Origin of the sequence: Streptomyces sp. NPDC085937 (genome assembly GCF_044540535.1) — a bacterium.
Lineage (GTDB): Bacteria > Actinomycetota > Actinomycetes > Streptomycetales > Streptomycetaceae > Streptomyces.
Map to the genome: position 1 here is coordinate 560,801 of NZ_JBITSH010000001.1, position 110,590 is coordinate 671,390.

A 110,590-nucleotide genomic window follows, 5' to 3' on the forward strand; every position below is an offset into this window, starting at 1 on the left:
TGGGGGAGCCCCCCCGCCCGGCCCCGGCGGGGGCCGCCGCCCCCGCATGTGGGGCCTGGGGGGGCCCGTGGCCGGCGCCGCGGCGGGGGGGGGGGGGCCCGCCCCCCCCCCCCGGGCCCCCCCCGCCGCGTCGCGTCGCGAGGGCGTCAGCCGAACTGCTGCTCCAGATCCTTGAGCTTGCGCTCCAGGGAGTCCAGGCGGGGCAGCGCCTGCGTGTCGTCCTCGGCCGTGAGGTCGACGGTCGTCGCGTCACCGCCGGGACGGCGCACGGGCTGCAGGGAGGGACGCGGGGCGCGCGCGGGCAGGGCCTCCGGAGCCGCTATGGCAGGCTCCGCGGAGACCACGTCGGAGTCGCGCTCCATGGTGGGCGCCTCCAGTTCGCGCCCGCCGCCCCGGCCGCCGCCGACCCCGCGGTGGCCCCGGCTGATCGCCTTGAGCCGGGCCCGCTCCATGCGCTGCTGCTCCCGCCGGCGCCGCTTGGTCTCGTCCTTGCGCAGCTTGTCCTCGCGCACCTCTTCGACCGCCTCGTCGAGGCTGCGTACGCCCTCCAGCAGCATCAGCGACCAGGCGCGGTAGGTCTCGCGAGGGGCGCGCAGCCAGCGGACGATGCGGATCTGCGGCAACGGCCGCGGCACCAGGCCCTGTTCCCGCAGGGCGGCCCGGCGGGTCTGCTTCAGCGCCCGGTCGAACAGCACCGCGGCGGAGAGGGACATGCCCGCGAAGAAGTGCGGGGCGCCCGCGTGGCCGATGCCGCGGGGCGCGTGGACCCAGTTGAACCAGGCGGCCGCGAAGGCGAACGTCCACACGAGTATGCGCGAGCCGAGGGCCGCGTCACCGTGGCTGGCCTCGCGCACGGCGAGCACCGAGCAGAACATCGCCGCGCCGTCCAGACCGAACGGGACGAGGTACTGCCAGCCGTCGGACAGACCCAGGTTCTGCTCGCCGAAGCCGACCAGTCCGTGGAAGGAGAGCGCGGCGGCGACGGCCGCACAGCAGAACAGCAGGACGTAGGAGACGGTCCCGTAGAGGGCCTCCTTGCGCCGCCGGCGTTCCTCGCTGCGCTCCCACGAGTCGTCCGCACCGGTGTCCTTGACCGAGGAACGCTTCCCGCGCGCCAGCACCGCCACCGCCGTCAGCATGCCCAGGAGCAGCACGAGGCCCGGAAGGAGCCAGTTCAGCGATATGTCGGTCAGTCTCATCTAGGGGTCCCTTGCATTGGGATAGGGCGTAACGCCCGCCATAGTGGCCCAATCCCGGCGGCCCTCAGGGGGTTTCGGGGCAAGAGGCCGCCAACGAGACGCGAGGGGGGTGCCCAGGGCGGCATTCTGCTCGAACTGCCTTGTGAGGGGCGGGAGTTGAGTTCGAATAAGACTACCCGTACGGATGGTTCCGTGGAGAGTTCCCGCGAGAGGTGAGGAAATTGTGAAGTGCTCGTGACCTCCGCGGCGCGGTGCGCGCCGGGGCGGCGCACCGACAGGGCGCGCCGACGCGGCGACCGCCCTGACGTACCGGCCGGACGATCTTAGGCCGCGCGGTGCCCCGTCGTTGTCGACGTCGTGTCAACTGGCCTGCGCGGCCAGGGCGGTGGCCCGCTCGCGGGTGCGCGCAGGGGCCTGCTCGCGGGTCCGCGCGGGGGCCTGCTCCTTGGCGCAGGTGCGCGGGCAGGTGGCGCAGACGTCCGCCGGGCGCACCGTGTAGAACATGCAGCAGCTCACCCGCTCCCGGGTGGCGGCGGCCGGCTCGGCGTCCGGACCCGCGGGCCGGCGGAAGGCGGCCGCGCCGACGTACGGCTTGGTCGCACCTGGCAGCAGCAGCTCCAGTTCGCGCATGCCCCGCTCCTCCTCGCCGAGCAGCTGGGCGACGTACCAGAGGCTCTCGACGATCTCGTCGGTCGCCATGCCCCACAGAGCGCGGCCACGCCGGCGCATCCGGGGGCCGAACCCGGCCAGCACGGGCTCCAGGTGCTCGGCGACCGCCGCGCGCACCTCCGCCCGCAGGGCCTCCTCGTCGGGCACCACCCGGGCGCCGGGCAGGGCGGCGGCGGGGTCGTCCGGCAGACAGGCGAAGCCCTCGGGGCGGACCGCCATGCGGCCGACGGCGAGGCAGGGGGCGCCACGGTCGAACGAGACATGCGTCACGGGGTAGCGCGGCACCCGGCGGTGCAGGAACCACGGCACCGTAATCAGCAGGCAGGCCGGCCAGGCGTAGCGGTGCAGGCCGAAGCTGGCGATCACGTCCGGGCGGGCCTGCCGGCCGTAGTCCCGCAGCACCTGCGTGTCGTCCCAGGCGAGGAAGGCCTCCAGCGCGTCCCCGCCTGCTGCGAGGTCGTCGGCGGCGATCCAGCCGCCGCCCCGGGGGGCCGCCTCGTCGGGGCCGAGCTCGGTGACGGCGAAGGCGGGGAAGGCCTCCGCCAGGCGGGCGTACGCGTCCGCGACGGCCGAACCGGGCACGGCCATGGGACCACCCCTTCACGTCTCGTGGAGCCGGGCAATAAAAGGTAAGCCTCACCTTACCGAAGATCGGTGAGATGTGAACTGGCGTCCGATGCGCATAAGGTGCTTGACGCACGGGTGCCAACCCCCCGTAATGACCCCAAGTACCGACACGTCCGCTGGAGGACCTTGTGAAGGAGGGCACGGGCTCCGCCGGGACGGAGGAGGCGGTCGCCGCCGCCCCCGCCGCGCAGGGCCGCCACCGGGTGCCCGCCCAGCCCGCGGCCTCCGACGCGGACCGGCGCCGCGACACCGGGCGCGACCGGCTCGCCGGTCCCGAGGACGACGGCTCCGCGCGCGGTGAGCACACGCACGGCGAACCCGCCCTTGCCCGGCCCCGGCACGCCGTCCAGCGGTCGTCCGTGCGCGGCCAGGTCCTGGCCGCCCTGCGCACCGCGCTCGTCTCCGGCGACCTGCGGCCCGGCGAGGTCTACTCGGCGCCCGTGCTGGCCGAGCGGTTCGGTGTCTCGGCGACGCCCGTCCGCGAGGCCATGCAGCAGCTCACCCAGGAGGGCGCGGTCGAGGTCGTCCCCAACCGCGGCTTCCGGGTCGTCGAGCGGGGCGCGCGGGAGATCGCCGAGCTGGCGGAGGTCCGGGCGCTGATCGAGGTGCCGGTGATGCTGCGGCTGGCCCGTACCGTGCCGGCCGAACGGTGGGCCGGGCTCCGGCCGCTCGCCGAGGCCACCGTCCGCGCCGCGTCCTCCGGCTGCCGCGCCACGTACGCCGACGCCGACCGCGCCTTCCACAGTGCGGTGCTGGCCCTCGCCGGCAACGAACAACTGGTCGGCATCGCCGAGGAGTTGCACCGCCGTGCCCAGTGGCCGCCGTTGGGCGGCGCCCCCGGCGGCGGCAGCCGCGCCGCATTGATCGCGGACGCCCACGAACACACCGCGCTCCTCGACGCGCTGATCGCGGGCGACCTGGACGTGGTGCGCGCACTGGTGGGGGAGCACTTCAACGGGGCGGAGTAGGCGGGGACACCCCTCCGGCACCCCTGGCGCCCTCCGTCACCCCTGACTGCCTCGAGCGCCGGACCTCGGACGCGCCGCGAGGGCCCCGGATCCCTGATCCCCGCGCGCCGGGCGCCGCACCCCGAGTGGTGGCCTCCCGAGGGCCCGGCACCCTGGGCTGTCGCACACGCCAGGGTTCCTTGACCCGGGCCGCGGACGCGTCCCCGGGAGCAGCGGCTCCCGGATCCCGGAACGCGCCCGCCCCCCGGTTCACCCGAACGAGGCACCCGTCAGGGCTCTCACGCCGTGGCCGCGTCCGTCTCCGGCGGGGCGAGGCGGTGGGCGAGCCAGGTGGGGACGCCGCCCAGGAGCCGGAACAGGCGGCGGGCCTCCTCGCGCAGGCGCGACGCCTCCGGCTCCGTCTCCGTGTCCGCCAGGGACACCAGCGCGGGCGCCGTACCGACGAGGTAGCCCAGCTCCTCGCGGATCCGCAGCGATTCCGCGAATCCGTGCCGGGCCTCCTTCAACTCGCCCTCGCGCAGCGCGAGTCCGGCGAGGTGGCGCCAGGTGGCGGAGAGCAGCAGCGGGTCGGGGTGGGCGGTGGCGCCCGCGTGGGCCCGCCGGTAGGCCGCCCGCGCCGCCTGCGGCGAGCGGGTGAGGTTCTCCGCGATGAGCCCCCGGCGGAAGTCCAGCAGCGCCCGTCCCGCCGCGCCCGGCGCGATCAGCGCCGCCGCCCGGCCCAGCGCGGCCCGCGCCTCGTCGGCCCGGTCCCTGACCTGGAACAGCGTGGCGGCGTAGGCCAGGTACCCGCGTTCACAAGCGGCGGCGCCCCGCTCGTCGTCGGTGTGCGCCATCGCCTCGGCCGTGCGCAGGGCGTCCTCCGCGTCCTCCCACCCGGCCTGCGTGTAGAGGCACCGCTCGACCAGCAGGGAGGCCCGCTGCAGGGACGTACGGGGGGTGGTGGGGGTGAGCAGTGCCGCCGCGTCCACCCAGCAGGCGCGGGAGCGCAGCCGCCACACCGCCGTCTGGAGGGGATCGTCATCGGCGGTCGTTCCGTCACCGGACATGGCGGTATGCGCCACGTTGCCCTCCCCGAGCACGCCATCGAGCTGTTGAGTGGTGGCCGCATCTCAGCACGAACCAGCGGGCCCGGCCAAGAGGGCGGGTGAAGGATTTCACAAAGTCATGGGCCGTGGACCGGAACGGGGGAGTCCGAGTGCGGGGTCAGCTCATCCGCAGCGCCAGGAAGAAGTCCAGCTTGTCCTCCAGGCGCGACAGGTCACGGCCCGTCAACTGCTCGATACGGCCGACGCGGTAGCGCAGCGTGTTGACGTGCAGGTGGAGACGGGACGCGCACCGGGTCCACGAACCGTCGCTGTCGAGGAACGCCTCCAGGGTGGGGATCAGCTCGGCGCGGTGCCGCCGGTCGTACTCGCGCAGCGGGTCGAGGAGCCGGGCGGTGAACGCGCGGCGCACGTCGTCGGGGACGAACGGCAGCAGCAGCACGTGCGAGGCCAGCTCCTGGTGCCCGGCCGCGCACACCCGGCCGGGACGGGCCGCCGCCACCCGCCGTGCGTGCCGCGCCTCCTCCAGCGCGCCGCGCAGCCCCTCCGCGGAGTGCACCGCGGCGGACACGCCCACGGTGAGCCGGCCGTCGCCGTCCAGCCCCGCGGTCAGCGGGCCGCGCACGGACTCCAGCAGCGCGTCGGCGAGCACCCCGGGGCCGCCGTCGTCGTGCTCGCCGGTCACCGAGGGCAGCGGGACCAGCGCGATCGCCTCGTCCCCGGTGTGCGCCACCGCGATCCGGTCGGACGGCTCGGTTCCGGTCGACGCCGGGTCGACCAGGATCTCCTCCAGCAGCGCCCGCGTCACCGCGCCGCCGTCGTCGGCCCCGTCCTCCCACTCGACCCGGGCGACCACCACCTGCCAGTGCGGGGCGGTGCCGAGGCCGGGCAGCAGCACCGGCGCGGCCACCCTCAGCCGCGCCGCGATCTCCGCGGGCGCGGCGCCCGTCTGCACCAGCTCCAGCACCTCCTGCGCCAGCCGGCGCCGCACCGTGCGCGCCGCGTCCCGGCGGTCCCGCTCGACGGCGATCAGCTGGGTGACACCCTGCAGCAGGTCCAGCCGCTCCTCGGCCCAGTCCCCGGCGTCCGCCTCGACCGCCAGCAGCCAGTCGGACAGCGCCGTCTCACGGCCGTCCCGCGCCGGGGACGGGGCGTGCCCGCTGCCGCGCACCGGAAACAGGCTGTACGTCGTCCGGTCCAGCACCACCCGGTGCGGCCCGCGCCGCCCGGTGCGCACCGCGGCCAGGTGCTCCGCGGCGAGCCGCGCGCACGCCTCGGCGGACAGCGCGGGCACGGTCCCGCGCGCCCCCGCGTCCTCCTTCGGCGCCGCGATCAGCCGGCCGGTCGGAGACAGTACCCAGGCCCGCAGGTCCAGGTCGGAGCCGAGCAGGTCCAGGACCACGTCGGGGCCGCCACCGGCCGGGCCGGAGGTCATCATCCGCCGGTGCCGGTCCACCACGGCCGCCAGGTCCCCGGCGCGCTCCCCGGACACCTGCCGCACCACGTGCTCGGTGATGGTCGCGAACGCCACCGACTCGTGCACCGCGAACAGCGGCAGCCGGTGCCGCGCGCACGCCACGACCAGGTCGTCCGGGACGTCCCCCAGTTCCGCCTCGCCGGCCGCCAGTGCCGCCACCCCGGCCTGCACCAGGATCCGTACGAACGACTCGGAGTCGGCGGCGTCGCGGCGCCAGGCCAGTCCGGTCAGCACCAGCTCCCCGCCCGAGAGGTAGCGGCTGGGGTCCCGCAGGTCGGTGGTCATCACGCCCCGCACACCGCGGTCCAGCTCGTCCTCGCCGCCGAGCAGCTTCAGGCCCAGCGCGTCGGTGTCCAGCAGTGCGCGCAGCCGCATTCTCGTCGCCGCCGTTTCCTTGTCTCGGTAGCCGTGAGGCAGTGAAGGGATGGTTCCGGGAGGCCCGTGGGGTGGCCGGTCAGCGAGGTCTACCGCTCCCTGGTCCACTTCTCCGTTTCTGGAGGAAGACAGGGAGGTTACTGGGGCTCTCCGTTCATACGAATCTACAAGATGCCCGCGATGGCCAGCCAACTCCTTCATGGTTTCCGTGACTGACCCGGGCGGAGTACGCGGCGGTGTACTGGGCGCACTCCGCGTGAACACCGCATGAACGAGCCGGGCCCGCCGCACACGGATTGGCTCAATCTGTACGCCCCACGAGACGAAGAAGAGAGCCGGTCATGGACTTCCTTCGCCCCGCCAGCTGGGAGGAGGCGCTCGCCGCGAAGGCCGAGCACCCCACCGCTGTGCCGATTGCGGGTGGCACCGACGTGATGGTCGAGATCAACTTCGACCACCGCCGTCCCGAGTACCTGATGGACCTCACCCGCATCGGTGATCTGTACGCATGGGAGGTCGGCGAGGACAGCGTACGGCTCGGCGCCTCCGTCCCGTACTCGACGATCATGGAGCAGCTGCGCACCGAGCTGCCGGGCCTCGCACTCGCCTCCCACACGGTCGCCTCCCCGCAGATCCGCAACCGCGGCGGCGTCGGCGGCAACCTCGGCACCGCCTCCCCGGCCGGGGACGCCCACCCCGCGCTGCTCGCCGCCGGCGCCGAGGTCGAGGTCGAGTCCGTGCGCGGGTCGCGCCGCATCCCCGTCGACGACTTCTACACCGGCGTGAAGCGCAACGCCCTCGCGCCCGACGAGCTGATCCGCGCCGTCCACATCGACAAGGCCGACGGACCCCAGCAGTACTCCAAGGTCGGCACCCGCAACGCCATGGTCATCGCCGTGTGCGCCTTCGGGCTCGCCCTGCACCCGCGCACGCGTACCGTCCGCACCGGCATCGGCTCGGCCGCCCCGACCCCCGTACGGGCCCGCGCCGCCGAGGACTTCCTCAACGCGGCCCTGGAGGAGGGCGGCTTCTGGGACAACGGGAAGATCGTCACCCCGTCCGTCGCCAAGCGGTTCGCCGACCTGTGCGCCGCCGCCTGCAGCCCCATCGACGACGTGCGCGGCACCGCCGACTACCGCCGCCACGCGGTCGGCGTCATGGCCCGCCGCACCCTGACCTGGACCTGGGAGTCGTACCGCGGCACCCACCGCACCACGGAGGGAGCCGCGTAATGCGCCTCAACTTCACCGTCAACGGACGCCCCCAGGAAGCCGACGACGTCTGGGAGGGCGAGTCCCTGCTCTACGTCCTGCGCGAGCGCCTCGGCCTGCCCGGCTCCAAGAACGCCTGCGAACAGGGCGAGTGCGGGTCGTGCACGGTACGGCTCGACGGCGTGCCCGTGTGCTCCTGCCTCGTCGCCGCGGGACAGGCCGAGGGCCGCGAGGTCGTCACCGTGGAAGGCCTGGCGGACTTCGCCCGGCAGCGCGCCTGCGGCACCGGCGGCACGTGCGGCACCTCCCTGGACGAGGCCAGGGGATGGCAGGCGCGGGGCACCGACTCGCAGACCGGCGAGGGCGCCGAACTCTCTCCCGTGCAGCAGGCGTTCATCGACGCGGGCGCCGTCCAGTGCGGCTTCTGCACGCCCGGGCTGCTGGTCGCCGCCGACGAGATGCTGGAGCGCAACCCCAATCCGTCCGACGCGGACATCCGCGAGGCGTTGTCCGGCAACCTGTGCCGCTGCACCGGCTACGAGAAGATCATGGACGCGGTCCGCCTCGCGGCCGCCCGCCAGTCCGAGGGGGTCTGAGCATGCCCACGAACGGTGTTCCCACGAAGATCACACAAGGCTCGGGCACCAAGGGCGGCATCGGCGAGTCCACCCTCCGCCCCGACGGCACCCTGAAGGTCACCGGCGAGTTCGCGTACTCGTCCGACATGTGGCACGAGGACATGCTCTGGGGGCAGATCCTTCGCTCCACCGTCGCCCACGCCGAGATCGTCTCCGTCGACACCGCCGAGGCCCTCGCCACCCCGGGCGTGTACGCCGTCATGACGTACGACGACCTGCCCACCGAGGTGAAGCACTACGGCCTGGAGATCCGGGACACCCCCGTCCTCGCCCACGGCAAGGTCCGCCACCACGGCGAACCGGTCGCGATCGTCGCCGCCGACCACCCGGAGACGGCCCGCCGCGCCGCCGCGAAGATCAAGGTGGACTACCGCGAACTGCCGGTGATCACCGACGAGGCCTCCGCGACCGCCCCGGACGCCGTCCTCGTCCACGAGCACCGCGACGACCACCACATCGGCCACGTCCCGCACCCCAACATCGTGCACCGCCAGCCCATCGTGCGCGGCGACGTGACCGCGGCCCGGGAGCGGGCCGACGTGATCGTCGAGGGCGAGTACACCTTCGGCATGCAGGACCAGGCCTTCCTCGGCCCCGAGTCCGGCCTCGCCGTGCCCGAGGAGGACGGCGGCGTCCACCTCTACATCGCCACCCAGTGGCTCCACTCCGACCTGCGCCAGATCGCGCCCGTGCTCGGCCTGCCCGAGGACAAGGTGCGCATGACCCTGGCCGGCGTCGGCGGCGCGTTCGGCGGACGCGAGGACCTGTCCATGCAGATCCACGCCTGCCTGCTCGCCCTGCGCACCGGCAAACCCGTCAAGATCGTCTACAACCGCTTCGAGTCCTTCTTCGGCCACGTCCACCGCCACCCCGCCAAGCTGCACTACGAGCACGGCGCCACCGCGGACGGCAGGCTGACCCACGTCAAGGCCCGCATCGTCCTCGACGGCGGCGCGTACGCCTCCGCCTCCCCGGCCGTGGTCGGCAACGCCTCCTCACTCGGCGTCGGGCCGTACGCCGTGGACGACGTCGACATCGAGGCGATCGCCCTCTACACCAACAACCCGCCCTGCGGCGCGATGCGCGGCTTCGGCGCGGTCCAGGCGTGCTTCGCCTACGAGGCGCAGATGGACAAGCTCGCGGCGCGGCTCGGCATCGACCCGGTGAAGCTGCGGCAGCGCAACGCCATGGAACAGGGCACGCTGCTGCCGACCGGCCAGCCCGTCGACTCCCCGGCGCCGGTCGCCGAACTCCTGCGCCGCGTCAAGGCGATGCCGATGCCGCCCGAGCGCCAGTGGGAGTCCAGCGAGGGCGCCGACGTACGCCAGCTGCCCGGCGGCCTGTCCAACACCACGCACGGCGAGGGCGTCGTCCGGGGCGTCGGCTACGCGGTCGGCATCAAGAACGTCGGCTTCTCCGAGGGCTTCGACGACTACTCCACCGCCCGGGTCCGCATGGAGGTCGTCGGCGGCGAACCGGTCGCCACCGTGCACACCGCGATGGCGGAGGTCGGCCAGGGCGGCGTCACCGTCCACGCCCAGATCGCCCGCACGGAGCTGGGTGTCACCCAGGTGACGATCCACCCGGCCGACACCCGCGTCGGCTCGGCCGGTTCGACGTCCGCGTCCCGCCAGACGTACGTCACCGGCGGCGCGGTCAGATACGCCTGCGAGCTGGTCCGGGAGAAGGTCCTCGAGCTGGGCCGGCGCAAGCTGGGCTCCTACCACCCCGCCTGGGCCAACGCCGAACTCCTCCTGGAGGGCGGCAAGGTCGTCACCGACGGCGGCGAGGTCCTCGCCGACCTCGCGGACGTCCTCGGCGACGAGGCCGTCGAGGTGGAGGAGGAGTGGCGGCACCGCCCGACCGAGCCCTTCGACCTGCGCACCGGCCAGGGCAACGGACACGTCCAGTACTCCTTCGCCGCGCACCGCGCCGTCGTCGAGGTCGACACCGAACTCGGCCTGGTGAAGGTGATCGAGCTGGCGTGCGCGCAGGACGTCGGCAAGGCGCTCAACCCGCTGTCGGTCGTCGGCCAGATCCAGGGTGGTACGACCCAGGGGCTGGGCGTGGCCGTCATGGAGGAGATCATCGTCGACCCGAAGACCGCGAAGGTACGGAACCCGTCCTTCACGGACTACCTCATCCCGACGATCCTCGACACCCCGACCATCCCGGTCGACGTGCTCGAACTCGCCGACGACCACGCGCCGTACGGCCTGCGCGGCATCGGTGAGGCGCCCACGTTGTCGTCGACACCGGCGGTGTTGGCGGCGATCCGGGCGGCGACGGGTCTGGAGTTGAACAGAACTCCGGTCCGTCCGGAACACCTCACGGGCACGTCGTAACGCCGGGTGCGGGCAGTTCGTGGCCGGTCGCGCAGTTCCCCGCGCCCCTGAGGGTGCTTCCGCCGCGGCTGCCGCAAGGCACACAACGCCGTTCAGGCATACCTCGTTCGTCTCGGGCCGTCCCCCGGGTCGTGCACCTCCCCAAATCCCGTCCCCGCCCTCCACGGTGGGACTCCGGGTGCCCCTATGAACCTTGGGAGCAGGCCCACATGACCCAGCAGTCACTGCAACCGACGACCACCGCCGAGGACGCGGGACCAGGATCCCGCGTCCCGGCAGGACGGTCCTGGCTGGACCGCTACTTCCACATCACCCACAGAGGATCGACCGTCGCCCGCGAGGTGCGCGGCGGCACCACCACCTTCATGGCGATGGCGTACATCCTCCTGCTCAACCCCCTGATCCTGTCCGGCAAGGACGCCGCCGGGAACACCCTCGCCGCCACCGCCCTCATCACGGCCACGGCCTTCGCCGCCGCCCTCAGCACGCTGCTCATGGGCTTCTTCGGCAAGGTGCCCCTCGCTCTCGCCGCCGGCCTCTCCGTCTCCGGCGTCCTCGCCTCGCAGGTCGCCCCGCAGATGACCTGGCCGCAGGCGATGGGCATGTGCGTGATGTACGGCGTGGTCATCATGCTCCTGGTCGTCACCGGCCTGCGCGAGATGATCATGAACGCCATCCCGCTCGCCCTGAAGCACGCGATCACCATGGGCATCGGCCTGTTCATCGCCCTGATCGGCTTCTACAAGGCCGGCTTCGTCCACCAGGGCGAGTCCACCCCGGTCACCCTCGGGCCGGCGGGTGAACTCGCGGGCTGGCCAGTGCTGTTGTTCGCCGTCACCCTCCTCACGGTCTTCGTGCTGCAGGCCAGGGGCGTGCCCGGCGCCATCCTCGTCGGCATCGTCGGCGGCACCGTACTGGCCGTCGTGCTCAACGCGTTCGGCGTGGTCGATCCCGAGCAGTGGGCGAGCGGCCCGCCCGAGCTGCACGGCGGCGCGGTGTCGATGCCGGACTTCTCGGTCTTCGGGCACGTCGAGTTCGGCGGCTGGGGCGAGGTCGGCGCGATGACCGTCGGGATGATCGTCTTCACGCTCGTCCTGGCCGGGTTCTTCGACGCGATGGCGACCATCATCGGCGTGGGCACGGAGGCGAAGCTCGCCGACGACAAGGGCCGCATGCCGGGCCTGTCCCGGGCGCTGTTCATCGACGGTGCCGGCGGCGCGATCGGCGGGGTCGCGGGCGCCTCCGGCCAGACCGTGTTCGTCGAGTCGGCGACCGGCGTGGGGGAGGGGGCCCGTACCGGCCTCTCCTCCGTCGTCACCGGCCTCTTCTTCGCCGCGTGCCTGTTCTTCACCCCGCTCACGGCCATCGTGCCGGGGGAGGTCGCCGCCGCGGCCCTGGTGGTGATCGGCGCGATGATGATGTCCAACGCCCGCCACGTCGACTGGGCCGACCGCGCCACCGCGATCCCGGTGTTCCTGACCGTGGTGGTCATGCCGTTCACCTACTCGATCACCGCGGGCGTGGCCGCCGGGGTCATCTCCTACGTCGCCGTCAAGGCCGGCCAGGGCAGGGCGCGGGAGGTCGGTGCCTTCATGTGGGGCCTCGCACTGATCTTCCTGGTGTTCTTCGCCCTCGCCCCGATCGAGAGCTGGCTGGGCGTGCGCTGAAGCCGCGATCCCCTTGCACATCACCGCAGTTGAGGAGACCGAGACATGCTGGACATCGCCGAGGAGCTGGACCGGTGGGTCGCCGGGGGCCGTGACTTCGCCGTCGCCACCGTGGTGGCCGTCGGCGGCAGCGCGCCCCGCGGGGCCGGCGCGGCGCTCGCGGTCGACGCCGACGGCACGGCGGTCGGCTCGGTCTCCGGCGGGTGTGTGGAGGGCGCGGTGTACGAGCTGTGCGTGCGGGCGCTCGAGGACGGCGTGACGGTCCTCGAGCGCTTCGGCTACAGCGACGAGGACGCCTTCGCCGTCGGTCTGACCTGCGGCGGGACCATCGACGTCCTGGTCACCCCGGTACGGGCGGCCGACCCCGTCCGCCCCGTGCTGGCCTCCGCGCTCGCGGCGGCGGCCCACGGCCGGACGGCCGCGCTGGCCCGGATCGTGGACGGCCCGGACGACCTGCGGGGCCGCGCGCTCACGGTCCGCACCGACGGCACGTACGAGGGCGGCTTCGGCGGCCATCCGGACCTGGACCGCACGGTCGCCGCCGAGGCGGGCGCCTTCCTGGACGCCGGACGCACCGGCACCCTCGAGATCGGGGAGCGGGGCTCGCGCTGCGGGGCGCCGCTGACCGTGCTGGTCGAGTCGTCCGTGCCGCCGCCCCGGATGATCGTGTTCGGCGCGATCGACTTCGCGGCCGCGCTGGTACGGGTCGGCAAGTTCCTCGGCCACCACGTCACGGTGTGCGACGCGCGCCCCGTGTTCGCCACCCGGGCCCGCTTCCCCGAGGCCGACGAGATCGTCGTCGCGTGGCCGCACGAGTACCTGGCCCGCACCACGGTCGACGCCCGCACGGTGCTGTGCGTCCTCACCCACGACGTCAAGTTCGACGTACCGCTGCTGAAGCTCGCCCTGCGTCTGCCGGTCGCCTACGTCGGCGCGATGGGCTCCCGGCGTACCCACCTCGACCGCGACGCCCGGCTGCGCGAGGCCGGCGTCACCGACCTGGAACTGGCCCGCCTCAGGTCCCCCATCGGCCTCGACCTGGGCGCCCGCACCCCGGAGGAGACGGCCCTGTCCATCGCGGCGGAGATCGTCGCCGACCGCCGCGGCGGCAGCGGTGCCGCCCTCACCGGCGCCCACACCCCGATCCACCACGACCCCGGGGCCCGGGGGCCCCGCATCGGCTCGGTGGCCTGAGCACTACCCGTCGTTCCCCGACAGGGTGTGGCGGACCCGCCACAGGTCACGGAGCAGCGCGATCTCGGCCATGTGGTGGACGAACTCCAGATTGGCTCCCGCGATCACCCCGATGAACGGGTCGTCGGCGTCGGAGCCGTACGGGTACTGCGAGAAGCCGATGGTGTCGAGCTGCTCCTCGGTGACGCCGGCGATCCCCTCCCGCCAGCGGTCGACCGCGGTCCAGAACCGCCGGAGCGTCACGGCGGCCGACGGGCTGAAGTCGACCATCAGCTTGGGGTCCTGCTCGCGTCCCCCGAAGGCCCACTCCCAGCCGCCCGCGAACTCGTAGTGCAGATGCCCCAGCCGCCACGCGATGGTCGTGAGCGGTGTCTCGTCGGGCTCCGGCTCCCCGGTATGGGCGAGGACCTCCTCGACCCGTTCGACGCTCACGCTCCAGTCCTCGGCGATCTTGTCGACGCTCATCCCGCTCGCCGCCTGCCGGGCGACCTCCGCGTACTCACTGGCGGGGATGTCCGGGTCGCCCAGGTCCAGCACCCACGCGCCGGGGCCGAACGCCCGGGGCGTCCTCGCCTCGGCCCGGGGCCGGATCGACCAGCACCCGGGGACCGGCTCCCAGAGGTACTCCTCGTCGCCGAGTCCCGACAGCCGCGCACGGGCCATGTCCGTCGCCTTGTCGAACTGCTCCAGCAGGATGCCCAAGCGGTCGGTCCGTGCGCCCTCGGTGCCCATCTCAGGCTCCCTGTCGTCGGGTTGTGTCCAGATGCCAGGGGGAAGGTAGTGGTCCCACGCCCCGGGGCGCGACCGCTTTTCGGCACACCTCCGTCTGCGGAGACCGCCGCCTCCGGTGGTTCAGGCCGCCCGCAGCAGCCGGTTCATCGCCCGGCCGAAGACCCGGTGGCCGGCGCGGGCCAGCAGCGCGTCGCAGACGGCGGGCAGGAAACGCACCCGGATGTTCTCCCGCCACACCACGCGGGCCCGGCCGTCCGGGCCGGGGCCCACCTCGATCTCCGCCCAGCCGGTGACGACCCGGCCGCGCTTCTCCAGCCGGCAGAACCCGGGGGTGCCGCCCGCCGGGGGCCGCCAGACCGTCACCTCCATCGGGTCGTCGAAGGCGAGCGGGCCGAGGCCCGTACGGGCGACGAAGACAGTGCCCTCGGCGGTGGGCGGGGGAGTGGTCACGGTGACGCGGGTCAGCGGGACCACCTCGCCGTGCCGGGGCCACGTGGTGAGCCGGCGCCACGCCTCGTCGAGGGGGAGGGGTGCCGTGCGGTGGAGCTGGAAGGTGGCCACGCAAGGATCTTAGGAAACGGCGGCCTGCCGGGGGCGCGTCCGTGTGGCCGAGCGGGTGGCGGCCGTGCCGTTCACCGGTGGACCGCGCCGGGCTCCGCCTTTCCCGGGGCGAGCAACTGCGGCACCGTGACGAAGACGTAGCCCCGGGCCTTCAGCGCGTCGATGATGCCGGGCACGGCGGGGACGGTGCCGTCGTAGAGGTCGTGCAGCAGGATGATGCCGTCGCGCGAGGACTGGTCGAGGACGCGGCGCGTGATCAGGTCGGAGTCGCTGGTCCGGTAGTCCTTCGCCGTCACGCTCCACAGCACCTCCGCAAGCCCCAGCTCGCGGCTGACCTCGTGCACGGTGTCGTCGGTGCGGCCCTGCGGCGGGCGCATCAGGGTGGGGCGGCGGCCGGTGAGGCGCTCTATCTCCTCGTTGGTGCGGACGAGTTCCCTGCGTATCTCGTCCGGCTCCAGGTCGGTGAGGATGCGGTGGGTCCAGGTGTGGCTCGCCAGTTCGTGGCCCTCGGCGGCCATCCGCCGCACCAGCTCCGGGTACGTGTCGATGTGCCGTTCGCCGAGGAGGAAGAAGGTCGCCGGGACCTGCTCCTCCTTGAGGATGTCCAGCAGGCGCGCGGAGTGCTCGCTCGGGCCGGCGTCGAAGGTGAGCGCGATGCACTTGGCCACGCGGCAGTCGACGGTGCCGAAGCGGGCCTGCACGTCGGTGGCGCGGACCGTGCTGGGTGGGGTGGTGTCGAGGTGGGTGCAGCTGGTGAGGGTGAGTGCGGTGATCGCGGCTGCGGTCGCGGTTGCCGTCGTGCGGAACGCGGTGCGCGTTCTTTTCATCCTTCTGATCGGAAAAAGCATGCGCGGACTGTACACGCCGTTTATACACGGGGTTTATAGTCGGTTCCCGTGCGCCCTGTTGCGGGCCGGTTGCGCACTGTGAGAGTTCTCACGGCCTGTGCGGCCAGGGGGTGCCGGGTGCTGTCGTGACGCCGGGTGCGGTCCGTCGGGGGCCGGTCGCGCAGTTCCCCGCGCCCCTGAGGGGCGCTCCTCTGCGGGCAGTCGTGCCGTCGGGGCGGCACGGGTGGGCGCAGGCGGGACCTTGTGGCGCCGGGTTGTGCACTTCCCCGACGGCCACGGGGCGCCGGGTGCTCTCGGTGTGCCGGGTGCGGTCCGGTGAGGGCTGGTCGCGCAGGTCCCCGCGCCCCTGAGAGGCGCTTCCCCGCGACCCTGAGGGGTGCTTCCCCGCGACCCCGGAGAGGGCTGGTGTCGGCTGAAGGGGTGAATCCCGTTCACCCCTCCGACCTGCGTCGACCGCCACCCCGGTGCACGCTGGTGCAAAGCGGGGCGAGTTGGGTCAAAAGGTTTGAGTCAGCTCGGCCGCGGCACCCGCCACCCCGCAGCACTCAGCACACGCAGGGACGGAGCCCACTCCCCATGCACGACCCCGGTGACCACGCCCCGTTCCCCGAGCAGGAGCACCTCGCCCGCTCCACCGCCGCCGGGCCGACCGCCGTGCCCAGAGGGAGGGCCCCGCGATGACGTCGTACGCCGTCGTGATCCCCACCCTGGTGGGCGACACCCTCGCCGACTGCCTCGCCGCCCTGGCCGCCGCACACGGCCCGCGCCCCGACCGCATCGTCCTGGTCGACGACCGGCCCGAACAGCCCGAGCCCGACCCGGCGCCGCTGGAACACGCGCTGACCGTCCTCGGTGACCTGCGCGCCCGCACCACCGTGCTCACCGGGGAGAACCGCGGCCCCGCCGCCGCCCGCAACACCGGGCTGCGCGCCGTCACCGAGCCCTGGGTCGTCTTCGTCGACGAGGGCGTCCAGGTGGGACCGCACTGGTGCGCGCGGCTCCTGGAGGACCTCGACGAGGCGACCCCCGACACCGCGGGCGTACAGGGCGTCATCACCGTGCCACTGCCCGGCGGGCGTCGCCCCACCGACGCGGAGCGCGGCACCGCCGCACACGCCCGCGCTCGCTGGATCACCGCCGACATGGCGTACCGCACGGAGGCACTCCGCCGCGTCGGCGGCTTCGACGAACGCTTCCCCCACGCCTTCCGCGAGGACGCCGACCTCGCGCTGCGGCTCCTGGACGCCGGCTGGCGCATCCGCAGGGGCGGCCGCACCACCCTGCACCCCGTGCGCGCCGCCTCCCGCTGGGCGTCGGTCCGCCGGCAGCGCGTGCACGCCGACGACGCCCTGATGCGGCGGCTGCACGGGCCCGACTGGTGGGACAAGGCGGTCGCGCCGCGCGGCCGGATCCGCCGGCACGCCGCGATCACCGCCGCCGGAGCCGCCGCCTGCGCCCTCGCCGCCACCGGACACCGCCGGGCCGCCGCCGCCTGCGCGGCCGGCTGGGCGGCCGGCACCGCCGAGTTCGCCCGCTCGCGCATCGTGCCCGGCCCGCGCACCCCCGACGAGCTGGTGACCGTCCTCGCCACCAGCGTGGTCATCCCGCCCGCCGCGACCTTGCACCGGCTCGCCGGCACCTGGCGCCACCGCAACGCCCCGTCCTGGCGGGAGCCCGCCCGATGAGCCCCGTGAAGGCGGTGCTGTTCGACCGGGACGGCACCCTGGTCCACGACGTCCCCTACAACGCGGACCCAGGCCGGGTGCGCCCCGTCGCCGGAGCCCGCGAGGCCCTCGACGCGCTGCGCGCCCGCGGGATCCGCACCGGCGTCGTCACCAACCAGTCCGGCATCGCCCGAGGGCTGTTCACCGAGGCCGACGCCGCCCGCGTCAACGGACGCGTCGAGGAACTCCTCGGCCCCTTCGACACGTGGGCCGTGTGCCCGCACGGCCCGCACGACGGCTGCGACTGCCGCAAGCCCCGGCCCGGCATGATCCTCCGGTCCGCCGGCCGCCTGGGCGCCGACCCCGCCGACTGCGTCGTCGTCGGCGACATCGGCTCCGACGTCGAGGCCGCCCACCGGGCCGGCGCGCACGCCGTCCTCGTCCCCACGCCGGTGACCCGCCCCGAGGAGACCGCCGCCGCCCCGTACGTGGCGCCGGACCTGCTCACCGCCGTGACGCTGATCCTCGACGGCCCGCCCTGGGAGGACAACCCCGCGCCCGGTCCGTACGCCGGGGCCGGCCTGGCGGGAGAGCCGTCAGGACCGGCCGCTCCCGGACCCCGGCCCGCCGGCCCGGGTACACGGCCGCCCGGGACCGGGAGGTACCTGTGAAAGCCCTCGTCACCCGGCTCGACAGCTTCGGCGACGTGCTGCTCGCCGGACCCGCCGTACGGGCCGTCGCCGCCCGCGCCGACCACGTCACGCTGCTGTGCGGGCCGCACGGGGTGCCCGCGGCGCGGCTGCTGCCCGGGGTGGACGACGTGCTCGTCTGGAAGTCGCCGTGGACCGGGTTCCAGCCGCCGCCGGTGGACCGGCGGGACATCGACGCGCTCGTCGCCTCCGTCGACGCCGACGCCGCGCTGGTCCTCACCTCCTACCACCAGTCCCCGCTGCCCACCGCGCTGCTGCTGCGGCTGGCCGGCGTCCCCTTCGTCGCCGCCGACAGCGAGGACTACCCCGGCAGCCTCCTCGACGTGCGCCACCACCGCGCCCCGCACGCCCACGAGGCCGAGGCCGCGCTGGACCTCGCGGAGGCCGCCGGCTTCCCCCGCGTCGACGACGGCCGGCTCCGGGTGCTCCCGCCGCCCGCCGCCGACGCGCTGACCGGCGACGGGCCGTACGTCGTCGTCCACCCCGGTGCCAGCGTGCCCGCCCGCGCCTGGAGCCCCGGACGGTGCGCCCAGGCGGTCCGGGAACTCGCCGCCGCCGGACGGCGCGTCGTCGTCACCGGCGGCGCGGGCGAACGCGACCTGACCGCGTACGTCGCCGGCGACCGGGCCGTCGACCTCGGCGGCCGCACCGACGCCGCGCAGCTCGCCGGGGTGCTCGCCGGGGCCGACTGCGTCGTCGCCGGCAACACCGGACCCGCCCATCTCGCCGCCGCCGTCGGCACCCCCGTGGTGTCACTGTTCGCGCCGGTCGTCCCGGCCGAGCGCTGGCGCCCCTACGGGGTGCCCTACCTGCTGCTCGGCGACCAGGACGCCCCGTGCGCCGGAAGCCGCGCCCGGCGCTGCCCCGTTCCGGGCCATCCCTGCCTGGACACCGTGACCGCGCTCGACGTCGTCGCCGCGGTCGACAAGCTCGTGGAGGTGGCATGAGGATCCTGCTGTGGCATGTGCACGGGTCGTGGACCACGGCCTTCGTGCGGGGACCGCACACCTACGTCGTCCCCGTCACCCCGGACCGCGGACCCGACGGACTGGGCCGCGCCCGCACCTTCGACTGGCCCGACTCGGTCGTCGAGGTGGAGCCGGAGCGCCTGGCCGAGCAGGACATCGACGTCGTCGTCCTGCAACGGCCGCACGAACTCGGCCTCGTCGACCGGTGGCTGCGCCGCCGCCCGCCCCTCGTCTACCTGGAGCACAACGCCCCGCACGGCGACGTCCCCGACACCCGGCACCCCGCCGCGGACCTCCCCGGCGTCACCCTCGTGCACGTCACCCACTTCAACCGGCTGATGTGGGACGCCGGTCCCACCCCCGCCACCGTCATCGAGCACGGCATCGTCGACCCCGGCCCGCTGTGGACAGGGGAGCTGCCGCACGCCGCCGTCGTCGTCAACGAGCCGGTGCGGCGCGGCCGTACCACCGGCACCGACCTGCTGCCGGGGTTCGCCGCCGCAGCGCCCCTGGACGTGTTCGGCATGGGCACCGAGGGACTCGCCGGTCACCTCGGCCTGCCCGCCGACCGGTGCCGCTCACACGAACTGACCCAGGCCCGGCTGCACGCCGAGATGGCCCGCCGCCGCGTCTACGTCCACCCCGTGCGCTGGACCTCCCTCGGACTGTCCCTGCTGGAGGCCATGCACCTCGGCATGCCCGTCGTCGCCCTCGCCACCACCGAGGTCACCGAGGCGGTGCCGCCCGGCGCGGGCGTCGTCTCCAACCGCGTCGACGTCCTCACCGACGCCGTACGGGACTTCGTCGCCGACCCGCTGAGCGCCCGCCGCGTCGGCGAGGGCGCCCGCGCCGCGGCCCTCGCCCGCTACGGCCTCGCCCGCTTCCTCGACGACTGGGAACGCCTCCTGAAGGAGGTCACCCGGTGATCCGCGCCGCGTCCCCGTCCCCGCGTGAAGGGACCTGACCCCGTGCCCGCGCCCCGCCCGGCTCCCCCCTCGGACGCGGACGGCACCCCGCGCCCCCGCGTACTGGTGCTGCGGGCCCTCGGGCTCGGGGACCTGCTCGCCGGGGTGCCCGCGCTACGGGCGCTGCGGCGCGGGTTCCCCGGGCACGAGCTGGTGCTGGCCGCGCCCGCCGGCCTGGCCCCCGTCGCCGAGGCGACCGGGGCCGTCGACCGGCTGCTGCCCGCCTCCGCGCCCGGCCGGGCCGTCCCCCGCACCCTCGACTGGACCGGGCCGCCCCCCGACGTCGCCGTCGACCTGCACGGCAACGGGCCGCCCAGCCACCGCCTGCTGCAAGCGCTCCGCCCGCCGCGGCTGTTCGCCTTCGCGCACCCGGAGACCCCCGACATCGAGGGCCCGCCCTGGTACCGGGACGAGCACGAACGGGACCGCTGGTGCCGCCTGCTCCGCGCGTACGGCCTCGACGCCGACCCCGCCGACCTGCTGCTGCCCCGCCCGTCCGGCCCCTCGCCCGCGCCCGGCGCGGTCGTCCTGCACCCCGGCGCCGGGGCGCCCGCGCGCTGCTGGCCGATCGAGCGGTACGCGGCCGTCGCCACCGCCCTGCGCGAGTACGGGCTGCGGGTCGTCGTCACCGGCGGCGCGCACGAGTCCGACCTCGTGGCCCGGCTGGTCAAGCAGGCCCGGCTGCCCGACACCGACGTCCTCTCCGGCGGACCGCCCTTCGAGCGGCTGTCCGCCCTCGTCGCCGGCGCCCGCGCGGTCGTCAGCGGCGACACCGGCATCGCCCACCTCGCCGTCGCCCACGCCACGCCCACCGTCACCCTCTTCGGCCCGGTGCCGCCCGCCCACTGGGGCCCGCCCGCACACCCGCGCCACCTCGCCCTGTGGCACGGCCCCGAGGGCGACCCGCACGCCCGCCGCCCCGATCCCGCCCTGCTGCGCATCACTGCCGACGAGGTCCTGGACGCCCTGCACCGCCTGCCCCCACCCGAGGAGCCCACCCCATGACCCGCCACCCCCGCGTCGGCGTCGTCATCGCCACCCGGAACCGCAGCGAACGCCTCGCAGTCACCCTGCGGCACCTCAGCGACCTGCCCGAGCGGCCGGAGATCCTCGTCGCCGACAACGCCTCCACCGACGACACCCGCGCCATGGTCGCCCGCGACTTCCCCCACGTGCGGGTCCTCCCCCTCACCCGCAACCAGGGCGCACTCGCCCGCAACCACGGCGTACGCGCCCTGGACACCCCGTACGTCGCGTTCGCCGACGACGACTCCTGGTGGGCGCCCGGCACGCTCGACCGCGCCGCCGACCTGTTCGACGCCCACCCCCGGCTCGGACTCATCGCCGCACGCGCCCTCGTCGGCCCCGAGAACGCCGAGGACCCGCTCAACGACCTCCTCGCCCGCTCCCCGCTCGGCCCCGCCGCCGATCTCCCCGGCGTCCAGGTGCTCGGCTTCCTCGCCTGCGCTTCCGTCGTCCGCCGCACCGCCTATCTCGACGCGGGCGGCTTCCACCGCGTGCTGTTCTTCGGCGGGGAGGAGACCTGCCTCGCCTACGACCTCGCCGCCCGCGGCTGGGGCGTGGCCCACTGCCCCGACGTCGTGGCCCACCACCACCCGGCCACCTCCGGCCGCCCCGGCCGGCCCGCCCAGCAGCGCCGCAACGAGGTGCTCACCGCGTGGCTGCGCCGTCCCGTCCGGCACGCCCTCGCCCGCACCGGCGCCCTCGCCGCCGAGGCCCGCGCCGACACGACGGCCCGGCGCGCCCTGCGCCAGACGTTCGCACTGCTGCCCGCCGCCCTGCGCGCCCGCCGGCCGCTGCCCCCGCACGTGGAGCGCGCCGCCCGCCGGCTGGAACTGGAAGGGGCGATCGCATGACCGACCCGCGCACGACCGTCGTCGTCATCACCCACAACCGCCGCCCGGAACTGCTGCGCACCCTCGGCCGGCTCGCCGAACTCCCGGAACGGCCCGAGGTGATCGTCACCGACAACGGCTCCACCGACGGCACCGCGGACGCCGTGGCCCGCCACCACCCGCAGGTCCGGCTGCTGCGCCCCGGGCGCAACCTCGGCGCGGTCGGCCGCAACCTGGCGGTGCGGGAGGTCCGTACGCCCTACGTCGCCTTCTGCGACGACGACTCCTGGTGGTCGCCCGGCTCGCTGTCCGGCGCGGCCGACCTGCTCGACCGGCACCGCGCGGTGGTCTCGGTCACCGCGCGGATCATCGTCGAACCCCACGGCACCGACGACCCGATCGTCACCGAACTGCGCGAGTCCCCGCTGCCCGCACCGCCGTGGCTGCCCGGACCCGCGCTCGGTTCCTTCCTCGCCGCCGCGACCGTGCTGCGCACCGACGCCTTCCGCACGGCGGGCGGTTTCCACCCGAAGCTGTGGCTCGGCGGCGAGGAGGAGCTGCTCGCCGCCGACCTCGCGGCCGACGGCTGGTGGCTGACGTACGCCGACCATCTCACGATCCATCACCACGCGTCCGAGGCGCGGGACGCCACGCTGCGCCGCCGGCACGGCATCCGCAACACCCTGTGGTTCACGTGGCTGCGGCGGCCCGTCGGACCCGCGCTGCGCCGCACGCTGAACCTGGCCCGTACGGTGCCACGCGACACCACGTCGCTGCTCGCCTTCACCGAGGCGGCGGCCGCCCTGCCGTGGGTGCTGCGCGAACGCCGGGTCCTCCCGCACGAGGTGGAGTCCCGCCTGCGCCTGCTGGAACCCACCCAGCGGGCCAGCAAGGCCCGCCGCTACACGGGCTGACGGGAAGCCCGGGGCGGCACCCGGCCTCCGGTCCGGCGAGGGTCAGGTGGCGGACCACCCGCACAGCAGACGGAACGTCGCGAAGAGCGTCACGGGCCACACCGCGGCGAAGGTCCACAGCGCCCACGGTGCCGAGGTGACGATGCCGGTCACCATCAGGGCCACCGACACCGCGACCAGCAGGGCCACCGTCCGCCCGCGGGGGCTGCAGGTCGCCAGGCGGCCCAGCAGGCGCTTGAGGTCGGGGCGCCGGCGGGCCCGTTGCCCGCGCAGCAGCCGGTTGAGCCGGCGGTCGCGCCGCAGCGACCGCTCGATCTCGTCGAGGATGTGCTGTTCGTGCTCAGGGAGCCGACCGATGGACACCGTCTCTCCTCCAACGACCGCCGACGGGACGGACCTCCGAGTGCCCGGCGCGCGTCCGCCCTAACCGGCGGTGGAGGTGGCTGACAACGCCTCCACCAGCCGGTCCGCGCCGTCCGGCACCCGGCCCTCACGGAACGTCTCACGGGCCTGTCGCGCCGCGACCCGGCCCGAGGTCAGGCACCAGTCCCACCAGCGTTCCAGCCTGCGCCCGTCCACCTGGTCGGCCGCCAGCAGCGCCGGCCAGCCGCAGGCCCGCGCCTGCGCCGTCACCTTCGCGCCGCCCGCCACCGGGTCGATCGCGAGCACCGGGGTGCCGACCCGCAGGGCCAGCACCAGCCCGTGCAGCCGGTCGGTGACCACGAGGTCGAGCCGCGACAGCACGGACTGCACCTGCGCGGGGGTCGCGCTGAGATGCCAGTCCCGGGTGTCCAGCCGCGTCTCCAGCTCCAGGCGGGCGCAGTCCTTGCCGGCCAGCCAGCGTGTCACGTGCTCGGCGACCTGCCCGTGCCGGCGCTGCGGACCGTATTCCTGCTGCCCGTGCGTGAGGATCACGCCCACCACGGGCCGCGGGGGCACGGACGGGGCGCGGGCCGCCAGGTCCTCGGTGGGCTGGCTGCCGGGCGCGTCCCGTGCCAGCACCCGGTGGAAGCCGGTCACCGCCGGGCCGTCGGGGTCGATCACCGACGTGCCCACGGCGATCCGCACACAGTGCGCGAACCGCCGGTGCAGCTCCTCGATCTGCGGCCCGTGCAGCGGACCGCAGACGAACACGAGGTGCGAGTAGTCGTGGGGGCGTACGCCGTCGAAGTGGAGGGCGTCCGGCCGGAAGCCCGGGCTCCATACGACGTCGTACGCCATGCCGGTCCCGCGCAGTACGTCCTCGACCCGGCGCAGGGCGAGGACGTCGCCCGCGGTCGCCTCCCCGTCGCGGAAGCTGAACCAGCCGGTCAGGAGGACACGGTGCGGTTTCCTCAGCCGTTCGTCGTGCACAGCGCACCGAGTGCCCCTCCGGGGCGGAGGGCAATCGGTGCGGTGCGATGCGGGCGGGATCAGCCGGCGTCGGGCCGCGGCGCCTCCTGCCATCCGTCGCCCTCCTGCCCACGGGGGCCCGCCGGCTGCGGGGCGCCCTGCGGCCGGTCACCGTTCGGGGCGTGCCCGGGTCCCTGCGTCTGTCCGGGTCCCTGGCCGGGTCCGGGGCGCTGGGGCAGCCCGGGGCCCTGTTCCCGGGCCTGCCCCTGTTCCTGAGCCGGACCCCGGCCCTGTGCCGGCCCCGGGCCCTGCCCCGGCCCCCGGCCCTGACCCGCTCCCTGCGGCAGCCCAGGGTGCTGGGGCCGGCGGGGGCCGCTCTGGGGCGGGCGGGTGCCGCCCTGCGGCTGACGGGGACGCACCGTGCCCGCCAGCGCCTGGCGGGCCTCGAACTGGGTCCGCTCGGCCACCTCGCGGACCTCGGCCACGACGTCACCGCGCTCACGCACGAGTCGGTCGTAGACCGGCAGGCCGTCGGGGGAGGGGGCGGAGGATGTCATGGGGGTTTCCTTCGTGGGGGGACGACTGGCAGGGGCCGGAGTCCGGCCCCAGAGAAATCAGCGCCGTTCGGGCACCGTGGCGTTACAGTCCGCCGCGTTTTGTCCGGTGAAGCGACAGCTGTCCCGGCGAGGCAAAGAGGACACAATCTGACCTAGTGCCCCGCTAGCGTGAACCCATGACGAAGACGAAGCGGACCACCACGGCGTCGGCTCCCGTGCTCGGCACCCGGGCCCTCAACCGGGCGACCCTGGAGCGGCAGCTGCTGCTGCGCCGCTCACCGATGTCCGCGACGGACGCCGTCGCACACCTGGTCGGCCTCCAGGCACAGAACGTCAAGCCGCCGTACTACGCGCTCGCCGCCCGGCTCGACGGCTTCGCCCCCGAGGCGCTGTCCGGGCCCATGGCCGACCGCACGGTGGTCCGCATCGTCACCCTCCGCTCGACCATCCACACCCACACCGCCGACGACTGCCTGACGCTGCGGCCCCTGGTGCAGGCCGCCCGCGACCGGGAGCTGCACCTGTTCCGGTCGGGGCTGGCCGGTGTCGACCTGGACCGCCTCGCCGTCCGCGCCCGCGGGCTCGTCGAGGCGGAACCGCGCACCATGAAGGAGCTGCGCGAGGCGCTGCTGGAGGACTGGCCGGACGCCGATCCGCAGGCCCTGTCCGTCGCCGCCCGCTGCAAGCTGCCGCTGGTGCAGGTCACCCCGCGTGGGCTGTGGGGACGCAGCGGACAGGTCCGGCTGACCACCGCCGAGCACTGGCTGGGCCGCCCCGCCGAGCCGGCCCCCGCACCGGACGACACCGTGCTGCGCTACCTCGCCGCCTTCGGGCCGGCGTCCGTGAAGGACATGCAGACATGGGCCGGACTCACCCGGCTCCGGGACGCGTTCGAGCGCCTGCGGCCCCGGCTGGTCACCTTCCGCGACGAGAACGGCACCGAACTGTTCGACCTCCCGGACGCACCCCGCCCCGACGCGGACACCCCGGCCCCGCCGCGTTTCCTGCCCGAGTTCGACAACCTGCTGCTGTCGCACGCGGACCGCTCGCGGGTCGTCCCGGCCGAGCTGAAGGGCCGGCACTGGAAGGGCAACGTCGCCTACCGCACCTTCCTTGTGGACGGCTTCCTGGCGGGACTGTGGCGGCTGGACGAGGACGCTCTCGTCGTCGAGCCCTTCGGGCGGCTGGACAAGGCGGCGCGTGCGGAGGTCACCGTGGAGGCGGAGCGGATGCTGGGGGTCCTGCACCCCGGCACGGCGTACGACATCCGCTTCGGGACGGTGCGGGACTGACTCCGGGCAGTCATGGAGAGGGGGGGGGGGGGGGGGGGGGGGGGGGGGGGCCCCCCCCCCCCCCCCCCGCGGGCGGGGGGGGGGGGGGGGGGGGGGCAACCCCCCCCGCGCCCCCCCCCCCCCCGGGGGCGGGCCCCCGGGGGGGGGGGGGGGGGGGCGGGGGGGGGCCCCCGGGGGGGGGGGGGGGGGGGGGGGTTGGGGGGGGTTTTTGTGGGGGGGGGGGGGGGGGGGGGGGTGGCCCCCCCCCCCCCCGCCCCCTGGTCGTGACCTGAGGGTTGCTCAGGGAATCAAAGGGCCGTCCCCGGACGGCGGCGCGACACGGGGGCACGTCCCGCGTCGGCGGTCAGGACGAAGACGGCGGAGAAGACGGAGGAGAGGACAGGTGCGGGCGCGGCGGCAGTGGCGCGTCCGGTGGCGGACCGTCTGGTGCGGGTGAGCCCTGGCATGGGTCTCCTCCAGTTGCCGGTGGGGGTCGCACGGTGGGGGCCGGGTATCGGGGGCGGCCCCGATGTGCCCGGGCGATCGGCACGTGTCACACGCTAGGACCGGTCCGGGGGGCGTCCCAATGAGGGAACCCCCTAAGGGAGTTGGACAGGGAAAACCCTCGGTCGCCGGGCTCGCGCCGGTACATTTCCGGTCACGGTGGCCGAAGCGGCGCCGGGCACGTTCCCATCGTGGCACGGGCCGCGGAGGCGCCGTGACCCGGGTCACCTACGGCGCGCGGCGCCCCGCCGCCAGCCGCACGATGTCCACCCGGGACCGTATGCCCAGCTTGCGGTAGACCCGGGTGAGCGTCGCCTCGACGGTCTTGACGCTGATGAACAGCCGCCCGGCTATCTCCCGGTTGGTCGCCCCCTCCATGACCAGCGCCGCCACCTGACGCTCCATCGACGCGAGCCCGTCCAGCGCGGCCGGGGTCGCCGCGGGCACCGGTTCGGCCTCCGCCGGACCGGCCGCCACGGCCTCGTCGACCTGCCGCAGCCAGGGCAGCGCACGGCAGCGCCGGAACAGCCGGGCCGCCTCGTCGTACCCGGACGGACCGGGGCCCCGCGAACGCAGCCGGGCCCGCGCGAACGCGGCCCGCGCCTCCTCCAGGCCGTGGCCCAGCTTGGCCAGCCGCTCCTGCGCCGACGTCAACTGGGCGACGGCCGCCTGGTGTTCGCCGCGCGCTGCCCGCACCAGCGCCTCCGCGCGGTCCAGCACCGCGAGGACGCTCGCCCGGTTCAGGCGCAGCGCGTGCACCCGCGTGACGTTGATCAGCTCCTGCGCCTCGCCGGGTTCGCCGATCCGCACCAGCGCCTCGGCGAGGTCACCCTGCCAGCGCCCGCGCGCCGGATCGGTGATGCCCATGCCCTGCTCCAGCTCCCGGACCCGGCGCAGCGAGCGCACCGCGGCCTGCGCGTCGCCGGACACCAGCTGCGCGTAGCCGAGGGCCGCCAGGGCCAGGGACAGGTACAGCTGGTCGCCGTCCACCTCGGCGTGGTCGGCGGACTCCCGGGCCAGGGCCAGCGCCCGGTCCACGTCCCCGCCGGACGCCTCCGCCACCGAGGCGAGCATCGCGGACGCGCTCTCGCCGATGCCGGAGTCCCGGGCCAGCCGCAGGCTCTCGCCGGCCAGGTCCAGGGCCCGCCCGCAGTGCCCGAAGCGCAGTTCGGTGTCGGCGAGCAGCCGGGAGAAGTGCACCTCGCTCTCGACCATGCCGCGCCGCCGTGCCTCCCGCAGCAGCGCGGTGATCGCCGTACGGGCCTCGGGGAGCTGGTCGCTCATCAGCAGCCAGCGGAAGCGGGCCATCGCGGCGCCGTTGTGATGGCTGGCCACGTCCGGGTCCTGGGGCTCCTGGAGCGCCCGCCGGATGGTGGCGGGGGCGTCGGGGTGGCCCATCAGGGTCTCGGTGGACGACTGGAAGGCGAGTGCCATCAACTCGGTGCGCCGGTCCCCGCCGCGCGCGGCCAGCTCGGCCGCGTGCGCCGCCTCCTGCCGGGACTTGGCGAAGTCGCCGTTGACCACCACCTCGCGCCAGGCGAGCTGGTAGTGGACCAGGGCGAGCAGGCGCGGGTCGTCCCCCGCGTCCGCGAGCACCTGCGGGAACACCGCGTCGACCTCGCCGAGCGCCTGCCCGGCCGCCTCGATGACCACCATCCACGCCCGCACCCGCTCGGCCGGCACCGTCGCCCGGGTCAGCACCTCGCGGGCTATGTCCCGGGCCAGGTCGACCTCGCCCGCGGTGATCGCGTCCTCGGCGGCCTGGAGGCGCCGCTCGTCAGGGGCCGGCGTGCCGTCCGCCGGGGTGTGCCGGGCGGCGAGCAGGCCGAGCGACGCGGCGACCGACGGCGCCCCGCGGTCCCGGGCCATCGCGGCCGCCTCGGCCAGCCGGGCCGCCACCTCCGGGTCGGGGCCGGTGGCCGCGAGCGCCAGGTGCCGGGCCCGTTCGATCGGGTCGGAGGCCGCCGTGGACAGCGCGGTGTGCGCGGCCCGCCGCTCCTGCGCCGGCGCCTCCGCGTAGAGGGCGGCGGAGATCAGCGGGTGCGTGAAGCGCAGCGCCGGGTCCTCGGGGTCGGTGATGAGCAGCCCGAGCGACGCGGCCTGGGCGGTCTCGGCCTCCGCGTTGGCCCGGCCGGCCGCGTGCAGCAGGGCCAGGGTGGGGCGGGCGCCCGCGCTGGCCACCAGCAGGGTGCGGCGGGCCTCGTCGGACAGCATCTCCAGGCGGCTGAGGACCAGCGCCCGCAGCGAGGTCGGCACCGGCAGCGGCTCACCGGGGCGCGGCCGGGTGGGGCTCTGCGCGAGGGCGCGGCCCAGTTCCAGCGCGAACAGCGGGTTGCCGCCACTGGTGCGATGGATGTCACGCACCGTCGAGCGGGACAGGCTGGTGTAGCCGCGGTGGTCGAGCAGCGCCGACACCTGGGTGCGGGAGAACGGGCCGAGCCGCACGGTCAGCGTGTCCGGCGGGCAGGCGCGCAGATGACGGTCGTACTCCTCGCCCTCGGTGCGCACCGCGCACAGCATGCGCACCGGGCTGTCGCCCAGCCGCCGGGCGGCGAAGCCGAGCAGCTCGGCGCTGGCCGGGTCCAGCCACTGCAGGTCGTCGGCGACCACGAGCACCGGGCCCTCGGCGGACAGCGCGCGCAGCGTGGACAGCACCGCGAGCCGCAGGGCCAGGCCGTCGCGCTGGAGGGTGGACTCGCCGCGCCCGGTGAGCGCCGACTCCAGCGCCGTGCGCTGTGCGGCCGGCAGCGCGGGGGCCACCTCCTCCAGCACCAGACCGAACAGGTCCGCCAGCGCCAGGAACGGCAGATGGGATTCGGACTCCGTGGCCGAGCAGCGCAACACACGGGACGTGGCACCCGCGTTTTCCGCCGCAAGTGCCCGCAGCACGGTCGACTTTCCTATTCCGGCAGGGCCGTGGAGCAGCACACTGCCGCCGCGCGCGAGCTGTTCCCGCGCGTCGGAGACCAGCTCCTCCCGGCCGATGACCAGGTCGGGGCGGCACCTGGCAGGCTCCTTGTCGTCCCGTCGCACGGTCACCGCTCCCCTCCGTGTGGCGTGTCCTGGCCAATATTAGGCAACAGGGTCCTCAATTCCGGGCGGACGGTGTAGTGAGGCAAATTACAGCGGGCCGATCTTCGATAAATCCCATGGGGTACTCGTGGTAATACCGTGCGCGGGAGAACACCGCAAACCTACGGCAACCACCCGGCCCGTCGGGCGGCGACCACCGCCTCACCCCGGGTCCGGGCCCCCAGTTTCCGCATCGCGGACCGCAGATACGCCTTGACGGTTTCAGCCGTCACCCCGAGCCGCTCGGCCGCGTCCCCGTTCGTCGCCCCCGCCGCCACCCAGGCGAGCACGTCCACCTCCCGGGGCGCGAGCCGCACCGCACCGGACGGCGCCTCCCGCGAGGTGAGCAGGGCGCACACGTCCAGCAGCTCCGCCCGCAGCGCCGGGTCGGTGATCCGCGGGGCCAGCGCCCGCAGCGCCGCATGCGCCTCCCGCACCCGCTCCCGGTGCGCCCCCGAAGCCGGCTCCCGCCGCGGGTCCGCCCCCGGCTCCGGCCTCGGGTGCGCCGCCGCCAGCAGCTCCGCCGCCTCCTCCCGCACCACCAGGGCCTGCTCCACGTCCCGCGCCGCCTGCACCGCCGCCCCGAGCGCGCGGTCGCCGAGCGGGCGTGCGGTACGCAGCGCCCCGTACAGCACCGCCCGCACCCGCCGCCGTACGACGACCGGCACCGCCACCACGGCGCGCAGGCCCTCGGCGGCGACCGGGGCGTCGTACTCGTGGCTGATCTGCCGGGAGACGGAGTAGTCCGTCACCGCGCACGGCCGGGCGAGCGCCACCGCCTTGCCGCCCAGACCGTTGCCGGACGACACGGCGAGCGCGCTGAGCGCCGGGGTGGCCGTGCCGCTCAGCTCGCTGATCCGCACCTGCCACCGCCCCGGCACCACCAGCCCGCCGAACGCGACCGGCAGCCCCGTCGCACGCCGCAGCCGGGCCAGCGCACTGCGGATCTCCACCACCTCGCCCGCCCTCGCCGGGTCAGCTGTCACCTGATCGTCCCTTCACCGCGGCCCGTGTGCGGGCGCACACCCCCGTTCAGGGGTAGTGAGACCTGCATCACGGATTACACGATGGCGGTGAGCCGCCCGGCAAGGTCCGGCACCGAGGAGGACGCATGACGACGGCGACGGAACAGTTCCGCAGGGCCCGGGACTTCCTGCTGGAACACCGCGAGGACTACGCCACCGCCTACCGGGACTTCACCTGGCCCCGGCCGGAGCGCTTCAACTGGGCCCTCGACTGGTTCGACGTGCTCGCCGACGGCAACGACCGCACGGCCCTGCACCTGGTCGAGGAGGACGGCGGCGGGACCCGCCTGTCCTTCGCCGAGCTGGCCCGCCGCTCCGACCGGGTCGCCAACTGGCTGCGCGAGCGGGGCGTGGCCGCCGAGGACCGGGTACTGGTGATGCTCGGCAACCAGGCCGAACTGTGGGAGACCGCGCTGGCCGCGATGAAACTGCGCGCCGTCGTCATCCCGGCCACCCCGCTGCTCGGCCCCGCCGACCTGCGCGACCGCGTCGAGCGCGGCCGCGTCAGCCATGTGATCGTCCGCTCCGCCGACGCCGCGAAGTTCGACGAGGTGCCCGGCGACTACACCCGCGTCGCGGTGGGGGAGGAGCCCGGCGGGAGCTGGCTGCCGTACGCCGACGCCTACGGCGCGCCCGACCGTTTCACCCCCGACGGGCCCACCCTGGCCGACGACCCGTTGATGCTGTACTTCACCTCGGGCACCACCGCCCGCCCCAAACTGGTCGAGCACACCCACACCTCGTACCCGGTCGGGCACCTGGCGACCATGTTCTGGATCGGCCTGCGTCCCGGCGACGTGCACCTCAACATCTCCTCGCCCGGCTGGGCCAAGCACGCCTGGTCCAACCTGTTCGCCCCGTGGAACGCCGAGGCGACCGTCTTCCTGCACAACTACACCCGCTTCGACGCGCCCCGCCTGCTGGCCGAGATGGACAAGGCGGGCGTCACCACCTTCTGCGCCCCGCCGACCGTGTGGCGCATGCTCATCCAGTCCGACCTGGGCCGCCTGCGCACCCCGCCCCGCGAGGTCGTCGCCGCCGGCGAACCCCTCAACCCCGAGGTCATCGAACAGGTGCGGCGCGCCTGGGGGGTCACCATCCGGGACGGCTTCGGGCAGACCGAGACCGCCGTGCAGGTCTCCAACAGCCCCGGCCAGGTCCTCAAGACCGGCTCCATGGGCCGCCCCAGCCCCGGCTACCGCGTCGAACTCCTCGACCCGGTCTCCGGCGCGCCCGGCGCGACCGAGGGCGAGATCGCGCTCGACCTGTCGGAGAGGCCCGTGGGCCTGATGACGGGGTACCACGGCGACCCGGAGCGCACCGCGGAGGCCATGGCCGGCGGCTACTACCGCACCGGCGACATCGGCTCCCGCGACGCGGACGGCTACATCACCTACGTCGGGCGCGCGGACGACGTCTTCAAGGCCTCCGACTACAAGATCAGCCCGTTCGAGCTGGAGAGCGCCCTGCTGGAGCACGAGGCCGTCGCCGAGGCGGCCGTGGTGCCCGCGCCGGACGAACTGCGGCTGGCCGTCCCGAAGGCGTACATCGTGCTCGCGGAAGGCTGGGAGCCGGGACCGGACACCGCGAAGGTGCTCTTCGAGCACTCCCGGCAGACGCTCGCGCCCTACAAGCGGATCCGCCGGCTGGAGTTCGGGGAGCTGCCCAAGACCGTGTCCGGCAAGATCCGCCGCATCGAGCTGCGCGAGGCGACGGCGGCCGGGTCCACCGGCGAGTACCGGGAGGAGGACTTCCGGTGAGCGCGTCCCTGTCGTACACCCACGGCACCAGCACCAGCCCGCTGCTCGGCGACACCATCGGCGCCAACCTGGACCGCGCGGTCGCCGCCTGGCCCGACCGCGAGGCCCTCGTCGACGTGGTGTCCGGACGGCGCTGGACCTACGCCGAGTTCGGAGCCGCCGTCGACGAGCTGGCGCGCGGGCTGCTCGCCAAGGGCATCGGCACGGGCGGCCGGGTCGGCATCTGGGCGGTCAACTGCCCCGAGTGGGTGCTGACGCAGTACGCCACCGCCCGCATCGGCGCGATCATGGTGAACATCAACCCGGCTTACCGGGCTCACGAGTTGGAGTACGTGCTCCGGCAGTCCGACGTCGCCCTGCTGGTGTCCTCCCTCGCGCACAAGGGCACCGACCACCGCGCGCTGGTGGACGAAGTGAGCGGCGCGTGCCCGCGGTTGCGGGAGACCGTCTGCATCGGCGACCCGTCCTGGGACGCGCTCACCGAGGCCGCCGCCGAGGTTCCGGCCCAGCGCCCGGACGCCGTCGCCGCGGGCCTGAGCTGCGACGACCCGGTCAAACTGGGTGGGCCGCACGATCGGCTACACCGAACAGGACCGGGTGTGCCGCCCGGTGCCTTTGTCCCTGCAGACGCGCATGGACGACGACCTGGAGCACCGCACCGGCACCGTCGGCCGGGTGCTGCCGCACATCGAGGTGAAGGTCGTCGACCCGGCCACCGGCGTCACCGTGGAGCGCGGCACGTCCGGCTACGTGGAGATCGTCGGCCGCATCAAGGACATGATCATCCGGGGCGGGGAGAACATCTACCCGCGCGAGATCGAGGAGTTCCTCCACGCCCCCCCAAGATCGAGGACGTCCAGGTCGTCGGCGTGCCGCACGAGCGGTACGGCGAGGAGGTCCTCGCCTGCGTCGTCCCGCGCGATGCGGCCGACCCGCTCACCCTGGCCGAGCTGAAGGCGTACTGCGACGGCCGCCTCGCCCACTACAAGGTCCCCAGCCGCCTCGAACTCCTGGACTCCTTCCCGATGACGGTCTCGGGCAAGGTCCGCAAGATCGAGCTGCGCGAGAGGTACGCGGTCGGCTGAGCCCCGCTCGCACGGTGCCTGCCGCTCGCACGTGCTCGCCGCTCGTCGCGCCGGTGCCGCTTCTCGCGCCGTAGGATTTGTGCATGTCGGAGCTCAATCTGCGGCGTCTGCGCTACTTCGTGGCCGTCGCCGACACGCTCAGCTTCAGCCGGGCGGCGCAGGAGCTGCACATCGCCCAGCCCGTGCTCAGCCGGCAGATCGCGCTGCTGGAACGGGAGCTCGGTGCGACCTTGTTCGACCGCTCGACGCGGGGTACCGATCTGACCCGGGCGGGCCGGGCCATCGCGGAGGAAGGACGGCAGCTGCTGCGGTCGGCCGAGGCGCTGGAACGGCGTGCCCGTCAGGCCGCCCAGGGGACCGAGCGGCTGGCCATCGGTTTCATGCCGGGCCTGCTGGTCACGCCCATCGTGCAGGGCCTGCGGCAATGGCTCGCCGACATCCGGATCGACCTCGTCCGCACGGGCTGGCACGACCAGGTGGAGACGATCCTCGACGGCCGTGTCGACCTCGGTCTGGTGCGCCTTCCCGTTCCGCACCGGGGTCTTCAGGTCGAGCCGCTGTTCCGGGAGGAGCGGATCGTCGTCCTGTCCGCCTCGCACCCCCTCGCCGCTGCCGAGGAGCTGAGCCTGTACGCCCTGGCCGAGTACGACCTCCTCCAGTCCCCGGACGCGGCTCCCGAGTGGCGTGAGGCCCGTCTCGCGCGCGGTCTGCCCGTGCCGACCGGGGGTGACCATCCGCACGAGGTGGAGATCAAGCTGGAGCGGGTGGCCGCGTCGTCCGGGGTGGCCTTCCTCCCGGTGTCGACGGCCCGGTTCTACACCCGGACCGACGTCGTCGTGCGCCCGGTGGCGGGGCTGGCACCGGGCGCCGTCGGCGTGGCCTGGGCCGCCGGGCGCGACTCGGCAGCGCTGAACCGCGCGGTCGCGCTCGCTCATACCCTGCGGGCATCACTGACGACGGAAAGGGTCTTGGACGCGGCGGCGGTCCCGGACGGACCCTGAACGCATGACCATCAACTCTTCCTCCCGCATCGTCGTCCTCGGTGGAACCAGCGGCATCGGCCTCGCCGTCGCCCGGCGCGCCGCCGAAGCCGGAGCGACGGTGACCATCGCATCGAGCCGGGCCGCGTCGGTCGAGCGCGCCCTCGCGCAGCTTCCCGCCGGCGTCGTGGGACGGGCCGTGGACGCGAGCTCCAGCGACGCGGTCGCGGCCCTCTTCGAGGAGATCGGCACGTTCGACCACCTCGCCTACACCGCCGGTGAGAATCTCACCGGCCTTCCGCTCACCGACTACACGGTCGACCGGGCGAGCGAGTTCTTCGCCCTGCGCGTGTTCCACGCGCTGGAGGCCGTCCGGCTGGCCGTGCCGCATCTCGCACCGGGCGGGTCCGTCACCCTGACCAGCGGCACGGCGGCGTTCAAGGGCGGCCCCGGATGGACCCTGGGGGCCGCGGTCTCCGGTGCGGTGGTGTCCGCCGCCCGCAGTCTCGCCGTGGAACTGGCGCCGGTGCGGGTGAACGTCGTGGCGCCCGGGGTGGTGCGCTCGCCGCTGTGGTCGGGGATGAGCGAGGCGGACCGGGAGCACATGTACGCCGGTCTCGCCGCGTCCCTGCCCCTGGGCCGTGTGGCGGAGCCGGACGACGTGGCCAGGGCGTTCCTCGCCCTCATGGACCAGGACTACGTGACCGGCGCGGTGTCGGTCGTCGACGGCGGCACCCTCGCCGCCTGAGGGCGAGGGACGTCCCGGACGACTCCGCCCGGGTCCGGGCACGCGGCGATCAGCGGTCCACCGTCCGGCGGAAGACCTGCCGGGAGCCGCCTTCCGGGCCCGGGGCGGCGGGCTCGGCGGGGGTGAAGCCGAGGCGCTCGTAGAAGACGCGGGCGCCGCTGACGACGGCCCCGGGGTGGTCCGGGCCGAAGGTGACCACCTCGATCTCGCCGGGGCCGCGCACCCAGCGGCGTACCGCCTCCTCCATCAGCGCGCGGCCGACGCCCGTGCCGCGGGCCCGGCGGGAGACGACGAGCCAGTGCACGTGGTACGTCGGCGTCTCGGCCCCGAAGAGCAGCCCGCCGAGCAGGTCCGGCCCGGAGGACGGGGCGACCAACGCCATGGACGCGGCGATGTGCTCGCGTACCGCGTCGTGGAAACCGGGCTCCTCGACCATCGGCCCGAACCACTCCTCGACCTGGCCCGCCAGGTCGAGGAAACCGGGGAAGTCACGCTCGCGTGCCGGTCTGATCGTCATCCGGACAGTCTGCCGGACGCCCCGGCGTGGTGCGGCAGTTCGAGGCGCATGCAGACGCGCGGCCACCGGTCGAGACCGTGGGCGGCCTCCTCGGCGCGGATTCGCCGCAGCCCCGGCGTGAGGTCGCCCTCGCCCAGCGTGCGGAAGCCCAGGCGTGCGTAGTACGGGGCGTTCCACGGGACGTCGGTGAAGGTGGTCAGGGTCAGGGCGGTCAGGCCCTCCTCGCGGGCCCGGTCCGCGGCGCGTGCCAGCAGGGCGCGGCCCACGCCCCGGCGGGCGGCGTCGGGGTGGACGGACACCTGCTCCACGTGGAGTGCGCCGTCCACCGGTTCGGCGATCAGGTAGGCGGCCGGGACGTCCGTGTCCGCGTCGGCCGCGACCCAGCAGCGGCCCGCCCGCCGGTAGCGCTCCAGCGTCTGTGGGGCGGGCGGCGCGTCGTCGGCGACGTCCGCCATGCCGACGTCACGGAAGGGGGCGCCGGCCGCCCGTTCGATCTCCTGGAGACGGGCCAGTTCGGCGCGGGCGGCGGGACGAATGCGCATGCGCCGAGTATGGGACGCCCCGGCGCGCCCGTCGCCGGGTTTTCAGTCCGCGTCGGCGTCCAGCGCGTCGGCGGCGGCGTTGACGGGCCGGGGGACGCCGGTGAGGTCGAGCCGGAACAGCGGGACGTCCAGGGTGTCGGCGCGGGCGCGGGCCTCGTCGGTGTAGCCGGAGAGGGAGAAGTACAGGCAGGCCGCGGACTCCGTCATGGCGGTCAGCCACAGGCACTCGACGTCCCGGGGGGTCGCCGGCCGCGACGACGGGTCCAGCGCGGCCAGTACGCCCCGGCCGGCCAGTCCGATGCCGGACGTGGGCCGCTGGTCGGCGCGCCGGATGTCCTCGTGGCCGAGGCGCCGCAGATACAGCACGGCAGCCGTGACCGCGTCCCGCGCGGTGCGGATCGGCACCGCGGGGGTCGCGGGGCGCCGTGGCCTGCCGGCCGGCACCGCCGCCTCCTCGCCCGCCACCGGGATGCGCAGCACCGTCCCGCAGGGGCAGCCCAGTTCGGGGTGCGGCCACTCGCCGCGCAGGCCGCAGCTCCCGCAGCGCACGCTCACCCATTCCTCCCGCCAGGAGCGCTGCCCGACGGGGCCCGGATGCCGGTCCGGGTCCAGCGGGGCGACGACGGGGACGCCACAGGCGCAGGGGTACGCCGGTGCCGTGTAGCGGTGCGAGCGCCGACAGTCGGGGCAGCGCACCGGCACGCTCTCGGGCATGGTCCACTCCCGTGGTCTCGAGGCTGGTCCATCGTCCTCCCACCCGCCCGCCGGTGTCCCGTACTTGCCGCGCGCTTGCCGCTCTCTTGACGGGCTTCCCCCACCCCTCTTACATTCATTCCAGATAGCAGAAGTATATTTCCACTATGCGGAAGAAGCTCACGGCGGGGCGCGACGGGAGTGCGAATCCGAGAAGCCGAAGCAGGAGTACTCCATGGCTCGAATGACGGCTGCCCGCGCGGCGGTCGAGATCCTCAAGCGCGAGGGCGTCGACGTCGCGTTCGGTGTCCCCGGCGCGGCGATCAACCCCTTCTACGCGGCCCTCGAGGCGGCCGGCGGCATCGCCCACACCCTCGCCCGGCACGTCGAGGGCGCCTCCCACATGGCGGAGGGCTACACCCGTACGCACCCGGGCAACATCGGTGTGTGCGTCGGCACGTCGGGTCCGGCCGGCACCGACATGATCACCGGCCTGTACTCGGCGTCCGGCGACTCCGTCCCGATCCTCTGCGTCACCGGCCAGGCGCCGACCGCGGTGATCCACAAGGAGGACTTCCAGGCCGTCGACATCGCGTCGATCGCGAAGCCGGTCACCAAGATGGCCGTGACCGTCCTGGAGGCGGCGCAGGTCCCCGGCGTCTTCCAGCAGGCCTTCCACCTCATGCGCTCGGGCCGTCCCGGACCGGTGCTGATCGACCTGCCGGTGGACGTGCAGCTGACGGAGATCGAGTTCGACCCGGACACCTACGCGCCGCTGCCCGTCTACAAGCCCGCCGCGACCCGCGCGCAGATCGAGAAGGCCCTCGGCATGCTCAACGCCGCCGAGCGCCCGCTGATCGTCGCGGGCGGCGGTGTCGTCAACGCCGACGCGGCCGACCTTCTGGTGCGGTTCGCGGAGCTGACCGGCACGCCCGTCGTGCCGACCCTGATGGGCTGGGGCGTCATCCCCGACGACCACGAACTCAACGCCGGCATGGTCGGGTTGCAGACCTCGCACCGCTACGGCAACGCGACCTTCCTGGAGTCCGACTTCGTCCTCGGCATCGGCAACCGCTGGGCCAACCGCCACACCGGACGCCTCGACGTCTACACCGCCGGCCGCACCTTCGTGCACGTCGACGTCGAACCCACCCAGATCGGCCGCATCTTCGCCCCCGACTACGGCATCGCCTCCGACGCCCGCGCCGCACTGGAACTCTTCGTCGAGGCCGCCGAGGAGATGCGGGCGGCGGGCCGGCTGCCCGACCGCTCCGCCTGGGCGGCCGCCGCGCAGGAGAAGCGCGCCACGCTGCAGCGCCGTACGCACTTCGACGACGTCCCGATGAAGCCGCAGCGGGTGTACGAGGAGATGAACAAGGCGTTCGGGCCCGAGACCCGGTACGTCACCACCATCGGCCTCTCCCAGATCGCGGGCGCGCAGATGCTGCACGTCTACCGACCGCGTCACTGGATCAACTGCGGGCAGGCCGGTCCCCTCGGCTGGACCGTCCCCGCCGCGCTGGGCGTGGCCAAGGCCGACCCGGAGGCGCAGGTCGTCGCCCTGTCCGGTGACTACGACTTCCAGTTCATGATCGAGGAACTGGCCGTCGGGGCGCAGCATCGCATCCCGTACGTCCATGTCCTGGTCAACAACGCCTACCTGGGCCTGATCCGCCAGGCCCAGCGCGCCTTCGACATCGACTTCCAGGTCAACCTGGAGTTCGAGAACATCAACACGCCCGAACTGGGCGTCTACGGCGTCGACCACGTCAAGGTCGCGGAGGGCCTGGGCTGCAAGGCGATCCGCGTCACCGACCCCGGCGAACTGGGCGCGGCCTTCGAGCAGGCGAAGAAGCTGGCGGCGGAGTACCGCGTGCCGGTGGTCGTCGAGGCGATCCTGGAACGCGTCACGAACATCGCCATGTCGACCACCAACGACATCAGCAACGTGGTCGAGTTCGAGCCCGTCGCGACGGAGCCGGGCCACGCACCGACGGCGGTCAGGCCTCTGAAGGTCTGACCGGCACAGGGAAGGGGCGGGCCGCAGGGGGCACACGGAGGTGACCCCGGAGCCCGCCCCTTCCCGTCCGGTCTCAGTTCCCACCGCCCCCTCCGCAGCCACCGCCACCCTCACCGCCCTCGCCTCCCGCGCAGCTGAACGCGCCGCCGCAGTAGTGGGGGTTCGCGTAGCCGCCTCCGGAGGCACCGGAGGTGCCGGAGGTGCCGGAGGTGCCGGAGGTGCCGGAGAAGCGTCGCAGGGCGCGCTTGTGGCGGAGGCGGACGCGAGCCGAGAGGCCCGCGCGGAGGGCGAAGCGGGGGACGACGACGCGGAGGGCCGCCTGGCCGTGCAGGGCGACGGCCAGCAGCTTCTCCTCGTCGGAAGGGTCGTCACCGTCCCGGCTCGCCGGGACGGGGTACGCGGTGCGCAGCACGTGCAGGCGATGGCGTGCCGCCCGTGTCGTACCCAGCGCCGGCGGACTCACCATGCCCGTGTCCGCCAGCCCCACCTTCAGCGTGGCCACCGCCCACCGGACGTCCGGGTCGCGCAGCAACTCCCGCACGTGGCACGGCTCGTGCAGCCTTCGGTACACCGCGCTCTCCAGGTACGGCACCCGCAGTTCCGCCGGGACGTCGTTCTCCGGCGCGAGGATCCCGTCCGGCATCGGCAGCGGCGGCAGCGCGCGCCCCGCCTCGTTGTCGACCGCCACCACCGTGTTCCGTGCGCCGGGCTCGACGGCGCCGCGCAGGTGCAGGGCGACGACGGCCACCATGACGGCGGCGCGCGGACCCCCGGCCAGCAGGGCGAGCTCGTGCGGCGTCTCCCGGACGCGCGCGGTGTCGGCCATGACGGACCACCCCCTCGGACAGGGGGCCCGCCGCCCCCGTGCCGGCGGGCCCCGTGTGCGGGGATGGTTCCGCTCGCGGGGCCCGCCCAAGCCTCGGGAGGCGTTCTCAGAGGTTCATTTGAGGGTGCCGTAGCCGCCCTACGGACGTTGCCGTAGCGGCCGCGCTCACGACGCGTGGTGTTCGGACAGTCCCGGCCAGTCGTCCGGGCCGCCGCCCTGCCACTCGATGAAGCCCGCGTCCTCGACGTCGGTGACGTAGAGGTCGGCCAGGCGCAGGATCTCGCCCACGTCGTCGGTGTGCGTGGCGACGCCCAGTGTCTCGTCGTCGGAGGTGACCCGCCGGGAGCCGTCCAGGGCGGGCGCGTGGACCACGATGTGCGGGTGCTCCGTCGGATGTGCCATGCCCCCAGGCTGCTGCGGTCCGGGCGGATCCGCACGCCGGGAGGACGGTGGGCTCGGGGCCGCGGCGGCGGCGACGGCCGCGGGGCGTCTCCCCTCAGGTCGTAGGAGACGGGCCGCGGCGTTGACCACCGCACTGGCTCGCGCGCCGCCGCGGCGCCCTCGCCCCGCCCGCACCGCCGCCGTGCCGTACGGCCACCCCTCATCCGGGCCGTACGGCGTCGCGGTGCGGGCCGTGGGTTCCGGGCGGCGCCGCCGCCTTGGGCGCGACAGGACTGATGTCGGCGCCGGCGCCGCCCGGAGTTCTGGGGGGGTGGGTCAGACCCGTGCGCCGGACAGCCGCTCGACCGCCCGCAGCAGCGCGGAGTGGTCGAGGCCGCCGTCGCCCTGCGCGCGCAGGCTCGCCACCAGCTGGGCGACCACGGCACCCACGGGCAGCGCGGCGCCCACGTTCCGGGCGGCGTCGGTGACGATGCCCATGTCCTTGTGGTGCAGGTCGATCCGGAAGCCGGGCTTGAAGTCCCGGTTCAGGAAGTTGTCCTTCTTGCGGGCCAGCACGGTCGAGCCGGCCAGCCCGCCGCCCAGGACGTCCAGCGCCGCCGCCAGGTCGACGCCGGACTTCTCCAGGAAGACCACGGCCTCGGCGCACGCCTGGATGTTGACGGCGACGATCAGCTGGTTGGCGGCCTTCACCGTCTGCCCGGAGCCGTGCGGACCGCAGAGCACGATCGTCCTGCCCAGCGCCTCGAACAGCGGCTTCGCCTCGTCGAAGTCGGCCTGCTCGCCGCCGACCATGATGGACAGCACCGCCTCGATCGCGCCGGCCTCACCGCCGGACACCGGGGCGTCGAGCACCCGGATGCCCTTCTCCTTCGCGGCGGCGGCCAGGTCGACGGAGGTCTGCGGGGTGATCGAGGACATGTCGATCAGCAGGGCGCCGGGGCGGGCGTTCTCCAGGATGCCGTCGGGACCGTACGCGACGGCCTCGACCTGCGGGGAGGCGGGGACCATCGTGACGATCACGTCGGCGTCGCGGACGGCCTCGGCGACGGAGGCGGCGGCGGTGCCGCCCGCGGCGGTCAGCCGGTCCAGCTTCTCCCGCTCCAGGGTGTGGCCGGTGACGTCGTAGCCCGCCTTGATCAGGTTCTCGGACATGGGGGAGCCCATGATGCCGAGGCCGATCCAGGCGACCTTGGGAAGAGTGCTCATGAGGGTGCCTCTCGGGTACGACTCGGTACGTTTCAGGAAGATGCGCGGCGGCCGCACAGCGCCCTAGCGGGCCTCGCGCGGCAGCCAGTCGAAGGCCCCGGCGCTCGGGCGGTCCCCGGGCTTGTACTCCAGGCCGGTCCAGCCGTCGTATCCGGCCTTCCGCAGCCGGTCCAGCAGGTCCTCCAGCGGCAGCGAGCCGGTGCCGGGCGCGCCGCGTCCGGGGCTGTCGGCGATCTGCACATGCCCGGTCCGGTCGGCGTACCGGTCGATGACCGCCGGCAGGTCCTCGCCGTTCATGGCCAGGTGGTACAGGTCCATCAGGAAGCGGGCGTTGCCCAGTCCGGTGGCCGCGTCGACCCGGTCGACGACCTCCACCGCGGCCGGTGCCGACACCAGCGGGTAGTGCGGCGACTCGGCCCGGTTGAGCGCCTCGACCAGCAGGACCGCGCCGATCCGGTCGGCGGCCCGCGCGGCCAGGACGAGGTTCTCCAGGGCGAGGGCGTCCTGCTCGCCCGGGTCCACGCCGTCCACCCGGTTGCCGTACAGCGCGTTCAGCGCGCGGCAGCCGAGCGACTCGGCGAAACCGGCCGCGACCTCGACGTTCGCCCGGAACCGGTCCGACTCCTCGCCCGGCACGGACAGGGCGCCCCGGTCGGGGCCGGGCAGCTGCCCGGCGTAGAAGTTCAGGCCGGTGAGCCGCACCCCCGCCTCCTCGATCGCCGTGCGCAGCGCGTCCAGCTCGGATTGCGGCGGCACGGGTGAGCCGACCCACGGCCACCACAGCTCGACCGCGGTGAAGCCGGCCTCGGCCGCGGCCGCGGGGCGCTCCAGGAGCGGGAGTTCCGTGAAGAGGATCGACAGGTTGACGGTGAAGCGCTGGTCGGCGAATCCCATCGGGCCGCGCTCCCTTCGTTGTTTTCCGTATGGCGAAATAATGTTTCTGCGTAATGGAAGACTGCCTGTGTGGGTGAAGGGCTGTCAAGAGGTCGGTAGGTTGGCCCCGTGCGATTGCGAGTGGAGTTCACGACCGAGCCCTTCGACCTCGACGAGGCGCCCGAGCACGCCGTGGTGGCGCGCGAGGTCATCGAGACGGCCGAACTGGACGCGGTGGACGTCGGGCCGTTCGGCAACACCGCCGAGGGCGGTGCCGACGCCGTGCTCTCGGCCGTGGACGCCCTGCTGCGCCGCAGCCTGACCGCCGGTGCCACCCGCGTCTCGCTCCAGATCAACGTGGTCGGGGAGGACGACCGGTGACCGCGACCGGTGAGGGCGCCTTCATCGCGGCGGTGAAACCGCTGGTCGACGCCATGGGCGCGGAGCTGGTCCCGCCGGACGAGGCCGGCCCCGACGACGTGGTGCTGACCTGGGAGGGCGCCGCCGCCGTCGCCGTACGGCTGCCGCAGCTCGCGGACTCCCTGGACCACATCCTCGCCGCACTGGAGCGCCGCCGGGGCATGCCGCTGGCGGAGCTCGACCGCAAGGCGAAACAGGAGATCGTCCGCGGTCTGGAGGCGCGCGGCGCGTTCGCCGTGCGGCACGGTGTGGAGACCGTGGCGAGCGCGCTCGGCGTCAGCCGCTTCACCGTCTACAACTACCTCAACCGGGAGAAGGGCGCCTGAGCCGGGGCGCTGTGCCCCTCGCGAGGGCCGGTCCAGGTGCCTCACCCAAACGTCACACGGAATTTTCAACAAACTGTTGACGCCTGCTGCGGGACGGCGTTCACTGTCGGCACGCCCGTTCGCAGCGCACGGCCGTTCGCCGGCCAGGAGGCTCCCGTGACGTCGACATCCACGCCCCCGGGCCTGACCCGGTTCAACGAACTGGAGGAGCAGGCGGCGTCCGCCGCGCTCCACGAGGTCTGCGCCTCCACCGCCTGGACCCGGCGGCTGCTCGCCGCCCGGCCGTACGCGACCCCCGACGGCCTCTACGCCGCCAGTGACGCCGCCATGGCCGAGCTGACCGGGGCCGACCTGGCGGAGGCGATGGCCGGACACCCGCCGATCGGCCGCCCCGAGCCGGGGGACCCGACCTCCGCCCGGGAGCAGAGCGGCATGTCCGGGGCCGGCGACGGACTCCGGGCCGAGATGCTCGAACTGAACCTGGCCTACCAGGAGCGGTTCGGCCACGTCTTCCTCATCTGCGCCACCGGCCGCAGCGCCGAGGAGATGCGGGACGCCGTGCGCGACCGCCTCGGCAACCCGCCGGAGAAGGAACGCGAGATCGTCCGCACCGAACTGGGGAAGATCAACCGCATCCGGCTGACCCGACTCGTCGAAGAGGACCGACGTCGCATGAGCACCGACACCACCGCCTCCGTGTCCACGCACATCCTGGACACCAGCGCGGGCCGCCCCGCCGAGGGCGTCGCCGTACGCCTCTCCGCCCGCCCCGGCCCGCAGGCCGCCTGGCAGGAGCTCGGCGGGTCCGCGACCGACGCCGACGGGCGGTGCAAGGACCTGCCGGCCCTGCCGGAGGGAACCACCCACGTACGGCTCGACTTCGAGGTGGAGCCGTACTTCCTGAAGAAGAAGGCCGAGGCTCAGCAGGACGCCCCCGCGCATCGGGACAGCGGTGCCGTGTTCTTCCCCGAGGTGGCGATCACCTTCGCCGTCACGGCCGGCGAGCACTACCACGTACCGCTGCTGCTCAACCCGTTCGGCTACTCCGTTTACCGAGGGAGCTGACACCCATGCCCACGATCCTGGGACAGAACCAGTACGGCAAGGCAGAGAACCGAGTCGTCAAGATCACGCGGGACGGCGCCACCCACCACATCAAGGACCTCAACGTCTCCGTCGCCCTCTCCGGCGACATGGACGACGTCCACTACAACGGCTCCAACGCGAACGTCCTGCCGACCGATACCACCAAGAACACGGTGTTCGCCTTCGCCAAGGAGCACGGCATCGAGTCCGCCGAGCAGTTCGGCATCCACCTCGCCCGTCACTTCGTCACCTCGCAGGAGCCCATCCACCGGGCGCGCATCCGCATCGAGGAGTACGCCTGGGAGCGCATCGAGACCTCCGGCGAGGCCAGGCACTCCTTCGTCCGCACGGGCCAGGAGACCCGCCTCACCCAGGTCACCTACGACGGTGAGCGCTGGGAGGTCGTCTCCGGCCTGAAGGACCTCACGGTGATGAACTCCACCGACTCCGAGTTCTGGGGCTACGTCAAGGACCGCTACACCACGCTCAAGGAGGCCTACGACCGCATCCTCGCCACCTCGGTCTCCGCCCGCTGGCGGTTCAACTGGACCGACGACACGCGGGAGATGCCCGACTGGGACGCCTCGTACGCCCAGGTCAAGCAGCGCATGCTGCGGGCCTTCGCCGAGACGTACTCGCTCTCCCTCCAGCAGACGCTCTACCAGATGGGCTCCCGCGTCATCGAGGAGCGCGACGAGGTCGACGAGATCCGCTTCTCCCTCCCCAACAGCCACCACTTCCTCGTCGATCTGGAGCCGTTCGGTCTCAAGAACGACACCCCCGACGGAGCGGTCTACTTCGCCTCCGACCGCCCCTACGGCCTGATCGAGGCCACGGTCCTCAGGGACGGCTGCGAGGCGCGGATACCGGTGGACCTCACCAACCTGTGAGCGCACCCCCTTTCGGCACCCGTGGCCGGGTACCCGGGCCCCGCCCCTCCCGGCCACGGCACTCAAACCCCCAGGGTCCTGCCGTGCCCTCTCCCCGTACGCGATAAGGACGCACCATGGCAGCAGACCGGCGCACCGTCATCGAGAACTGTGCGATCGCCACCGTCGACGCGAACGACACCGAGCACGCCACCGGACACCTCGTCCTCGCCGGCGACCGCATCGAGTCGCTCGGCCCCGGCCCGGCCCCCGAGGGCCTGGAGGACGTCGCCCGCCGGATCGACGCCACCGGCCATCTCGCGACCCCCGGACTGGTCAACACGCACCACCACTTCTACCAGTGGCTCACCCGGGGCCTGGCCACCGACCACAACCTCTTCGACTGGCTCGTCGCCCTCTACCCGACCTGGGCGCGCATCGACGAGGCGATGGTCCACGCGGCGGCCCAGGGGTCCCTCGCCATGATGGCCCGCGGCGGCGTCACCACCGCCATGGACCACCACTACGTCTTCCCGCGCGGCACCGGCGACCTGTCCGAAGCGATCATCACCGCCGCCCGCGACATGGGCGTCCGCTTCACCCTCGCCCGTGGCTCCATGGACCGCGGCGAATCCGACGGCGGCCTGCCCCCGGACTTCGCCGTCGAGACCCTCGACGACGCGCTCGCCGCCACCGAGGAGACGGTGCGCCGCCACCACGACACCTCGCCCGGCGCGATGACCCAGGTCGCCGTCGCCCCCTGCTCCCCGTTCTCCGTCTCCACCGAACTCATGCGCCAGGGCGCCGAGCTGGCCCGCAGCCTCGGCGTACGGCTGCACACCCACGGCTCGGAGACCGTGGAGGAGGAAAAGTTCTGCCACGAACTGTTCGGCATGGGACCCACCGACTACTTCGAGTCCACCGGCTGGCTCGGCGACGACGTGTGGATGGCGCACTGCGTCCACATGAACGACTCCGACATCGCCGCGTTCGCCCGCACCGGCACCGGCGTCGCCCACTGCCCGTCCTCCAACGCCCGCCTCGCCGCCGGCATCGCCCGCGTCCCCGACATGCTCGCGGCCGGCGTCCCCGTCGGCCTCGGCGTCGACGGCACCGCCTCCAACGAGTCCGGCGAACTCCATACCGAACTGCGCAACGCCCTGCTGGTCAACCGCCTCGGCGTCCACCGCGAGAAGGCCCTCACGGCACGCCAGGCGCTGCGCCTCGGCACCCACGGCGGGGCGCGGGTCCTGGGCCGGGCGGACGAGATCGGCTCCCTGGAGCCGGGCAAGCTCGCCGACCTGGTGCTCTGGCGCATGGACACCCTCGCCCACGCCTCCATCGCCGACCCGGTCACCGCCCTGGTGTTCGGCGCCGCCGCCCCGGTCAGCGCGTCCTTCGTGAACGGCCGTCAGATCGTCCAGAACGGCCGGCTCCTCACCGCCGACGAGGACGCGATCGCCCGCACCACCCGCGCCGAGGCGCGGAGGCTGGCCGGCATCGCCGCGCGGAACTGAACTCCCCGCACGTCTCCGGGCCGTGAGGGACGGCTCCCGGCCCGGAGACCGCGGACCCCGGTACGCCGGGTTCCGCGGAGGCCGTCTCCGGGGCGCGCTCCGGCGTGCCCCGGAGACGGCTCACCACCCGTCCCACGCCCCCGTGGCAGCCCCACCGGACGTCCTCGTCCCTCCCACCCACGCTCGGCCGCACTCGAGCGGGAGGTACCCCACGCCCGCCCGCACCACCTCCCTGACAACCACGCCCGCACCGGCGTGCAACCGACCGGAGGAACACCGCCGTGGCCGACCATCCCGTAGACGAGAAACTGCCCGCGCCGAAGATGGCGACGACCGGCCTGCAGCACGTGGCCGCCATGTACGCGGGTGTCGTCGCCCCGCCCCTGATCGTCGGCGCGGCCGTCGGTCTCACCCCCGCCGAACTGACCTTCCTCACCGGCGCCTGCCTGTTCACCGCGGGTCTCGCCACGTTCCTGCAGACCGTCGGCGTCTGGAAGATCGGCGCCCGGCTGCCCTTCGTCAACGGCGTCACCTTCGCCGGCGTCGCCCCCATGACCGCGATCGTCGCCTCCACCGACGACAAGAAGGACGCCCTGCCCGTCATCTTCGGCGCGGTGATCGTGGCCGGTCTGCTCGGCTTCCTCGCCGCCCCCTTCTTCAGCAAGGCGGTGCGGTTCTTCCCGCCCGTGGTCACCGGCACCGTGATCACCCTGATAGGCGTCTCCCTGCTGCCCGTCGCCTTCGGCTGGGCCCAGGGAGCGAGCCCCGACGCCGACGACTACGGCTCGGCCACCAACCTGGGCCTCGCCGCCGTCACCCTCCTCGTCGTGCTGCTGCTGCGCCGCTTCACCCGCGGTTTCGTCAAGCAGATCGCCGTCCTGCTGGGCATGGTGGCCGGCACCCTGATCGCCGTCCCGTTCGGCGTCACCGACTTCTCCCCGGTCGCCGAGGCGGACCTCGTCGGCTTCCCCACCCCGTTCCACTTCGGCGCCCCGCAGTTCCAGCTCGCCGCGATCATCTCGCTGTGCGTGGTCATGGTGGTGTCGATGACCGAGTCGACCGCCGACATGCTGGCCCTCGGCGAGATCGTCGAGCGCCCGGCGGACGAGAAGACCATCGCGGCCGGCCTGCGCGCCGACACCCTCGGCTCGGCGATCTCCCCGCTGTTCAACGGTTTCATGTGCAGCGCGTTCGCCCAGAACATCGGCCTCGTCGCCATGACGCGCATCCGCAGCCGGTTCGTCGTCGCCACCGGCGGCGGCTTCCTCGTCCTCATGGGCCTGTGTCCGGTCGCCGCCTCGCTCATCGCCGTCGTGCCGCGTCCGGTCCTCGGCGGCGCCGGGGTGGTCCTTTTCGGCTCGGTCGCCGCCAGCGGCATCCAGACCCTCGCCAAGGCGGGCCTGGACAAGGACAACAACGTCCTGATCGTCGCCGTCGCGCTCGCCGTGGGCGTCATACCGATCAGCGCCCCGGAGTTCTACCACGCGTTCCCGGAGACCGCCCGCATCGTCCTGGACTCCGGGATCTCCACCGGCTGCGTGGTCGCCGTCCTGCTGAACCTCGTCTTCAACCACCTGGGCAACGGCCGCCGCGAGGCCGCCGACGTCACCCACCCGATGGAGACGGGTGAGGAACTCGCCTCCCAGGGCAAGGCGCCGGCGGTCTCCTGACGGTCCGGCGGCCCGGTCAGGCCCGGGCCGCCGCCACCTCCGCGCGCAGTTGCGGCAGCATGTCGTGGTAGACGCCCGGGCACTGCGTCGTGCCGTAGTCCTTGTGCCCGAAGATCTGCGTGGACGCGATGCCGTACTGGTCGCAGGCGTACGCGCACAGGGTCACCAGCACGTCCCACTGCGCCTGCGGCGGCTCGGCACCCGCGTGGTACGCGCCCTCGCAGGCGATGCCGATGGCCGCGGTGTTCTGCCCGGAGGTATGGGCGCCGAGCACGAAGGTCCGCCCGCCGGCCAGCGCCGTGAGGCTGCCGGTCCGGCCCTCGGTGATCCAGCCGCCGCGGCTGACCAGGAAGGTGTAGCCGGTGTCCACCCAGCCGTTGTCGTCCATGTGCAGGTCCTGCACCCAGTGGGCGTGCGCGTGCGCCTGGGCGCGGGAGTAGTCGGTGGAGTTGTCGGACACGGTGTGGTGGACCACGATCCGGCTGGGCCGGTACTGCAGGACGCTGACGGTCCCCTGCGGGGACCGGGCGCCCCAGGTCCTGGTGGCGTCGATGTCCGGCTGCACGGCGGCGCCGCGCGCGTGCGCGACGCCGGACACGGCGCCGGCGGCCAGCCCGGCCGCGCCGGCGATCAGGAGGCGGCGCCGGAGGGCGTTCCTGGGATGCACGGGCACTCCTCGGGAGAGGGCGGTGGTGGGGGAGAAGCGGGAAGGGGCCGGCGTCCGAGGACGGCCGGCCCCACCGCGTGAGCGCGTCACCGCGGACCTGTCAGTCCGTCACGTGTTGTTGGCGAGCGCCAGGAGCCGGTCGCGGGACCCGTTGAACTTGTTGCGGTCCACGTTGCCGGAGACGCCGGAGACCGACCCGGCGTCGGTGTACTGCCACACCGTCCAGGTGGGGAAGCCGCTCGGGATGGTCGGCGACGCGGCGGAGGTCCAGTGCGCCACCCACAGCGGGCTCTTGGCCGACATGCCGGTCCAGTTGCCGGTGCAGGTGTTCCACCAGCTCGCCGTCGTGTAGATCACCACGTCACGGCTCGTGCGCGCCTTGTACGTGGTGTAGAAGTCGTTGATCCAGGTGCGCATCTGCGTGGTGGACAGGCCGTAGCACATCGCCCCGTAGGGGTTGTGCTCGATGTCCAGGACGCCGGGCAGCGTCAGGTTGTCGCGCGACCAGCCCCCGCCGTTGCTCGCGAAGTACGTCGCCTGGGTGGCCCCGTTGGAGGCGTTGGGGAGCGCGAAGTGGTACGCGCCCCGGATCACGCCCGCGGAGTGCGCGGCCGGGTAGTTCGTGTTGAAGCGGGAGTCCTTGTAATTGGTGCCCTCGGTCGCCTTCATCCAGGCGAACTGGATGCCGGAGTTGCGCACCGAGGTCCAGTTGATGCTGCCCTGCCAGTGCGAGACGTCGATGCCCTGGACGCCGTCGGTGGGCGCCAGCAGGCCCCGCCCCGGGTCCTCTGCGGGCACGCCCTCGTGGATGCGGGCGCCGACGCCCATGTAGGCCTGGCCGGGCTTGACGTTGAGGGGCCTCGGGTCGGGCTGCGGTGCGGCGGTCGCGCCGCCGGCGGTCGTGGCCGTGAGGGCCAGCGCGGCGCCGAGGACGCCGAGCGCGGTGGCCGTGCGTCTTCCGACACGGGAGACGTGGGGGAGTACCTGCATGGGGACTTGCCTCCTGGCACATGTGGGGATGAGAAGGAGGTGACGTCGGCCGCTGCCACCTGGGCAGTTCCGTGCTGATTGACGTGCGCGCGTCATTAGTTACGCACGTAGATTCACAGTGTGTAAAGAGTCTCCTTGTCTCTCTGGTGGTCTGGTCCACTGTAGGAGTGGATGGCCAGGAAACATGGGAGCCGAACGGAGGAAACTTTCATCGGATGAAAACAGGAAACCGGGCTCCGGTGACCCGGAACCCGGTCGGGGCACGCCCTCTGACGCCCCCGCAGCCCTGCGGCGCGGCCCTACAGCCCGAAGAGGGCGGTGTCCTTCGTCAGCTCGCGGAAGACGTCCTGCGGATTCGCCACCAGCTTGCGCTTCTCCAGGTCCAGCAGGCCGCCCACGGCACTGATCTCGGCCGACACCGTGCCGTCCGTCTTCGTGACGGTCTGCTCGATGGTGAAGGTCTTGGCGCCGCCCCAGTGGAAGACGCAGGTCACGTCCACCTCGTCACCGGCGAGCAGCTCCCGCTTGTAGCGGATGGTGGTCTCCAGCGCGACCGGCCCCACCCCGTGCGCCTGAAGACGCGACTGGGTGATCCCTGCCTCCTGGAGCAGCGACCAGCGCGCGTGCTCCGCGTAGTTCAGATACACGGCCTGGTTGAGATGGCCTTGCACGTCGGTCTCGTATCCACGCACGGTCACGCGGACGGAATACGGCTTGCTCACTGCGTCCCCTTCACGCCTGCTCGGTTCGTTGCCCGATCCACCGATCTTGGCACGCCCCTCACACGCGGCGGGGGGAGGCCAGGACGTAACGGGCCCGCGTGCGGGGCTCCGTGTACTCACCGGCCTGCCAGCCGGCCGCCATCAGGGTGTCCGCGCATGCCCGCAGCGCCGTGGCGTCCGGCGCGCGCACGGCGACGGCGTCCGGCTGCGGGGTCTCCCGCACCCGGTAGCCGCCCTCGCCGGCCGCGTCGGCGGGCCGGTGCCCGGCCGCCTCCAGGGCGAGCGCGGCGGCCTGCACCAGATGCGTGCGCTCCCATCCGCAGGGCCGGTCGGTCGACCCGTCGGGGTTGGTCATCCGGCGCAGCTCCAGCATGCCCTGCCAGGCGCTGCGGACCTCCCGCGTGCGGGCGGGGCCCTCGGCCGGCGGTACGGTCTCACCGCCGGTCCGAGCGGCGAACACCCCGGTACCGGCGGACGCGTTCGCCTGCGGCGCGCTCGGCTCCGGCGGCGCGTCCGGCGCGGCCTCCCGTACGCGGTGCCCGGCGGGCGTAAGAAAGTGGTCGTGCGGGGGCCGCGGATGCCGGAAGGCGAGGCCGCGCTTCACCAGCGCGGTGAGCTGGGCCTCGGTCCCTTTGAGGCGCCCGGTCCCGGGGTCCGCGGCTTCGATCAGCCGACGCTGGGCGGCGGTGAGCGGTCGGGTCATCGGCGTCCGGACGCGTAGGGGAGGAAGGTGGCCCACTGGGTGGGGGAGAAGGTGAGGTGGGGGCCTTCTATGTGCTTGGAGTCGCGGACGTGGATGGTGTGGGGAGTGGTGGCCACCTCCACGCAGGCCGGGCCGTCGTCGGTGCTGTGGCTGCTCTTGAACCAGGTCAGGTCCGTGCGGGACTTCGCAGTCATGTCTCTCCCAGGATCTTCTCGATGAAGGCCAGCGACTCTCGTGGCGGGAGCGCCTGCGCCCGGATGACTCCGTACCGCAGTTCCAGGATCTGGATCTCCTTCCTCTCCGAGATCAGCCGACTGGTCCGCTGAACCTCGTTGTGCGCCACAGTGCTGCCCTCCTTGAGCCGCAGCAGATGGAACGGACCGCCGAGCCCGGCATTGTCCTCGCGATCCAGAGGAAGGACCTGAATCTCCACATTCCGCCTCTGCCCCACATCCAACAGCCGTTCGAGCTGTCGGCGCAGCACCATTTTGCCCCCGACTCGTCGCCGCAGTGCAGCCTCATCATGCACGAAGCTGAAGGAGGTGCCGGGCAGCGAGTTCTCGACGATGCGCTGCCGGGCCAGGCGGGCGGCGACCAGTTGGTCGACCTCGTCCTCCGAGAAGGCCGGGCGCCGCGACCCGAACACCGCCCGCAGATACTCCTCCGTCTGAAGCAAGCCGTTGACGACGGAGTTGTCATAGGCGCAGATCTCGACCGCCTCCGCCTCCAGCTTGGCGAGGTCCCGCACCTTCTTCGGGAAGCGGGCCTTCTCCACGTCCCCCTTGAGGGCGCTGATGAGGCCGTTGGCCTCAAGGGCGCGGTCGGCGGCGTCGAGGAACTCCTCCATCGGCGCCCGCCGCCCCCGCTCGACGGAGGAGACCTGTTCCTCGCTGTAGCCGATCTGCGCGCCGAGGGCGGCCTGGGTCAGCCCCGCCCGCTCGCGGCACATCTTGATGACACGGCCGACGGTCCGCAGCACGGCCGCCGACTCCTCGTCCGCCCCGTAAGGCTCCACGCTCATGTCCCCACACCTCCGGGGTGCTCAACTCACGGCGGCGCCGGATGTCACGCGTCGCGACCCGGACAGGCCCGGACGGCTTCCGTACACGGAGCGCGGGTCCGGCCGCCGGGGCTGTTCACGGCGGAGCCGGATGACCACGCTGAGTGACATGAACGTCGAGATCGCCCCGGTGGACGAACACACCGGCCCCGCCCGTCACTTCCGCATCCGCCTGTCGGCGACGGCGAGGGGAGCACGGCTGGCCCGTCACCTCGCGGCGGAGCAACTGACGTCCTGGGGCCTGCCGTACGACTCCGACGGCAACCGCACGGCGTCCCTGCTGGTGGCCGAGCTGGCGACCAACGCCGTACGCCACGGACGGGCGCGGGGCCGCGACTTCGCGCTCCGCCTGACCCTGTACGCGGAGGACAGCACGCTCCGTATCGAGGTCACGGACGCTCGCCCGGACCGCCGGCCGCCGCTCCCCGGCACACTCACCCCCGCCGGCCCCGACACGGAGTCGGGCCGCGGCCTGCTCCTGGTCGAGTCCCTGTCCACCCACTGGGGCACGACCGCCGGAGACCCGTACACCAAGACGGTATGGTGCGAGGTCCCGCTCTGACGGGAGCCCGGCGACGCGCCGCTCATGACGGCTGAGGGCGCGCGCCGCATCGCCCGGCTCGACGGTGAACGCGGGGGCGGACCAGCGCGAGACGTTCACGACGGCCCTGCCGCCGCCTTGAGGGCATCGACCTCCGGAGTGTCGTCGGGCAGGGTGAGCACACCCCCGACGTGCGTGGCGGAACGCGGCAGTTGACTCAACAGGGCGATGCGGTTGAGGAGTTCGTACCCCTCGGCGAGCGCCATGGTCTCCCCGCCGTAGGACTCCAGGTTCAGCACCACGGCCCGCACGGCCTCCGCCTCTTCGACGAGCATCGGTATCCCGGACCGCCCGAGAGCCCGAGCGGCCCCGGCACGCTCGGACAGCGTGAGCATCAGCCAGTACCCACTCGCCTGATCGACGACGTCCAGGTCTCTCTCACCGACGTGCCGCAACAGTTGAGTACGCGCGTGACTGGTGACGCGCTCGAGCACCCGCAGATCCTCGACGGTCACGGCGAAAGCCTCCCCCGGCTCCGAGGACATGACCTCCGCGCGGACGCGGGTACGGCGACGGAACATACGCATGACGATGAAACCCCTCCCCAGTGGCGTATGTCCCTCTGCTCCGACATGGCGGCGGGAAACCTACAAGTGCGGGATCTCTGCTGGCAAGTTGGGGCCGGCGTCGCCGCGCGCTCATGTCTCGGCCGAGGCCGGCGGCCCCGACGTCAACGGCTTGGACACCTGCACGCCGGCAAGACCGCCTGGGCCTCCTAGTCACCTTCCGGCGGTCCCCTTGATGAGGGTCGCACGGGAAACCGGCGCCCGAGCGGCGTCGGCGAAGTCGGAACGACTCCGGGCGGCGCCCGCAGGGTGATGCGGGCGCCGCCCGGAGGGACGTCGACGGCGAGGAAAGCGAAAGAACTCGTTGCGAAAGGAGTTGAGAAGGAAGCCCTTTCATGGCCTCGCCGCGGACCACGCTAGCACTCAGTCCGGGACGAGGTCACGGAGATTTTCGCGGGTGACGACGACCGAGTCCGGGTGCAGCCCTTCGGGGCGTTCGAGACCGACGTACGTCACGGGCTCGTCCGGAACCGACTCGCCGTCCCACACCTCCACGGCGGTGGCGCTGTCGGTCATCAGGCCGGTCAGGTACCGCACCGTCAGGTACTCGCGCTCCACGACGGCGCGCACCACCCTGGACACCGACACCTGGTTCTCCTCGACCCGGTTGGCCGAGGAGATGCCTCGCAGGTACAGGTGCAGCCACTTCGCGCGCCACCGGCCGTCGTCCTCCCGCCGGAACACCAGCGGCAGGGCCACCCGGCCCGCTCCGCGCAGGTCCGACTTCATCCGCACCGTCCGCGGCTCGAACGGCCGCCCCTTCTGCTCGCCGTCGCGCAGCATGAAGCCGAAGAACGACTCCTCGGCCTCGTCGAAGCCCTCGCCGGAGAAGATGTTGACCTGCGGGACGACGAAGGCGCCGCGCACCCGGTCCAGGGACAGTTCGATGAACTCCGAGGCCCCGTTCGGCGCCTCGGTGACGTCCCCCGAGTGCACACCCGCCACGGTCTTGAGCGAGGTGTAGGACAGCCAGGAGTCGGTGCTGTAGTCGGCACCGAGGATCAGCGCCGAGAGGTCGTAGTCGGTCCGCTCCGCGGCCTGCTTCCAGTACACGAAGAAGCGCAGCCGTCCCCCGTCGACCGAGGAGACCGAGCCGCGCGGCAGCACGCCGAGTCCGGCCGCGGCCGCCTTGCCGCTGAGCGGGAGTGCCACGTCGAGGACGTCGGGGTCGAGCAGCAGCCGGCCGGGTGCCGGGAGCCTGCGGCGCATCTCGGCGTCGAGGGCGGCGACGAGGCGGTCGCGGTCGGCGGCCGGCACCGGCCGCCGGGCGTCGGGAGTGACCCATCCGCGGCCCCGGCGGTTGACGAAGACGCGGGGTGCGCCGGTCTGCCACTCCCGGTTCTGGAAGTGCTCACGGACGGACAGCACGACCCGCCCGGAGACCCGCGGAGCGACCCGCACCGCCGCGGCCACCACGGCGTCCCTCTCCTCCTGCCCGGCGGCGATACGCAGCAGGAGGTCCAGGGCACGGAACAGCCTGCCGGGCGCGGCCTCCAGCAGCCGCACCGCGCCGGGCACGTCGTACGCGTCGAGCAGCCGCTCGAGACGGCTGTCGAACGACCGCGCCTCCTTCTCCCCGCGGGCCACGGCGAACACCTCGGCCGCGTGCGGCCAACGCGGGTACTCGTGCGGATGGAGCCGCTCACCGAGCCGCTTGAAAGGCTCGCGGTGCGCGTGCACGTCGGCCAGCTTGGCGGGGTTCGCCGCGACGACGGCATCGAGGCCCGCGAGCAGGGCGCGGCGGACCGGCCGGGGCAGGGACCGGAACCGGGTCGGTTCCCGCAGCGTCACGTCGCCGCCCGACAGGGCGCAGGCAAGGCGCAGTACGTCGGTGACGGTGTCGAGCAGAAGATCCGCGCCGGCAAGGAGACGCGCCTCGTTGACGACCGCCCGGTTCTCCCGGACCGGGATCGACTCGGGCTGCGGTCCGAGCGCACACCGCTGGGCGAGGGTCTTGAGGTCGCTCAGGTGTTCCTCGCCCAGCGGCGTCGTGCTGCCCGCCAGGGCCAGGTACAGAGCGGTGAGTTCGTCGTCCAGGCTCCGCCCGAGGTGCAGCACGGTCACCCGGTCACCCGCCGACGCGATCAGCTCGTCCTGCGCCGCGAGCAGCTCCTCGTACGTGTGCTGGTAGCGGCCGTAGGCGGGGAGGGTGAGCAGGTCCAGCACCCCGTGCGACAGCTGCGTCAGCACGTTCCCGCGCGACGCGTCGTCGTCGAGTGCCTTCCTCACGCAGCTGACCCAGAACTCCTCGGTGTCCGGCACGTTCGCCGGGAAGTCGATGAAGTACGCGTTGTGCCGGACGTGGTCGCCCACCATCTCGCTCACCGCACGCAGGGCCCGCCGGGCGGTGTGCACGACCGCGGCCTCGGACAGCCCGGACAGCCGCGTCAGCAACTCCGCCGAGAGCTTGAATCCCACGGACATCAGCGCCGCGTCGAACTGCCGCGCGGCGACGGCGCCTTCCCCTGCGGAGCCCCCGGGAGCGGGGACACGGTGGGTGTGCCGGATGACCAGAGAAGCGAGACCGTGCGTCATTCGGGGATGATCGAAGAGGCGTACGAACCGGCGCACGGGAGTTTTCGTACGCACTCGGGCAGTCGCCACACGGCCGTCGGCGGCGGACTTCGCGTCCGCACACCGGCCCGGCTGGTGGCGGCAGGCCCGCGGGGCGAAACGGCGCGCCGAGGTGGGTAGTGGGGCCGGTGGAGGACGCACTGCGTGTACAACTCGTACCGCCCGGAAAGGCTCCACACCCGCGACCGGAGAGGACAGCCTGTGCGCGATCTCGCAGACTCCGTCGAGTCGATGGAACAACTCGCCGCCGTGTGGCGGACCATGGTGCTCGACCGTGCCCCGGACGCGGACGTCCGCGATCTGCCGGGCATCGCCGTCCGCTGGGCCGACAGCCGCTTCGCCTTCTGGAACTGCGTCACCCTGACCGGTGTCGGCACGGGCGCCGACCTCACGGAGCGGCGCCTGAAGGAAGCGGCGGAGATCATGCGGGCGAAGAGCCGCCCGGGGTTCCTGTGGGTCTTCGACGACCTCCTCGACGACGAGGCGCGCGCGACGCTGGACACGGCCGCCGACGAGGCCGGCCTCGCGTACGCCTTCCCCGGCACCGGCATGGCCGCCGACCTGCTGCCCGTCCCGGAACCGCACCACCCCGACCTGACCTTCGTCCGCGTGACCACCGAGGACCACCTCCAGGCCTACGCGGACATCAACTCCCGCGCCTACGGCTTCCCCGTCGAGGACGGGCGCGACGGCCTCGCCGGCTCCGCGCTGTGGAAGCACGGCGTGCACGCCTACCTGGCCGTGTGCGACGCCACCCCCGTGGCCTGCGCCGCCACGGTGGAGGAGCAGGGCCGCCTCTTCGTCCTGCTCGTCGCCACCGACCCGGATTGGCAGCGCCGCGGCTACGGGGAGGCGGTGACGCGCAAGGCCCTGTACGAGGGCGCCAGCGCCACGGGAGCGACCCGCGCGACCCTGCACGCGACCGCCGCCGGCGCACCCGTCTACCCCCGCATCGGCTTCCGCCCGAACTCCCCGATGCGGTTCTACGGCCTGGCGCAGTGATCGACCGCCGCGGCCACGGCTGTCAGTACACGATCTGCGGAGGCTGGTACGGCGTCCACCAGCTGAGCAGGGCCCAGATCCCGAGGGCGAACGCGCTCGCGGCCGCCACGGCCGACAGCCACGGGCGGCGCAGCACGCGAAGGGTGAGCAGCCAGACGGCGAGCGGGACGAACGCCCCGCCGGCGGCGACGAGGGGCAGGTCGACGTAGAGCACGCTCAGGTCACGGTGCATGCCCTCGAATCCGCCGTGCACGCTGACGCGTGCCCTAGGCGCCCACATGAGCACCGCCGCCACGGCGCCCGCGGCCGCCAGGAGGATGCCGGCGCAGCCCAGTCTGTGTTCCCTCATGCCCTGGTTCGACGCGTTCACCGTGCGGGCGGTTCCCCGGCACCTCGCCGCCCGGCACCCGCTCCGTACCACGCACTCGGCCCTCATACACGGTCCTGTTCCCGTTCCCGCTCCCAGCGCCAGATCGCGTGAAGTCGGTGGTCGTCCTCGTAACCGGGAGGCGTGGGGCCCAGGCGGGCGACGGCCTCCGCGGTGCGCGGATCCTTCCGCAGCACGAGGCCGAGGGCGGCATTCAGCCGGGTCGTGAAGTCGCCGGACCCGGTCAGCGAGAACAACGCGTCGGCGACGGCGGGCGAACGGACGTACTGCGCCCCGATCGTCTCCAGGACCGCGGCCCGCACCTCGGGCACAGGGCGAGCACGCCGCCCGTGACCTCGGCGTCGGCGTCTCCGGCGGAGACCGAGGACAGGGATCCCGCCGCCGCCGTGCGCACCGCCCCGTCCTCGTCGCGGGCGAGCTCCAGCAGCAGGGCGCGGGCTTCCGCGTTCGGAAGGGCAACGGTGTCGTCACGAGCGACCGCCAGATGGCACGGTGTCATCTCCCGGACCCGGGGGTCCGGGTGCCGTGCGTACCGCAAGCCCGCCTCGGACGTGTCGGCGGCCCCCGTGAGGCCCAGGACGTTCAGCAACTCCGCGAGGACGCCGGGGTCCTCCTCCCAGGACGCGGATGGTCCTACTGCCGATACCCGCTCAGGAAGCGGCCGATCCGGCCGATCGCCGCCTCCAGGTCCTCCGCGTGGGGGAGGGTGAGGATGCGGAAGTGGTCGGGGGACGGCCAGTTGAAGCCCGTGCCCTGGACGACCTGGATCTTCTCCCGCAACAGCAGGTCCAGGACGAACCTCTCGTCGTCATGGATCTTGTGCACCTTCGGGTCCAGGCGCGGGAACGCGTACAGCGCGCCCTTCGGTTTCACGCAGCTCACGCCGGGGATCTCGTTCAGCTTCTCCCACGCCACGTCACGCTGTTCGCGCAGCCTGCCGCCCGGGGAGGTCAGTTCACGGATCGACTGCCGGCCGCCGAGCGCGGCCTGGATCGCGTACTGCGCGGGCGCGTTGGCGCACAGGCGCATCGAGGCCAGCATGGTCAGGCCCTCGAGGTAGTTCTTCGCGTGCTGCCTCGGGCCGGTCACCACCAGCCAGCCCGAGCGGAAGCCGGCCACGCGGTAGGTCTTCGACAGGCCGCAGAAGGTGAGGACGACCAGGTCGGGGGCGAGCGCGGCGGCGGAGTGGTGCACGGCGTCGTCGTAGAGGATCTGGTCGTAGATCTCGTCGGCGAACACCATCAGGCCGTGGCGGCGGGCCAGGTCGAGGATGCCCTCGACGACCTCCTTCGGATACACCGCGCCCGTCGGGTTGTTGGGGTTGATGATGACGACGGCCTTGGTTCGGTCGGTGATCTTCGCGGCCATGTCGTCGAGGTCCGGGTACCAGTCGGACCGCTCGTCGCAGAGGTAGTGCACCGCCTTGCCGCCGGCGAGGGTGGTGACCGCCGTCCAGAGGGGGAAGTCGGGGGCGGGGATGAGGACTTCGTCGCCGTCCTCCAGGAGGGCCTGCACGGCCATGGACACCAGCTCGGAGACGCCGTTGCCGAGGAAGATGTCGTCCACGTCGACCTCCAGGCCCAGGGTCTGGTAGCGCTGGGCCACCGCCCGGCGGGCGGAGAGGATGCCGCGTGAGTCGGTGTAGCCGTGGGCCTGGGGGAGCATCCGGATCATGTCCTGGAGGATCTCGTCCGGCGCCTCGAAACCGAACAGGGCCGGGTTGCCGGTGTTCAGGCGCAGCACGCTGTGCCCCGCCTCCTCCAGCGCGTTGGCGTGCTCGATGACCGGGCCGCGGATCTCGTAACAGACCTCGCTGAGCTTGCTCGACTGCCGGAACTCCATGCGCCCCTCCGGTTTCTGGTGTTACTTGGTTTTACCAAGTGGACGCTTGGAAAGTCCAACAACTTGTCTAGACTGCGAGGCATGCCACCTCGCCGAAGCTACGACCAGTACTGCTCCGCCGCCCGCGCGCTCGACGTCGTCGGCGACCGCTGGACCCTGCTGATCGTCCGGGAACTGCTGGCCGGGCCGCGCCGTTACACCGACCTGCACGCGGACCTGCCCGGCGTCAGCACGGACGTACTGGCCTCACGGCTGAAGGACATGGAACGCGACGGCCTCACCACCCGCCGCAGGCTCCCGCCGCCGGGCGCGGCGTACGTCTACGAACTCACGGCGCGCGGCGGGGAGTTGCTTCCGGTGCTCCAGGCCCTCGGCACGTGGGGCGAGCCCGAACTGGGGGAGCGCCGCCCCACGGACGCGGTACGCGCCCACTGGTTCGCGCTGCCGCTGCTGCGGTCACTGGAGGGTGAGGGAATGGTCGAAGTACGCCTTGAGGAGGGCCGCTTCCACCTCCACCTGGGCGCGGAGCAGGGCCCGGTCCACGGCGACGGCCCGGCTCCTCGCGACCCGGACGCGATCCTCACCCTCGGCACGGCCACCTGCACGGCCATCAGCCGAGGCACCCTGCCCCTCCCGGAGGCAATCCGCACGGGCCACGTCGAGGTGACGGGCGACACCCCCCTCGCCAAGCGGCTCCGGGACGCCTGACCGCTTCCGAGCGGTGCACCTCGACCGCCCGTACCGTCTCGCCCCGCGCGGCACCCAGTTCCGCGGCGGAGCCGCCCGCTTGAGACGGCGCCCCTCGCAGAGGCAGGGTCTGTGGTCATGGAGTTCTTCTGTTACCACCGTGACCGACCCGGCTCCCTTGCGCTGCGTGAGAAGTTGCTGGAGCAGCATTGGTCCTACATGGACCGGTACGCGAAGGAACTGATCGCTCGCGGCCCGACGTTCGCCGACAACGGTGAAACACCCACCGGCAGCGTGCACATCGTGGACCTCCCCGATCCCGCGGCCGCCCGGGCATTCGCCTTCGACGAACCCGGCTACCAGGCCGGCGCGTACCGGGACGTGCTGCTGCGCCGGTGGCGCAACGTGCTGGGGCGCACCATGTGGGATTTCCCCGGTGGCCCGAGGGGCGGCAACCGTTACCTGGTGCTCGGTCTCGGCGAAGGCCCGACCGCCGACCTCGCCCTGCCGCCCGACAGGGACGGACTGGTGGCGTACGGACCTCTGCTGTCCGACGACGGCGACACCTGGCTGGGTACGGCGGTGCTGCTCCGGGCCGCGGATCCGGAGACGGCACGAGCCGTCCTGAATCCGGACAGGTACGCGGAGGTCGAGGTCCACAACTGGGAGTTCGGCGGACGTCGATGAGCCAGGAAGGCGCAGGGGTCATGCCGTTCCCGGACCACATGTCCCAGCGCCTCGACGCAGACGCGGGGCTGCTCGACCTGCTCCGTGCCTGGGAACCGGAGGAGCAGACGGCGGCCGGTCGGCATCCGATGCCCGCGCCCCCTGCCGGCGTGCGCACCCGGTGCAGACGCCGGACCTGGTAGCTCAAGTGCCGTGTGACGGAGGGCATTTTGGGGAGGGGAACGCAACTTCGACAGGGCCCGCCGACGCGGCTACCTTCACCTGGTCCTCGGCGGATCCGCGCCCGGGCGCATCCCCCTCACCCCCGAACCAGGGAGACACGCATGCCCCGTCTCGCGCTGTACACCTTCGGCGTCCTGCAGGCACCCCTTGCCGACCCCTCACCCGCGACGCGCGAGTTCTACGCCCTCGGTGCGGACGTCTACCGGAGGATCGCCGCGCACCCCGGCCACCTCGCGCGGGCCGAACCGGTCGGCGGTGAGCAGGGGGTGCTCTTCGGGGCCGACTGGGGCGCGTGGGGGGAGTTCGCCGTACCGGCCTGGTACGGCAAGGGCCGCACGGCGGACACCACCGCCCTGGCCACGACCCTCTCCCTCTGGACCGACCCGCGTTCCGCCTTCGACGCCGTCTACACGGGTCTGCACCGGGACTCTCTGAAGAGGCGCAACGACTGGTTCGAACGGTCGCGCCACCCCAGTCACGTGCTCTGGTGGGTCGCCGGGGGAGCCACCCCCACCTGGCAGGAGGGTGTGGACAGACTGGAGTGCCTCCACGACCACGGCCCCGCGCCCCAAGCCTTCACCTTCCCCCAGCAGTTCACCCCGGAGGGAGACCCGACCCCGACCCGGACCTGAGAGCGACCGACGCGGACAGGCGGAAGGCCCGCGCGGGGGCGGGCCTTCCGGTGGGACACGAGAGGGGTGCCTACACCCCCGGCGGGACGTGTCGTGGGCGGCCCGGGCCGCGGGTGAGGCGGTAGCCGAAGACGCCCGCCAGAGCGGCCAGGACGCCGCCCGCCGCCGTCCAGACCCAGCGGTCGGACCACCAGCCCGACGTCCAGCCGTCCTCCGGCTCGAGACCGGCCAGCACGGCGGAGGAGGAGTCCTCCGACGCCTCCTCCGGCCGGGACGCGATTCCCGGCACCAGCGGCTCGGACAGCGCGCCGTCCACGGCCGCCGCGCCGCCCATGTCCTTCGACTCGACGCGCAGTTCGGCGTCGACCGACTGGCCCAGGTCGTTCGCCGACAGCTTCAGCGCCGTCAGCCGCACGTAGTACGTGCCGGGCAGCGGGTCGTTGGCCCAGGGTTCCGACCAGGCGCGGACCGTGCGTAGCACGCACGCCAGCTCCACGGTCGTCGTGCCCTGGCCGGCCGCACGGGTCTGGGCGCCGTACTGGCAGGCCTGCCGGCGGCGCAGCCCGTCGTACACGTCGACCTGCCAGGTCTGCGACGCGTGGCTGTCCGGCAGCTTCACCGTCGCGCGGACCGTCGGCCGCTGCCCCGCGTCCGCGGGGAACGACCAGTACAGGTAGTCACCCGTTGAGGCCCGCGCCGTGGCGGTCTGCCCCTGCTCGACCTCCGTCGCCGTGCGGAAGGACGTCCCCGCGCGGGTCGGCCCGCCGGTGTCACCGGAGGCCTCCGGGGACGGCGAGGAGTCGGCCGCGGCGGGCGCGGCGGCCAGGCCCAGCGTCAGCAGGGCGGCATTCAGTACACGTACGGCGCGCATCAGTTGGTCCTCCAGACAGCGACCCGCCAGCGGGACAGCCAGCCCCACACGAGACCGGCGAGGAATCCGGTCACGACCAGGGCGCCGAGCAGCCACCAGCCCCGGCCGAGGCCGAAGGAGGCGACGTCGCTCGCGCCGTCCGGACCGTCCACGACGTCGACGGTGAGCTCCAGCGGCAGACCGGGCGTGGTCTTCACCCCGGCGTCCGCCGAGAAGGAGGTGGTCACCGCGAGGCAGACCGTCTCCGTGGCCGGCTCGCCGCTGTCGTCGTCCCGTTCCGGCTTGGGGTAGCGCAGGCCGGTGGACAGCACGTCGGTGCGGCCGGTGCCCGTGGCCTCGCCGCGTACGATCTCCCGGCCGTGCCGGGTGACGGCGCGCATCAGCAGCCCGTAGTCAGGACGCACCGCGCGGTCCGCCGCGGCGCTCACGGAGGCGCGCAGCTCCTGCCCGGCGGGCAGCTCGACGCGGTACCAGCGCTGCTGGCCGAACTCCTCACGGTCGGTGTACAGGCCGGACTTCAGCTCGGGCGCCTTCTCGCACGCGTCGGCACCCTCGGTGGCCACCGGGGTCACCACCGGCTCGGCCGCCCGGTCGACCAACTCGTTCACGCGGTCGGTGAGTTCGTCCTGGTGCTCGATCGACGTGTAGGTGCCGCCGGTCGCCTCGGCGATGCAGCTGAGCTGCCGGCTGAGCTTGGCGTTCGGGACCAGGCCCAGGGTGTCGATGGTCAGGCCGATGCCCTTGGCCGCGATCTCGCGGGCCACCTCGCACGGGTCGAGCGGGGCGCAGGTGTCCTCGCCGTCGCTGATCAGCACGATCCGCTTGGAGCCGTCGCCGCCGTCCAGGTCGCCGGCCGCCTTCAGCAGCGCCGGGCCGATCGGCGTCCAGCCGGTCGGGACGAGGGTCGCCACCGCCGTCTTCGCCTCGGTGCGGTCCAGCGGGCCGACCGGGTAGAGCTGCGCGGTGTCCTTGCAGCCCTCCTTGCGGTCGTCACCGGGGTAGTCGGCGCCGAGGGTGCGGATGCCGAGCTGCACCTCCTCCGGCGTCGCGTCCAGCACCTCGTTGAACGCCTGCTTCGCCGCCGCCATCCGGGACTGACCGTCGATGTCCTTGGCGCGCATCGAGCCGCTCACGTCGAGGACGAGGTCGACCTTGGGCGCGTCCTGGCCCGTGGGTTCACCGGCGGCCGCCCCGGCCGGGAAGGCGATCCCGGCCGTGAGTGCGGCGAGCAGGGCTATGGCGCCTGCCACCGGCCGTGTTCTTCTGATCATCGGCGGATCCTATTGATCAGGAGCGCCGCACTCCAAAACGGGCCGTCACCCGCACCGGGACCGAAGGGGATTGGGCAGTTCCGCCCACTGGTCGCCGGCCGTTCCCGGTGACAGCCGCATCAGCGTCAGTGCCTTCGCCGGCAGTGGCCCGTCGAGCAGCGCCCGCAGGTCCGCGGTACGCGGCAGATCCTGTACGGCGTCCTCCAGGGCCGCCCGCAGCGCCGGGCCGGACCCCGCCGTCCCGGCCAGCGCGCCCGCCACCAGCGAGCCGAACAGCTTGCGCCGCAGGGCGGGAGCGTCGTCCGTGATCATGCGGTCCGGGACGTCCGGCACCGGGATCCCGTGCCGGGCGAGGCGCGCCGGGGAGACCCGCAGATCGGCCAGGTCCCGGTAGACCAGCCGCACCGGGTCGCCGTCCGGCGACAGCACCACCAGCAGGTTCTGCCCGTGCGCCTCCAGCGCCACCCCCAGCTCCAGCAGCCGCAGCCCCGCCGTGAGCGCCAGCCGGGCCAGCCGGGCCAGCCGCGCGGGGGAGCGGGGCAGGTCCGTGACCGCCAGCGCCGCCACCGGCAGCACCCGCTCACCGGGACCCGCGTACGCCTCCGGCGACTCCCGCAGCAGGGCCGCCAGATCGGACGACCCGGCCGCCACCGCGCCCAGCGTGCGGGTGATGCGCAACAGCCCGTCCGTGCGCGCCGACACCGCCTCGCCGAAGTCCGACAGCACCGCCGACGCGGCGACCGACCCGAGCGAGATGTCCCGCACCGAGGACGTCAGCCGCGCGCTCAGCGCCGTCTTCACATGCGGCCCGTCCGGCAGCGCGAGCGTACGCAGCGCCATCAGCGGATGCGCCGCGAGCACCCCCTCGACCGACCGCTTGAGCACGTGCGCCGTCTGCCAGGGGTGCACCGGCACCAGCACCCGGCCCCCCTCCCGCAGCCGTTCCGGCCACACCCCGGTCACCAGGCACTCCCCGGCCGGAACCGGCAGCAGCCCCAGCTCCACCACCGGGCGGTGCTCCGGACCGTAGGCGAGCTGTTCCGCCACCGAGAACCCGGGCCGGGCACGGCAGTTGGGATGGAAGGGGTGCCCGTCGACCACCCGCTGTTCCCACTCCCAGTCCCGCACCGGCAGACCGCGCCCGGCTGCCTCCTGCCCCGCCCGCGACAGAGCCAACGACGCCGTGCTGTGCGCCAGTTCCTGGGCGAACGCCGTGGAGTGCGGCACCGCGAGGTCCGTCACCAGCCGCGCCGGATCCTCGTACGCCACCCCGTCCAGCCCTACGGCGGTCACGTAGGCGTCCGTCGCGTACGGGTCCGGGCGCGGGCCCTCCAGCCGCCGTCCGTCCGCCAGCCGCAGGACCAGCCCCGCGCCGCCCTCCGCACGGCCCGCCACCCACGGCAGCGGATCGTGCGTGAGACCGCGCCACAGCCGGGTCAGCACCGCCGCGCGGGCGGCGGGCAGCGCCGCCGTGTACGCGGGCAGCAGACCGGGCCGTACGCCGGCCAGCTCCTCGGCGATCCCGTCCTCGGCGGTGGGGGGACGCTGCACGGGCGGACTCCTCGGATCGGCGGAAAGGTGGGACGTACGGGGGGACGATGCCAGACATACTGATCGTCTCCGCCGGACAGAACCGTAGGGAATCAGAACGCGTGGATCTCATCCCCCCGCCCGCAGACGACGACGCGGCGAGCCGCGCCGGCCTGGCCGGGCGAGCCGACGCCCACGCGGCCGTACCGCTGCTCAACTGCCTGCTGCGCGAGGTGGCCGAGCCCCTGCCCGGGCCCGCCCCCGGAGCACCCGAGGACGGCCGGCGGACCTACCGCCTGCCCCACGCGGTCCGGCTGCTGCGGGTGCGCGGCACCCGGCGCCCCGCCGACCCCGAGGTGTACACGGCCGGCGCCTGGCGCCCGGTGGGCCACACCGAACTGGTCAAACTCGTCGCCGAGGAACTGCGCCGGCACACCGGCCGGTCCAACCACGAGCTGCCCGTCGAGATGCTCGACAGCCGCGACGCGGTCGCCGCGCTGCTCGCCGCCCGCGACCGGGCCACTCCGCCCGACGACCCGTACCTGCTCTCCGAACAGTCCCTGGTCACCGGCCACACCCACCACCCCGCCCCCAAGGCCCGCGGCGGCGGGCCCGCGGCCGCCTGGCTGCCGTACGCGCCCGAGGCGTACGCCCGCTTCCCGCTGGTCCTGCTCGGCGTGCGTGAGGACCGCGTGGCCGAGGAGGGCGACACCACCGCCCTGGACCGCCTCGGCACCGCCCCGCCCGGCTACCGGCTGCTGCCCGCCCATCCCTGGCAGCTCGACCTGGCCGCCCGCGACCTCGCCCCCGCCTTCGCCGACGGCCGCCTGCTCCGGCTCGGCACCACCGCCGGCCCGGTGTGGCCCACGGCGGCCGTCCGCACCGTGTACGCGCCCGGCGACGACCTGTTCCTGAAGTTCAGCCTGGACGTGCGGATCACCAACGACATCCGCCGGCTGTGGCACCACGACCTGCTGCGCCTGCGCGCGACCGACACCGCCGTACGCGACGCCTTCACCGCGAGCGTCCCGCCGGCGGACGGGGCGTGGCTGAGCGACCGGGGCCACCGCACCGCGGACTTCGCGGTCGAGCAACTGGCCGTCGTGGTCCGGGACGGACTGCGCGGCCACCTGCCGCCGGACGCCACCCCCTACCTGGCCGCCGCCCTGGTGGAGGGCTTCGACGGCGACCCGCTCGCCGCCACCCCCCGGCCGGACGCCTGGTGGGAGGCCTACCTGTCCCGGGTGGTGCCCCCCGCCCTCACGGTCTTCCACCGGTACGGCGTCGTCCTGGAGGCCCACCTGCAGAACACGCTGATCGCCGTGGACGGCGCCGGCCTGCCCGTGCGGGCGCTCTTCCGCGACGCCGAGGGCGTGAAACTGCTCGCCGGGCCCGCCCGCCCGGACGGCCTGCCCACGGTGTCGCGGGAGGCCGGGTGGGAGCGCCTGGTGTACTGCCTGGTCGTCAACCACCTCATGGAGGTCGCCGCCGCTCTCGCCGAGCACCACCCCGGCCTGGACCCCTGGCCCGCGGCCCGCCGCGAACTGGCCCGGCACGACCTGCCCGAGATCCCCGCCCTGCTGTCCGCCCCCACCCTGCCCGCCAAGACCAACCTGCTGCTGCGCTGGACCGCCGCCGACGGCGCCGCGGCCCGCTACCGCCCCCTGCCCAACCCGCTGTCCGGCGGCTGAACGCGGACACCCGGCCGGAGGCGACGACAGGCGCCGACCGGTCCCATGCCCCAGACTCGGGACGAGGGGGACCGCCAGACGACCATGCCCCGAGGAGGCCGGCCCGTGCATGACGTGCCGTTCTGGCTGTGGATCGTGTTCGGCGTCACCGTGGTGGTGTCCCTCGCGATCGACCTGTTCGCCCACCGCACCGCCCACGTCATCGGCTTCCGCGAGGCGGCCGCCTGGAGCGCCGGCTGGATCGGCCTGGCCATCGTCTTCGGAGGCGTGGTCTTCCTGGTGGTCGGCGCGGACGCGGGCGTCGAGTACACCACCGCCTGGCTGCTGGAGAAGAGCCTGTCCGTCGACAACCTCTTCGTCTTCGCGCTCATCTTCAGCTACTTCAAAGTGCCGAGGGCCTACCAGCACCACGTGCTCTTCCTCGGCGTCCTGGGCGCCCTGGTCTTCCGCGGGCTGTTCCTGGCCGCCGGTGTGGCGGTGGTCAGCCGCTTCACCGCCGTGCTGTTCGTCTTCGCCGCGATCCTCTTCTGGAGCACGTACAAGATCCTCAAGGGCGAGGACGAGAGCTTCGACCCGGGGAAGAGCGTCGCGGTCCGGCTGCTGCGCAAGGTGATCCCGGTGCGGGACGAGTACGCGGGCCCGCACTTCTTCGTCAAGGAGGCGGGCAAGCGGGTGGCGACCCCGCTGCTCGCGGTCGTCGCCGCCATCGAGGCCGCCGACCTCGTCTTCGCCGTCGACAGCGTGCCCGCGGTCCTCGCCGTCAGCAGCGACGTCTTCATCGTCTACACCAGCAACGCCTTCGCCATCCTCGGCCTGCGCGCCCTGTACTTCATGCTGGCCGGGCTGCTCGACCGCTTCCACTACCTCAGCGTCGGTCTGGCCCTGATCCTCGGCTTCATCGGCGTCAAGCTCGTCCTCCAGGCCACCCACGAGACCGTCAGCACCGCCGTCCCCGAGATCCCGTCCCTGGTCAGCCTCGCCGTCATCGTCGTCGTCCTGGCCACGTCGATCGTGGTCAGCATGCTGAGGCCGCCGGCCGAGCAGGACAAAAATACGTAAAGCGGTAGTAAAGTGGACGTATGAGCAGCTACCGCAGGAGCGACGGGAACCGGCCCACCGAGCTGCTGTGCGGCTCGTGCGGGCAGCCGGTGGAGACCGTCGTCACCCGACACAAGACCATGGGCATCAACGTCCCCCACTGGCGGGCGGGCCCCTGCCACAACCCCGACTGCGTCGACTACGTCCCGGAGATGGTGCCGGCGGACACTCTCCGCACGGAGACGCGGGCGGACCTACGTGAGAAGGAGGCCGGACCGCCGGCCTGACGGGGGGCACTCGAACGTTGCCGACACGTACTCGGCGCGAGGGCCGACGTCAGCCGGCGACGGTCCACGTGTCGTTGCCGGTGAGGAGTGCGGCGAGGTCGCCCTTGCCGTGCTGGTGGACGGCGGTGTCGAGCTGGTCGGCCATGAGGGTGTCGTAGACGGGCCGGTCGACGGAGCGCAGGACGCCGATGGGGGTGTGGTGGAGGGTGTCGGGGTCGGCGAGGCGGGAGAGGGCGAAGGCTGTGGTCGGGGAGGTGGCGTGGGCGTCGTGGACGAGCACCTGCGCCTCGTTCTCGGCCGTGACGGTGACGACTGTGAGGTCTCCGGTGGCGGGGTCGCGGACGACGCCCTTGGAGTGGTCGGTGCCGAAGCGGATGGGCTGTCCGTGTTCCAGTCGGATGACGGCTTCCTCGGCCTGCTGTCGGTCCTTGAGGACCTCGAAGGCGCCGTCGTTGAAGATGTTGCAGTTCTGGTAGATCTCCACCAGGGCGGTGCCGGGGTGGTCGGCGGCCTGGCGCAGGATCTCGGTGAGGTGTTTGCGGTCGGAGTCGACGGTGCGGGCGACGAAGGACGCCTCCGCGCCGATCGCCAGCGACACCGGGTTGAAGGGCGCGTCCAGCGATCCCATGGGGGTCGACTTGGTGATCTTGCCGACTTCGGAGGTGGGGCTGTACTGGCCCTTGGTGAGTCCGTAGATGCGGTTGTTGAACAGCAGGATCTTGAGGTTGACGTTGCGGCGCAGGGCGTGGATGAGGTGGTTGCCGCCGATGGACAGGGCGTCGCCGTCGCCGGTGACCACCCACACCGACAGGTCGCGGCGGCTGGTGGCGAGGCCGGTGGCGATGGCGGGGGCGCGGCCGTGGATGGAGTGCATCCCGTAGGTGTTCATGTAGTACGGGAAGCGGGAGGAGCAGCCGATGCCGGAGACGAACACGATGTTCTCGCGGGCCAGGCCCAGCTCCGGCATGAAGCCCTGCACGGCCGCCAGCACGGCGTAGTCACCGCATCCGGGGCACCAGCGCACCTCCTGGTCGGACTTGAAGTCCTTCATCGTCTGCTTGCCCTCGGCCTTGGGCACGAGCTGGAGCAGCGTGTCGGCGTCAGTCATCGATGGCCTCCTTCAGCGCCGTGGCGAGCTGCTCCGCCTTGAACGGCATGCCGTTGACCTGGTTGTACGAGCGGGCGTCGACCAGGTACTTCGCTCTGACGAGGGTGGCGAGCTGGCCGAGGTTCATCTCGGGGATCACCACCTTGTCGTAGCCTCGCAGGACCTCGCCGAGGTTGTGCGGGAAGGGGTTGAGGTGGCGCAGATGAGCTTGCGCGATCCGGCCCCCCTCCTTGCGGATACGCCGTACCGCGGCGGTGATGGGGCCGTAGGTGGAGCCCCAGCCGAGCACCAGCAGGCGGGCGTCGCCGTCGGGGTCGTCGACCTGGAGGTCGGGGACGTCGATGCCGTCGATCTTGGCCTGGCGGGTGCGGACCATGAAGTCGTGGTTGGCCGGGTCGTAGGAGATGTTCCCGGTGCCGTCCTGCTTCTCGATGCCGCCGATCCGGTGCTCCAGCCCCGGCGTGCCCGGGACCGCCCAGGGGCGGGCCAGCGTGCGCGGGTCGCGCTTGTAGGGCCAGAAGACCTCGGTGCCGTCCTCGGTGGTGTGGTTCGGTCCCTGCGCGAACCGCACCTTCAGATCCGGCAGCTCCTCCAGTTCCGGGATCCGCCACGGCTCGGATCCGTTGGCCAGATACCCGTCCGAGAGCAGGAAGACCGGGGTGCGGTAGGTCAGGGCGATCCGGGCCGCTTCCAACGCGGCGTCGAAGCAGTCCGCGGGTGTCTTCGGCGCGACCACCGGGACCGGCGCCTCGCCGTTGCGGCCGTACATCGCCTGCAGCAGGTCCGCCTGCTCCGTCTTCGTCGGCAGACCCGTCGACGGGCCGCCGCGCTGGATGTCCACCACCAGCAGCGGCAACTCCAGCGACACCGCCAGCCCGATCGTCTCCGACTTCAGCGCCACACCGGGCCCGGATGTGGTCGTCACCGCGAGGGACCCGCCGAACGCCGCCCCCAGCGCCGCCCCGATCCCGGCGATCTCGTCCTCCGCCTGGAAGGTGCGCACGCCGAAGTTCTTGTGCCTGCTGAGTTCGTGCAGGATGTCCGAGGCCGGCGTGATCGGATACGAGCCCAAAAACAGCGGCAGGTCGGCCTGCCGGGAGGCGGCGACCAGACCGTAGGACAGGGCCAGGTTGCCGGAGATGTTGCGGTACACGCCCGGCGGGAACGCCGTCGCTGCCGGCGCCACCTCGTAGGAGACCGCGAAGTCCTCCGTGGTCTCCCCGAAGTTCCAGCCCGCCCGGTACGCGGCGATGTTCGCCGCCGCGATGTCCGGCTTCTTCGCGAACTTCGACCGCAGGAACCTCTCCGTGCCCTCCGTCGGCCGGTGGTACATCCACGACAGCAGACCCAGCGCGAACATGTTCTTGCTCCGCTCGGCCTCCTTACGGCTGAGGTCGAACTCCTTCAGCGCCTCCACCGTCAGCGTCGTCAGCGGCACCGGGTGCAGGTGGTAGCCGTCCAGCGAGCCGTCCTCCAACGGCGAGGTGTCGTAGCCGACCTTCTGCATCGCCCGCCTGGTGAACTCGTCGGTGTTGACGATGATCTCCGCCCCGCGCGGCAGGTCACCCACATTCGCCTTCAGCGCGGCCGGGTTCATCGCCACCAGCACGTTCGGCGCGTCACCCGGGGTGAGGATGTCGTGGTCGGCGAAATGCAGCTGGAACGACGACACCCCCGGCAGCGTCCCGGCCGGGGCCCGGATCTCGGCGGGGAAGTTCGGAAGCGTGGAGAGATCGTTGCCGAAGGACGCCGTCTCCGAGGTGAACCGGTCACCCGTGAGCTGCATCCCGTCACCCGAGTCCCCCGCGAACCTGATGATCACTCGGTCGAGCCGGCGGACGTCCTTCGCGCCCGCCGCTGTGCGCTGCTCTCCTACGACTGTTCCGTCGGCCTGCTCCGCTGGGCTGCTGACCTGGCTGGTCACTGAACTGGACCTCCTCGAGGCGGCTGTCCGGGACGGCCTTCCCGCAGGCCTTCCCCGCATAAACCCTACGACCGTGAGGGGCGCCCGCCCTGAAGGATCGGTCGAACGGTTCGGATGGTGGACACGGCCGGCGCCAATGGGCGCCCCGACGCCTCGCTCAGGAGTTCAGATAGGTGAGGACCGCGAGCACCCGCCGGTGGTCGCCGTCGCTCGGGGACAGCCCCAGCTTCAGGAAGATGTTGCTGACGTGCTTCTCCACCGCGCCGTCGCTCACCACCAGCTGCCGCGCGATCGCCGAGTTCGTCCGCCCCTCCGCCATCAGCCCCAGCACCTCCCGCTCACGCGGGGTGAGTCCCGCGAGCACGTCCTGCTTGCGGCTGCGGCCCAGCAGCTGCGCCACCACCTCCGGGTCCAGGGCCGTGCCGCCCCGCGCCACCCGGACCACCGCGTCGACGAACTCGCGCACCTCGGCGACCCGGTCCTTCAGCAGATAGCCCACGCCCCGGCTGGACCCGGCCAGCAGCTCGGTCGCGTACCGCTCCTCGACGTACTGCGACAGCACCAGCACCCCGACGTCCGGGTGGGCCTTGCGCAGCTGCACAGCGGCCCGTACGCCCTCGTCGGTGTGCGTCGGCGGCATCCGCACGTCGGCCACCACCACGTCCGGCAGCTGGCCCTGGGCGTCCAGCTCGGTGACGGTCTTGATCAGTGCCTCACCGTCGCCGACCCCGGCCACGACCTCGTGCCCCCGGTCGGTCAGCAGTCGGGTCAGGCCCTCCCGCAGCAGCACCGAATCCTCGGCGATGACCACCCGCACCCTGTCCTCCACGTCGTCGGCCCCCCAAAAGCGCCGCGCCCGGACCGCCCTTGTGGCGCGTCCGGTCGTCGGGTCCAGCATTCCAGCAATCGGGGGAGGACGGGCCGGGGCAACGCGATGTGGGGGTGTCGTCACCGGTCGCCGGGGGTGGCTACCGCGCATCCTTCGTACTCCCACACACCTGTCGTACTCCCGCGTCCGCGTCGTACTCCCGCGTCCGCGTCGGCGGGCGGGTGCGTGCCCGAGGCCCGCACCCGCCGTGTGTCCGTCCGCCGGACCGCGTGTCTCACCGCGCGGTCATCGGGCCCGCTCCGCACGCCACGGCAGCTCCGCGGTCACCCGGGTGGGTCCGCCGGCCGGCGAGTCGACCACGAGGATCCCGTCCACCGCGTCCAGCCGCTCCGCCAGCCCTGCCAGTCCGGAGCCCGAGGACAGCTCGGCACCGCCCACGCCGTTGTCCACCACCTGGAGCATCAGCCGGTCGTCCGCCCGCCACACCTCCACGGCCGCCCAGGTCGCCCGGCTGTGCTTGCTGATGTTCTGCAGCAGCTCCGAGACCGTGAAGTAGGCGATGCCCTCGATGGCGGGGGCGGGCCGCTCGGTCAGGTCCACCTCCACCCGCACCGGGACCGTGCAGCGCGAGGCGACCGAGGACAGGGCCGCGTCCAGGCCCCGGTCGGTGAGCACGGCCGGGTGGATGCCGCGCGCCAGGTCCCGCAGCTCCTGCAACGCCGTCTTCACCTCGCCGTGTGCCTCGTCCACCATCTGCGCCGCGACCCGCGGGTCCTCCCGCAGCTTCTCCTTCGCCAGCCCGAGGTCCATGGCCAGGGCCACCAGCCGGGCCTGCGCCCCGTCGTGCAGATCCCGCTCGATGCGCCGCAGGTCCGCCGCCGCCGTGTCCACCACGACCCCGCGGTCCGACTCCAGCTCCACCACCCGGCTGGCCAGCCGGGACGGCCCCAGCAGCCCGTACACCATCCACCGGTCCACCGTCGTCAGCGCCCGCACGATCCACGGCGTGGCCAGCGTGAACAGCAGACCCACGCCCGCCGTCACCGTGATCTCGAACGGGTTGTCCAGATAGACCGAGTGCTGCTCGTCGCCGTAGAGCTGGATGCCGTCCTGGCCGGCGTACATCGGCAGCACCCAGAACCACAGCGGGTACGTCACCAGCGACCAGCCCAGCGACCAGAACGTGACGCTGACGGCGAAGGAGAACACCGCCCACGGCAGCTGCAGCACCGAGTACAGCAGCGCCCGCCACGAGGTGCCGCTCTTCAGCACGGCCCCGATCCAGCCCATGAAGCCCTGCCGCCCGGTCCGCAGCGGCGCCGGCTCACCCACCCGCAGGCCCAGCAGCCCCCGCGCCCTGGCCCGCTCCACCGACCCGAAGGCACGGCAGCCGGCGAGCGCGGCGGCCAGCACCGGCACTCCCAGGAACGTCACCAGCAGGCCCGCGCCCAGCGACACCATCGTGACCGCGTAGGTGAACAGCAGGATGCTGATCGGCAGGCCCAGCAGCACGTACGCCAGCTCACGCCAGTGGCGTCCCTCGACCGGCGCCCGCAGTGCGGCCGGCATCCGGTGACGCCGTTCCCCCACGCCCCGCGCGTGTCCGGGCTCGGTGGGGAGCCCGTAGCCCTGTCCGTACTCCGTGGCCATCGGCTTCGTCCTTCTCCTCGTCCGGCGGCTGTGCTGTCGTACGTCCAGACTGCTGCGCCGCAGGTCGGCGCGGAATGGAGTCCGTCGCAGTCTTGGCAGGGGGGTTTTCCCTACCTACGGGCGCGGGCGGACGCCCCCTTCCCCGGCGCGTTCCCGGCCGGTGTGCCGGAACGCTCCCGCCACGGCAGTTCGGCCGTCACCGTCGTCGGACCGCCCTCGGGGGAGTCCACGACGAACAGCCCGTCCACCGCGCCCAGCCGGTCGGCGAGCCCCCGCATGCCGGTGCCGCCGTCCAGGCTCGCCCCGCCCCTGCCGTCGTCCGACACCTGCAGGAACAGCCGGTTCTCCGACCGCCACACCTCCACCGCCGCCGTGCGCGCCCGGCTGTGCTTGCTGACGTTCTGCAGCAGTTCCGAGACGGTGAAGTAGGCGATGCCCTCGATCGCCGGGGCGGGCCGCTCGGCCAGGTCGACGGTGACCTGCACCGGGACCGTGCAGCGCGAGGCGACCGAGGACAGGGCCGCGTCCAGGCCCCGGTCGGTGAGCACCGCCGGGTGGATGCCGCGCGCCAGGTCCCGCAGCTCCTGGAGCGCCAGCTTCACCTCGCCGTGCGCCTCCTCGACCATCGACGCCGCCGCGTCCGGGTCCTCCAGCAGCTTCTCCTTGGCCAGACCCAGCCCCATCGCCAGGTTCACCAGGCGCGCCTGCGCCCCGTCGTGCAGGTCCCGCTCGATGCGCCGCAGGTCGGCCGCGGCCGCGTCGACCACCACGCCCCGGTCCGACTCCAGTTCGGCGATGCGCCGCTCCAGCTCGTCCGACGGCGACAGCAGGCCCCGCACCAGCGCCCGGTCCACGTCGGCCAGCGCCCGCACGACGAACGCCAGCACCGGCCACAGCACGAACAGGCCCGTCAGCGCGATGACGAAGGTGAGAATGCCCCACGGCAGCCGTATCAGCGTGAACAGGAACGTCCGCCAGCCGACCGGGTCCTTGACCCCCTGCCACAGCCCCGGCCAGAAGCCGCCGGAACCGCGCCACGGCAGCGGGCTCGGCTCCTCCACCCGCACCCCGAGCATGGCCCTCGCGCGCGCCCGCTCCAGCCGGCCGAGCTGCCGCGCCCCCAGCAGACCGAGGGCGAGCAGGGGAAGTCCGATCACCGTGACCGTCAGCCCCACGCCGACGGACAGCACGGTCACCGTGTAGACGAAGCCCACCAGCGCCGCCGGCAGGTTCGTCAGGAGATGCGCGATCTCCTTCCAGGTGTGCGCGTCGTAGGCGAAGCGGGCCGGGGGCGGGCGGTCGCCCGGCCCGGCCGGTGCGGGGGCGGCCGGGTCCGGGAGAGTCCTCGCGGGCGTGCCCGGCTGCGGATTCGGTTCGGTCATGGGGCATAGCGTGCCCGGCGGCGGCGGCCCGCGCCATGAGGCCGACCGCCGGGGCGCCCTGAGGAAAACCCCACCCCCGGGTGCCGAGCCCCGACGGGCTGCTTACCGTGCCTTTATCAGGGCCTAGACTCCCGTGCGTACAGATCGTCGGACCGTGGCGTTCGACGTTCACCGGCACGGATCAAGGGCAGGGCACAGGTGGGAACGCCTGGTCGCCGATCTGAGGAGTGAGGGGCGGACGTGCGGGAAACGACCGTCGTCGCGGCGGACTACTTCCAGTCCTACTCGGTCGTCGGACTGCTCGCCGTCGTCGGCCTGCTGTTCGTCGCCGTCGCCTTCGGGGCGGGCCGCCTGCTGCGGCCGGTGGTGCCCACCCCGGAGAAGCTGCTGACGTACGAGTGCGGCGTCGACCCCGTCGGCGAGGGCTGGGCCCACACCCAGGTCCGCTACTACGTCTACGCCTTCCTCTACGTGATCTTCGCTGTCGACTCGATCTTCCTCTTCCCCTGGGCGACCGTCTTCGCCGCCGACGGCTACGGCGCGACCACCCTCGTGGAGATGTTCGTCTTCCTCGGCTTCCTCGCCGTGGGCCTGCTGTACGCCTACAAGAAGGGCGTCCTGACATGGACGTGAACCCTGCCGCCCCCGAGCCGGTGCTGCTGCCGGAACCCGCACGTCCCTCCGGCGACGGCACGGCGAGGCTCGGCGCGCTCGCCCGGCTCGCCCCCGAGCCGATGAAGGTCGTCCTCAACTGGGGCCGCCGCTACTCGCTCTGGGTGTTCAACTTCGGCCTCGCCTGCTGCGCGATCGAGTTCATCGCCGCGTCGATGGCCCGGCACGACTTCATCCGCCTCGGCGTCATCCCGTTCGCCCCGGGGCCCCGCCAGGCCGACCTGATGGTCGTCTCCGGCACGGTCACCGACAAGATGGCGCCCGCCGTGAAGCGCCTCTACGAGCAGATGCCCGAGCCGAAGTACGTCATCTCCTTCGGCGCGTGCAGCAACTGCGGCGGCCCCTACTGGGACTCCTACTCCGTCACCAAGGGCGTCGACCAGATCATCCCGGTCGACGTCTACGTCCCCGGCTGCCCGCCCCGGCCAGAGGCGCTGCTCCAGGGCATCCTCAAGCTCCAGGAGAAGATCGCCCGCGAGTCCCTGGGGGAGCGGTACGGCACCGCCTCCGCCGGACGCCCCTCGGCGGCGGCGCTGCGGAGCGGGCTGGTCGAGCCCCCCGCACCGAAGGGCGACGCGCCGAAGGGTGACGGGCCGAAGGGTGAGGCGCCGAAGGGTGAGGGGGCCGCCGGATGACCACCGTCGGCTGGCTCCCCGCTGACGCGGAGGAACTCTTCGGCGCGCAGGCCACGGCGGAGGAGTCGTACGGCGTCCTCACCGTCGACGTGCCGTCCGACGCCTGGATCCCCGCGCTGGAGGCCGCGCGCGACCGGCTCGGCTGCACCTTCTTCGACTGGCTGAGCGCGGTCGACGAACCCGGCACCGGCTTCCGCGTGACCGCCCACGTCGCCGCCCTGTCCCCGGTACGGCGGCTCCTGCTGCGCACCACGGTGCCGCACGACACCCCGGAACTGCCGTCCGCGGTCGGCGTCTACGCCGGCGCGGCCTGGCACGAACGCGAGACCCACGAGATGTTCGGCGTCGGCTTCACCGGACACCCCGGCCTGGATCACCTCCTGCTGCCCGAGGGCTTCGAGGGTCACCCGCTGCGCAAGGACTTCGTCCTCGCGGCCCGGGTCGCCAAGGCGTGGCCCGGCGCCAAGGAACCGGGAGAGTCCGAGCACGGCGGCCCCAAGCGGCGGCAGATGCTGCCGCCGGGCGTGCCCGACCCCAACGAGTGGGGCCCCCTCAAGGGCCAGCTCCCGCCCGCCCCGGCCCGCCCGGCCCGCCGCGCGGCCACCGCGGCGGCACGCACACCGGGCGAACGCCCGCCCCGGCGCACCCGCTCCGTCTCCGAGGGCTCGGCGAGCCAGTCGGCAGGGGCAGGGGCAGGGGCGGAGGCGGGGGACGGCGCCGACACGACCGCGGCCGAGTCGCCGGCCACCCCGCGCAGGGCGCGGTCGGTGGCGGAGGGGTCCGCGAGCCAGCGGGGGGCCACTGAGAGCGGTACGCCTCGTCGGGCGCGCACGGCGTCCGAGGGCTCCGCGAGCCAACGTCCGGACGCCCCCGCGCGCCGGTCGCGCAGCGCGAGCGAGGGGTCGGCATCACAACGCGAGGACGCCCCGGGCACGGTCGGTCCCCGCCGGGCGCGGTCCGCGTCCGAGGGCTCCGCGAGCCGGCGCACGGGACAGGAACAGGCGCCGGCCGCCGACGACACGGCAGCGGCTCCCGCGGAGGAACCACGCGACCGCAAGCCGCCCGCCGCCCCGCGCAGCCCGGACGCCCCGTGGCACCACGCGCGGCCCGCCTTCGAGGAACCGAAGCCGGGGGCCGCCGTGCCCCACCCTGAGCCGGATCCCGGAGCGCGTCCTGAACCGGAGGCCGAGCCCCGGCCCGCGCCGGCCCCCGAAGCGCGCCCCCAGCCGGCCCCCGAAGCGCGCCCCCAGCTGGAGCCGGAAGCGCGCCCCCAGCCGGAGCCGGAAGCGCGTCTCCAGCCGGAGCCGGAGAGCGGGCCGCGCCCCGAATCCGAGAGCCCCGAATCCGAGAGCCCCGAATCCGAGAGCCCTGAAACGAACAGCCCCGACACGAACAGCCTCGACACGAACACCCCCGACGACCCCTCAGGAGGCCGGCAGTGAACGACGTGCTCGACGTCGCCCTGCGACTCCTGGTCGTGTTCGTCGTCTTCCTCACCTTCCCCCTGATCGTGGGCCAGACCGAGCACAAGGTGATGGCCCACATGCAGGGCCGCCTCGGCCCGATGTACGCCGGCGGCTTCCACGGCTGGGCCCAGCTCATCGCCGACGGCGTGAAGTTCGCGCAGAAGGAGGACGTCGTCCCGGCCGGCGCGGACCGACGCGTCTTCCAGCTCGCGCCCGCCGTCGCGCTGCTGCCGTACCTCCTCGTCCTGCTCGCCGTCCCGATCGGCCCCGGTGAGGGCGCGGTCGGCCAGGTGATCGACGCGGGCGTGTTCTTCGTCCTCGCCGTCATGGGCGTCGGCGTCCTCGGCTCACTGATGGCCGGCTGGGCCTCCGCCAACAAGTTCTCCCTCCTCGGCGGCCTGCGCACCGCCGCCCAGCTCCTCGCCTACGAACTCCCGATGCTGCTCACCGCGGCCTCGGTGGCGATGGCCGCCGGCACCGTCTCCCTCGTCGGCATCCTCGACGCGTTCGAGTGGTGGTGGGTGCCCTGGCAGATCACCGGCGCGCTCGTCTTCTTCATCGCGGGCCTCGCCGAACTCCAGCGCCCGCCCTTCGACATGCCGGTCGCCGACTCGGAGATCATCTTCGGCGCGTACACCGAGTACACCGGTCTCCGCTTCGCCCTGTTCCTCCTCGCCGAGTACGCCGGCATCGTCGTCCTGTGCGGCCTGACCACCGTCCTCTTCCTGGGCGGCTGGCACGGCCCCTGGGGCGCCGACGGCCTCGGCTGGGTGTGGACCCTGCTGAAGACCGCCGTCCTCGCCTTCGTCGTCATCTGGCTGCGCGTCACCTACCCCCGCATGCGTGAGGACCAGCTGCAGAAGTTCTCCTGGACGCTCCTGGTCCCCCTCTCCCTCGCCCAGATCGCCCTGACCGGCGTCGTCAAGGTGGTGTTCCTGTAATGGCCCCGATTCCCGGCTCCGGCCTGGCCAAGGGCCTGGCCGTCACCCTGCGGACGATGACGCGGAAGTCCGTCACCGCCCCCTACCCGGACACCCAGCCCGAACTGCCGCCCCGCAGCCGCGGGGTGATCGGCCTGTTCGAGGAGAACTGCACGGTCTGCATGCTGTGCGCCCGCGAGTGCCCCGACTGGTGCATCTACATCGACTCGCACAAGGAGACCATCCCTCCGGCGGCCCCCGGAGGCCGCGAACGCAGCCGCAACGTCCTCGACCGTTTCGCCATCGACTTCTCCCTGTGCATGTACTGCGGTATCTGCATCGAGGTCTGCCCCTTCGACGCGCTGTTCTGGTCCCCGGAGTTCGAGTACGCCGAGACCGACATCCGCGACCTCACCCACGAGCGCGACAAGCTCCGCGAGTGGATGTGGACCGTCCCGGCCCCGCCCGCCCTCGACCCCGGGGCCGAGGAGCCGAAGGAAGTCGCCGCCGCCCGCAAGACCGCCGACAAACTCGCCGCCGCCCAGGCCGAACCGCAGGGGGAGGAGTCGTGACCCTGACCGCAGCCGCGGGAACGGCCGCGCACGCCACGACCACCGCCGCCGGGTCGCACGGTTTCCTCTCCCCGACCGGCGTCGAGATCACCTTCCTCCTCGTCGGACTGGTCACCCTCGGGGCCGCCGTCGTCACCGTCACCACCCGGCAGCTGGTGCACGCCGCCCTGTGGCTGGTGGTGGCCCTCGGCGGGCTCGCCGTCGAATACCTCCTGCTCACCGCCGAGTTCATCGCCTGGGTGCAGGTCCTCATCTACGTCGGGTCCGTCGTCGTCCTGCTGCTGTTCGGGCTGATGCTCACCCGCGCCCCCGTCGGCCGCTCACCGGACGCCGACTCCGGCAACCGGTGGGTCGCCCTCGCCGTCGCCGTCGCCGCGGCGGCGGCCCTGGTCTGGGTGGTCGTCGACGCCTTCCGCACCACCTGGATCGACCTGGACGGAGCCCCCGCCGGCTCCACCGACGTCACCGGCGCCAGCCTCTTCCAGCACTGGGTCCTCCCCTTCGAGGCCCTGTCCGTCCTCCTCCTCGCCGCGCTCGTCGGCGCGATCGTCCTGTCCCGCAAGGCCAAGGCCGGCTCCGAACCCGGCGCGAAGGACGCGACCGCGTCCGGCACGGCGACCGGCGCGACCCGCACCCGGCGCGACCAGGAAGGGACCCGCTGATGCACCTCGCCTATCCCGCCGTCCTGTCCGCCCTCCTCTTCTGCACCGGCGTCTACGGTGTCCTCGCCCGCCGCAACGCGATCCTCGTGCTGATGTCGGTCGAGCTGATGCTCAACGCCGTCAACCTGAACCTCGTCGCCTTCGACGTCTGGCTCAGCCGGGCCGCCGAGGAGACGCTGCACTCCGGACAGGCCCTGGCCCTCTTCACCATCGCCATCGCCGCCGCCGAGATCGGCATCGGCCTCGCGATCGTCCTCGCCGTGTACCGCAACCGCGGCAGCTCGGACATCGACCGGCTCCGCGACACCGCCGAGGGCCACGACCCCGACGACCCCGACAGCGACACCACCGGCCGCGCCAACCCCGCCCCGGCCTCCGGTGAGAAGGCCGAGGCCACCGCGTGACCACGACCACCCTCGCCGTCCTCGTCCCCCTCCTTCCGTTCCTCGGCGCGCTCACCGGTCTGCTGCTGGGCCGCACCGCGCCCGGCTTCGCCCGCCCGCTCGCCGTCCTGCCGACACTGGCCTCCCTGGCGCTCGCCGCCGTCGTCGCCGCGCGTCAGGGCGGCGGCGGCCCGGTCGACGCCGCCACCGAGCTCACCCCCACCGGCTCGGTGCCGATCGAACTCGCTCTGCACATCGACGGGTTCGCCGCCCTCACCGCCGTGGTCGTCGCCACCGTCGCCGCCTGTGTGCAGATCTACTCCACGGGCTACCTGCGCGACGACCCGCGCTACCCGTCGTACGCGGCCCTCGTCTCGCTGTTCACCTCCGCGATGCTCCTGGTCGTCTACACCGGCGACCTGATGGTGCTGCTGGTCGGCTGGGAAGTCATGGGCATCTGCTCCTACTTCCTCGTCGGCCACTACTGGGAGACCCCCGAGGCCCGCGCCGCGTCACTCAAGGCCTTCCTGGTCACCAAGCTCGGCGACGTCCCCTTCCTCATCGGCCTGTTCGCCCTCGCCTCCGACGCCGGGTCCTTCCGCATCACCCGGATCCTCGGCGCCGTCGCGCACGGCGGCATCGACCACCCGACGCTGATCGCCCTGCTGCTCCTCGCGGGCGTGGCCGGCAAGTCCGCGCAGTTCCCGCTGCACACCTGGCTCCCCGACGCGATGGCGGGCCCCACGCCCGTCTCCGCGCTGATCCACGCCGCGACGATGGTCGCCGCCGGTGTCTACTTCGTCGCCCGTCTCCTCCCGCTCTTCGAGGCCTCGCAGGCCGCGATGACCGTCCTCGCCGTCATGGCCGCCGTGACGATGACCGGCTCGGCGCTCGCCGCCCTCGCCCAGGACGACATCAAACGCGTCCTCGCCTACTCGACGATCGGCCAGCTCGGCTACATGACCGGCGCCCTCGCCGTCGCCGACCGGGGCGCCGCCGTCTTCCACCTCCTGTCCCACGGCGCCTTCAAGGCGCTGCTCTTCCTGGCCGCCGGCGTGATCATCCACGCCGCCGGCACCAACTCGCTGGCCGCCATGTCCCGCATGAGCCACCTGCGCGACCGCGTCCCCGACGCCTACTGGACGACGACCGTGGCGCTGCTCGCGCTCGCCGCGATCCCGCCGTTCAGCGGCTTCTTCTCCAAGGAGGCCGTCCTCGGCGTCGCCGAACACGTCGTCACCGGCCACACCGAGCACGCTCCCGCGGCGGCGGGCTGGATCGTCCTCCTCGCCGGTCTGCTCACCGCCCTCCTCACCGCCGCCTACGCGACGCGGTTGTGGCTGCTCGCCTTTCGCGGCAGCGGCACCGAGGCGCCCGACCACGGCCGGCAGCCGCTGACCATGACCGCGGTGCTGTGGGTGCTCGCCGTGCCGTCGCTGGCGCTCGGCGGGTTCGCCTTCCGGGTGCTGCCCGACTGGTTCGACGGCCACGACCTGACCCCGACCCTCACCACCTCCGTGCTCGGCACGGGCGTGGCCCTGGTCGGCGGCATCGTCACCTACGCCACCTGGCGGCACACCACCGCGCACGCCGCCCGCGTCCCGCTCGGCGCCGTCGCCGCCCACCCCGAGGGTGACGCCGGTCAGGTCGAGGCGGAGGCCATCGCGAGCCACGAACCGGCCTACGGGGACGTCGCCTTCGCGGCCGACCCCTCGGACCCCGGGCGACTGCTGCTCGGCCCGCTGCACCGGCACGCCGCCGTCGGCTTCCACCTGGACGCCGTGTACTCGGCGCTGTTCGTCCGCCCGGTCCGGGCCGGCGCGAGCCTCGTACGGTTCCTCGACCGGGAGGTCGTCGACACCTACGTACGCGGCGCGGGCACCCTGCCCCGCTGGCTCGGCGCCGCCGTCCGACGGGCCCAGACCGGCAATCTGCAGACCTATGTGAGCGCGCTGCTCGCCGGCACCGTCGTCCTCGCGGTCGCCGCCGTCCTCGTCGCCACGGGAGCGTGAGCAGGCGTGATCGATATCAACGAGTCCGTGATGCAGTTCCTTCTGGCGTTTCTCGTCGTGGGCCCGCTCCTGGGTGCCGCCGTCGCTCTGCTGCCCGCACCGCCCGGACTGAAGGGGAAGTCGCCCGAGCAGGCCGTACTGCGGCACGGCGTCACCGTCACCGGTGTGATCCTCGCCGCGGCGATCGTCCTGGCACTCGGCTTCGACCAAGACCACCCGTCGAAGATGCAGGCCACGACCGACATCAGCTGGATCCCCGCACTCGACGTGCGGATCCACCTCGGCACCGACGGCATCTCGCTCCCCCTTCTGGTCCTGACCGCTCTGCTGGCCTTCCTCAGCGCCCTCTACTCGTACTTCAAGCCGCCTGCGGGACCGTCCCCGAAGGCCTTCGTCGCTCTGCTGCTCGTCCTCGAGTCCGGCACCCTGGCGACCTTCGCCGTCCTCGACCTGGTCCTGTTCTTCCTCGCCTTCGAGACGGTCCTCGTCCCGATGTACTTCCTCATCGCCCGCTGGGGCGGCGAGGGCCGGGCCGAGGCCGCCTGGAAGTTCATCCTGTACACGCTGCTCGGCTCGGTGGTCATGCTGCTCGGCCTGCTCCTGATCGGGATCAAGGCGGGCACGTTCGACATGGTGGCACTCGCCACTGACAACGGCCGGTCGCTGACCACATCCGTGCAGGTCATCGCCGTACTGGCGGTCGGGATCGGACTCGCGGTGAAGACGCCGATGTGGCCCCTGCACAGCTGGCTGCCCGACGCCCACACCGCCGCGCCGACGGTCGGCTCGGTCCTGCTGGCCGGCGTCCTGCTGAAAATGGGCACGTACGGCTTCGTACGGATCCTCCTCCCGGCCGCCCCCGACGGCTTCCGCACCTTCGCGCCGTACCTGGCCGCTTTCGCCGTCGTCGGCATCGTCTACGGATCCCTCGCCTGCCTCGCCCTGGCCAGGAAGGGCGCCAAGGGCGACCTCAAGCGGCTCATCGCCTACTCCTCCGTCGGCCACATGGGCTTCGTCCTCCTCGGCATCGCGACCATGACCCCGACCGGCGTCAACGGCGCCCTGTTCGCCAACGTCGCCCACGGCCTCATCACCGGCCTGCTGTTCTTCCTGGTCGGTGGTCTGAAGGAGCGCACCGGCAGCACCGACCTCGACGCCCTCGCCCAGGAGACCGGAGCCGCGCTCTACGGCAGGGCCCCGCGTCTCGGCGGCCTGCTCGCCTTCGCCGCCGTCGCCTCTCTCGGCCTGCCCGGCCTCGCCGGGTTCTGGGGCGAGATGCTCGCGCTGTTCGGCGCCTTCGACCCCGCCGACGGGCTGAGCCGCCCGGCCTTCCTCACCTTCATGTCGATCGGCGCGTTCGGCACCCTGCTCACCGCCGCCTACCTGCTGATCGTGGTCCGCCGGGTCTGCATGGGCGCCGCGCCCCGGGACGACGCCCCGCGCCTCACCGACGTGCGCTCCTACGAGTTCGCGGCCTGGACCCCGCTCGTCGTCCTCACCGTCGTCGCCGGCCTGTGGCCCAAGGCCCTCCTCGGGCTGACCGACCCGGCCGTGCAGCAGCTCCTCGCAGGAGGCACCCGATGAGCTCCCTCGTCCAGTCCGTCGACTGGCTGGCCATCGCACCGCCCACCATCGCCGCGGTCGTCGGACTCGGCGTCCTCGTCGCCGACCTGTTCGTCGCCGAGGCCAGGAAGCCCCTGCTCGGCTGGATCGCGGTGGCGGGGCTCGCGGCCGCCGCGCTCATGCTGCTGCCCCTCCTCGACGCCGACCGCAGCACGTTCTGCCTGGTGGGCGACACCGGGGTGTGCAGCTACACCGCGGACCGCTTCACCCTCGTCATCCAGTTCCTGGTCCTCGGCGGCGCCCTGCTGGCCGCGCTGCTGTCCGTCACCGCGCTGAAGGACTCCGGCAAGCGGCTCCCCGAGGGCGAGTACTGGTTCCTGTTCCTCTCCTCCGCGGCCGGCGCCGCACTGCTGCCCGCCTCCCGGGACCTCGCGACCCTGGTCGTCGCCCTGGAGGTCGCCTCGCTGCCGGCCTTCGCCCTGGTCGGCCTGCGTCACGGCGACCGCAGGTCCTCCGAGGCGGCCCTGAAGTTCTTCCTGTCCTCCGTCACCGCCACCGCGGTCAGCCTGCTCGGCATCAGCTTCGTCTACGCGGCCACCGGGACCCTGCACCTCGCACGGGTCGCCGAGCGCATCCAGCACGTCGACGGGCAGCTCCAGACCCTCGCACAGACCGGCGTCGTCCTCACTCTCGTCGGCTTCGCGTTCAAGACGGCCGCCGTCCCCTTCCACTTCTGGGTTCCCGACACCTACGTGGGCGCCCCGCTGCCCGTCGCCGCGTACCTGTCGGTCATCGGCAAGGCGGTCGGCTTCTCCGGCCTCATCCTCGTCACGGTCGTCGCCCTCCCCTCGTACGCCGACGTCTGGGCCCCCGCGCTCGCCGTGCTGGCCGCCCTCACCATGACCGTCGGGAACCTCGGCGCCCTGCGCCAGCGGCCCACGCGCGCGTACAGCGCCGTACGCCTCCTCGCCTGGTCGTCCGTCGGCCAGGCCGGCTACCTCCTGGTGCCGATCGCCGCCGCCGGCTACTCCGACGACCCCGAGCGGTCGATCGGCTCCACCCTCGCCTACGCCCTCATGTACGGCGTCGTGAACCTGGGCGCCTTCGCCGTGGCCGCCCTCGCCGGCCGCGCGCACCGGCTCAACCGGGTCGCCGACTACCGCGGGCTGTACGCCGCGAGCCCGCTCACCGCGCTGCTCATGGGCTTCTTCCTGCTGTGCCTCGCCGGGCTCCCGCCGGGCGTCATCGGCCTCTTCGCCAAGGTCACGGTGTTCGCCGCGGCCGTCGACGCCGGGCTCGGCTGGCTGGCCGTCGTCATGGCCGTCAACGTCGTCATCGCTCTGGTCTACTACCTGCGCTGGACGGCGCTGCTGTTCCGCGCACCGGAGGGCGAAGTGGCCACCCACCGCCTGACCGCCCCCCTCACCGCGGCGCTCGCCCTCACCGGCGTCCTCGGCATCGCCCTGTCCGGGGCTCCCCAGCTGATCCTGCGCTTCACGGACACCGGGCTGTTCTAGCGCGCCCGTCCACGCGCGCGGGGAGCCGCTTGGCCTCCACGCGCGCGTGCCGCGGGCCCTCTGCCGAACGGCCGTCACCCGGACGGTTGACACGCGCCACCACGCGCACAAGGGAACTAGTGCCTCTCGCCTGGCGTTGACCGGTACGGGAGGGTCCACTGGACGTGAGACCACGGCACCAGTGGGCAGCGCAGGTCAGAAGGAAGATCAGCAAGCAAGGGTTCCCCTGCCGCACGACTTGGAGGGCGTACCGTGCACCGCCGGCACAACGGGCTCAGGACCGCTGTCCTCCTCGGGGGACTGTCCGCACTCATCATCGTCATCGGCAGTTTCTTCGGCCGCATGGGGCTCGTCGTCGCCGTCGTCGTCGCTCTGGGCACCAACGCCTACGCGTACTGGAACAGCGACAAACTGGCTCTGCGGGCCATGCGGGCCCGCCCGGTGAGCGAGTTCGAGGCGCCGGGCCTGTACCGGATGGTCCGTGACCTCTCCACGCAGGCACGCCAGCCCATGCCCCGCCTGTACATCTCACCGACGGAGGCACCCAACGCCTTCGCCACCGGCCGCAATCCGCGCAATGCCGCGGTGTGCTGCACCGAAGGCATCCTGCGCCTGCTCGACGAGCGCGAACTGCGCGGCGTCATCGGCCACGAGCTCAGCCACGTCTACAACCGCGACATCCTGATCTCCTCGGTCGCCGGCGCCCTCGCCTCCGTGATCATGTTCCTGGTCAACTTCGCCTGGCTGATCCCGATCGGCCGCTCGGACGACGACGAGGGCCCGGGCCTCCTCGGCATGCTGCTGATCCTCCTCCTCGGCCCGCTCGCGGCGTCCCTCATCCAGCTGGCCATCAGCCGCTCCCGGGAGTACGAGGCGGACGCCTCCGGCGCCCAGCTCACCGGCGACCCCCGGGCCCTGGCGAGCGCCCTGCGCAAGCTGGAGCAGGGCACCAAGCAGCTTCCGCTGCCCCCCGAGCCCCGCATCGAGACGGCCAGCCACATGATGATCGCGAACCCGTTCCGCCCGGGGCAGGGGCTCGCGAAGATGTTCTCCACCCACCCGCCGATGGCGGAACGCATCGCCCGGCTCGAGAAGATGGCAGGCCACCTGTGAAGACCATCCTGAACTTGATCTGGCTCGTCTTCAGCGGCTTCTGGCTGTTCCTCGGCTACATGCTCGCCGGCCTGCTGCTGTGCATCACGGTCATCGGCATCCCCTTCGGCGTGGCCGCGTTCCGCATCGGCGTCTACGCCCTGTGGCCCTTCGGGTACACCACGGTCGAGCGCCGCGACGCCGGAGCCCCGTCCTTCGTCGTCAACGTGCTGTGGCTGATCCTCGCGGGCTGGTGGCTCGCCCTCGGCCACATCGTCACCGGCATCGCCCTGTGCGTGACGATCATCGGCATCCCCCTCGGCATCGCCAACTTCAAGCTCATCCCGGTCTCCCTGTTCCCGATGGGCCGCGAGATCGTCCGCACGGATCAGGCGTTCACGGACCGCTGGTGAGTCCCCGGGCGTCCTCAGGGACGCCCGACGGCGGGGATGTTGTCCACAACCGCGGAGTTGTCCACAGGCCCGCACACGCCTCGTGGCCGGACCGCATGATGAACCCATGACCGAGCACGACAACCCGACCGAGCACGACAACACGACTGAGCACGAGAATCGGTACGAGCCACCGGGTCCGGTTCCGCCGCACCGCATACGCCGAGGCCCTTGACGCCCTTCCGTGCGCTTCGGGGCGGCCGGCCCCCGGGGCTCCCGGCCACGAGGCCCTTAACGCCCGCCCCGAGCCCTCCGCCGCCTCCACACCTTCCGCACGCCGTAGACCGCCACACCCCCGCCGAGCACCGCCGCGCCCACGACCACCGAGACGGCCGGCAAGGAGAACGCCAGGACCAGGCATCCGGCGAGCCCCACCACCGGCACCGCCCGGGCCACGACTCCCGGACCGAGGGTCCAGGCCGAGGCATTCGCCACCGCGTAGTACGTCAGCACACCGAAGGAGGAGAACCCGATCGCGCCCCGCACATCCACGGTGGCGGCCAGGACGGCGACCACACCGCCGACGGCCAGCTCCGCCCGGTGCGGCACCCGGAAGCGCGGGTGCACGGCGGCCAGCGCCCCCGGAAGGTGCCGGTCCCGGGCCATGGCCAGCGTCGTCCGTGACACCCCCAGCAGGAGGGCCAGCAGCGACCCCAGCGCGGCCACCGCCGCACCCGCCCGCACCACCGGCGCGAGTCCGGGCACCCCGGCGGCCCGCACCGCGTCGGCCAGCGGCGCGGGGGACTCACCCAACTCCCGAGCCCCCAGCACGGAAAGGACCGACACAGCGACCACCGCGTACACGGCCAGAGCGACACCCAGGGCCACCCGGACGGCCCGCGGAATGGTGCGCGCCGGATCTCGCACCTCCTCGCCGAGGGTCGCGATCCGCGCGTATCCCGCGAACGCGAAGAACAGCAGACCGGCCGCCTGGAGCACCCCGCCGGCCCCGCCCTCGAAACCGGTGTCCAGACGCCCGTAGCCGGCTTCTCCCGACGTCAGACTCACGACCACCACGGAAGCGAGGACCGCCAGGACCACACCCACGATCACCCGCGTCACCCACGCGGACTTCTGCACACCGCCGTAGTCGACCGCCGTGACCAGCACCACGGCGCCGACGGCGACGGCGTGCGCCTGCCCCGGCCAGACGTACGCCCCCACGGTGAGCGCCATCGCCGCGCAGGACGCCGTCTTGCCGACCACGAAGGCCCAGCCGGCCAGGTAACCCCAGAACTCGCCGAGCCGCTCACGCCCGTACACGTAGGTGCCGCCCGAGGCCGGGTACAGGGCGGCGAGGCGCGCGGAGGAGTCCGCGTTGCAGTAGGCGACCACGGCGGCGGCCGCCAGCCCGAGGAGCAGCCCGGAACCGGCCGCCCGTGCGGCGGGCGCGAGCGCGGCGAAGATCCCCGCCCCCAGCATCGCGCCCAGCCCGACGACGACGGCGTCACTCGCGCCGAGGGTGCGGCGCAGTCCGGCGCCCGGCGGATTCGTCATGAGGCCGCACCCTACTGATCAAGAGCAACCGGAAGGTGGACTCGTGACGTCCTTCATGGTGCAAGGGCCGGCGGGAAAGGGCAGGTACTCGGCATGACGATCATCAGTTGGATCATCCTTGGCCTGTTGGCCGGGGCCATCGCGAAGTTCCTGCTGCCCGGCCGCGATCCGGGCGGTCTCATCGGCACCACGCTGATCGGCGTCGCCGGCGCGTTCATCGGCGGCTGGATCTCGTCCCGCTGGTTCGACCACCCGGTCAGCAAGGACTTCTACGACGGCACCACATGGGTGGCCGCGATCGGCGGCTCACTGGTCCTGCTGATCGCCTACCGCATCCTGTTCGGCCATTCGCGCGACTGACGGCACCGCGCGCACGCACGAAAAAGGGGTGGGCACCCGAGCGGCACCCACCCTCCCTTCTCCGTCCGGCGCGCCGGCAGACCTACCGGTAGTTCACGAACTGCAGGGCGAAGTCGAAGTCCTTGCCCTTCAGCAGCGCGATGACGGCCTGGAGGTCGTCGCGGCTCTTGGAGCTGACGCGCAGCTCGTCACCCTGCACCTGGGCCTTCACGCCCTTGGGACCCTCGTCCCGGATGATCTTCGCGACCTTCTTCGCGTTGTCCTGGGAGATGCCCTCCTCGATCGACGCGAAGATCTTGTACTCCTTGCCCGAGAGCTGCGGCTCACCCGCGTCCAGGGCCTTCAGGGAGATGCCCCGCTTGATCAGCTTGGACTGGAAGACGTCGAGGACTGCCTTGACCCGGTCCTCGGAGTTCGCCTCCATGAGGATCTTCTCCCCGGACCACGAGATCGAGGCGCCCACGCCCTTGAAGTCGTAGCGCTGCGAGATCTCCTTGGCGGTCTGGTTGAGGGCGTTGTCGACCTCCTGCCGCTCGACCTTCGAGACGATGTCGAAACTGGAGTCGGCCATGTCCTGTGGCTCCTTGTATCGGGGTGCGTATCGGGGTGCGCGCCGGACGCGTACCGGCGTACGTGAGGCGGCCTCCGGGCCCGGTGTCGGCCCCGGACCGCATCCGGACCAGCCTAGTCACCCCCCGGCCCCGGGGTGGAGATCAATCGGGTGGCGGAGCACCCCTGTCCATCGGGTATTGTTTACGTCGTTGCCAGCGAGCACCGCCGAGAGGCGGTCTCAGGTGCAGCAAACCCGGCGGTGTGCCCGAGCGGCCAAAGGGAGCAGACTGTAAATCTGCCGGCTCAGCCTTCCCAGGTTCGAATCCTGGCGCCGCCACACGACCGAAAGGGTCTGTGACCAGCAGCAATGCTGATCACAGACCCTTTCGTCGTTCAAACCGCCGGATCCGGCGCCCTCGGTGTGCCGAAGCGCCGTTGGCGGCGGTGGGCGGCCGTCAGAGGGTGCCGGGGCCGGCTGTCGTGATGGCCTCGGTCGCCGCCCGTCGCAGCGCACGCTGCGTGAGCCAGCTGTTCTTCCCGCCGGTCAGGCAGGCCACGGCGCGGCCCACCCATTCCGGGTCGCCGAGTAGATGTGGCTTCCCCTCGTCGACGAGCTGCCGCAGCAGACTCTACAGCCGCAGGGCGTCCACCGCCCGGTACGGCCGCGCGTGCTGGTCGAAGCGGAGCTGATGGTCCTCGTACGGGTGGCGCAGCGTCATGTGCAGCCAGCCTCCGTCGCGCCCGGCAACCATCCCCTTGAACGTGTACGTGCCCCTGCTGTTCGTGGTCCAGGAGTGCTTGCCCCAGGTGAGCCAGATGCCGGCCATGATCCTCGGCCACGGGACCAACCGTCCCTCGGATTCCGGCTCGTGCTGATGGAGCCCGTCCTGTCGGATCTCCACCCAATGGGTGTCCGGGCGGGTGGCCTCACCGATCGTCCAACGCCCGCCGACCAGTTCCAACGGCCCCAACTGCGTACGGCCCGCCTCCATGCCGGGCATTGAACCACGCGGTCGCGGACACGTGCGGCCGTGCCTCAGGCCCGCCGGGACGGGAAGTGACGGACCGCCGGGACGGGGCGCGGGGCACACTGGGGGCATGTCGTCCCGTCGCCGTCCGTGCCCCGAGTGCCGTCGCGAGATCGCCGTCGTCGCCGGACGGTACGCGCGGCACGATCCGCCCGGAACCCGCGGCAGCGGCGAGCTGACCTCATGCCCCGGGTCGCGCCGACTCGCCCTGCCCGGGCCCGAGCAACCGTCGCTCGACGGGTACGTGGTGCCGGAGTTCCCCGGACAGATGCCCCTCTTCTGACGCCCGCGCCCCGCGCCCCGCGCGCCCCGTGCCCCCGATGCATCAGTTGCCGGCGACCGACTTCACGGCCACCGACACCGGGGCGGAGCCGCCGATCAACTCCAGGGTGAGGCCCGCCGTCGCGGGCGTGTCGACCAGTTCCGCCAGGACGGCGGCCACGTCGTCCCGGGGAATCGGTCCGCGGCCCGTGCGGGCCTCCAGACGCACCAGTCCGGTACCCGGCTCGTCGGTGAGCTGACCGGGCCTCAGGATCGTCGCGTCCAGGGCGTCCAGACCGAGCACGTACGCGTCCGCCTCGCCCTTGGCGCGCAGGTACACGTCGAAGACCTCGTCGCCCTGGTGCTTCGCGTCCGCGCCCATGGACGACACGATCACGAAGCGGCGTACGCCCGCGCGGACGGCCGCGTCGGCGAACAGGACCGCCGCCGCCCGGTCCACGGTGTCCTTGCGGCCCACGCCGCTGCCCGGACCGGCCCCCGCCGCGAACACGGCGGCATCCGCGCCCTCCAGGTGCCGCGCGACCTCCTCCACCGACGACGACTCCAGGTCGAGCACGATCGGCTCGGCGCCCAGCTCCCGCAGGTCGTCCGCCTGTTCGGGTTTGCGGATGATGCCCGCCGCCTCGTCCCCGCGCGCGACGAGCAGACGCTCCAGCCGCAACGCGATCTGACCATGACCACCAGCGATGACAATGCGCATGTCTTCGACCGTACGCCGCGGCAGGCCCGTTCGCCGCGCGACTCAGCGACACCCCCGCGTCGACGACCCGCCCGCGCCGCCACGCCGGCCACCGCCTCCGCCGAGGCGTCACCCACGTCCGCCCGTCCTACCGCCGCCATGGCGGCTGGCACCCCCGCTACGCCGGCCCCCGCCCCTGCCGGGGCAGCCCCGGCCCCGTGCCGGAGGCCGCCGAGTCGCAGTACTCGCGCACCGCGCTGGTCCGGGCGACCACCCGGCCGCCGTGCACCACGACACGGCTGTACGCCAGGGACAGCGCGGCCGGGAGGCCATCGCCGCGGACCGCCAGCAGGTCGGCCGGGAAACCCGCCTCCACGCGCACCTCCGGCAGGCCCATGGCCGCCCGCGCCGCCGTGCTCACGGCCGCGTACGCGTCCTCGGGGGACAGACCCTGGCAGGAGGCCAGCAGGTACGCCGCCTCCAGCGGGTCCCCCCGGCCCACCGGGTTCGACACGTCCCGCAGGGCGCCGCTCCCGGCCGCCACCCGCACCCCCGCCGAACGCAGCAGCCGCACCGGCGCGGCACCCCTGATCTCGGCCGCGCCGCAGCCGCCCTGGGGCAGGCACACCACCGTCACGCCGGCCGCCGCGAGCCGGTCCGCCGTGCGGGCCGCCAGATCGGCGGGCAGGCCGGAGAGGGCGCCGCACGGTCCCAGCGTCACCCCGGGCCGCAGACCGCCCGCCATCGCCGCGAAGCGGGCCAGCCGGGCCGGGTCGGCCGCGTCGGTGTGCAGGTCGACGGGACAGCCGTGCTCGGAGGCGACCTCCAGCACCGCCTCCACGTAGCCCGCCGGGTCCGGGTCCAGGTCCGGGCAGCCGCCGACCACGGAGGCGCCCATCTTGACCGCGTCCCGCAACACCGCGAGCCCGTCCGCGCCGGCCACCCCGGTCAGCACCCGGGGCATCGCCACCGTGGTCAGCTCGGCCAGCCCGCGCAGCGAACGCCCCGCGCGCAGCACGGCTTTCAGCGCGCCCAGTCCCGTCATGTCTCCCACCCGCACATGTGCGCGCAGCGCCGTCGCCCCGTGCCCGAGCTGGAGCAGCGCCGCCTCGGTCGCCCGGCGCTGGACGTCCTGCGGGTCGTCGGAGACGGGCCCCGGCTCGTCGGCGGACAGGGCGGTGTCCGCGTGGGCGTGCGGCTCGGCGGGGGCCGGGAGGAGGAGGTAGCCGGAGAGGTCGAGCCGGGGCACGCACGCGCGCGTGGCGTCCGGGGCGAGGCTGCCGGCCGTACCGACGGCCTCGATGCGTCCGCCGCCCAGCCGTACGTCCACGGTCCGGCCGTCGGTGAGACGGGCACCGCACAGCAGCAGCGGGGCCGGGTCGCCCGGGGACGAACCGGAGGGCGAGGACCACGGGTGGGACGGTGGCTGCGGCCGGTTGTCGGGCATCGCGCTCCTGGGACTCGGGCTGCGCACGGAGACGCATGTCACGCTGAGACAAGATCACGCAGAGTGAGTCGAGCCTAGGATGACCGCCCGCCACGCGCCGGGAGGAGCGCAATAGTCGTACCGGCGTGGTCCGTCCGCCGGGAGGGGGACAGGCACCCGAAACGGATTTGGGCGATCGGCGGCGGACCGTGTAATGTCTTCATCGCTCGCCCCAATAGCTCAGTCGGCAGAGCGTCTCCATGGTAAGGAGAAGGTCAACGGTTCGATTCCGTTTTGGGGCTCTGGTGTGTGAGGTTCCCGCCGCGAGGCGGGGCCCGATCGCATCAAAGCGGTGTAGCTCAGTCGGTAGAGCAAGCGGCTCATAATCGCTGTGTCACCGGTTCAAGTCCGGTCACCGCTACAGACAGTAGCCGATTGCGGGGTCGGTCCTTCGATCGGCTACTCTTCTTGCGTTAATCAAGTCCATCCGTTCGTCAAGGAGCACTCACGTGGCTGCCACCGACGTCCGCCCGAAGATCACGCTGGCCTGCGTGGAGTGCAAGGAGCGGAACTACATCACCAAGAAGAACCGGCGTAACAACCCGGATCGCCTTGAGATGAAGAAGCACTGCCCGCGTTGCAATGCGCACACCGCGCACCGCGAAACGCGATAAAACAGGCTCGTACACGAGGCCGTCCCCCCACTCGGGGGGCGGCCTCGTGTCGTTTCACCACCGACATCACACGCTGTGAGACACGTCGGTCCTGAACCGACACAGGAGGTGCCGCGCGCATGGCGCTCGACCAGTCCTTCGTGGGGCGGAGCTACCCGCCCACCGAGCCCTACGAGGTGGGCCGGGAGAAGATCCGCGAGTTCGCCGAGGCGGTGGGGGACGCCAACCCGGCGTACACGGACACGGAGGCGGCCCGGGCGCTCGGCCACCCCGACGTGATCGCCCCGCCGACCTTCGTGTTCGCCATCACGTTCAAGGCCGCGGGCCAGGTCGTCGCCGACCCGCAGCTCGGCCTCGACTACAGCCGGGTGGTGCACGGCGACCAGCGGTTCGCCTACAACCGGCCGGTGCGCGCCGGTGACCGGCTCAGCGTCACGTCGACCATCGAGACGATCCGGACGATGGCCGGCAACGACATACTGGACATCCGCGGCGAGGTGCACGACCAGGACGGCGCACACGTCGTGACCGCCTGGACCAAGCTGGTGGCCCGCGCGGCCGAGGAGGCGTGAATCACACCATGACGGCGAAGATCTCCTACGCCGACGTCGAGGTCGGCACCGAGCTGCCCGCGCAGACGTTCCCCGTGACACGCGCCACTCTCGTCCAGTACGCGGGCGCCTCCGGCGACTTCAACCCCATCCACTGGAACGAGCGGTTCGCCAAGGAGGTGGGCCTCCCGGACGTCATCGCGCACGGCATGTTCACCATGGCCGAGGCGATCCGCGTGGTGACCGACTGGGTCGGCGACCCGGGCGCGGTCGTCGAGTACGGCGTCCGCTTCACCCGCCCGGTCGTGGTGCCCGACGACGACAAGGGTGCCCTCGTCGAGGTCACCGGCAAGGTCGCCGCCAAGCTCGACGACAACACCGTGCGGGTGGACCTCGTCGCGACCAGCGCCGGACAGAAGGTCCTGGGCGCCTCACGGGCGGTCGTCCGGCTCGCCTGAACCGGACCGGACGGCGGGGGAGCGGGGGCGGCGGCGCCGTCTCGTAGTCTTGAGCCCGTGCAGGAACTCCACGACGCCCCCCTCGCCCCGCTGACCACCTTCCGGCTGGGCGGCCCCGCGACCCGGCTGGCCACCGCGACCACCGACGACGAGGTGATCGCCGCCGTCCGCGAGGCCGACGCCGCCGGCACCCCGCTGCTGGTCATCGGCGGCGGCTCCAACCTGGTCATCGGCGACAAGGGCTTCGACGGCACCGCGCTCGTCGTCGCCACCAAGGGCGTCACCCTCGACGGCACCGACCTCGAACTGGCGGCCGGGGAAGTGTGGACCGACGCCGTCGCGGCCACCGTCGAGGCCGGGCTGGCCGGCGTCGAGTGCCTGGCCGGCATCCCCGGCTCGGCGGGCGCCACCCCCATCCAGAACGTCGGGGCGTACGGCCAGGAGGTCTCCTCCACGATCACCGAGGTGATCGCCTACGACCGGCGCTCCGGCGGGACCGTCACGCTCTCCAACGAGGAGTGCGCCTTCTCCTACCGGCACAGCCGCTTCAAGGCCGACCCCGAGCGGTACGTCGTCCTGCGCGTCCGTTTCCGGCTGGAGGACGCCGGAGGCCTGTCCGGCCCGGTCAAGTACGCCGAGACCGCCCGCGTGCTCGGCGTCGCGCCCGGCGAGCGGGTCCCCCTGGCCACCGCCCGCGACACGGTGCTGAAGCTCCGCGCGGGCAAGGGCATGGTGCTGGACGCCGAGGACCACGACACCTGGTCGGCCGGGTCCTTCTTCACCAACCCGATCCTCGACGACGAGACGTTCGCCGCATTCCGTACGCGTGTACGGGAACGGTTGGGGGACGGCGTGGAGCCGCCCGCCTACCCGGCCGGTGAGGGGCGTACCAAGACCTCCGCGGCCTGGCTGATCGACAAGGCCGGCTTCACCAAGGGGTACGGCGGCGGGCCTGCCCGCATCTCCACCAAGCACACCCTGGCCCTCACCAACCGCGGTGGGGCCACCACGGAGGACCTGCTCGCGCTCGCCCGCGAGGTCGTGGCGGGCGTCCGCGACGCGTTCGGGATCACCCTGGTGAACGAGCCCGTCATGGTCGGCGTCGGCCTCTGAACCGCACGGACCGCTCCGGGGGTCGCGTAATCCCGTTGCCGGGCCAGGCCCGACGCGCGTATTCCTGACGTCATGAGGAAGCTCCCGTGCGGTTGAGGGTCGCGGAGTTCCGGCCGCGCGCCGGACGGTACGCCTTCCGGGTGGTCCGGCCCCGCCCCGCGCTGCGCCACACCACGCTCAACGACCCCATGCGCGACTGGGGTTACCTCGTCGGGGACCACGACGGACTGGCCCGGCTCGCCGGTCTGTTCTCCTTCGCGGCGTACTCGCCGCACACGGTCGTCCACGTCCCGCTCCGGCGGAGCGTCCCCCGGGAGTATCCGCAGGGCGTGCCCGTCGACCTGGTGCTGGCCCACCAGTCGCTCGGGCTGCGGCCCTCCGTGTGGCCCGCGCTGCGCCCCGGGCGCACCGGGGGCGTCCCGGGCACCGTTCGCACCGACGAGCGGCGCACCGCGCGCGACGGCTCCGCCTGGGATGAGCTCTGGGAGCGGCGCTGGGACCGTCTGCCCCGCGCCGACCGCATCCAGCCCACCGTCCACGCCCGGACGCTGTTCCTGTTCGGCGCGCGGGACACCTTCGCCGCCGCCTCCCTGCGACTCGGCCGGGCGGCCGGATTCGGCCCGCTCGACAAGGCGGCGGTCAAGGGGCGCGACGTGCTCAGCGCCTCACTCACCACGCTGCTGCCCCTGGCCCGGGGGCGGGGGACGGAGCTGGACATCGGCTTCCAGGCGTACCCGCCCCTCGCCCACTTCACCCGACCGGGGCGGTCAGCCAGGCGTCGACGCCCGACAGCAGCTTCTCCTTGACGTCCTCCGGCGCCGCCGAGCCCCGGACGGACTGCCGGGCCAGCTCGGCGAGCTCCGCGTCCGTGAAGGCGTGGTACCGGCGCGCGATCTCGTACTGCGCCGCCAGCCGGGAGCCGAACAGCAGCGGGTCGTCCGCGCCCAGCGCCATCGGCACGCCCGCCTCGAACAGCGTGCGCAGGGGGACGTCCGCCAGCTTGTCGTAGACGCCGAGGGCGACGTTCGACGCGGGGCACACCTCGCAGGTGACGCCCCGGTCCGCGAGCCGTTTCATCAGCCGCGGGTCGTCCGCCGCCCGCACGCCGTGGCCGATCCGGTGCGCGTCCAGGTCGTCCAGGCAGTCGCGGACCGACGCCGGCCCCGCCAGCTCGCCGCCGTGCGGGGCCGACAGCAGCCCGCCCTCCCGCGCGATGGCGAACGCCCGGTCGAAGTCGCGGGCCATCCCGCGCCGCTCGTCGTTGGAGAGCCCGAAGCCGACGATCCCCCGGTCGGCGTAACGCACCGCGAGGCGGGCCAGCGTGCGGGCGTCCAGGGGGTGCTTCATCCGATTGGCGGCCACCAGCACCCGCATTCCGAGCCCGGTGTCGCGGACCGCCGTGTCCACCGCGTCGAGGATGACCTCCAGCGCCGGGATCAGCCCGCCCAGCCGCGGCGCGTACGACGTCGGATCGACCTGGATCTCCAGCCAGCCGGAGCCGTCCCGCAGGTCCTCCTCGGCGGCCTCCCGCACCAGCCGCTGAATGTCCTCGGGCGCTCTGATGCACGAGCGTGCCGCGTCGTACAGGCGCTGGAAGCGGAACCAGCCGCGCTCGTCCGTGGCCCGCAGTCTGGGCGGCTCCCCGCCGGTCAGGGCGTCGGTCAGGGCCTCGGGCAGACGCACCCCGTACTTGTCGGCCAGCTCCAGCAGGGTGCTCGGCCGCATGGACCCGGTGAAGTGCAGATGCAGGTGGGCCTTCGGCAGCTCAGAGACATCACGTACACGCTCCATTCGCCGATCCTGCCTGACGTTCCAGCTGTGCCGGTAGCGCTTTCGCCGTTCGTGGTCTTGCTCGCACACATGAACGGGGGCGCCCGGAAGGAAATCCGGGCGCCCCCGATGCGGAAGGGACGGCGTCTCAGTCCCGCGCCTCCGCGAGCAGCTTCTGGATCCGGCTGACGCCCTCGACGAGGTCCTCGTCGCCCAGCGCGTACGACAGCCGCAGGTAGCCCGGAGTGCCGAACGCCTCACCCGGGACCACCGCGACCTCGGCCTCCTCCAGGATGAGCGCCGCGAGCTCGACGGAGTTCTGCGGACGCCTGCCCCGGATGTCCTTGCCGATCAGCGCCTTCACCGACGGGTAGGCGTAGAACGCGCCCTCGGGCTCGGGGCACACCACGCCGTCGATCTCGTTGAGCATCCGCACGATGGTCTTCCGGCGCCGGTCGAACGCCTCGCGCATCGTCGCGACGGCCTCCAGGTCGCCGGAGACGGCGGCGAGGGCGGCGGCCTGGGCGACGTTCGACACGTTCGACGTGGCGTGCGACTGCAGGTTGGTCGCGGCCTTCACCACGTCCTTCGGGCCGATGACCCAGCCGACCCGCCAGCCGGTCATCGCGTACGTCTTGGCGACGCCGTTGACCACGACGCACTTGTCGCGCAGCTCGGGCAGCAGCGCCGGCAGGGAGACGGAGACGGCGTCGCCGTACACCAGGTGCTCGTAGATCTCGTCGGTGAGCACCCACAGGCCGTGCTCGACGGCCCACCTGCCGATGGCCTCGGTCTCGGCCTCGCTGTAGACCGCGCCGGTCGGGTTCGACGGGGAGACGAACAGCACGACCTTCGTCTTCTCGGTGCGGGCCGCCTCCAGCTGCTCCACGCTCACGCGGTAGCCGGTGGTCTCGTCGGCGACGACCTCGACCGGGACACCGCCCGCGAGCCGGATCGACTCGGGGTACGTCGTCCAGTACGGCGCCGGGACGATGACCTCGTCGCCCGGGTCGAGGATCGCGGCGAAGGCCTCGTAGATGGCCTGCTTGCCGCCGTTGGTGACGAGGATCTGCGACGGGTCGACCTCGTAGCCGGAGTCGCGCAGCGTCTTGGCGGCGATCGCGTTCTTCAGCTCGGGCAGGCCGCCGGCCGGGGTGTACCGGTGGTACTTCGGGTTCTTGCAGGCCTCGATCGCGGCCTCGACGATGTAGTCCGGCGTCGGGAAGTCGGGCTCACCGGCGCCGAAGCCGATCACCGGTCGCCCGGCGGCCTTGAGGGCCTTGGCCTTGGCGTCCACGGCGAGGGTGGCGGACTCGGAGATCGCGCCGACTCGGGCGGAGACCCGGCGCTCGGTGGGAGGGGTTGCAGCGCTCATGCGCCCATCGTTCCAGACACGAAACACAGTCGGCACAGCGGTTTCACGGACTGAACAACACCGGGCAAACCGCTGAACACCAGTCCGAGCGGCGCGTCCGCCGGCGGCGTGGCCAGGACGATCTTCGGCCGTCGTGCAGCCGGTGCGGCCCCTCGCAGGCACTTTCTGTTCGACGCCCGGCCCAGGAACACGTACACTCTCACCTCGTTGGCCTTCAGCGGTCCGCGCTCAGCCGGTGCACACCAAGCATCCGGTCGGATGCGGTACGTTGGGGGACGCACAAAGGGTCGTAGCTCAATTGGTAGAGCACTGGTCTCCAAAACCAGCGGTTGGGGGTTCAAGTCCCTCCGGCCCTGCTACACACACCTTCGCCAGGATGTGTGCGCATGTACGTACAGCAATGCACCGCCGTGCGGCTCAGACCGGGCGCGGCACGGCCACGACCCGGAATCAGGTGAGGACGAGTGACGGACGCCGTGGGCTCCATCGACATGCCTGATGCCCAGGACGCGGCAGACTCCAAGAAGCCCCGCAAGGGCGGCAAGCGGGCCAAGAAGGGCCCCCTGAAGCGCCTTGCGCTCTTCTACCGCCAGATCGTCGCGGAGCTCCGCAAGGTCGTCTGGCCCACCCGCAACCAGCTGACGTCGTACACGACCGCGGTGATCGTCTTCGTGGTCCTGATGATCGGCCTGATCACTCTGATCGACTACGGCCTCAGTCACGCCGCCAAGTACGTCTTCGGCTGACCCCCGAGCGAAGAGCGCCGAGGTACCCGGCGCTCCTTTCGCATGTTCCACCCCTATGTATCCAGGAAGAAGCAGCCACCGTGTCTGACCCGAACGTGAACGACGCCGTCGAGCCTTACGGCGAAGGGGCCGAGTCCGCCGAGGACGCGCTCGCCGCCGTCGAGGCCGCGGACGTCGAGGACACCGAGGCCCCCGAAGAGGCCGAGGCTGCCGACACCACCGACGGCGAGGCCGTCGAGGGTGAGACCGACGAGGACGAGTCCGCCGAAGCCGCGGAAGCGGCCGAGGAGGAGCCCGAGGACGACCGCGACCCGGTCGAGAAGCTCCGCGAGGAGCTGCGGTCCCTGCCCGGCGAGTGGTACGTCATCCACACCTACGCGGGCTACGAGAACCGCGTGAAGACCAACCTCGAGCAGCGCGCCGTCTCGCTGAACGTCGAGGACTACATCTTCCAGGCCGAGGTGCCGCAGGAAGAGGTCGTCCAGATCAAGAACGGCGACCGCAAGACGATCAAGCAGAACAAGCTCCCGGGCTACGTCCTGGTCCGCATGGACCTGACGAACGAGTCCTGGGGTGTCGTGCGCAACACTCCCGGTGTCACCGGCTTCGTGGGCAACGCCTACGACCCGTACCCGCTGACGCTGGACGAGATCGTCAAGATGCTCGCCCCGGAGGCCGAGGAGAAGGCCGCCCGCGAGGCCGCCGAGGCCGAGGGCAAGCCGGCGCCGCAGCGCAAGGTCGAGGTCCAGGTGCTGGACTTCGAGGTGGGCGACTCGGTCACCGTCACCGACGGCCCGTTCGCCACGCTCCAGGCGACCATCAACGAGATCAACCCCGACTCCAAGAAGGTCAAGGGTCTGGTGGAGATCTTCGGCCGCGAGACGCCGGTCGAGCTCTCCTTCGACCAGATCCAGAAGAACTAGCCCTTCTGGACCGGCTGTTGCACAGCTTCCGCGCAGGTCAGGCGAACGCTCGCGCGTTTGTCTGACCTGCTCGGTTTTTGGCCGCGCATCCATACCCGTTATCGTTGTGCGGTATGCCTGCGTCCTGGTTGTCGCCAGGACGCCGGCAGGACCCGAATCGAAAGGACCCGGAGAGCCATGCCTCCCAAGAAGAAGAAGGTCACGGGGCTCATCAAGCTCCAGATCCAGGCCGGTGCCGCGAACCCGGCCCCGCCGGTCGGCCCCGCGCTGGGCCAGCACGGCGTCAACATCATGGAGTTCTGCAAGGCCTACAACGCCGCGACCGAGTCGCAGCGTGGCTGGGTCATCCCGGTGGAGATCACGGTCTACGAGGACCGCTCCTTCACCTTCATCACCAAGACCCCGCCGGCCGCGAAGATGATCCTCAAGGCCGCGGGCGTGGAGAAGGGCTCCGGCGAGCCGCACAAGACCAAGGTCGCGAAGATCACCGCCGACCAGGTCCGTGAGATCGCCACGACCAAGATGCCCGACCTCAACGCCAACGACCTGGACGCCGCGTCGAAGATCATCGCCGGCACCGCCCGTTCCATGGGCATCACGGTCGAGGGCTGACCTCCACCCCCGTAAGCCAAGCAGTAGTGGCAGGGCCGGCTCGGCCCGGACCACAACTCCTCGAACGCACAGGAGCTTTCAGTGAGCAAGCGCAGCAAGTCTCTCCGCGCTGCGGACGCCAAGATCGACCGGGAGAAGCAGTACGCCCCGCTCGAGGCCGTCCGTCTCGCCAAGGAGACGTCCACGACCAAGTTCGACGGCACCGTCGAGGTCGCCTTCCGTCTGGGTGTCGACCCGCGCAAGGCCGACCAGATGGTCCGTGGCACCGTGAACCTCCCGCACGGCACCGGTAAGACCGCCCGGGTCCTGGTCTTCGCGACCGGTGACCGTGCCGAGGCCGCACGTGCCGCGGGCGCCGACATCGTCGGCGCCGACGAGCTGATCGACGAGGTGTCGAAGGGCCGTCTGGACTTCGACGCCGTCGTCGCCACCCCGGACCTCATGGGCAAGGTCGGCCGCCTCGGCCGCGTGCTCGGTCCCCGTGGTCTGATGCCGAACCCGAAGACCGGCACCGTGACCCCGGACGTCACCAAGGCCGTCAACGACATCAAGGGCGGCAAGATCGAGTTCCGTGTCGACAAGCACGCGAACCTGCACTTCATCATCGGCAAGACGTCGTTCGACGACACCAAGCTGGTGGAGAACTACGGCGCGGCCCTGGAGGAGATCCTCCGTCTGAAGCCGTCCGCCGCCAAGGGTCGCTACATCAAGAAGGCCGCGCTCAGCACCACGATGGGCCCCGGCATTCCGCTCGACCCGAACCGCACCCGCAACCTCCTCGTCGAGGAGGACCCGGCCGCCGTCTGAGCCGGGTGAGCCGGCCGGCAGGCCGGTGTGCGCACGCATCGAAGAACCCGTTCCTCACGCCCAACTCGGGCGTGGGGGCGGGTTTTTTCGTACGCCTGTGTCGGTGCGGTGGGATACCGTGCACAGGAATCACACACGAAGCACGGCGAAACATCAGGGGTGGGTATTCATGGCCATGGCCGCATGGAAGCGCGCGGGTGTCAGTCTGACGGCCGCAGCGGTCGTCGTGGGCCTCGCGGGGTGCCAGGACGGTGACGAGGGCGGGAGCAAGAAGGCCGCGGGCTCGTCCGGCTCCAAGGCGCAGACGCAGAACGAGGCCACGGAAGTCCTCCAGGCCGCCTTCAAGAAGACCTCCGAGGCGAAGTCCTCGAAGGTCCGGATGACGATGACCATGCCGGCCGGGCTGGACGGCGGCGGCACCATGGAGATGTCCGGGGTCCAGGGGTGGGACCCGGCGGTCATGGACGTCACCATGAAGGGCTCCGCCCTCGCCGCGGGCGCACCGGACGGACCCCAGCAGGTGCGCATGATCATGCTGGACGGCGCCATGTACATGGACATGGGTACCGAGCAGGCCGCCCAGATGGACGGCAAGCGCTGGATGAAGATGGACTTCAAGGCCCTCGCCGACGCGACCGGCGACCCGGAGGTCCAGAAGCAGATGACCGGCGGCCTGGAGAACATGAACCAGGACCCGGCGCAGCAGCTCGCCATGCTGCTGGGCTCGCCCAGCCTGAAGCACGTGGGCCCGGACAAGGTCGACGGCGTCGAGACGCAGCACTACAAGGGCAGGCTGACCGTCGAGGAGATGCTCGACACCAACAAGGCGCTCGACGGCCTGTTCACCAAGGCGGAGCGTCAGCAGCTCGTCGACAACATGAAGAAGACGGGCCTGAAGGGCTACGACACCGAGGTCTGGGTCAACGAGGACAACTACCCGGCCAAGATGGTCGTCGGCATGACCATGGCCGAGGGCACGATGAAGATGACCGCCCACTACTCCGACTACGGCGCCAAGGCCGAGGTCAAGGCGCCGGCCGCGGGCGAGACCTTCGACTTCATGGAGCTGATGAAGGAGCTGGAGTCGCTGGGCGCGGGGGCGGCTTCCTAGTCCCCCGGACCGGCTTGTGAGCCGTCGGCTCCCGGCGCCCAGGAGTGCGCCGGGAGCCGATCGGCCGATTTGCCTGACGCCGATCCGTTCACGTACTCTTCCACCGAAGCCAAAGACCGCTGGTCGTTGCCGTGCGCTCGTACGAGGGCGCGGTGGCCGAAGGATCCGCTGAACTGCGGACGACCCGCGCAGGTGACATTGGATGAGTTCCCGGGAGACCGCCGCCGCAAGGCGCGGAGAACCGGTTGAGCTTCGCCCCGTGCGCCTGCGCCCGGGGCGTTTCGTTTTCCCCAGACCTCCTTCGGGTCCGCGCGGTCCGAATCACCCGGAAGGAGGCCGAGGCTCTATGGCGAGGCCCGACAAGGCTGCCGCGGTTGCCGAGCTGACGGACAAGTTCCGCAGCTCCAACGCCGCCGTGCTGACCGAGTACCGCGGTCTCACCGTGGCGCAGCTCAAGACGCTGCGCCGTTCGCTCGGTGAGAACGCCCAGTACGCCGTGGTGAAGAACACGCTGACCAAGATTGCGGCCAACGAGGCCGGGATCACGCTCGACGACCAGCTCTTCGCTGGCCCGACGGCGGTCGCCTTCGTCACCGGTGACCCGGTGGAGTCGGCGAAGGGTCTTCGTGACTTCGCCAAGGAAAACCCGAATCTCGTCATCAAGGGCGGTGTCCTTGACGGCAAGGCGCTGTCCGCCGACGAGATCAAGAAGCTTGCGGACCTCGAGTCCCGCGAGGTTCTGCTCTCCAAGCTGGCCGGTGCCTTCAAGGCGAAGCAGTCCCAGGCTGCCTCCGTCTTCCAGGCGCTGCCCTCGAAGCTCGTCCGCACCGTGGACGCGCTCCGTGCCAAGCAGGACGAGCAGGGCGGTGCCGAGTAATTCGGCTCGCTTTCCGATCCTCGCCGCCTGAGGTGAGGGTCGATGCGGGCCTGACGTACGCCCGCCTCACCCCGTACATCCGGCACCTGCCGATTTAGTGGAAGGACCGCCATCATGGCGAAGCTCAGCCAGGAAGACCTGCTCGCGCAGTTCGAGGAGATGACCCTCATCGAGCTCTCCGAGTTCGTGAAGGCCTTCGAGGAGAAGTTCGACGTCACCGCCGCCGCCGCCGCGCCGGTCGTCGTCGCCGGTGGTGCCGCTGGTGGCGCCGCCGCCGAGGCCGCCGAGGAGAAGGACGAGTTCGACGTCGTCCTCACCGGCGCCGGCGACAAGAAGATCCAGGTCATCAAGGTCGTGCGTGAGCTGACCTCCCTGGGTCTGAAGGAGGCCAAGGACCTCGTGGACGGCACCCCGAAGCCGGTCCTGGAGAAGGTCAACAAGGAGGCCGCGGACAAGGCTGCCGAGTCCCTCAAGGCCGCCGGCGCCTCCGTCGAGGTCAAGTAACACCTTCCGGGTCCGACAGGATCCGGTACGCGTCCCACGGGGCGTGTAACGCTCAAGCGCCGAGGAGCGATCATCCATCCGGGTGGTCGCTCTTCGGCGTTCCGGGGGGTCGGCGGCGACTGCCTTGCACCCGGGACGGCGGGGGGTATGGTGATCTTCGTTGTGCCTCCGAGGGGCCGCGGAGATGAGCCGGACGGCGGCGGTTCGAACAAGGGGGGCCCTTGACGAACCGCACGCAGCGCGCAATTCTCAGGACGCGTCGTCACAAGGATCCGAATCCGAGGCATGGATCGACGGCAAAGAGGGCAGTATCACGGTGCGTTGAGGGCAGCGCCTTGCCGCAGGAGTTGAGTACAACGAGGGCCTCCAACCGGTCTCGTACACCGCACTGGACATCAGTGTGCCAAGTGGCTACACTGTCCCTTTGCGCTGCCTGTTAGCTGTCCCCTGCCCGTCACCAGGGGCATGCCCTCACTCGAGCACGGACGACCGGATCCTTTCCGACCTGGAATGTCCGTCCCCGCGCCCAGTGGGGGGCCGGTACGCGCGTAGTGAGTCCGAGCCCTCGGAAGGACCCCCTCTTGGCCGCCTCGCGCAACGCCTCGACCGCGAATACGAACAACGGCGCCAGCACCGCCCCGCTGCGCATCTCCTTTGCAAAGATCAAGGAGCCCCTCGAGGTTCCGAACCTTCTCGCGCTGCAGACCGAGAGCTTTGACTGGCTGCTCGGCAACGACGCCTGGAAGGCTCGCGTCGAGGAGGCTCTCGAGAACGGGCACGACGTCCCCACCAAGTCCGGTCTGGAGGAGATCTTCGAAGAGATCTCCCCGATCGAGGACTTCTCCGGGTCGATGTCGCTGACCTTCCGCGACCACCGCTTCGAGCCGCCGAAGAACTCCATCGACGAGTGCAAGGACCGCGACTTCACGTACGCCGCCCCGCTCTTCGTCACGGCCGAGTTCACCAACAACGAGACCGGCGAGATCAAGTCCCAGACCGTCTTCATGGGCGACTTCCCGCTCATGACGAACAAGGGCACCTTCGTCATCAACGGCACCGAGCGTGTCGTGGTGTCCCAGCTGGTGCGCTCGCCCGGCGTCTACTTCGACTCCTCCATCGACAAGACGTCCGACAAGGACATCTTCTCCGCCAAGATCATCCCCTCCCGGGGTGCCTGGCTGGAGATGGAGATCGACAAGCGCGACATGGTCGGTGTGCGCATCGACCGCAAGCGCAAGCAGTCCGTCACCGTCCTCCTGAAGGCACTCGGCTGGACCACCGAGCAGATCCTCGAGGAGTTCGGCGAGTACGAGTCCATGCGCGCCACCCTGGAGAAGGACCACACCCAGGGCCAGGACGACGCGCTGCTCGACATCTACCGCAAGCTGCGTCCGGGCGAGCCCCCCACCCGTGAGGCCGCGCAGACGCTGCTCGAGAACCTCTACTTCAACCCCAAGCGCTACGACCTGGCCAAGGTCGGCCGCTACAAGGTCAACAAGAAGCTCGGTGGCGACCAGCCGCTCGACGCCGGCGTGCTCACCACCGACGACATCATCGCCACGATCAAGTACCTGGTGAAGCTGCACGCCGGTGAGACCGAGACGGTCGGCGAGTCGGGCCGCTCGATCATCGTCGAGACCGACGACATCGACCACTTCGGCAACCGCCGCATCCGTAACGTCGGCGAGCTGATCCAGAACCAGGTCCGTACGGGTCTCGCCCGTATGGAGCGCGTCGTGCGCGAGCGCATGACCACCCAGGACGTCGAGGCGATCACGCCGCAGACCCTGATCAACATCCGGCCGGTCGTCGCCTCCATCAAGGAGTTCTTCGGCACCAGCCAGCTGTCGCAGTTCATGGACCAGAACAACCCGCTGTCGGGGCTGACGCACAAGCGTCGTCTGAACGCCCTCGGCCCGGGTGGTCTCTCCCGTGAGCGGGCCGGCTTCGAGGTCCGTGACGTGCACCCCTCGCACTACGGCCGCATGTGCCCGATCGAGACGCCGGAAGGCCCGAACATCGGTCTGATCGGTTCGCTCGCCTCCTACGGGCGGATCAACCCGTTCGGCTTCATCGAGACGCCGTACCGCAAGGTCGTCGACGGCCAGGTCACCGACGAGGTGGACTACCTGACCGCCGACGAGGAGGACCGCTTCGTCATCGCCCAGGCCAACGCGCCGCTGAGCGACGACATGCGCTTCGTCGAGAACCGCATCCTGGTCCGCCGCCGCGGCGGCGAGGTCGACTACGTCCCCGGCGACGAGGTCGACTACATGGACGTCTCGCCGCGCCAGATGGTGTCGGTCGCGACCGCCATGATCCCGTTCCTCGAGCACGACGACGCCAACCGTGCCCTGATGGGCGCGAACATGATGCGGCAGGCCGTGCCGCTGATCAAGTCCGAGGCCCCGCTCGTCGGCACCGGCATGGAGTACCGCTCCGCCGTCGACGCCGGTGACGTGGTCAAGGCGGAGAAGGCGGGTGTGGTCCAGGAGGTCTCCGCGGACTACATCACCACGACCAACGACGACGGCACGTACATCACGTACCGCCTGGCCAAGTTCTCCCGCTCCAACCAGGGCACCTCGGTCAACCAGAAGGTCATCGTCTCCGAGGGCGACCGGATCGTCGAGGGCCAGGTCCTCGCCGACGGCCCGGCCACCGAGAACGGCGAGATGGCGCTCGGCAAGAACCTGCTGGTCGCGTTCATGCCGTGGGAGGGTCACAACTACGAGGACGCGATCATCCTGTCGCAGCGCCTCGTGCAGGACGACGTCCTCTCCTCGATCCACATCGAGGAGCACGAGGTCGACGCCCGTGACACCAAGCTCGGCCCCGAGGAGATCACCCGGGACATCCCGAACGTCTCCGAGGAGGTCCTCGCCGACCTCGACGAGCGCGGCATCATCCGTATCGGTGCCGAGGTCGTCGCCGGTGACATCCTCGTCGGCAAGGTCACGCCCAAGGGTGAGACCGAGCTGACCCCGGAGGAGCGCCTGCTCCGCGCGATCTTCGGTGAGAAGGCTCGTGAGGTCCGTGACACCTCGCTGAAGGTGCCGCACGGCGAGATCGGCAAGGTCATCGGCGTCCGCGTCTTCGACCGCGAGGAGGGCGACGAGCTTCCCCCCGGTGTGAACCAGCTGGTGCGCGTCTACGTCGCGCAGAAGCGCAAGATCACCGACGGTGACAAGCTCGCCGGCCGCCACGGCAACAAGGGCGTCATCTCCAAGATCCTGCCCATCGAGGACATGCCGTTCCTCGAGGACGGGACCCCGGTCGACATCATCCTCAACCCGCTCGGTGTGCCGTCCCGAATGAACCCGGGACAGGTGCTGGAGATCCACCTCGGCTGGCTCGCCAGCCGCGGCTGGGACGTCTCCGGTCTCGCCGAGGAGTGGGCCGAGCGGCTTCAGGTCATCGGCGCCGACAAGGTCGAGCCCGGCACCAACGTCGCCACCCCGGTCTTCGACGGTGCGCGTGAGGACGAGCTCGCGGGTCTGCTGCAGCACACCATCCCGAACCGCGACGGCGAGCGCATGGTGCTCCCGACCGGTAAGGCGCGGCTGTACGACGGCCGCTCCGGTGAGCCGTTCCCCGAGCCGATCTCGGTCGGTTACATGTACATCCTGAAGCTCCACCACCTGGTCGACGACAAGCTGCACGCCCGGTCGACCGGTCCGTACTCCATGATCACCCAGCAGCCGCTGGGTGGTAAGGCTCAGTTCGGTGGCCAGCGGTTCGGCGAGATGGAGGTGTGGGCACTCGAGGCGTACGGGGCCGCCTACGCGCTCCAGGAGCTGCTGACCATCAAGTCCGACGACGTCACCGGCCGCGTGAAGGTCTACGAGGCCATCGTCAAGGGCGAGAACATCCCCGAGCCCGGCATCCCCGAGTCCTTCAAGGTCCTCATCAAGGAGATGCAGTCCCTGTGCCTGAACGTGGAGGTGCTGTCCTCGGACGGCATGTCCATCGAGATGCGCGACACCGACGAGGACGTCTTCCGCGCAGCGGAGGAGCTTGGCATCGACCTGTCCCGGCGCGAGCCGAGCAGCGTCGAAGAGGTCTGACGGGAGTCCGGCGGCCTTCCCCGTGAAGGCCGCCGGCCCCAGGACCCCCGTTTCAGACCCCATGACTTACAACCCTGAGAGGGATTGACGCATAGTGCTCGACGTCAACTTCTTCGACGAGCTCCGGATCGGTCTGGCCACCGCTGACGACATCCGTCAGTGGAGCCACGGCGAGGTCAAGAAGCCCGAGACCATCAACTACCGCACCCTCAAGCCCGAGAAGGACGGACTCTTCTGCGAGAAGATCTTCGGTCCGACCCGGGACTGGGAGTGCTACTGCGGCAAGTACAAGCGCGTCCGCTTCAAGGGCATCATCTGTGAGCGTTGTGGCGTCGAGGTCACGCGCGCCAAGGTGCGCCGTGAGCGGATGGGCCACATCGAGCTCGCCGCGCCCGTCACGCACATCTGGTACTTCAAGGGTGTCCCGAGCCGCCTGGGCTACCTGCTCGACCTGGCTCCCAAGGACCTCGAGAAGGTCATCTACTTCGCCGCGTACATGATCACGTACGTGGACGAGGAGCGCCGCACCCGCGACCTGCCGTCGCTGGAGGCCCACGTCTCCGTCGAGCGTCAGCAGATCGAGAACCGCCGGGACGCCGACCTGGAGGCCCGCGCCAAGAAGCTCGAGACCGACCTGGCCGAGCTGGAGGCCGAGGGCGCCAAGGCCGACGTGCGCCGCAAGGTGCGCGAGGGTGCCGAGCGCGAGATGAAGCAGCTGCGCGACCGTGCGCAGCGCGAGATCGACCGCCTCGACGAGGTGTGGAACCGGTTCAAGAACCTCAAGGTCCAGGACCTCGAGGGCGACGAGCTGCTCTACCGCGAGCTGCGTGACCGCTTCGGCACGTACTTCGACGGTTCGATGGGTGCCGCGGCGCTGCAGAAGCGCCTGGAGTCCTTCGACCTCGACGAGGAGGCCGAGAAGCTCCGCGAGATCATCCGCACCGGCAAGGGCCAGAAGAAGACCCGCGCCCTGAAGCGGCTGAAGGTCGTCTCCGCGTTCCTGCAGACCTCCAACAGCCCCAAGGGCATGGTCCTGGACTGCGTCCCGGTCATCCCGCCGGACCTGCGTCCGATGGTGCAGCTGGACGGTGGCCGCTTCGCGACCTCCGACCTGAACGACCTGTACCGCCGTGTCATCAACCGCAACAACCGCCTGAAGCGGCTTCTCGACCTCGGCGCGCCCGAGATCATCGTGAACAACGAGAAGCGCATGCTCCAGGAGGCCGTGGACGCGCTCTTCGACAACGGCCGTCGTGGCCGCCCGGTGACGGGCCCCGGCAACCGTCCGCTGAAGTCGCTGTCCGACATGCTCAAGGGCAAGCAGGGCCGCTTCCGTCAGAACCTGCTCGGCAAGCGTGTGGACTACTCCGCGCGCTCCGTGATCGTCGTCGGTCCGCAGCTGAAGCTGCACCAGTGCGGTCTGCCGAAGGCGATGGCGCTGGAGCTGTTCAAGCCGTTCGTGATGAAGCGCCTGGTCGACCTGAACCACGCGCAGAACATCAAGTCGGCCAAGCGCATGGTCGAGCGCGGCCGCACGGTCGTGTACGACGTGCTGGAAGAGGTCATCGCGGAGCACCCGGTTCTGCTGAACCGTGCGCCCACGCTGCACCGCCTCGGCATCCAGGCCTTCGAGCCGCAGCTGGTCGAGGGCAAGGCCATCCAGATCCACCCGCTCGTCTGCACCGCGTTCAACGCGGACTTCGACGGTGACCAGATGGCCGTGCACCTGCCGCTGTCCGCGGAGGCGCAGGCCGAGGCCCGCATCCTGATGCTGTCCTCGAACAACATCCTCAAGCCGGCCGACGGCCGCCCGGTGACGATGCCGACCCAGGACATGGTCCTCGGTCTGTTCTTCCTCACCACCGACGGCGAGATGCGCGACCTCAAGGGCGAGGGCCGTTCCTTCGCCTCGGTCGCGGAGGCGATCATGGCCTTCGACGCGGGCGAGCTGTCGCTCCAGTCGAAGATCGACATCCGCTTCCCGGTCGGCACCATCCCGCCGCGCGGCTGGACCCCGCCGGTGGGCGAGGACGGCGAGGCCGAGGCCGCCGAGTGGCAGCAGGGCGACCCGTTCCGCCTGAACACCACCCTGGGCCGCGCGCTCTTCAACGAGCTGCTGCCCGAGGACTACCCGTTCGTCGACTACGAGGTCGGCAAGAAGCAGCTCTCCGAGATCGTCAACGACCTCGCCGAGCGCTACCCGAAGGTCATCGTGGCGGCGACGCTCGACAACCTGAAGGCGTCCGGCTTCTACTGGGCGACCCGTTCCGGTGTCACCGTGGCCATCTCCGACGTCGTCGTTCCCGAGGCGAAGAAGGAGATCGTCAAGGGCTACGAGGCGCAGGACGAGAAGGTCCAGAAGCAGTACGAGCGCGG

The 110,590-nt window shown here is 72.4% G+C and carries 106 protein-coding genes, 4 tRNA genes and 1 pseudogene (1 of these 111 only partly in view); 66 read left to right on the forward strand and 45 right to left on the reverse strand.

The features are described 5' to 3' along the window. Window positions 1-146: 146 nt before the first annotated feature. A complete protein-coding gene (locus ACIF8S_RS02310; RefSeq protein ID WP_399996848.1) occupies window positions 147-1,199 on the reverse strand; it encodes a DUF2637 domain-containing protein in 1,053 nt (350 codons plus the stop codon). A gap of 360 nt (window positions 1,200-1,559) precedes the next feature. Then, entirely contained in the window at window positions 1,560-2,456 is an 897-nt protein-coding gene (locus ACIF8S_RS02315; protein WP_399996849.1) for a (2Fe-2S)-binding protein, read from the reverse strand. A 167-nt stretch (window positions 2,457-2,623) separates the two neighbouring features. Between ACIF8S_RS02315 and ACIF8S_RS02320 the strand changes: the two genes are divergently transcribed. Beyond that, a complete protein-coding gene (locus ACIF8S_RS02320) occupies window positions 2,624-3,463 on the forward strand; it encodes a GntR family transcriptional regulator (protein ID WP_399996850.1) in 840 nt (279 codons plus the stop codon). 278 nt (window positions 3,464-3,741) lie between these two features. Here ACIF8S_RS02320 and ACIF8S_RS02325 read toward each other — a convergent pair whose 3' ends face one another. Both ACIF8S_RS02325 and ACIF8S_RS02330 read right to left on the reverse strand, forming a co-directional pair. Beyond that, the gene (locus tag ACIF8S_RS02325) at window positions 3,742-4,509 is read right to left on the reverse strand and encodes a hypothetical protein (RefSeq protein ID WP_349797087.1); all 768 of its coding nucleotides are present in this window, start codon (window positions 4,507-4,509) and stop codon (window positions 3,742-3,744) included. A gap of 157 nt (window positions 4,510-4,666) precedes the next feature. After that, window positions 4,667-6,358 (reverse strand): PucR family transcriptional regulator, encoded by a 1,692-nt coding sequence (locus ACIF8S_RS02330; RefSeq protein WP_399996852.1) that lies wholly within the window; start codon window positions 6,356-6,358, stop codon window positions 4,667-4,669. 341 nt (window positions 6,359-6,699) lie between these two features. On the opposite strand from ACIF8S_RS02330, the gene ACIF8S_RS02335 reads away from it, so the two are divergent. From ACIF8S_RS02335 to ACIF8S_RS02355, 5 genes are all read left to right on the forward strand, one after another. After that, a complete protein-coding gene (locus ACIF8S_RS02335) occupies window positions 6,700-7,590 on the forward strand; it encodes an FAD binding domain-containing protein (protein WP_399996853.1) in 891 nt (296 codons plus the stop codon). Further along, complete coding sequence (locus ACIF8S_RS02340) at window positions 7,590-8,165, forward strand: (2Fe-2S)-binding protein (RefSeq protein ID WP_399996854.1); 576 nt, start codon at window positions 7,590-7,592, stop codon at window positions 8,163-8,165. The genes ACIF8S_RS02335 and ACIF8S_RS02340 overlap by 1 nt, the downstream gene beginning before the upstream one ends. Before the next feature lie 2 nt (window positions 8,166-8,167). Further along, window positions 8,168-10,552 (forward strand): xanthine dehydrogenase family protein molybdopterin-binding subunit, encoded by a 2,385-nt coding sequence (locus ACIF8S_RS02345; protein ID WP_399996856.1) that lies wholly within the window; start codon window positions 8,168-8,170, stop codon window positions 10,550-10,552. A 209-nt stretch (window positions 10,553-10,761) separates the two neighbouring features. Beyond that, complete coding sequence (locus ACIF8S_RS02350; protein WP_399996857.1) at window positions 10,762-12,219, forward strand: NCS2 family permease; 1,458 nt, start codon at window positions 10,762-10,764, stop codon at window positions 12,217-12,219. Between the two features lie 45 nt (window positions 12,220-12,264). After that, a complete protein-coding gene (locus ACIF8S_RS02355; protein ID WP_399996859.1) occupies window positions 12,265-13,413 on the forward strand; it encodes an XdhC family protein in 1,149 nt (382 codons plus the stop codon). Between the two features lie 3 nt (window positions 13,414-13,416). On the opposite strand, the gene ACIF8S_RS02360 is transcribed toward ACIF8S_RS02355, so the two are convergent. The 3 genes from ACIF8S_RS02360 to ACIF8S_RS02370 all read right to left on the reverse strand — a co-directional run bounded on the left by ACIF8S_RS02360 (window position 13,417) and on the right by ACIF8S_RS02370 (window position 15,533). Beyond that, window positions 13,417-14,145, reverse strand: a complete 729-nt coding sequence (locus ACIF8S_RS02360) for a DinB family protein (RefSeq protein ID WP_399996860.1) — start codon at window positions 14,143-14,145, stop codon at window positions 13,417-13,419. Window positions 14,146-14,265: 120 nt separating this feature from the next. Continuing rightward, window positions 14,266-14,706: an SRPBCC family protein gene (locus ACIF8S_RS02365; protein ID WP_399996861.1), complete on the reverse strand. Its 441-nt coding sequence runs from the start codon at window positions 14,704-14,706 to the stop codon at window positions 14,266-14,268. A gap of 71 nt (window positions 14,707-14,777) precedes the next feature. After that, entirely contained in the window at window positions 14,778-15,533 is a 756-nt protein-coding gene (locus ACIF8S_RS02370; protein WP_399996862.1) for a polysaccharide deacetylase family protein, read from the reverse strand. A 698-nt stretch (window positions 15,534-16,231) separates the two neighbouring features. Here ACIF8S_RS02370 and ACIF8S_RS02375 point away from each other — a divergent pair. Genes ACIF8S_RS02375 through ACIF8S_RS02405 form a run of 7 tightly spaced genes read left to right on the forward strand, consistent with a single transcriptional unit; the run spans window position 16,232 to window position 22,631 of the window. Beyond that, on the forward strand, window positions 16,232-17,239 hold the full coding sequence (locus tag ACIF8S_RS02375; RefSeq protein WP_399996863.1) for a glycosyltransferase family 2 protein: 1,008 nt from the start codon (window positions 16,232-16,234) through the stop codon (window positions 17,237-17,239). Then, complete coding sequence (locus tag ACIF8S_RS02380; protein ID WP_399996864.1) at window positions 17,236-17,889, forward strand: D-glycero-alpha-D-manno-heptose-1,7-bisphosphate 7-phosphatase; 654 nt, start codon at window positions 17,236-17,238, stop codon at window positions 17,887-17,889. Before ACIF8S_RS02375 ends, ACIF8S_RS02380 begins: the two co-directional genes overlap by 4 nt. Continuing rightward, on the forward strand, window positions 17,886-18,875 hold the full coding sequence (locus tag ACIF8S_RS02385) for a glycosyltransferase family 9 protein (RefSeq protein WP_399996865.1): 990 nt from the start codon (window positions 17,886-17,888) through the stop codon (window positions 18,873-18,875). Before ACIF8S_RS02380 ends, ACIF8S_RS02385 begins: the two co-directional genes overlap by 4 nt. Then, a complete protein-coding gene (locus ACIF8S_RS02390; RefSeq protein ID WP_399996866.1) occupies window positions 18,872-19,822 on the forward strand; it encodes a glycosyltransferase in 951 nt (316 codons plus the stop codon). The genes ACIF8S_RS02385 and ACIF8S_RS02390 overlap by 4 nt, the downstream gene beginning before the upstream one ends. Window positions 19,823-19,864: 42 nt before the next feature. After that, entirely contained in the window at window positions 19,865-20,866 is a 1,002-nt protein-coding gene (locus ACIF8S_RS02395; RefSeq protein ID WP_399997062.1) for a glycosyltransferase family 9 protein, read from the forward strand. Next, window positions 20,863-21,738 (forward strand): glycosyltransferase family 2 protein, encoded by an 876-nt coding sequence (locus ACIF8S_RS02400; protein WP_399996867.1) that lies wholly within the window; start codon window positions 20,863-20,865, stop codon window positions 21,736-21,738. Before ACIF8S_RS02395 ends, ACIF8S_RS02400 begins: the two co-directional genes overlap by 4 nt. After that, a complete protein-coding gene (locus tag ACIF8S_RS02405) occupies window positions 21,735-22,631 on the forward strand; it encodes a glycosyltransferase family 2 protein (protein WP_399996868.1) in 897 nt (298 codons plus the stop codon). The genes ACIF8S_RS02400 and ACIF8S_RS02405 overlap by 4 nt, the downstream gene beginning before the upstream one ends. Before the next feature lie 42 nt (window positions 22,632-22,673). On the opposite strand, the gene ACIF8S_RS02410 is transcribed toward ACIF8S_RS02405, so the two are convergent. Genes ACIF8S_RS02410 through ACIF8S_RS02420 form a run of 3 tightly spaced genes read right to left on the reverse strand, consistent with a single transcriptional unit; the run spans window position 22,674 to window position 24,520 of the window. Beyond that, a complete protein-coding gene (locus ACIF8S_RS02410) occupies window positions 22,674-22,994 on the reverse strand; it encodes a hypothetical protein (RefSeq protein WP_399996869.1) in 321 nt (106 codons plus the stop codon). 60 nt (window positions 22,995-23,054) lie between these two features. After that, complete coding sequence (locus ACIF8S_RS02415) at window positions 23,055-23,984, reverse strand: polysaccharide pyruvyl transferase family protein (RefSeq protein WP_399996870.1); 930 nt, start codon at window positions 23,982-23,984, stop codon at window positions 23,055-23,057. Window positions 23,985-24,043: 59 nt separating this feature from the next. Next, window positions 24,044-24,520, reverse strand: a complete 477-nt coding sequence (locus ACIF8S_RS02420) for a hypothetical protein (protein ID WP_399996871.1) — start codon at window positions 24,518-24,520, stop codon at window positions 24,044-24,046. 176 nt (window positions 24,521-24,696) lie between these two features. Here ACIF8S_RS02420 and ACIF8S_RS02425 point away from each other — a divergent pair, with 176 nt between their 5' ends. Then, on the forward strand, window positions 24,697-25,812 hold the full coding sequence (locus tag ACIF8S_RS02425; RefSeq protein ID WP_399996872.1) for a winged helix DNA-binding domain-containing protein: 1,116 nt from the start codon (window positions 24,697-24,699) through the stop codon (window positions 25,810-25,812). 711 nt (window positions 25,813-26,523) lie between these two features. On the opposite strand, the gene ACIF8S_RS02430 is transcribed toward ACIF8S_RS02425, so the two are convergent. Both ACIF8S_RS02430 and ACIF8S_RS02435 read right to left on the reverse strand, forming a co-directional pair. Continuing rightward, a complete protein-coding gene (locus tag ACIF8S_RS02430; protein ID WP_399996873.1) occupies window positions 26,524-29,334 on the reverse strand; it encodes an ATP-binding protein in 2,811 nt (936 codons plus the stop codon). Between the two features lie 155 nt (window positions 29,335-29,489). Continuing rightward, window positions 29,490-30,320 (reverse strand): response regulator transcription factor, encoded by an 831-nt coding sequence (locus ACIF8S_RS02435; protein ID WP_399997063.1) that lies wholly within the window; start codon window positions 30,318-30,320, stop codon window positions 29,490-29,492. Window positions 30,321-30,478: 158 nt separating this feature from the next. Here ACIF8S_RS02435 and ACIF8S_RS02440 point away from each other — a divergent pair, with 158 nt between their 5' ends. The 4 genes and pseudogenes from ACIF8S_RS02440 to ACIF8S_RS02455 all read left to right on the forward strand — a co-directional run bounded on the left by ACIF8S_RS02440 (window position 30,479) and on the right by ACIF8S_RS02455 (window position 34,965). Beyond that, window positions 30,479-32,152, forward strand: coding sequence for an AMP-binding protein (locus tag ACIF8S_RS02440; RefSeq protein ID WP_399996874.1), 1,674 nt, complete (start codon window positions 30,479-30,481; stop codon window positions 32,150-32,152). Next, window positions 32,149-33,237: pseudogene (locus ACIF8S_RS02445) on the forward strand (AMP-binding protein). The gene ACIF8S_RS02440 and the pseudogene ACIF8S_RS02445 overlap by 4 nt, the downstream one beginning before the upstream one ends. Window positions 33,238-33,320: 83 nt before the next feature. Next, the gene (locus ACIF8S_RS02450; RefSeq protein ID WP_399996875.1) at window positions 33,321-34,238 is read left to right on the forward strand and encodes a LysR family transcriptional regulator; all 918 of its coding nucleotides are present in this window, start codon (window positions 33,321-33,323) and stop codon (window positions 34,236-34,238) included. 4 nt (window positions 34,239-34,242) lie between these two features. Next, entirely contained in the window at window positions 34,243-34,965 is a 723-nt protein-coding gene (locus ACIF8S_RS02455) for an SDR family oxidoreductase (protein ID WP_399996876.1), read from the forward strand. A gap of 49 nt (window positions 34,966-35,014) precedes the next feature. Here ACIF8S_RS02455 and ACIF8S_RS02460 read toward each other — a convergent pair whose 3' ends face one another. Genes ACIF8S_RS02460 through ACIF8S_RS02470 form a run of 3 tightly spaced genes read right to left on the reverse strand, consistent with a single transcriptional unit; the run spans window position 35,015 to window position 36,738 of the window. After that, on the reverse strand, window positions 35,015-35,482 hold the full coding sequence (locus tag ACIF8S_RS02460; protein WP_399996877.1) for a GNAT family N-acetyltransferase: 468 nt from the start codon (window positions 35,480-35,482) through the stop codon (window positions 35,015-35,017). Then, complete coding sequence (locus ACIF8S_RS02465; protein WP_399996879.1) at window positions 35,479-36,024, reverse strand: GNAT family N-acetyltransferase; 546 nt, start codon at window positions 36,022-36,024, stop codon at window positions 35,479-35,481. The genes ACIF8S_RS02460 and ACIF8S_RS02465 overlap by 4 nt, the downstream gene beginning before the upstream one ends. A 42-nt stretch (window positions 36,025-36,066) precedes the next feature. Further along, on the reverse strand, window positions 36,067-36,738 hold the full coding sequence (locus ACIF8S_RS02470) for a hypothetical protein (protein ID WP_399996880.1): 672 nt from the start codon (window positions 36,736-36,738) through the stop codon (window positions 36,067-36,069). A 214-nt stretch (window positions 36,739-36,952) separates the two neighbouring features. Here ACIF8S_RS02470 and gcl point away from each other — a divergent pair, with 214 nt between their 5' ends. After that, window positions 36,953-38,737, forward strand: coding sequence for a glyoxylate carboligase (gcl, locus tag ACIF8S_RS02475; protein ID WP_399996881.1), 1,785 nt, complete (start codon window positions 36,953-36,955; stop codon window positions 38,735-38,737). Window positions 38,738-38,810: 73 nt separating this feature from the next. Here gcl and ACIF8S_RS02480 read toward each other — a convergent pair whose 3' ends face one another. From ACIF8S_RS02480 to ACIF8S_RS02495, 4 genes are all read right to left on the reverse strand, one after another. Beyond that, window positions 38,811-39,563, reverse strand: a complete 753-nt coding sequence (locus ACIF8S_RS02480) for a TIGR04222 domain-containing membrane protein (protein ID WP_399996882.1) — start codon at window positions 39,561-39,563, stop codon at window positions 38,811-38,813. A gap of 165 nt (window positions 39,564-39,728) precedes the next feature. Next, window positions 39,729-39,965: a hypothetical protein gene (locus ACIF8S_RS02485; RefSeq protein WP_399996883.1), complete on the reverse strand. Its 237-nt coding sequence runs from the start codon at window positions 39,963-39,965 to the stop codon at window positions 39,729-39,731. Window positions 39,966-40,280: 315 nt separating this feature from the next. Further along, complete coding sequence (locus ACIF8S_RS02490; RefSeq protein ID WP_399996884.1) at window positions 40,281-41,171, reverse strand: 2-hydroxy-3-oxopropionate reductase; 891 nt, start codon at window positions 41,169-41,171, stop codon at window positions 40,281-40,283. A gap of 63 nt (window positions 41,172-41,234) precedes the next feature. Then, window positions 41,235-42,065 carry a TIM barrel protein gene (locus tag ACIF8S_RS02495; protein WP_399996886.1) on the reverse strand — a complete coding sequence of 277 codons (831 nt, stop codon included), beginning with the start codon at window positions 42,063-42,065 and terminating at the stop codon, window positions 41,235-41,237. A gap of 108 nt (window positions 42,066-42,173) precedes the next feature. On the opposite strand from ACIF8S_RS02495, the gene ACIF8S_RS02500 reads away from it, so the two are divergent. From ACIF8S_RS02500 to ACIF8S_RS02525, 6 genes are all read left to right on the forward strand, one after another. Further along, window positions 42,174-42,425 carry a hypothetical protein gene (locus tag ACIF8S_RS02500; protein ID WP_349797024.1) on the forward strand — a complete coding sequence of 84 codons (252 nt, stop codon included), beginning with the start codon at window positions 42,174-42,176 and terminating at the stop codon, window positions 42,423-42,425. Window positions 42,426-42,478: 53 nt separating this feature from the next. Continuing rightward, entirely contained in the window at window positions 42,479-42,790 is a 312-nt protein-coding gene (locus tag ACIF8S_RS02505; protein ID WP_399997065.1) for a helix-turn-helix domain-containing protein, read from the forward strand. Window positions 42,791-42,946: 156 nt separating this feature from the next. Continuing rightward, window positions 42,947-43,855, forward strand: a complete 909-nt coding sequence (gene uraD, locus ACIF8S_RS02510) for a 2-oxo-4-hydroxy-4-carboxy-5-ureidoimidazoline decarboxylase (RefSeq protein WP_399996887.1) — start codon at window positions 42,947-42,949, stop codon at window positions 43,853-43,855. Window positions 43,856-43,860: 5 nt separating this feature from the next. Next, window positions 43,861-44,766, forward strand: coding sequence for a factor-independent urate hydroxylase (gene pucL, locus ACIF8S_RS02515; protein ID WP_399996888.1), 906 nt, complete (start codon window positions 43,861-43,863; stop codon window positions 44,764-44,766). A 116-nt stretch (window positions 44,767-44,882) separates the two neighbouring features. Next, complete coding sequence (locus ACIF8S_RS02520; RefSeq protein WP_399996889.1) at window positions 44,883-46,262, forward strand: 8-oxoguanine deaminase; 1,380 nt, start codon at window positions 44,883-44,885, stop codon at window positions 46,260-46,262. A 281-nt stretch (window positions 46,263-46,543) separates the two neighbouring features. After that, window positions 46,544-47,932, forward strand: coding sequence for a nucleobase:cation symporter-2 family protein (locus ACIF8S_RS02525; protein ID WP_349797012.1), 1,389 nt, complete (start codon window positions 46,544-46,546; stop codon window positions 47,930-47,932). A 16-nt stretch (window positions 47,933-47,948) separates the two neighbouring features. On the opposite strand, the gene ACIF8S_RS02530 is transcribed toward ACIF8S_RS02525, so the two are convergent. The 6 genes from ACIF8S_RS02530 to ACIF8S_RS02555 all read right to left on the reverse strand — a co-directional run bounded on the left by ACIF8S_RS02530 (window position 47,949) and on the right by ACIF8S_RS02555 (window position 52,035). Beyond that, window positions 47,949-48,599 (reverse strand): peptidoglycan recognition family protein, encoded by a 651-nt coding sequence (locus ACIF8S_RS02530; protein WP_399996890.1) that lies wholly within the window; start codon window positions 48,597-48,599, stop codon window positions 47,949-47,951. A gap of 108 nt (window positions 48,600-48,707) precedes the next feature. Then, window positions 48,708-49,589: a lysozyme gene (locus tag ACIF8S_RS02535; protein ID WP_399996891.1), complete on the reverse strand. Its 882-nt coding sequence runs from the start codon at window positions 49,587-49,589 to the stop codon at window positions 48,708-48,710. Between the two features lie 299 nt (window positions 49,590-49,888). Beyond that, window positions 49,889-50,311 (reverse strand): acyl-CoA thioesterase, encoded by a 423-nt coding sequence (locus ACIF8S_RS02540; RefSeq protein ID WP_399996892.1) that lies wholly within the window; start codon window positions 50,309-50,311, stop codon window positions 49,889-49,891. A 58-nt stretch (window positions 50,312-50,369) separates the two neighbouring features. Next, window positions 50,370-51,014 (reverse strand): hypothetical protein, encoded by a 645-nt coding sequence (locus tag ACIF8S_RS02545; protein WP_399996893.1) that lies wholly within the window; start codon window positions 51,012-51,014, stop codon window positions 50,370-50,372. After that, on the reverse strand, window positions 51,011-51,208 hold the full coding sequence (locus ACIF8S_RS02550; protein WP_399996894.1) for a DUF397 domain-containing protein: 198 nt from the start codon (window positions 51,206-51,208) through the stop codon (window positions 51,011-51,013). Before ACIF8S_RS02550 ends, ACIF8S_RS02545 begins: the two co-directional genes overlap by 4 nt. Then, window positions 51,205-52,035: a Scr1 family TA system antitoxin-like transcriptional regulator gene (locus ACIF8S_RS02555; RefSeq protein WP_399996896.1), complete on the reverse strand. Its 831-nt coding sequence runs from the start codon at window positions 52,033-52,035 to the stop codon at window positions 51,205-51,207. Before ACIF8S_RS02555 ends, ACIF8S_RS02550 begins: the two co-directional genes overlap by 4 nt. A gap of 148 nt (window positions 52,036-52,183) precedes the next feature. Here ACIF8S_RS02555 and ACIF8S_RS02560 point away from each other — a divergent pair, with 148 nt between their 5' ends. Continuing rightward, window positions 52,184-52,636 (forward strand): ATP-binding protein, encoded by a 453-nt coding sequence (locus ACIF8S_RS02560; RefSeq protein WP_399997067.1) that lies wholly within the window; start codon window positions 52,184-52,186, stop codon window positions 52,634-52,636. Window positions 52,637-52,731: 95 nt separating this feature from the next. Here the strand turns inward: ACIF8S_RS02560 and ACIF8S_RS02565 are convergent, their stop codons facing one another. Then, window positions 52,732-53,196 carry a hypothetical protein gene (locus ACIF8S_RS02565; protein WP_399996897.1) on the reverse strand — a complete coding sequence of 155 codons (465 nt, stop codon included), beginning with the start codon at window positions 53,194-53,196 and terminating at the stop codon, window positions 52,732-52,734. A 408-nt stretch (window positions 53,197-53,604) separates the two neighbouring features. Beyond that, window positions 53,605-55,776 carry a hypothetical protein gene (locus ACIF8S_RS02570; RefSeq protein WP_399996898.1) on the reverse strand — a complete coding sequence of 724 codons (2,172 nt, stop codon included), beginning with the start codon at window positions 55,774-55,776 and terminating at the stop codon, window positions 53,605-53,607. Window positions 55,777-56,016: 240 nt separating this feature from the next. Between ACIF8S_RS02570 and ACIF8S_RS02575 the strand changes: the two genes are divergently transcribed. Further along, the gene (locus ACIF8S_RS02575; protein ID WP_399996899.1) at window positions 56,017-56,817 is read left to right on the forward strand and encodes a GNAT family N-acetyltransferase; all 801 of its coding nucleotides are present in this window, start codon (window positions 56,017-56,019) and stop codon (window positions 56,815-56,817) included. Between the two features lie 22 nt (window positions 56,818-56,839). On the opposite strand, the gene ACIF8S_RS02580 is transcribed toward ACIF8S_RS02575, so the two are convergent. The 3 genes from ACIF8S_RS02580 to ACIF8S_RS02590 form a co-directional block, all read right to left on the reverse strand. Beyond that, window positions 56,840-57,166: a hypothetical protein gene (locus ACIF8S_RS02580; RefSeq protein WP_399996900.1), complete on the reverse strand. Its 327-nt coding sequence runs from the start codon at window positions 57,164-57,166 to the stop codon at window positions 56,840-56,842. An 83-nt stretch (window positions 57,167-57,249) separates the two neighbouring features. Continuing rightward, on the reverse strand, window positions 57,250-57,516 hold the full coding sequence (locus tag ACIF8S_RS02585; RefSeq protein WP_399996901.1) for a HEAT repeat domain-containing protein: 267 nt from the start codon (window positions 57,514-57,516) through the stop codon (window positions 57,250-57,252). Window positions 57,517-57,838: 322 nt separating this feature from the next. Then, a complete protein-coding gene (locus ACIF8S_RS02590) occupies window positions 57,839-59,047 on the reverse strand; it encodes a pyridoxal phosphate-dependent aminotransferase (protein ID WP_399996902.1) in 1,209 nt (402 codons plus the stop codon). 81 nt (window positions 59,048-59,128) lie between these two features. Here ACIF8S_RS02590 and ACIF8S_RS02595 point away from each other — a divergent pair, with 81 nt between their 5' ends. From ACIF8S_RS02595 to ACIF8S_RS02610, 4 genes are all read left to right on the forward strand, one after another. Beyond that, window positions 59,129-59,755 carry a winged helix-turn-helix transcriptional regulator gene (locus tag ACIF8S_RS02595; protein WP_399996904.1) on the forward strand — a complete coding sequence of 209 codons (627 nt, stop codon included), beginning with the start codon at window positions 59,129-59,131 and terminating at the stop codon, window positions 59,753-59,755. A 117-nt stretch (window positions 59,756-59,872) separates the two neighbouring features. Next, a complete protein-coding gene (locus ACIF8S_RS02600; protein ID WP_399996905.1) occupies window positions 59,873-60,421 on the forward strand; it encodes a YciI family protein in 549 nt (182 codons plus the stop codon). 20 nt (window positions 60,422-60,441) lie between these two features. Next, complete coding sequence (locus ACIF8S_RS02605) at window positions 60,442-60,603, forward strand: hypothetical protein (RefSeq protein WP_399996907.1); 162 nt, start codon at window positions 60,442-60,444, stop codon at window positions 60,601-60,603. Window positions 60,604-60,744: 141 nt separating this feature from the next. Then, the gene (locus ACIF8S_RS02610) at window positions 60,745-61,275 is read left to right on the forward strand and encodes a DUF3291 domain-containing protein (RefSeq protein ID WP_399996909.1); all 531 of its coding nucleotides are present in this window, start codon (window positions 60,745-60,747) and stop codon (window positions 61,273-61,275) included. 70 nt (window positions 61,276-61,345) lie between these two features. On the opposite strand, the gene ACIF8S_RS02615 is transcribed toward ACIF8S_RS02610, so the two are convergent. The 3 genes from ACIF8S_RS02615 to ACIF8S_RS02625 are packed head-to-tail and all read right to left on the reverse strand — an operon-like array spanning window position 61,346 to window position 64,968. Beyond that, a complete protein-coding gene (locus ACIF8S_RS02615; RefSeq protein WP_399996911.1) occupies window positions 61,346-62,146 on the reverse strand; it encodes a hypothetical protein in 801 nt (266 codons plus the stop codon). Further along, window positions 62,146-63,417 (reverse strand): VWA domain-containing protein, encoded by a 1,272-nt coding sequence (locus ACIF8S_RS02620; protein ID WP_399996912.1) that lies wholly within the window; start codon window positions 63,415-63,417, stop codon window positions 62,146-62,148. Before ACIF8S_RS02620 ends, ACIF8S_RS02615 begins: the two co-directional genes overlap by 1 nt. 45 nt (window positions 63,418-63,462) lie before the next feature. Continuing rightward, window positions 63,463-64,968 (reverse strand): IucA/IucC family protein, encoded by a 1,506-nt coding sequence (locus ACIF8S_RS02625; RefSeq protein ID WP_399996914.1) that lies wholly within the window; start codon window positions 64,966-64,968, stop codon window positions 63,463-63,465. Between the two features lie 47 nt (window positions 64,969-65,015). Between ACIF8S_RS02625 and ACIF8S_RS02630 the strand changes: the two genes are divergently transcribed. From ACIF8S_RS02630 to ACIF8S_RS02640, 3 genes are all read left to right on the forward strand, one after another. After that, window positions 65,016-66,638: an IucA/IucC family protein gene (locus ACIF8S_RS02630; RefSeq protein WP_399996916.1), complete on the forward strand. Its 1,623-nt coding sequence runs from the start codon at window positions 65,016-65,018 to the stop codon at window positions 66,636-66,638. 105 nt (window positions 66,639-66,743) lie between these two features. Beyond that, a complete protein-coding gene (locus ACIF8S_RS02635; protein ID WP_399996917.1) occupies window positions 66,744-67,697 on the forward strand; it encodes a TerC family protein in 954 nt (317 codons plus the stop codon). A 20-nt stretch (window positions 67,698-67,717) separates the two neighbouring features. Continuing rightward, window positions 67,718-67,963 carry a hypothetical protein gene (locus ACIF8S_RS02640; RefSeq protein WP_399996918.1) on the forward strand — a complete coding sequence of 82 codons (246 nt, stop codon included), beginning with the start codon at window positions 67,718-67,720 and terminating at the stop codon, window positions 67,961-67,963. Between the two features lie 49 nt (window positions 67,964-68,012). On the opposite strand, the gene ACIF8S_RS02645 is transcribed toward ACIF8S_RS02640, so the two are convergent. From ACIF8S_RS02645 to ACIF8S_RS02665, 5 genes are all read right to left on the reverse strand, one after another. Beyond that, window positions 68,013-69,071: a 2-oxoacid:ferredoxin oxidoreductase subunit beta gene (locus ACIF8S_RS02645; RefSeq protein ID WP_399996919.1), complete on the reverse strand. Its 1,059-nt coding sequence runs from the start codon at window positions 69,069-69,071 to the stop codon at window positions 68,013-68,015. Further along, window positions 69,064-70,995: a 2-oxoacid:acceptor oxidoreductase subunit alpha gene (locus ACIF8S_RS02650; RefSeq protein ID WP_399996920.1), complete on the reverse strand. Its 1,932-nt coding sequence runs from the start codon at window positions 70,993-70,995 to the stop codon at window positions 69,064-69,066. Before ACIF8S_RS02650 ends, ACIF8S_RS02645 begins: the two co-directional genes overlap by 8 nt. A 157-nt stretch (window positions 70,996-71,152) precedes the next feature. After that, window positions 71,153-71,812 (reverse strand): response regulator transcription factor, encoded by a 660-nt coding sequence (locus ACIF8S_RS02655; protein ID WP_352168667.1) that lies wholly within the window; start codon window positions 71,810-71,812, stop codon window positions 71,153-71,155. A 297-nt stretch (window positions 71,813-72,109) separates the two neighbouring features. Continuing rightward, the gene (locus tag ACIF8S_RS02660; protein ID WP_399996921.1) at window positions 72,110-73,474 is read right to left on the reverse strand and encodes a sensor histidine kinase; all 1,365 of its coding nucleotides are present in this window, start codon (window positions 73,472-73,474) and stop codon (window positions 72,110-72,112) included. Window positions 73,475-73,584: 110 nt separating this feature from the next. Continuing rightward, window positions 73,585-74,856 carry a sensor histidine kinase gene (locus ACIF8S_RS02665; RefSeq protein WP_399996922.1) on the reverse strand — a complete coding sequence of 424 codons (1,272 nt, stop codon included), beginning with the start codon at window positions 74,854-74,856 and terminating at the stop codon, window positions 73,585-73,587. Window positions 74,857-75,096: 240 nt separating this feature from the next. Here ACIF8S_RS02665 and ACIF8S_RS02670 point away from each other — a divergent pair, with 240 nt between their 5' ends. The 12 genes from ACIF8S_RS02670 to ACIF8S_RS02725 all read left to right on the forward strand — a co-directional run bounded on the left by ACIF8S_RS02670 (window position 75,097) and on the right by ACIF8S_RS02725 (window position 86,763). Beyond that, window positions 75,097-75,489: an NADH-quinone oxidoreductase subunit A gene (locus ACIF8S_RS02670; RefSeq protein ID WP_030823404.1), complete on the forward strand. Its 393-nt coding sequence runs from the start codon at window positions 75,097-75,099 to the stop codon at window positions 75,487-75,489. Continuing rightward, window positions 75,480-76,163 (forward strand): NADH-quinone oxidoreductase subunit B, encoded by a 684-nt coding sequence (locus ACIF8S_RS02675; protein ID WP_399996923.1) that lies wholly within the window; start codon window positions 75,480-75,482, stop codon window positions 76,161-76,163. Before ACIF8S_RS02670 ends, ACIF8S_RS02675 begins: the two co-directional genes overlap by 10 nt. Next, window positions 76,160-77,605: an NADH-quinone oxidoreductase subunit C gene (locus ACIF8S_RS02680; RefSeq protein WP_399996924.1), complete on the forward strand. Its 1,446-nt coding sequence runs from the start codon at window positions 76,160-76,162 to the stop codon at window positions 77,603-77,605. Before ACIF8S_RS02675 ends, ACIF8S_RS02680 begins: the two co-directional genes overlap by 4 nt. After that, a complete protein-coding gene (locus ACIF8S_RS02685) occupies window positions 77,602-78,570 on the forward strand; it encodes a complex I subunit 1 family protein (protein WP_215213187.1) in 969 nt (322 codons plus the stop codon). Before ACIF8S_RS02680 ends, ACIF8S_RS02685 begins: the two co-directional genes overlap by 4 nt. Next, entirely contained in the window at window positions 78,570-79,121 is a 552-nt protein-coding gene (locus ACIF8S_RS02690) for a NuoI/complex I 23 kDa subunit family protein (RefSeq protein ID WP_399996925.1), read from the forward strand. The genes ACIF8S_RS02685 and ACIF8S_RS02690 overlap by 1 nt, the downstream gene beginning before the upstream one ends. Further along, window positions 79,118-79,783, forward strand: coding sequence for an NADH-quinone oxidoreductase subunit J (locus tag ACIF8S_RS02695; protein WP_399996926.1), 666 nt, complete (start codon window positions 79,118-79,120; stop codon window positions 79,781-79,783). Before ACIF8S_RS02690 ends, ACIF8S_RS02695 begins: the two co-directional genes overlap by 4 nt. Then, window positions 79,783-80,187 (forward strand): NADH-quinone oxidoreductase subunit NuoK, encoded by a 405-nt coding sequence (gene nuoK, locus ACIF8S_RS02700; protein ID WP_399996927.1) that lies wholly within the window; start codon window positions 79,783-79,785, stop codon window positions 80,185-80,187. The genes ACIF8S_RS02695 and nuoK overlap by 1 nt, the downstream gene beginning before the upstream one ends. Next, a complete protein-coding gene (locus tag ACIF8S_RS02705; RefSeq protein ID WP_399996928.1) occupies window positions 80,184-82,178 on the forward strand; it encodes an NADH-quinone oxidoreductase subunit L in 1,995 nt (664 codons plus the stop codon). The genes nuoK and ACIF8S_RS02705 overlap by 4 nt, the downstream gene beginning before the upstream one ends. A gap of 6 nt (window positions 82,179-82,184) precedes the next feature. Continuing rightward, on the forward strand, window positions 82,185-83,762 hold the full coding sequence (locus ACIF8S_RS02710; protein WP_399996929.1) for a NuoM family protein: 1,578 nt from the start codon (window positions 82,185-82,187) through the stop codon (window positions 83,760-83,762). Continuing rightward, window positions 83,759-85,258, forward strand: a complete 1,500-nt coding sequence (locus tag ACIF8S_RS02715; protein ID WP_399996930.1) for an NADH-quinone oxidoreductase subunit N — start codon at window positions 83,759-83,761, stop codon at window positions 85,256-85,258. Before ACIF8S_RS02710 ends, ACIF8S_RS02715 begins: the two co-directional genes overlap by 4 nt. Before the next feature lie 252 nt (window positions 85,259-85,510). After that, on the forward strand, window positions 85,511-86,371 hold the full coding sequence (gene htpX, locus ACIF8S_RS02720) for a zinc metalloprotease HtpX (RefSeq protein ID WP_399996931.1): 861 nt from the start codon (window positions 85,511-85,513) through the stop codon (window positions 86,369-86,371). Further along, window positions 86,368-86,763, forward strand: coding sequence for a YccF domain-containing protein (locus ACIF8S_RS02725; protein WP_399996932.1), 396 nt, complete (start codon window positions 86,368-86,370; stop codon window positions 86,761-86,763). The genes htpX and ACIF8S_RS02725 overlap by 4 nt, the downstream gene beginning before the upstream one ends. Before the next feature lie 270 nt (window positions 86,764-87,033). Here the strand turns inward: ACIF8S_RS02725 and ACIF8S_RS02730 are convergent, their stop codons facing one another. Next, on the reverse strand, window positions 87,034-88,299 hold the full coding sequence (locus ACIF8S_RS02730; protein WP_399996933.1) for an APC family permease: 1,266 nt from the start codon (window positions 88,297-88,299) through the stop codon (window positions 87,034-87,036). Between the two features lie 93 nt (window positions 88,300-88,392). Between ACIF8S_RS02730 and ACIF8S_RS02735 the strand changes: the two genes are divergently transcribed. Further along, on the forward strand, window positions 88,393-88,659 hold the full coding sequence (locus tag ACIF8S_RS02735; RefSeq protein ID WP_399996934.1) for a GlsB/YeaQ/YmgE family stress response membrane protein: 267 nt from the start codon (window positions 88,393-88,395) through the stop codon (window positions 88,657-88,659). Between the two features lie 82 nt (window positions 88,660-88,741). Here ACIF8S_RS02735 and ACIF8S_RS02740 read toward each other — a convergent pair whose 3' ends face one another. Beyond that, window positions 88,742-89,230, reverse strand: a complete 489-nt coding sequence (locus ACIF8S_RS02740) for a YajQ family cyclic di-GMP-binding protein (RefSeq protein WP_024883143.1) — start codon at window positions 89,228-89,230, stop codon at window positions 88,742-88,744. 236 nt (window positions 89,231-89,466) lie between these two features. Between ACIF8S_RS02740 and ACIF8S_RS02745 the strand changes: the two genes are divergently transcribed. Further along, a tRNA-Tyr gene (locus ACIF8S_RS02745) sits at window positions 89,467-89,548 on the forward strand. 292 nt (window positions 89,549-89,840) lie between these two features. On the opposite strand, the gene ACIF8S_RS02750 is transcribed toward ACIF8S_RS02745, so the two are convergent. Then, window positions 89,841-90,203: a hypothetical protein gene (locus ACIF8S_RS02750; protein WP_399996935.1), complete on the reverse strand. Its 363-nt coding sequence runs from the start codon at window positions 90,201-90,203 to the stop codon at window positions 89,841-89,843. A 106-nt stretch (window positions 90,204-90,309) separates the two neighbouring features. On the opposite strand from ACIF8S_RS02750, the gene ACIF8S_RS02755 reads away from it, so the two are divergent. Next, the gene (locus ACIF8S_RS02755) at window positions 90,310-90,522 is read left to right on the forward strand and encodes a hypothetical protein (RefSeq protein ID WP_399996936.1); all 213 of its coding nucleotides are present in this window, start codon (window positions 90,310-90,312) and stop codon (window positions 90,520-90,522) included. Between the two features lie 42 nt (window positions 90,523-90,564). On the opposite strand, the gene ACIF8S_RS02760 is transcribed toward ACIF8S_RS02755, so the two are convergent. Beyond that, window positions 90,565-91,221 (reverse strand): NAD(P)H-binding protein, encoded by a 657-nt coding sequence (locus ACIF8S_RS02760; protein WP_399996937.1) that lies wholly within the window; start codon window positions 91,219-91,221, stop codon window positions 90,565-90,567. A 157-nt stretch (window positions 91,222-91,378) separates the two neighbouring features. Next, window positions 91,379-92,647: an amidohydrolase family protein gene (locus ACIF8S_RS02765; protein WP_399996938.1), complete on the reverse strand. Its 1,269-nt coding sequence runs from the start codon at window positions 92,645-92,647 to the stop codon at window positions 91,379-91,381. A gap of 208 nt (window positions 92,648-92,855) precedes the next feature. Between ACIF8S_RS02765 and ACIF8S_RS02770 the strand changes: the two genes are divergently transcribed. The 7 genes from ACIF8S_RS02770 to ACIF8S_RS02800 all read left to right on the forward strand — a co-directional run bounded on the left by ACIF8S_RS02770 (window position 92,856) and on the right by ACIF8S_RS02800 (window position 96,228). After that, window positions 92,856-92,928 (forward strand) — tRNA-Thr (locus ACIF8S_RS02770). Between the two features lie 46 nt (window positions 92,929-92,974). Then, window positions 92,975-93,047 (forward strand) — tRNA-Met (locus ACIF8S_RS02775). A gap of 88 nt (window positions 93,048-93,135) precedes the next feature. After that, a complete protein-coding gene (gene rpmG / locus ACIF8S_RS02780; RefSeq protein WP_003948671.1) occupies window positions 93,136-93,300 on the forward strand; it encodes a 50S ribosomal protein L33 in 165 nt (54 codons plus the stop codon). A gap of 119 nt (window positions 93,301-93,419) precedes the next feature. Continuing rightward, on the forward strand, window positions 93,420-93,872 hold the full coding sequence (locus ACIF8S_RS02785; RefSeq protein ID WP_399996939.1) for a MaoC family dehydratase N-terminal domain-containing protein: 453 nt from the start codon (window positions 93,420-93,422) through the stop codon (window positions 93,870-93,872). 8 nt (window positions 93,873-93,880) lie between these two features. Next, a complete protein-coding gene (locus tag ACIF8S_RS02790; protein ID WP_399997069.1) occupies window positions 93,881-94,309 on the forward strand; it encodes a MaoC family dehydratase in 429 nt (142 codons plus the stop codon). Window positions 94,310-94,366: 57 nt separating this feature from the next. Further along, window positions 94,367-95,422 carry a UDP-N-acetylmuramate dehydrogenase gene (locus ACIF8S_RS02795; RefSeq protein WP_399996940.1) on the forward strand — a complete coding sequence of 352 codons (1,056 nt, stop codon included), beginning with the start codon at window positions 94,367-94,369 and terminating at the stop codon, window positions 95,420-95,422. Between the two features lie 86 nt (window positions 95,423-95,508). Beyond that, entirely contained in the window at window positions 95,509-96,228 is a 720-nt protein-coding gene (locus ACIF8S_RS02800; RefSeq protein ID WP_399996942.1) for a hypothetical protein, read from the forward strand. Here the strand turns inward: ACIF8S_RS02800 and ACIF8S_RS02805 are convergent. Beyond that, on the reverse strand, window positions 96,173-97,213 hold the full coding sequence (locus tag ACIF8S_RS02805; RefSeq protein ID WP_349790952.1) for an adenosine deaminase: 1,041 nt from the start codon (window positions 97,211-97,213) through the stop codon (window positions 96,173-96,175). The genes ACIF8S_RS02800 and ACIF8S_RS02805 overlap by 56 nt on opposite strands. Window positions 97,214-97,340: 127 nt before the next feature. After that, window positions 97,341-98,567: a pyridoxal phosphate-dependent aminotransferase gene (locus tag ACIF8S_RS02810; protein ID WP_399996943.1), complete on the reverse strand. Its 1,227-nt coding sequence runs from the start codon at window positions 98,565-98,567 to the stop codon at window positions 97,341-97,343. 283 nt (window positions 98,568-98,850) lie between these two features. On the opposite strand from ACIF8S_RS02810, the gene ACIF8S_RS02815 reads away from it, so the two are divergent. The 10 genes from ACIF8S_RS02815 to ACIF8S_RS02860 form a co-directional block, all read left to right on the forward strand. Continuing rightward, a tRNA-Trp gene (locus ACIF8S_RS02815) sits at window positions 98,851-98,923 on the forward strand. A 108-nt stretch (window positions 98,924-99,031) separates the two neighbouring features. After that, the gene (gene secE, locus ACIF8S_RS02820) at window positions 99,032-99,313 is read left to right on the forward strand and encodes a preprotein translocase subunit SecE (RefSeq protein WP_145829778.1); all 282 of its coding nucleotides are present in this window, start codon (window positions 99,032-99,034) and stop codon (window positions 99,311-99,313) included. Window positions 99,314-99,393: 80 nt separating this feature from the next. Beyond that, entirely contained in the window at window positions 99,394-100,236 is an 843-nt protein-coding gene (gene nusG, locus ACIF8S_RS02825) for a transcription termination/antitermination protein NusG (protein WP_399996944.1), read from the forward strand. Between the two features lie 177 nt (window positions 100,237-100,413). Further along, a complete protein-coding gene (gene rplK, locus ACIF8S_RS02830; protein ID WP_024883170.1) occupies window positions 100,414-100,848 on the forward strand; it encodes a 50S ribosomal protein L11 in 435 nt (144 codons plus the stop codon). 81 nt (window positions 100,849-100,929) lie between these two features. Continuing rightward, window positions 100,930-101,655 (forward strand): 50S ribosomal protein L1, encoded by a 726-nt coding sequence (rplA, locus tag ACIF8S_RS02835; RefSeq protein WP_349790949.1) that lies wholly within the window; start codon window positions 100,930-100,932, stop codon window positions 101,653-101,655. Between the two features lie 169 nt (window positions 101,656-101,824). Then, a complete protein-coding gene (locus ACIF8S_RS02840; protein WP_399996945.1) occupies window positions 101,825-102,766 on the forward strand; it encodes a hypothetical protein in 942 nt (313 codons plus the stop codon). 346 nt (window positions 102,767-103,112) lie between these two features. Next, window positions 103,113-103,643 carry a 50S ribosomal protein L10 gene (gene rplJ, locus ACIF8S_RS02845; RefSeq protein ID WP_145829782.1) on the forward strand — a complete coding sequence of 177 codons (531 nt, stop codon included), beginning with the start codon at window positions 103,113-103,115 and terminating at the stop codon, window positions 103,641-103,643. A gap of 114 nt (window positions 103,644-103,757) precedes the next feature. After that, window positions 103,758-104,147 carry a 50S ribosomal protein L7/L12 gene (rplL, locus tag ACIF8S_RS02850; RefSeq protein ID WP_399996946.1) on the forward strand — a complete coding sequence of 130 codons (390 nt, stop codon included), beginning with the start codon at window positions 103,758-103,760 and terminating at the stop codon, window positions 104,145-104,147. A gap of 581 nt (window positions 104,148-104,728) precedes the next feature. Next, window positions 104,729-108,214 carry a DNA-directed RNA polymerase subunit beta gene (gene rpoB / locus ACIF8S_RS02855; RefSeq protein ID WP_145829784.1) on the forward strand — a complete coding sequence of 1,162 codons (3,486 nt, stop codon included), beginning with the start codon at window positions 104,729-104,731 and terminating at the stop codon, window positions 108,212-108,214. 94 nt (window positions 108,215-108,308) lie between these two features. Further along, window positions 108,309-110,590 carry the 5' portion of a DNA-directed RNA polymerase subunit beta' gene (locus ACIF8S_RS02860; protein ID WP_399996948.1) on the forward strand. It continues 1,627 nt past the right edge of the window, so 2,282 of the gene's 3,909 nt are visible here — the first part of the coding sequence; it begins with the start codon at window positions 108,309-108,311; its stop codon lies off the right edge, out of view.

What these genes read in the sequence shown, in the direction of transcription:
- ACIF8S_RS02310 (WP_399996848.1), bottom strand. Translation starts at nt 1,199, where the DNA reads ATGAGACTGACCGACATATCGCTGAACTGGCTCCTTCCGGGCCTCGTG.
- ACIF8S_RS02315 (WP_399996849.1), bottom strand. Translation starts at nt 2,456, where the DNA reads ATGGCCGTGCCCGGTTCGGCCGTCGCGGACGCGTACGCCCGCCTGGCG.
- ACIF8S_RS02325 (WP_349797087.1), bottom strand. Translation starts at nt 4,509, where the DNA reads ATGTCCGGTGACGGAACGACCGCCGATGACGATCCCCTCCAGACGGCG.
- ACIF8S_RS02330 (WP_399996852.1), bottom strand. Translation starts at nt 6,358, where the DNA reads ATGCGGCTGCGCGCACTGCTGGACACCGACGCGCTGGGCCTGAAGCTG.
- ACIF8S_RS02335 (WP_399996853.1), top strand. Translation starts at nt 6,700, where the DNA reads ATGGACTTCCTTCGCCCCGCCAGCTGGGAGGAGGCGCTCGCCGCGAAG.
- ACIF8S_RS02340 (WP_399996854.1), top strand. Translation starts at nt 7,590, where the DNA reads ATGCGCCTCAACTTCACCGTCAACGGACGCCCCCAGGAAGCCGACGAC.
- ACIF8S_RS02345 (WP_399996856.1), top strand. Translation starts at nt 8,168, where the DNA reads ATGCCCACGAACGGTGTTCCCACGAAGATCACACAAGGCTCGGGCACC.
- ACIF8S_RS02350 (WP_399996857.1), top strand. Translation starts at nt 10,762, where the DNA reads ATGACCCAGCAGTCACTGCAACCGACGACCACCGCCGAGGACGCGGGA.
- ACIF8S_RS02355 (WP_399996859.1), top strand. Translation starts at nt 12,265, where the DNA reads ATGCTGGACATCGCCGAGGAGCTGGACCGGTGGGTCGCCGGGGGCCGT.
- ACIF8S_RS02360 (WP_399996860.1), bottom strand. Translation starts at nt 14,145, where the DNA reads ATGGGCACCGAGGGCGCACGGACCGACCGCTTGGGCATCCTGCTGGAG.
- ACIF8S_RS02370 (WP_399996862.1), bottom strand. Translation starts at nt 15,533, where the DNA reads ATGAAAAGAACGCGCACCGCGTTCCGCACGACGGCAACCGCGACCGCA.
- ACIF8S_RS02375 (WP_399996863.1), top strand. Translation starts at nt 16,232, where the DNA reads ATGACGTCGTACGCCGTCGTGATCCCCACCCTGGTGGGCGACACCCTC.
- ACIF8S_RS02380 (WP_399996864.1), top strand. Translation starts at nt 17,236, where the DNA reads ATGAGCCCCGTGAAGGCGGTGCTGTTCGACCGGGACGGCACCCTGGTC.
- ACIF8S_RS02390 (WP_399996866.1), top strand. Translation starts at nt 18,872, where the DNA reads ATGAGGATCCTGCTGTGGCATGTGCACGGGTCGTGGACCACGGCCTTC.
- ACIF8S_RS02400 (WP_399996867.1), top strand. Translation starts at nt 20,863, where the DNA reads ATGACCCGCCACCCCCGCGTCGGCGTCGTCATCGCCACCCGGAACCGC.
- ACIF8S_RS02405 (WP_399996868.1), top strand. Translation starts at nt 21,735, where the DNA reads ATGACCGACCCGCGCACGACCGTCGTCGTCATCACCCACAACCGCCGC.
- ACIF8S_RS02420 (WP_399996871.1), bottom strand. Translation starts at nt 24,520, where the DNA reads ATGACATCCTCCGCCCCCTCCCCCGACGGCCTGCCGGTCTACGACCGA.
- ACIF8S_RS02425 (WP_399996872.1), top strand. Translation starts at nt 24,697, where the DNA reads ATGACGAAGACGAAGCGGACCACCACGGCGTCGGCTCCCGTGCTCGGC.
- ACIF8S_RS02440 (WP_399996874.1), top strand. Translation starts at nt 30,479, where the DNA reads ATGACGACGGCGACGGAACAGTTCCGCAGGGCCCGGGACTTCCTGCTG.
- ACIF8S_RS02450 (WP_399996875.1), top strand. Translation starts at nt 33,321, where the DNA reads ATGTCGGAGCTCAATCTGCGGCGTCTGCGCTACTTCGTGGCCGTCGCC.
- ACIF8S_RS02455 (WP_399996876.1), top strand. Translation starts at nt 34,243, where the DNA reads ATGACCATCAACTCTTCCTCCCGCATCGTCGTCCTCGGTGGAACCAGC.
- ACIF8S_RS02460 (WP_399996877.1), bottom strand. Translation starts at nt 35,482, where the DNA reads ATGACGATCAGACCGGCACGCGAGCGTGACTTCCCCGGTTTCCTCGAC.
- ACIF8S_RS02465 (WP_399996879.1), bottom strand. Translation starts at nt 36,024, where the DNA reads ATGCGCATTCGTCCCGCCGCCCGCGCCGAACTGGCCCGTCTCCAGGAG.
- ACIF8S_RS02470 (WP_399996880.1), bottom strand. Translation starts at nt 36,738, where the DNA reads ATGCCCGAGAGCGTGCCGGTGCGCTGCCCCGACTGTCGGCGCTCGCAC.
- gcl (WP_399996881.1), top strand. Translation starts at nt 36,953, where the DNA reads ATGGCTCGAATGACGGCTGCCCGCGCGGCGGTCGAGATCCTCAAGCGC.
- ACIF8S_RS02480 (WP_399996882.1), bottom strand. Translation starts at nt 39,563, where the DNA reads ATGGCCGACACCGCGCGCGTCCGGGAGACGCCGCACGAGCTCGCCCTG.
- ACIF8S_RS02485 (WP_399996883.1), bottom strand. Translation starts at nt 39,965, where the DNA reads ATGGCACATCCGACGGAGCACCCGCACATCGTGGTCCACGCGCCCGCC.
- ACIF8S_RS02490 (WP_399996884.1), bottom strand. Translation starts at nt 41,171, where the DNA reads ATGAGCACTCTTCCCAAGGTCGCCTGGATCGGCCTCGGCATCATGGGC.
- ACIF8S_RS02495 (WP_399996886.1), bottom strand. Translation starts at nt 42,065, where the DNA reads ATGGGATTCGCCGACCAGCGCTTCACCGTCAACCTGTCGATCCTCTTC.
- ACIF8S_RS02505 (WP_399997065.1), top strand. Translation starts at nt 42,479, where the DNA reads ATGGGCGCGGAGCTGGTCCCGCCGGACGAGGCCGGCCCCGACGACGTG.
- pucL (WP_399996888.1), top strand. Translation starts at nt 43,861, where the DNA reads ATGCCCACGATCCTGGGACAGAACCAGTACGGCAAGGCAGAGAACCGA.
- ACIF8S_RS02520 (WP_399996889.1), top strand. Translation starts at nt 44,883, where the DNA reads ATGGCAGCAGACCGGCGCACCGTCATCGAGAACTGTGCGATCGCCACC.
- ACIF8S_RS02535 (WP_399996891.1), bottom strand. Translation starts at nt 49,589, where the DNA reads ATGCAGGTACTCCCCCACGTCTCCCGTGTCGGAAGACGCACGGCCACC.
- ACIF8S_RS02545 (WP_399996893.1), bottom strand. Translation starts at nt 51,014, where the DNA reads ATGACCCGACCGCTCACCGCCGCCCAGCGTCGGCTGATCGAAGCCGCG.
- ACIF8S_RS02550 (WP_399996894.1), bottom strand. Translation starts at nt 51,208, where the DNA reads ATGACTGCGAAGTCCCGCACGGACCTGACCTGGTTCAAGAGCAGCCAC.
- ACIF8S_RS02555 (WP_399996896.1), bottom strand. Translation starts at nt 52,035, where the DNA reads ATGAGCGTGGAGCCTTACGGGGCGGACGAGGAGTCGGCGGCCGTGCTG.
- ACIF8S_RS02560 (WP_399997067.1), top strand. Translation starts at nt 52,184, where the DNA reads ATGAACGTCGAGATCGCCCCGGTGGACGAACACACCGGCCCCGCCCGT.
- ACIF8S_RS02565 (WP_399996897.1), bottom strand. Translation starts at nt 53,196, where the DNA reads ATGTTCCGTCGCCGTACCCGCGTCCGCGCGGAGGTCATGTCCTCGGAG.
- ACIF8S_RS02570 (WP_399996898.1), bottom strand. Translation starts at nt 55,776, where the DNA reads ATGACGCACGGTCTCGCTTCTCTGGTCATCCGGCACACCCACCGTGTC.
- ACIF8S_RS02580 (WP_399996900.1), bottom strand. Translation starts at nt 57,166, where the DNA reads ATGAGGGAACACAGACTGGGCTGCGCCGGCATCCTCCTGGCGGCCGCG.
- ACIF8S_RS02590 (WP_399996902.1), bottom strand. Translation starts at nt 59,047, where the DNA reads ATGGAGTTCCGGCAGTCGAGCAAGCTCAGCGAGGTCTGTTACGAGATC.
- ACIF8S_RS02595 (WP_399996904.1), top strand. Translation starts at nt 59,129, where the DNA reads ATGCCACCTCGCCGAAGCTACGACCAGTACTGCTCCGCCGCCCGCGCG.
- ACIF8S_RS02600 (WP_399996905.1), top strand. Translation starts at nt 59,873, where the DNA reads ATGGAGTTCTTCTGTTACCACCGTGACCGACCCGGCTCCCTTGCGCTG.
- ACIF8S_RS02605 (WP_399996907.1), top strand. Translation starts at nt 60,442, where the DNA reads ATGCCGTTCCCGGACCACATGTCCCAGCGCCTCGACGCAGACGCGGGG.
- ACIF8S_RS02610 (WP_399996909.1), top strand. Translation starts at nt 60,745, where the DNA reads ATGCCCCGTCTCGCGCTGTACACCTTCGGCGTCCTGCAGGCACCCCTT.
- ACIF8S_RS02615 (WP_399996911.1), bottom strand. Translation starts at nt 62,146, where the DNA reads ATGCGCGCCGTACGTGTACTGAATGCCGCCCTGCTGACGCTGGGCCTG.
- ACIF8S_RS02620 (WP_399996912.1), bottom strand. Translation starts at nt 63,417, where the DNA reads ATGATCAGAAGAACACGGCCGGTGGCAGGCGCCATAGCCCTGCTCGCC.
- ACIF8S_RS02630 (WP_399996916.1), top strand. Translation starts at nt 65,016, where the DNA reads ATGCCAGACATACTGATCGTCTCCGCCGGACAGAACCGTAGGGAATCA.
- ACIF8S_RS02640 (WP_399996918.1), top strand. Translation starts at nt 67,718, where the DNA reads ATGAGCAGCTACCGCAGGAGCGACGGGAACCGGCCCACCGAGCTGCTG.
- ACIF8S_RS02645 (WP_399996919.1), bottom strand. Translation starts at nt 69,071, where the DNA reads ATGACTGACGCCGACACGCTGCTCCAGCTCGTGCCCAAGGCCGAGGGC.
- ACIF8S_RS02660 (WP_399996921.1), bottom strand. Translation starts at nt 73,474, where the DNA reads ATGGCCACGGAGTACGGACAGGGCTACGGGCTCCCCACCGAGCCCGGA.
- ACIF8S_RS02665 (WP_399996922.1), bottom strand. Translation starts at nt 74,856, where the DNA reads ATGACCGAACCGAATCCGCAGCCGGGCACGCCCGCGAGGACTCTCCCG.
- ACIF8S_RS02675 (WP_399996923.1), top strand. Translation starts at nt 75,480, where the DNA reads ATGGACGTGAACCCTGCCGCCCCCGAGCCGGTGCTGCTGCCGGAACCC.
- ACIF8S_RS02680 (WP_399996924.1), top strand. Translation starts at nt 76,160, where the DNA reads ATGACCACCGTCGGCTGGCTCCCCGCTGACGCGGAGGAACTCTTCGGC.
- ACIF8S_RS02690 (WP_399996925.1), top strand. Translation starts at nt 78,570, where the DNA reads ATGGCCCCGATTCCCGGCTCCGGCCTGGCCAAGGGCCTGGCCGTCACC.
- nuoK (WP_399996927.1), top strand. Translation starts at nt 79,783, where the DNA reads ATGCACCTCGCCTATCCCGCCGTCCTGTCCGCCCTCCTCTTCTGCACC.
- ACIF8S_RS02715 (WP_399996930.1), top strand. Translation starts at nt 83,759, where the DNA reads ATGAGCTCCCTCGTCCAGTCCGTCGACTGGCTGGCCATCGCACCGCCC.
- ACIF8S_RS02730 (WP_399996933.1), bottom strand. Translation starts at nt 88,299, where the DNA reads ATGACGAATCCGCCGGGCGCCGGACTGCGCCGCACCCTCGGCGCGAGT.
- ACIF8S_RS02735 (WP_399996934.1), top strand. Translation starts at nt 88,393, where the DNA reads ATGACGATCATCAGTTGGATCATCCTTGGCCTGTTGGCCGGGGCCATC.
- ACIF8S_RS02740 (WP_024883143.1), bottom strand. Translation starts at nt 89,230, where the DNA reads ATGGCCGACTCCAGTTTCGACATCGTCTCGAAGGTCGAGCGGCAGGAG.
- ACIF8S_RS02750 (WP_399996935.1), bottom strand. Translation starts at nt 90,203, where the DNA reads ATGGAGGCGGGCCGTACGCAGTTGGGGCCGTTGGAACTGGTCGGCGGG.
- ACIF8S_RS02755 (WP_399996936.1), top strand. Translation starts at nt 90,310, where the DNA reads ATGTCGTCCCGTCGCCGTCCGTGCCCCGAGTGCCGTCGCGAGATCGCC.
- ACIF8S_RS02760 (WP_399996937.1), bottom strand. Translation starts at nt 91,221, where the DNA reads ATGCGCATTGTCATCGCTGGTGGTCATGGTCAGATCGCGTTGCGGCTG.
- ACIF8S_RS02765 (WP_399996938.1), bottom strand. Translation starts at nt 92,647, where the DNA reads ATGCCCGACAACCGGCCGCAGCCACCGTCCCACCCGTGGTCCTCGCCC.
- ACIF8S_RS02785 (WP_399996939.1), top strand. Translation starts at nt 93,420, where the DNA reads ATGGCGCTCGACCAGTCCTTCGTGGGGCGGAGCTACCCGCCCACCGAG.
- ACIF8S_RS02790 (WP_399997069.1), top strand. Translation starts at nt 93,881, where the DNA reads ATGACGGCGAAGATCTCCTACGCCGACGTCGAGGTCGGCACCGAGCTG.
- ACIF8S_RS02805 (WP_349790952.1), bottom strand. Translation starts at nt 97,213, where the DNA reads ATGGAGCGTGTACGTGATGTCTCTGAGCTGCCGAAGGCCCACCTGCAT.
- ACIF8S_RS02810 (WP_399996943.1), bottom strand. Translation starts at nt 98,567, where the DNA reads ATGAGCGCTGCAACCCCTCCCACCGAGCGCCGGGTCTCCGCCCGAGTC.
- rplK (WP_024883170.1), top strand. Translation starts at nt 100,414, where the DNA reads ATGCCTCCCAAGAAGAAGAAGGTCACGGGGCTCATCAAGCTCCAGATC.
- ACIF8S_RS02840 (WP_399996945.1), top strand. Translation starts at nt 101,825, where the DNA reads ATGGCCATGGCCGCATGGAAGCGCGCGGGTGTCAGTCTGACGGCCGCA.
- rplJ (WP_145829782.1), top strand. Translation starts at nt 103,113, where the DNA reads ATGGCGAGGCCCGACAAGGCTGCCGCGGTTGCCGAGCTGACGGACAAG.
- rplL (WP_399996946.1), top strand. Translation starts at nt 103,758, where the DNA reads ATGGCGAAGCTCAGCCAGGAAGACCTGCTCGCGCAGTTCGAGGAGATG.